This is a genomic window from Sulfurospirillum diekertiae (assembly GCF_011769985.2).
Lineage (GTDB): Bacteria > Campylobacterota > Campylobacteria > Campylobacterales > Sulfurospirillaceae > Sulfurospirillum > Sulfurospirillum diekertiae.
Window position 1 is genome coordinate 2,072,937 of sequence record NZ_CP039734.2, and the last position, 115,343, is coordinate 2,188,279.

Here is a 115,343-nt window from a genome sequence, read left to right on the forward strand (position 1 = left end):
AAATTATTAATACCCAAGGAATACCCCATATATAACTACTCAAGAATCCTAAGAAAAAATACTCAAACGGCAAATACATTGCAACAAGTAAAGTGGTTATAACTATATATGCGCCTGTCACAAATGATAGAAGCATCAATGGCTCTTCTTTATGAGCTCGCATATACATAGCATACCCATTTATGATGATTTGAAATAGCCATCCTAAAGTTATGATACTGAGTGAAAAAGGACTGACCAGCCTATTTGCAAATGGTAATATATCTTTTAAAAACAGCACAATAATAAATAGTGTACCTATTCCTAAAATATATGAAATACCTGCTAAAATGAGATGTTTTGTAAAAATAGGATCTAGCGTATTATAATCCTTATGCGCTACATACATATTTATTTTAGGTATTATTACTGTCATCCATATGTTTGATATGCCGAAGATTGCAGTACATATAGCAATACTAAATCCAATTTTTCCTGCTTCGACCACTCCATAATAATGAAATGCAATCGGGGTAAAAGCAAATAAAATAAAATAGCCACTTATCCAACTTACAGCATATTTTCCCAGAAGAGGTAAAATATCTTGTTTCCAATCATGTGTGATATTGTTACTTAACATAAAACATTGTTTTAGCATATATTTATATCTAGAAAAAATAATTATTGTACCGCTTACTGTTCCTATTACTAAAGAGATTGCTAAAGCATATAGTTCTGAGCCAAGAATAAGAAGTATTACTGTAGAAATAAATGTTACAAGAGAGATAAAAAAACGAATTTTTTGAACCTCTCCAACGCTGTTACACCCTTCAATAAAAGAAAGCAACATACTATTGACAAAAATAAATACCGAAGCTAACCCATATATCGCCCATGGTAAAATCCAATGTATTTCTGTTTGTTTTGCATTGAGTATTATAAATCCAACTATCAAAATGATTGGAAAAGCTATAAGCCCAATACCCCCAGACCATTTCATGGCAAATTGTAATAATGTAGCCAACCTCTCTAAATGCATTTGATCACCTGACAATGTATTGTCGGATTCAAATTTCAAATGTGCAAATTCATGAGCAGAAAATTGAAGCAATATCGTCGAAAACCCCATATCAGCAAAAATTGCTAATGCAGCTAAACTAACAAATGTATACCAGTACCCTTGTGTCTCGGCACTCAAGTATAATGGTATTAGTATAAGCATTAAAGGGCCAGAAAACAATCGCCATACCTGATTTATAGCAGTATGTCGAAAATCATAGCTTAGGAAAGTTTTTTTCATCAATTAGTTTGGCTTCTAATAAAATATACTATTTTTTCAATCATATACCCAATTGCATCATCGCTCATACCAGGGTATAAACCAATCCAAAAACTATCACTCATGATTTTGTCTGTATTGGGAAGTAAACCTATTACTCTATAATCTTTATCTTTTTCAAGTGACTCAAATAGAGGATGTCGTAGCATATTGCCCGCAAAAAGATTACGCGTTTGGATGTTGTTATTTTCAAGGTATTCGACCAGTTCATTGCGTGAAAATTTCACATTATCTTTTATGGTCATCATAAAGCCAAACCAACTTGGATCGCTCTGCGGTTGTGCTTCTACCAAGATTAATTCTGGAACATCTTTGAATCCATTATAAAGTTTTTTAAAATTCACTTTTCTTTTTTCAACGAAACTTGGAAATTTCTCCAGTTGTGCGCATCCAACAGCAGCTTGCATATCGGACACTTTGAGGTTAAAACCAAAATGGCTATAGACATATTTATGGTCATACCCTTTAGGAAGGCTTCCAAACTGTTGCGTAAAGCGACATCCACAGGTATTATCCACACCACTCTCGCACCAACAGTCTCTTCCCCAATCACGCATGGAAAGCATAATCTTTTTAAGAAGAGGATTGTCTGTGTATGTTGCTCCGCCCTCACCCATTGTCATGTGATGTGGTGGGTAAAAACTACTCGTTCCTATATCGCCCCATGTTCCTGTTGGCTTACCTTCATACGTTGAGCCAAGCGCATCACAATTGTCTTCAATGAGCCATAAATTGTGTTTATCGCAAAACGCTTTCACAACCTTAATGTTAAAAGGATTTCCTAACGTGTGGGCTATCATCACCGCTTTTGTTTTGGAACTCAGTGCTTGTTCTAACTGCGTCACGTCAATGTTAAAGTGTGTCAGTTCCATATCAACAAACACTGGCACGGCACCGTATTGAACAATAGGTGCTACGGTTGTTGGAAAGCCAGCGGCGACCGTGATAACTTCATCGCCACGTTTGACTTGCCGCTCTTTTAGAAGTGGTGAAGTAAGTGCATAAAAAGCCAACAAATTGGCAGAACTGCCACTATTGACCAAGAATGCCCATCTTACATGTAAAAACTTTGCTAACTCTTTTTCAAATTTTTTAGAATAATCCCCATAGGTCAACCAAAAATCAAGCGAACTATCGACAAGGTTCATCATCTCTTTTTCATCAAAGACACGCCCTGCATAATTAACGCGACTCTCTCCCGCAACAAACGGTCTCGTTTGATTTTTTTTATGAACGAGTTCATAATATTGTTTTGTTTTTTCTAAAATCTCTTGCTTGAGTTGTTCTTCTTTGCTCATTATTTGCCTTTCCACATTGTATCTATTGCTTTTAGATACGGATCTTCTTTTATGGTTTGTATATCTAATTTATCTAAATTTTCTTGAAAATAACATCTCATCTTTGCTATCGCATTTTTGTGCGATGTGAACTGAAAATCGCCAAACTCTTTTAAAAGACGCTCATTATTGGACGTGTATTCGTTATTAAGCCCTTCATGAATGACTCTTATATCGGAATAAAAATCACCGACTTCATTCACTAAATTTGCTAATGTAATTAAATCTACTTTTGTGCCTGTCGTGACGTTATAGATTTTCTCTTTAGTATCGTTATAGATAAAAAAGTCGATTATTTTAACCAAATCATCACTGTAAATATAGTCAAAATAGACATTCTTATTGATCGTTATAGGCAAATGCAATAAGTTTTTAACAATGGCATTTGAAATAAACTTATAGCGATAGTTTTCATACTCACCGTATGCTCCAAAAATCCGTAACTGTACAATGTTCTCAGACTTCTCAATAAAATGCGATGTAATGGATTTATAAAATCCATATTCATCTAAGGGCAACGCTTGTAAATAATCATCTTCTTTTGCTTCGATAATGGGCTTTTGCTTACTATACTCGGCACCACTCCCCAAAAGAGATGATTTTCTTTACATTTTTTTCGTGTTTAGCGATATTGAAAAAAATACGTAAATTGTACTCTGTCACATTTTTCATATCAGCAGTATCGCGGCCTCCACCACGATTGGCAGTATGGACAATCACATCAATTTTATTTTTCTAAAATATATCTATCAACTGCTTTTTCATCACTTAAATCAAGCTCTTTACTAGATGGTATAAAAAGTGTGTCATGATGATGCCCGAGAAGATACTCTTTTAGATGAGAGCCAATAAAGCCGCTAGAACCTGTAATGAAAATATTCATAAATTAGTGTTCCAATGGTTTAATAATCATTTGGGCGTTGAACTCTTCTCTTTCTAAAAAAGGATACATATCTTCAATAGGTTTATTGACAATAAGCTTTGGCTCAACCGTTGTCATTTGCTCTTGTAGACAGATATTAATGATTTCTGCCTCGTCTGATAGGAGTGTTTCGTGAATCTTTTGAGAAATCTCCTCTATGGTCGAGATCGTACTGCTTTTAAGTCCATAGGCGTTTGCTATGCTTGCAAAATTTGGGACACTGTAATCTTTTTGTGTGCCAATGTATCTCTGTTCAAAATAAATTTCTTGAAATTGCCTCACCATACCAAGGTTTGCATTATTCATGATAAATACTTTAATGGGTAAATTTCTTCTTTTAATGACTTCTAATTCTTGAATATTCATCTGAAATCCACCATCACCCACAATCACAAGAGCTCTTTTTTTTGTGCCAATCGTTGCACCGATGGCTGTCGGTAAAGCAAAGCCCATGGCACCCATACCGCCAGAAAAAAGAACACGTTGATCTGCTTTGGTCTCAAAGGACTGGGCGACCCACATTTGATGTTGCCCCACATCAACACAAATCATGTCATGATCAGAGGAAGATTGAGCAATCCATTGAATGATTTGATTCGGTACTTTTGCTTTGCCATCAATGCCAGTTGTGGATGAATAGTTTTGCTTATACGTTACCAGTTTTTCAAGCCACTGACCTAAATTAAGTTTAAAATCATAGTGCGATAGTGTGTTGATAAAATCAGCAATATCACAATGCAAAGTGACATCTGCCTTGATTTTAGAGTCTAACTCATTGACATCTATATCAACGTGTATGATTTTTGCTGCTCTTGCAAACGTTTTCAAATCGGTACCCGTTTGTCGTGTATCAAGGCGAGAGCCTAAGACAATAATTAAATCAGCATTGGCTAAAGCTAAATTGCTGTATCGATTCCCGTAAGAGCCAATGAGTCCAAAATTATATTTATAATCGTCCTTAACAACATCTTTTCCCATTAGAGAGTACACAACAGGCAAATTGGATTTTTCTAATAAGCGATGAATGGCTTCTGGTGCCAAGGATGAAAGGCGGCTACCTCCACCGACAAGTATAATAGGACGCTGAGATACCCTCAACATTTCTACAATTTTTTCAAAATCAATCTTATCACCCTGAATACGCATCATTTTATATTCATCACTCTCAAAAAAAGATTTTTGTTCGGATGGATTGAAATCAGTCCGTTGAATATTCATTGGGATATCAATAAGTACAGGACCTTTTCTGCCATTTTGTGTTAAAAAATACGCTTTTTCAAGTTCATAACGAAGGTTTTGAATCATATCAATCATAACCGCATATTTTGTAATGGGCTTAACGATACTGACAATATCGGTTTCTTGAAACCCTATTTGCCTTACAGGCGTATCGTATTTGTATTCATACGTATTGACCTGTCCTGTAATAAAGAGAGTAGAAATTGAGTCAAAAAAGCAACTTCCAATAGGTGTTATAAGATTGGTTGCGCCTGGTCCACTTGTGGCTGTTGCCACACCTGTTTTCCCACTCACACGGGCATATCCCTCAGCGGCAAACCCTGCTCCTTGTTCATGAATGGTATTGACGATTTCAATACCTGTATTTTTATCAAAAGAATCATACAAATGAGCAACTGCACCGCCAATATACCCAAAAGCTTTATCAATGCCTTGATCAACTAAAAATTGCACAATATAATCAGATGCTTTCATTTGATAGTCCATGCTATATTTTTTTCTTTTGCATCAACAATGTAATTTTCCAAATCTTTTTGGCTTAGAATTTCATGGGTTTCATAAAACGCTTTATACCATTTAACGGTCTTCTCAAATGTATCCTCGCTATCCCACACATCTTTCCAATGAAGCTTGATATGGGCTTTTGAGCAGTCTAATTTTAAAAGATTGGCTTCATGAAGCTGGTTTGGATCACGGTTTATTTCATACGCAATCGCATCCCAATGCTTCTTTACATGTAAAACCACTTCTTCGACGCAAATGCTTCCCTCATCACTGGGTCCAAAGTTCCATGCTTCTGCAAATTCAACTCGTTCTTCAAGCAGTTTTTGCCCGACCTGTAAATAGCCACTGAGTGGTTCAAGGACATGTTGCCACGGTCTGGTCGCTTTTGGGTTTCGGATACTTACTTTTTTACCTTGACTGACGGAGAGCATAATATCGCTCATCAATCTATCTTGCGCCCAGTCTCCACCACCAATGACATTTCCAGCTCGACAAGTTGCTAAAAGCGTTTGATGCGATTTTTTGTAGTCGTTTGTATTAAAATAAGAATTGCGATATGAAGTTGCGAGTAAATCTGCACATCCTTTTGAAGCGCTGTAAGGGTCATACCCGCCCATTGGGTCATTCTCTCGGTATCCCCAAATCCACTCTTTATTTTCATAGGCTTTATCACTGGTGATGTTGACAATGGCTTTCACCTGATGTTTGCGACATGCCTCAAAAACTTTAAGGGTACCCATGACATTGGTTTCATAGGTTTCGATAGGATTGGCATAAGAAGGTCTGACCAACGCTTGAGCAGCCAAATGAAAAACAATATCTGGCTTATAGGTTGCAAAAGTTTTATCTAACGTTTCTAAGTCTCGTATATCACCGATGATCGACGCGATATCAAGATCAAGCAATGCTAAATGATTGGGGTGGGTGGGAGCTTCCAAAGAATAGCCCACGACCTTAGCACCCATCTGCTTGAGCCAATACACAAGCCATGAGCCTTTAAAGCCTGTATGTCCTGTGACTAAGACAGTTTTATCTTTGTAGATACCACCAAAAAGATGTTGCATTACCAAACTTTCCATGGCGCTTTGTTCTCTTTCCAGAGTTTATTGAGTTTTTGGTTATCACGAAGTGTATCCATGGGTTGCCAAAAACCATCATGTTTATAAGCAAACATTTCACCATCTTTGGCTAAATTTTGTAAGGGAGCTTGTTCAAAAATACAATTTTCATCTTCAATAAGATAATCAAATACTTTAGGTTCACATACAAAAAAGCCACCATTAACCCAACCCGCTTCTGTCTTTGGTTTCTCTATAAAACTGTTAATATTCATCGTTTCATCAATATCAAGATTACCAAACCGCGCCTCTGGCTGAATTGCAGACATTGTAAGCGCTTTTCCATGCTTTTGATGAAAGGCTACCGTTTTTGCAATATCAATATCACTCACGCCATCTCCATAGGTCAATAAAAAAGACTCGTCTCCTATATACTTTTGAGCACGCTTAATACGACCTCCGGTCATCGTATCAAGGCCGGTATCCACAAGGGTGACTTTCCATGGCTCACTGGTATTATTATGCACTTCCATGCTATTAGTTTGAAGATCAATGGTTATATCACTTTGGTGCAAAAAATAATTTGCAAAATACTCTTTAATGTAATAGCCTTTATAACCAAGAAGCACGACAAATTCATTAAAACCATAATGGGAATAGATCTTCATAATATGCCATAAAATTGGCTTGCCACCAATTTCCACCATCGGTTTTGGTTTTATATCGGTCTCTTCTGCTATTCGTGTTCCATATCCACCTGCGAGTAATACGACTTTCATTGTATCTCCATAAATAACTTATTCATTATTAACGTTTATTTTATACAAACATTCTTCCAAACTATCTTTCCAGTAAGAAATTTCTATGCCAAACTCATTTTTGATTTTTGATTTGTTTAAAAGAGAGTAGTGAGGCCTTGTTGCAGGTGTTGGGTACTGCGATGTTTCAATAGGATTGATTTTACATGTAAGCTTTGCCATCTGCATAATCTCTCGTGCAAAATCATACCAACTGGCAACACCTTCATTAGAATAATTATAAATCTCCGTTTGGGTATTTTTGATTCTTGGCAGAATATCTAAAATCACTTTCGCTAAATCTTTTGCATAAGTAGGACTCCCTACTTGATCGTAAATAACACCCAAAGAGTCTTTTTCTTTACCTAAACGAAGCATCGTTTTGACGAAGTTAGCACCATGACTACTGTAAACCCACGATGTTCGAATAATGACGCTATTGGGGAGCTTACCATGTAAAAGCGCATTCTCTCCACCCAACTTCGTTTTACCATAAACCGATTGAGGATTGGTCTTATCTGTTTCGCCATAAGGTTTATGATTAGTTCCATCAAAAACATAATCCGTTGAGATATGAATCAGTTTGATATGCTTTTCTTTTGCAATGCTTGCTAAATGCTCTACTGCTTGATGATTGATTTTATCGGCTAAAGCTTCTTCACTTTCAGCTTTATCGACTGCGGTATAAGCCGCACAGTTAATAATGGCATGAATAGTATTTTTTTCAACAAATGATTCAATAATGTGTTTATCCGTAATATCAAGTTGATCTTTACATGTAAAGAAAAATGTATAGGGGAAATGGGGAGAAAGTGCTTGTATCTCGCTTCCTAATTGACCGTTTGCACCTGTCACTAAGATATTAAGCATAGTAATTTACGCCATATTCAAAAAGGTCATTGGTCTCTGCAAGTTTAGGTTGCTTGGTATCTTTTGCGGAGAGTTGAAACAAATCTGCACTCATTTGCCAATCAATACCCAGTTTTGGATCATTAAATGAAATTCCTCGGTCACACTCAGGGGCATAGTAGTTATCGACTTTATAGGTAAAGGTACAGGTTTCACTCAGCACTACAAAACCATGAGCAAAGCCTCTTGGAATAAACATCTGTTTTTTATTTTTTCCATTAAGTTCTACAGCTACATACTTTCCAAATGTGGGACTCCCTACACGAATATCTACAGCAACATCCAGAACTCGTCCATCAATGACACGAACTAATTTTGATTGGGCAAAAGGTGCAAGTTGATAATGAAGTCCACGCAAAACACCATGATGACTTCGTGATTCATTATCTTGACAAAAATTCACTTTGAAACCTACAAATGCTTCAAACATATCTTGTCTAAAGGTCTCTACAAAGTACCCTCGCTCATCACCATGTACTTTGGGCTCTATTATGATCACGTCTGGTATAGAGGTAGGCGTAAATATCATCTCTTACTTCTTTCTTGTGTCATTTTTTATTTTTATATCTCTTCTTTTATTCTCATATAGATAGGAAACCGTGGTTTACCGCCTTTAGTCATCTCTTGAAATTTATAAGTAATCTTTGCACCAATGGCAGGAGGATTTTTACGTTCCGCATCACTAAAGCCTGAACCGATGTCAAACATCACGCCATCATCCGTTTTACATGTAAGCGAACCAAAGCTATTTTTGTACTTGCCTTCGCCTTTGTGATGCTCCACCACTTCACACTCTGCATCTTGAAAACTTTTCACTTTCAGGCTATTAGGATCACGCTTAACGACATATTTGGTATCGGGATTGCGCACGACAACACCCTCTCCACCGCCTTTTTCAACTTCTGTAAGAAAACGTTTCAGATCATCATTGTCTTTACATGTAAACTGTTTTGCCACTTTGAGGTAGTCGGCTTGATTGAGTTTAAGATAATACTCCAACTTTACTAAACGCTGGATCAAACCACCATTTTCATTCGGCACATCAAAGGCGTAAAAAGCGATGTTTTTCCATCCATCATGCGGCTCTTTTTTCTTCACAATAGAGATAATAGTTTCAAAATCACCCCGTTTACTCCAAAGCTCTCCATCCACAGCAAAAGGAGGAAATCCTTCGGTAAACCAAGCAGGAGCCGCAAGTTCAACGCCACCGCGTGAGATCAGTTTTTGCCCATCCCAGTACGCCCGCACTCCATCCATTTTTTCACTCATGAGCCACCCTGAAACGTCTTGTCCATCCCATTCTTGTAACAACATCAATTCAGGCTTAGCTCCAAACATTAAACTTGTTAACAGGAGCCAAGAGAGCATTAATCGCTTCATTTATGCCTCTGTTGTGTATTTTCTCAAATACCACTGAATCGTTTTAAGAATGCCGCTTTCAAAGTTTTCTTCTGCTTCCCAACCTAGTTTTGTCTCAATTTTGGTGGCATCAATGGCGTAACGTCTATCATGCCCTGCTCTATCTTCCACAAAGGTAATCTGCTCTTTATACGAAGTGGCTTTTGGTTTTAGGGTATCGAGTATCTCACAAATCTTATGAGCGATATAAAGGTTATCTCGCTCATTGCGTCCACCAATATTATAGGTTTCTCCTGAGTTTCCTTCATGGAAGACCAAATCAATGCCTTTGCAGTGATCTAGCACATAGAGCCAATCACGGATATTTTTTCCATCACCGTAAATGGGGATTTTTTGATTGGACAATGCTTTGCGTATGATCGTAGGAATCAGTTTTTCATCGTGTTGTTTAGGTCCATAGTTGTTGGAACAGTTGGTGATGACCGTATTCATTCCATACGTATGATGATAGGCGCGTACGATCATATCACTGCTTGCTTTGGAAGCTGAATAGGGAGAGTTGGGTGCATAGCTTGTGTTTTCTGTAAAAAGTCCCGTAGCGCCAAGCGTTCCATAGACTTCATCGGTTGAGATATGATGGAAACGACACTCCTCATAGCCCTCTTTGAAGATGAAAGGTTTTTCCATCCAGGTTTTATACGCCACATCAATGAGCGTAAAGGTTCCATTGACATTGGTTTCGATGAACACGCCTGGGTTTTTGATGGAGTTATCCACATGCGACTCTGCTGCAAAGTGAATCACGCCTTGGATATCATATTTTTCAAACAGAGACTCGACTAGAGCCCTATCACAAATATCCCCTTGTACAAAAGTATAACGATCACTTTTTTCTACCTCTTTGAGGTTATCTAAATTACCAGCATAGGTTAAAAGATCCAAATTGATCAGATGGTACTCTGAATACTTTTCCAAAAAATACGGTACAAAGTTAGACCCAATAAACCCTGCACAACCGGTGACTAAAATACATTTTTGACTCATTTAACCAATTCCTTGAGGTATTCTCCATAACCGTTTTTACTCAGAGGTTTTGCAATCTCCAAGACTTGCTCTTTGGTAATCCAGCCATAATTATAAGCGATCTCCTCCAAGCAAGCAATTTTAAAACTCTGTCGCTTTTCAATCGTTTGCACAAACATGCCAGCTTCCAATAAACTGTCATGTGTTCCCGTATCAAGCCAAGCAAAACCACGTCCTAAAACTTCAACTTGTAAATCGCCTCGTTTAAGATAGGCTTCATTTACAGAAGTGATTTCAAGCTCACCTCGATCACTTGGTTTAACCGCTTTGGCGATCTCAATCACACTGTTATCGTAGAAATAAAGTCCCGTTACGGCAAAAGGTGATTTGGGGTTTTTAGGTTTTTCTTCAATGCTGATTGCTTTTTGATTTTCATCAAACTCGACGACACCAAAACGTTGTGGGTCTTTGACCTGATACCCAAAAACAATCGCTCCCGATTTTAATTGAGCCGAGCTTTGAAGCAGTGGTGTAAAGCCTTGACCGTAAAAAATATTATCTCCCAAGATCAAACAAACGCTATCATCGCCGATAAACTCTTCACCTAAAAGAAACGCTTGTGCCAATCCATCAGGACTGGGTTGAATTTTATACGAGAGTGAAATTCCCCAATGAGAGCCATCGCCAAAAAGATCTTCAAATTTGCCAATATCTTGAGGGGTTGAGATAATCAAGATCTCACGAATTCCAGCTAGCATCAAAACAGAGAGCGGATAATAGATCATTGGTTTATCATAAATCGGCAACAACTGTTTGCTAATCGTTTGGGTAACAGGATAAAGTCTGGTTCCAGACCCTCCTGCTAGGATGATGCCTTTCATGTTAGTGAAGCTCTGCTTTAGCGTACGCGATCAGTTCGTTCAGTTTTTTCTCGTACAATTTCGCGTTATCCGCATTGGTCGATTCAAAACGTGTGACTAAAACGGGTGTTGTATTGCTCGCTCGCACCAAGCCCCAACCATCGTTAAAAATGACTCTTACGCCGTCAACATCAACAATCTCTTTAATAGCAGGAAAATCTTTAGGAGGATTTTTCAAAAGCTCTTTGACTTTTTCAACAAGAGGAAACTTATCGCTTTCATTGGTCTCAACTTTAAGTTCTTCAGTAGAATAAACGGTTGGTAATTTTGCGATCTCAGCATCCACATCCAAACCATTTTTAACCATTTCAATCATACGAAGCGTGGCGTAAATCGCATCATCGTAACCAAAATAACGGTCATTAAAGAAAAGATGTCCGCTCACTTCCGCTGCAAAATCGGCGTTCGTTTTAGCGATCATCACTTTAAGGTTACTGTGACCTGTTTTATACATAATCGCATGACCTCGTTTGTTAATCTCATCGTACATCACTTGAGAACATTTCACTTCACCAATGACCGTTGGGTTTTTCATAGCGCTGGAAAACAAAATCGCCATAATGTCGCCTTTGACATTGTTGTGCTTGGTCAAAAACGCCAATCTATCGGCATCCCCATCATACGCAAACCCAAGCGCATACTCGCCTTCAAGCTCTTTTTTAATGTCTTTGAGGTTTTTCTCAACGGTTGGGTCAGGATGGTGGTTAGGAAATGTACCATCGGGGTCTGTAAATAAACCTTTACATGTAAAACCTAAAGCTTTAAATACATCTTGCACCACAACGCCTGCAACGCCGTTTCCACAGTCATAAACAAACGGTTGCTTGAAGCCTTTAAGGTGGTCAAACTCTTTGATCAAAAAGGCGATATAACGCTCTTTCGCATTAATAAACGTTGAGCTTAAGTCATCTTCGATTTCCATCGCGTAATTTTGCATAATCTCGCGACCCAGTGCGTAAATGTCTTCGCCAAAAAAAGGCTTTTTATCGAGGGTTACTTTAAAACCATTGTATTCACTAGGATTGTGAGAACCCGTGATCATAATGGAAGCATTAGGTGTTACGCCATCGAAATTTTGAAAATTACTAAAGTAATTCACCGGTGTCGCAACGAGTCCCATGTTAAGCACGTTACAGCCAGCTTTGTTGAGTCCGCTAGTAAGATACTCACACAAAATCGGTGAATGTGAACGCGCGTCATACCCTATCGCAACATTTTTACCCACTTTAGCAATCTGTTTTCCTAAAAAATACCCAATAAGTTTAACCGTTTGCTCGTTCAGCTCTTTTTCGTAAATACCTCTGATGTCATACTCTCTAAATATCGCTTTCAATGGTTCTCCTTGTACAGTTCTTCTTCAATTGCGATGCCAAAAACATCCGTATAGGACTTTTCAACCCGTAAATTTTCTTGCATTGTAACCAATGCACGCTGATAATCCTCTATAATGAGGTTCCCTTTTAAGAGTTCATACTTTAAAAATAACCAATAGGTATTGAGCACATCGCTTTCGCAATACTCCTTAATTTTATCCATTTCACCTGCATAGTAAAGCTCTAGCACTTGATCGCCATGCACATCGTATTTACCCGGAAGCCCTACCATTGAGCAGACATGGTCTAACTTCATGCCACGCACCGCGCCAAATTCGCACAAATGGTCTAAGAGATCGACATGAAAACGGTCACTGTAACGCGCGCGGTAATTTTCCCATTTGTTTTTATTCAACTCTTTGTTTTCGACCTCAAAATAAGCGTTACATGTAAGATTGTATTGCATCGCTCTTAGCATCAAAAGCGGCATATCAAAACTGCGCCCGTTAAAGCTCACGAGCTTTGGATTGTGTTTATTGATAAATCCTAAAAAGCTTTTGATCATCTCATGCTCCGTGTTGCCCTCAATGCTACTCACCTTGCGAAAGATGCCAAAATCATCCGCGATGACCGCCGAAATCGCCACAATTTTATGAAAAGAGAGGGGTAAAAAGCTGCTTCCACTCTTCTCCTCTTGCTCCTTTTGCGCTAAAAGCGAAACCTCAAGGTCTTCTCCTTCAAGGTTTAGGACACTTCGAATTAGCTTGGTATCAGGGATAGTCTCGATATCGAACACACAAATCATTGAACCGCCTTTAAGTGACTTTTAGTTACAATTATAACTTAACTCATTTAAAAAGGGATGATACGGAATGAAAATTGCGATTGTAAAACTATCAGCACTGGGTGATATTATTCACGCCATGATTGTTTTGCAATACATCAAAAAAAACATTCCTGATGCACAAATTGATTGGTTTGTGGAAGAAAAATTTGTTGGGATTTTAGAAAACAATCCGCATATCCACGCCCTTTATCCCCTACGTCTTAAAAACAATAAACGTCATGTTTTCAAAGAGTATCAAAAGCTCAAGACGATCTCAAAACAAAATCAGTATGATCTTGTTTTAGACTTGCAAGGACTCATCAAATCTGCCCTAGTTGCTAGAATTTTAAGTCCAAACTGTGTTGGTTTCGATAAACAAAGTCTTCGAGAACCGCTGGCTGCATTCTTTTATAAAACTTCTTTTCATGTTCCTTACGAAGAAAATGTCATTATGCGCAATCTCAAGCTTACATGTAAAGCTCTCAATATCGATATACCAGATATTCAAACCAAGGAACCTTTTTTGTTTTCAACGCATGAGAGTGACATAGCGCCAACACTGCTTGTCATTACTGGCTCATCGTGGCAAAGCAAAGTGTATCCCAAAGAGCATTTTGTGACCATTCTCAATGCTTTACATGTAAAGAGTTTTATTGCTTGGGGAAATGAAAAAGAAAAAACAGATGCACAGTTTATTTGCGATCACACCAATGCAACAATGCTTCCGAAAATGAGTTTGAATGAATTAAAAACTATTGTCCAAAATAGCCAGCTCGTCATAGGTGCGGACAGCGGTCCAACCCATATGGCATGGGCACTAGGTCGTCCGAGTATTACCATTTTTGGTCCAACACCAAGCGAGCGAAACACCGTTACAACGGCTATTAATTTGACAATCGATTGTGAAAAAGCTATAAATGCACGAGATATCAACAAACATGATTTTTGCATTCAACAGATTGATCCCCTAAAAATTATTGCATTGGCAAAGGAACTACTCCCGTGTTAGATTATTTTTATTTATCCGCTTTTGGGTTGTTTAAACTCTTCGTGACCAAACTACCAAAATCGCTATTGATGCTTTTGATTAATTTTTTTGCAGCTATTGGCTATCTCGTTGATAAAAAACACACCAAAATCGCCAAGGTGAATTTAGATCTTGCGTTTGAAGATCGTATGAGTGAAGAGCGAAAAATAGAGATTATCAAACAGTGTTATAAAAACTTGCTTTACTTGCTCAAAGATTTTATAGAAAATCAAACCATCTCAAAAGAGAAGTTACTTCAAAAAGTGACTTTTCATAATGAGCACATCTATGTTGAAGCTTTAAAACTTAAAAAAGGGGTCATTTTTCAAACGGCGCATTATGGTAACTGGGAGATTATGTCCTTAGCAGTAGGCGCAAAATTTGGACCAATCAGCATTATTGGAAGAGAACTAGACTCTAAAGTGATGAATGCCATTCTAGAAAAAAACAGGCAACGCTTCAATGTAACACTTTTAGATAAAAAAGGTGCTATGCGAGGCATCCTCAAAACTCTCAAAAATGGGGGGAGTGTAGGGTTACTTGTCGATCAAAATACTTCTGAAAATGAGGGAGTGCTTGTTCCTTTTTTTGGGAAACTGGTCAGACATACACCAGCAGCGGCTCAATTTGCAAAAAAAACCGACTGTATTATTATCCCTGCATTTATCACGACCCAAGATCATGAGCATTTCGATCTCACCTTTTACGAACCGATTCCTGCACCTCATGATGACAATGAACAATCTTTGCTTGATAGTATTCAAGCACAAGCGGAGATAACACAACGCATCATTGAGAACAAACCTGATGAATGGTTCTGGTTTCACCGCAGGTGGAAAAATCAATACGAGGAATGCTACAAGTGACGATTCATAATTTTTCATCATTTCAGACAAAAATCCCAACAATCAATAGCTATCTTTTGATCTTGTTAGGATTCACATTCCCTTTATCCGTTTCCATTGGAACGGCGGTTATAGGGTGCATCATGCTTCTATGGTTAGTAGAAGGAAAATTCAAAGAAAAATTTACCATTATCCAACACAATAAAATTTCATATGCTTTTTTAGCCTTTTTCATGATCCATCTCATCGGTCTACTGTGGAGTGAAGATTTAACATGGGGACTTCATATTGTGAGTAAAGAGTGGCGTATTTTGCTTCTTCTAGTCTTAATTACGATCACTAAAAAAGAGCATATTCAATACTATCTTATTGCATTTCTCTTAGCCATGAGCTTATCTGAAGTATTGTCTTATCTAATTTGGTTTGGGATTATCACACCTTTTCATGGTGCTACCATACTTAACCCTACACCCTTTATGAGCCATATTTCATACAACCCCTTTTTAGCTTTTAGTATTTTTCTCTTAATCTATTTTATCTTTTTCATCAAAAATTATAAAAATAACTTTTCTAAAATCATTTCTTTATTTTTTTTAACCACCATGACGATCAATATTTTTATAACAGGAGGCAGAGCAGGTCAAGTTGGCTTTTTTGTTATGTTGTCCTTAGCCTTTATCTTATATTTTAAAAAAAATATTTTAAAATCTGCACTCTTGATCCTTGTTGTGTTACCTACCATTTTTTTTATAGCCTACTCTTCAAGCACGCTCTTTAACACACGAATTCATGAAGGGCTCAATGACGTTCATATGATTGATAAAAACCCCAATACCAGTGTTGGACTACGAATGACGTTTGCAATGAATACCTTAGAAATTATCAAAGAAAATCCTATTTTTGGTGCTGGAACAGGTGATTTTCCTCAAGAATATGAAAAAGTAAATATGCAAAGATCGCCAAATGCCCTTCCTACAGTCAATCCTCACAATATGTACTTGCTTGTCTTAGCGCAAACGGGTATTGTAGGTCTTGTGCTAATGCTTTCAATTTTTTATATGCAGATACAATCATTTTTTAAAATCAATGATTCGCTCGCACCATTAAGGCTTGCGCTTCCTCTTTTATTTTTAACCATTATGCTCAGCGACAGCTACCTTTTGGGTCACCATACAGCCCTTTTATTTGTTTATTTTAGTGCCATTCTTTACAAGGACTTTTCCGGTGAAAAAGTCTAAGATCTTAATTGTTATTCAAAGATCAAATGGGGATGTTTTTTTAAGTACCCCTTTAATCAATGCTTTATATCACTATTATGACCAAGCTGAAATTGATTTATTGATCAATGATGATACGCTGGGCATTGCCAAGACGTTGGAGCATATCCATACGATTCATCTTTATAAATATTCTTGGCGAAAACTTTCAACCCTGCAAAGGCTTAAAGAAGAATTTTTCTTAATGAAATCCATCTTCAAAAAATATGATTTAGCCATTAGTTTAACGTCCAGTGATCGAAGTGTTTTATATGCTGCGTTTGGGGCAAAACATTCTATTGCCGCTGTTGAAAAAGATGTCAAAAAAGCATGGTGGAAAAAGCTTTTATTAACACAACACTACTTTTTTGATACCTCAAAACATATTGTTATGAACAACGTAACACCCCTTAATTTACTCAAAATCAACTGCTCCAAAGTGGAAATAACCGCCAACCCAAAGGCGGAAGATATAAAAAACATAGAAAATGTGTTGCAAAAAGAAGGCATTAAAAATTTTATTATTTTTCACCCATCTGCTCAATATAGCTATAAAATGCTCAACAATGAAACACTTAACACTCTTCTAAGACTTTTAAATAGTTTAAACATTCCCATCATCGTTACGGGAGGTAAAACAGCCATTGATGAAGAAATTTCTCAAAACCTGCCAGAGCTTGCTAATATCCATAACTTCATAGGCAAAACCTCTTTGGGTGAATATATAGCGCTCTCATACCTCTGCCAAGCCTATATTGGAATGGATACACTCAATATGCATATCGCTGCAGCCCAAAATAAGCGTATCTTTGCTATTTTTGGTCCAACACTCACTTCCATGTGGTCGCCATGGGATAATCTAAGTGGTACTTACAGGATGGGAACTCCACCTTTTTATACCTATGGAGCTATTACTATTTTTCAAGCCAATCTGCCCTGCGTACCTTGTGGAAAAGCAGGATGTGATGATAAGCATGGCAAAAGTGACTGTTTAGCACTCATCAATCCAAACACTATTTTTCAAGAAGTTCAAAAATGGTTAAAATAAGCGTTACGATACTTACAAAGAATTCTGAGGAACATATGAAGCAGTGTCTTGAGGCACTTCAATCGTTTGATGAAATCATCATCTTAGATAATGGTTCGATGGATGATACCTTGCAAATTGCACAACAATACCCTAATGTTAAAATAGTAAAACATGAATTCATTGGCTTTGGTCCTTTAAAAAATCTTGCCATTTCTTACGCCAAGAATGATTGGATTTTTTCGATAGACAGCGATGAAATTGCAACTCCTAGCTTAGTACAAGAAATACACGCTTTAAACTTCGATAAAAACACCCTTTATGCCATCAAAAGATCCAATTTTTACGGCATGAAAAAAATGCAATGTTGTGGCTGGGATAACGATTTTGTCAAACGTATTTTTCATAAACAAAGCACAAAATTTAGTGATGATTTAGTACATGAAAGCCTTTTGAACAATGGTTTAAAAATTAAAAAGCTCCATAATGAGTTGGAACACTACTCTTTTAAAAGTGCTGATGAGCTTATTGATAAAATGCAAAAATACTCATCGCTTTGGGCACAAGATAAAAAAGGCAAGAAAAGTGCATCCCCTCTTCAAGCTGTTATAAGAGCCTTCTTTACTTTTATAAAATTTTATTTTTTAAAAAAAGGATTTTTAAATGGCTATGAAGGACTTGTCATTTCTGTCTCAAATGCCAATGGCACCTTCTACAAATATATCAAGCTCTACGAGAACAACAAATGATGACGTGTAGCCTGATCATTACAACCTACAACTGGGAAGAAGCACTGCAACAGGTTCTTTCCAGTTGCGCGACACAAACACGTCTGCCTGATGAAATCATTATAGCCGATGATGGAAGTTCTGAAAAAACAAAAAAAGTTATCGAAAAATTTTCACACGAAAATCCTACTTTGCATATTATTCATTCGTGGCAAGAAGATCTTGGTTTTCGCGCTTCTATGAGCAGAAACAGAGCTATTGCAAAAGCAAAGGGTGAATATATTATTTTAATTGATGGTGACATCTGCTTGCATCAAAATTTCATTCAAGATCATCTCTCTTTTGCCAAAAAAGGCTTTTTCACCCAAGGCACACGCGTTTTAGTTGAAAAAAACTTGACACAAAAAATATTTCAGGCAAAGAAGCTCGCCTTAAATTTTTTCTCACAAGGCATTAAAAACCGCAAAAACACACTGCATTCGAAATTTTTAAGCGCTCTGTTTTCAACACAAAAGAGCCATCTCAAAGGTATTAAGACCTGCAATTTAGCCTTTTTTAAAAAAGATTGTCTTGCGATCAATGGCTTTAATGAAGATTTTGTTGGCTGGGGAAGAGAAGATAGCGAATTTGCAGTGAGACTTCTCAATTATGGTATCAAAAGACACGATATACGTTTTCATGCTATTGCTTACCATCTCTACCACCCCGAAAATACGAGAGCCAGCCTTCCACAAAATGATGCCATTTTAAAAAATACCATTGAGCAAAAACTCATTTGGTGCAACAATGGAATTAATAAATACCTCAAAGGGCTAGACAATGAAAGTTAGCGCATTTACGTTCATCAAAAATGGTGAAATACTAGGATACCCTTTTGTAGAATCTATCAAATCTATTTTACCGATTGTCGATGAATTTGTTGTCAATGTCGGACAAAGCGAAGATGATACACTCAAAATTATTCAAGCGATTGATAGCCCTAAAATCAGAATTATAGAGTCTCTCTGGAACAATAACATGAAAGATCGTGGTTATGTTTACGGTCAACAAAAGATGATAGCGCAATTTAATTGCACAGGTGATTGGGCTTTTTACCTTGAAGGTGATGAAGTGGTTCACGAAGAGGATTTAGATAAAATTTACGCATGTATGGAAAAGTATAAAGATGACGCCAATGTCGAAGCGATCGTTTTTGATTACTACCATTTTTATGGCAATGCTAATAGCTATCTTTGGAGCCCTGCATGGTACCGAAAAGCACCTCGCATTATCAAAAACTCCATTCGCAGCTATGCTCCCGATGGGCTTTTTTGGCTTGTTTTAGATCAAAATAAAATAGGCAGATACCCAAAAGCGGTAGAGTGTGGCGCAAAGATGTACCATTATGGATGGGTGCGAAGCGAAGCTCAGATGAATTTAAAAAGCGAAAAAGTACAACAATACTGGAACAAAGGGCATAAAACCATCAACTATGCAGACATCGATGGTAGCATCGTCCAAGAATTCAAAGGCACGCATCCTAAGATTGTACAAGAGTGGTTACCTAAAGAAAAAGGTGTTTTCCAAGCAGATAAACATCATGTTCTGACAAAGAAAGAGAAAAAACACCGCATAATGCTCACATTAGAAAATCTCTTTGGGCTAGAACTCAGTAAAAAACACTACAAACGCATCAAATGAAACTTTTTATTGAACTGCCCACATGGCTCGGTGACGCCATCATGACAACACCAGCTATTGAAAACATTCTAGAACACTACCCAGACACAGATATTACACTGTTTGGTTCATTTGTCTCCACGGAGGCACTCAAAATGCATCCAAATGTTTCGCGCTGTATTGTTGATGAGAGTAAAAAAGCATTTTCTAGGTTTTATTGGCTTTATTCACTAGCACATACTTTAGGAGCTTTTGATATAGCGATTAGTTTTAGAAGTTCATGGACATCGTCTTTCTTGCTATGGTGTATTTCAGCAAAAAAGAAATTTCACTATCAAAGAAATCTCTTTGTAGGTCATCAGGTTGAAAAGTACACCCAATTCATAGCCAAATCTTTACATGTAAAGACAACATCACTTCCCTTAAAACTTTATCAAACACCTTTTCACTTTGAAAAACCAACACTGGGAATTAATCCAGGGGCAACGTACGGAAGTGCCAAACGCTGGTATCCAGAAGAGTTTGCTAAAGTGGCGATTCATTTTGCAGACCGTTATGATATTGTCATTTTTGGCGGACCGAATGAAATGGATATTGCACAAGAAGTTGAAGAGCAGCTCACAAAAAATAAAATTACCAATGTCACCAATTTAGCAGGTAAAACGACAATTCAAGAACTCATTCAAAATATTGCAGGACTAAGTCTTTTTGTCACCAATGACAGTGGACCGATGCATGTAGCAGCAGCGTATCAAATCCCAACGGTGGCGCTGTTTGGACCAACACGCTATAACGAAACATCTCCGTGGCAGAATCCCAATAGCTTTGTTCTTTCACACGATCTTACCTGTGCGCCTTGCATGAAACGAGAGTGCCCCATCAAAACACATGAGTGTATGCGGGGCATTAAAGCAGAAGAAGTTATTTTACGCTTAGAGCATCATCTATCGCTTGGCAGATGATGTGTCCAATCATAATGTGCATCTCTTGAATGCGAGGTGTATCATCACTTGGAACAACGATATTGACATCACAAAATTCATTCATCACGCCACCATCGCGTCCACTCAGTCCTATCGTTTTGCATCCCATATTACGAGCAAGGCTTAAGGCACGTACGACATTTTTACTGTGCCCACTGGTCGATATACCAATGAGAACATCTCCCTCACGTGCTAAAGCTTCCACTTGACGATCAAAGATACGATCAAATCCAAAATCATTGCCAACAGCGGTAAGAACCGATGTATCAGTAGTCAATGCAATGCCAGGAAGTCCTCGTCGTTCGCTCTTATAACGACCACTAAGCTCCGCTGCAATGTGTTGCGCATCCGCCGCACTGCCACCATTGCCACACAGAAGTATCTTGTGCCCGTTTTTAAGCGCTTCGGTTGCAATAATACATGCTGTGTAAATATGACTTTGTAGGCTCTCGATTGTTTTTGCGATAACGGCTTGATGTGCAAGCATCTCACGCTGTATCATTTCCATCATTATTTTATCCTTCTGCCTTCATCTATGCTCATACTTCGCATAAAGATTTTGGTTCCGAGCTGACAAAAGTGAAGCAGTTCACTTTTGTTTATCATCTCTCACCCTTTGTATGATCTTTGTGGTACTTTTACCTTCAACAAATTGGACGAGTCGTACCTCTTTGGCAATGTCACTTCCCACAACCACTTTGCCCTCGTAATCCGACCCTTTAACCAAAATATCGGGTTGGATGGCAGAGATAAGCTCCAGTGGCGTATCTTCTTCAAAAGGAACGACATAACTCACCGATTCTAAACTCGCTAAGATATACGCTCGATCTTCCAGTGGATTAATCGGACGACTTTGCCCTTTGAGACGTTTGATCGAATCATCGGCATTGAGCCCAACAATAAGGATATCTCCAAAACTTTTCGCAATTTCAAGGTACTTCACATGCCCTACATGTAAAATGTCAAAACAACCATTGGTAAAAACAATTTTTTGGTTTTTGATTGCTTTTAAAAGAGCAACCATCTCTGTTTTGGTTTTAATTTTACTCTCAGCAGTAGCGCCTCTAAGGCTGTGGGAATAGGCATCGATTTCATCCAATGTCACCGTAGCACTTCCGAGTTTTCCCACAACAACGGCTGCAGCTTTATTGGCAAAAGAGGCAGCTTCTTTCATACTGAGACCACAAGAGAGTGCGTAACCAAGACTGGCTAAAACGGTATCACCCGCACCCGTGACATCATAGACTTCGCGTGCGACCGTTGGCATTTTGATAAAATTCTCACCAAAAATAGCCATGCCATCTTCAGAGAGCGTGATGATCGCGTAGTCTAGTCCCAAACTCTCTTTGAGCAAGTTTCCTGCTTTTTGTAAACTCTCATCATCTTTGATGGCTATTTTTGTAGCAATACTCGCCTCTTTTTTATTGGGCGTTAGTAATGTCGCGCCACTGTATTTGCGGTAATCGTCCCCTTTTGGGTCTACTAAAATACGTTTTTGATGTGCTTTGGCGAGCGCTATGACGTTACATGTAAAACTCTGCGTTAAAACACCTTTACCATAATCGGAGAGCACAATAATATCTACCGTCTTAAGATAGTTTTCACATCGCGCTAAAAGAGCCTTAACAGAAGCTTCCGTAATGTCCTCTTTGGATTCACTATCGTAACGTACGACTTGTTGATGCGAAGCAATCACACGACTTTTTTTACTGGTTTTACGCCCCGTTTGTTTTACGATGCCTTGAACATCTGCACCCAAAGTTTCGAGCATGCAAAGAAGCTCTTTGCCGTTCTCATCATCCCCTACAACGCTTAAAACACTGACTTTAGACCCTAAGCTTAAAAGGTTGTTGACGACATTCCCTGCTCCACCCAAAACCGTGCTTTCATTTTGAATATCCACCACTTGAACAGGAGCTTCAGGAGAGATACGTTCACACTTTCCCCAGAGGTAGTGATCGAGCATTAAATCGCCGATCACCAAGATGGAAGGCTGATACGTTCTTAATCTATCCATGGTTCACTTCGCATTTAAAAATACGTTGAATCTCAGGTACATAGGCTTTAATGCCCTCTTCTAAACTCACCCGTGGCGCATAGCCCAAATCTTTACATGTAAAGGAGATATCCGCTTCCGTGTGCATCTGATACGCACGGTAAGGATTGGTAAAATACGCTGTGCCTAAGTTAGTTCCAAGCTCTTTTTGTAAGATGTCGGCAATGTCTTGAAAACTTCTAGGATTACCCGTTCCTACATTATAAACACCACATTTACCTGAAGAAGCTGCTTTGATATTGGCTTGAACAACGTCATCGATATAAATAAAATCGCGTACGATTTTATCAGACCCAGAAAAGAGACGAGGCGTTTTGCCACTTAAAATCTGAATTCCTAATTGCAAGACCATCGAAGCCGTTGTATTTTTAAAGTATTCTCTTGGACCATAGACATTGAAGTAGCGTAGCCCTATCACGCTCATACTTGGATTTTGCGCACAAAATTCGCGTGCTAAATGATCCATAGAGAGTTTACTAAACCCGTACACATTTTGAGGTTGCTCATGCCCAACGCGCTGAGGAGAAGCGGCATCACCATACGTCGCAGCACTGGAAGCATAGACCACAACGGAATGGTTCGCTTTGGCAAGTTCTAAAATAGCTTTAAATGCATTGACATTGGTTTTCACCATAATACCTTGATCTAAAACCGTTGTATCCGAAATGGCTGCTTCGTGAAAAATATAATCAAAGCGATACGAAGAGAGTTTTTTGAGTGCTTCGTCATCGTTGATGTCGCCACTAATGACTTCACCTTTGAATCCTAGGAGATTTTTAAAGTGCCCAAAACTCTTGAGGTTGCCATTGGAAAAGGTGGCTTCACTTCTAAAAAGATCAAAGACAACAACGTTACATGTAGGATAGTTTTCTTGAAAATAAAAAGCAAGATTGCTACCGATAAATCCCGCTCCACCTGTAATTAAAATGTTTTTATGATTGAAATCTGTTTCGCTGTAATGCATGCTTAACCCTATTGTTTAATAAGATTAATTGTATCCAAAAGAAAATTAACGCAATATTTAGCTTGAGTGCTAGAAAGAGTAGGATGAAGCAGAATTGTTTGGGTAATGCCAGCACCATGTGCGGCTTCAATGTCACTGGGTTTATCGCCGATCATCCATGAGTGTGCCACATCGATGTCAAACGCTGCAATCGCTGCTTTTAACATACCACTTCGAGGTTTGCGACACGCACAGTTCGCTTCTGGCGCATGCGGACAATGGTAAATAGCATCGATTTGAATGTTTACATGTAAAAACTCTTTTAGCATCCACGCGGTTAATGTTTGAAAATCTTCTTCGCTGTAATAGCCTCGCCCAATGCCCGATTGATTGGTCACAATAATCAGCAAATACCCTAAAGATTGAAAATGACGTAAGGTTTCAAAAACGCCGTCACAAAACTCAAAATCTTCAATCTTTGAAACATAGGCTTTGTCAACATTAATGACGCCATCGCGATCTAAGAAAATTGCTTTTTGCACTTATTCTCCAAGCTCTTTGGTAATATCACTGAGTAAATTGGTGTATTCAAGGTAGCCAAACGTGTCTTTTTGCGCTATCAAAGAAGCTTTTGCTCTTATAAAAAAGTCTCTTGCTTCTTCACGATTACGCAAATCATACGCTAAGAATTTTCCCATGTAGTAGTTGGCATAAAGGTGTGTTGGCTCTTTGATCAAGACAATCTGCACCTCTTCAATCGCAGTATAGATTTGTGCATTTTTTTGAAGAGCAAGGGCGCGTTTTAGGCGAATCATATGTTGCATATCATCCACAGCAAGACTTTTTTGGTACATCTTTGAAGCTTCATTGAAAATGCCCATTTCAAAATAACCATCACCCAATTTGTTCCAAATATCTTTGTCATTGGTCTTAGCTGCTTGTTGTTTTAGGTTGGAAACTTTAAGGGCAAAAGGGAGAACAGTAGCAATACGGCTCTTTTGAACATTGTGCGGATCAATCGAATACGCATCCACTAAGATTTCAAATCCTTGAGCAATTTTGCCCTGCTTGAGATAGATATTAGCAAGTTGAAGCATACACTCTGTATTGTTTGGTTCTGTACTTAAAATGGCTTCAATGGCTTCTTTAGCTCTTGCAGTATCGGATCTTTCGGTTACACAAACACTATGTGTTGCTCCAAAAAGAGCCACCGCTAAACATAATAAAGCTATAGCACTTCGAAACAAATGAACCCCTACTCAGATTAAGATGGCCTAGATTATATCCAAGTTTTACCGAAATGAAAATAGAACACGAAAGGCGCTTAGAAAACCTAAGCAGGGTTAAAGTCTGGTTCGTTATAATTTTTCTTACACAACTCAAAAAGGGGTATTTCGTATGAAAAAAGTTTGTACAATTTTAGCAATTGCAGCAGTATCTAGTTTGATGGCGGCCGATGGCGCAGCAATCTACCAATCAAAATGTTTTTCCTGTCATGGAGACAAAGCTTCTAAAGCGGCATTGAATAAATCTCAAATCATTGCAGGTTGGGATGCTGCAAAAATCACAGCAGCCGTCACAGGTTATAAAGATGGCAGTTATGGTCAAGCAATGAAAGGCGTTATGAAACCTATCGCTTCTGGACTTAGCGATGAAGATCTTAAAGCAGTTGCTACAACTATTGCTTCATTCAAATAAAACTATTATGACACGCTACAAGGGCAAAGCTCTTGTAGCTACGTTGTACTAGACACTGAAGCTTGCCTCTTTGAGGCAGAAAAGTTTCGCTTTTAATCTCTTCATTAATCAGGTGGGGCGTATCCCACCTCTCTTTCTTGCTTCTCTTTTAAAACTTTTGCTTTTTTACGTTCCATATTGACAGCATCATTCAGTGCTTCTTCACTATCAAACTGTGCGCCATCTAAAAACTTCTGATGATCATCGAACTGTCCACTGCGAATTCCCCACAACAGACCCCATAGACCAAATGCTCCCAGCAGTGTTGAAGCACCCAACATCATCGCAATAATCCACCCATCCATCTCTACGACCTTTTTAAAACATTTTTAATGCGCATCGAATTACCGACAACAACCAACGAACTAAGCGACATGGAAAGCGCTGCAAACAAAGGTATCACATGCCCACTCATGGCTAAAGGAATCGTAACAATATTGTACAGCAACGAAAAAGATAAGTTCTCTTTAACCACACGCAAACTCGCTCTTGCGATCACAAATGCCTCATACAAACTTTGCATACTATCGTTGGTCAAAACAATATCACTGATATCCACCGCAACATCAGCCCCATTCCCCATCGCAATCGCAATTTCACTTTGAGAAAGCGCTAATGCATCGTTAATACCATCACCTGCCATCACTACTTTTTGACCTTTTTGACGAAGTACTTCAATATACGCAGCTTTTTCATGAGGAAAGAGCCCTGCTTTGTACGTCTCAATGCCCACTTCTTCGGCAATTTCCTGGGTTACTTTAGCATGATCACCACTGAGCATGACGATCTCTAAACCTAGAGATTTCAGTGCCCCTATACTCTCTTTTGCGCCCTCTTTGAGCGCATCTTTAAGCCCAAATATAGCCATAAGTTTGCCATCAATTGCAAAGAAATAATGACTGAGTGATTCAAATCCGTGAGGCAAAAACACTTCGATGCCCGCTTCCTCCATCATTTTTGCATTGCCACCCAGAAGCTCATGGCCTTCCGCAACGGCTCTGACTCCTTTGGCCTCTACTGTTTTTATCTGCTCCAAACTCTTTACATGTAAAGTAGTTTCATCTTCGTTTAAAAAACGTGCAACCCCTTGGCTAATAGGATGATTGGATGAATTGACAAGTGCATATAACAAAGATCGATCAAACGTGTACGCATACTCATACATGACAACTTCAGGTTTACCTTTCGTAATGGTTCCTGTCTTATCCAAAACAAGCGTATTGCATTTTGCCATGCTCTCTAAAAACCCTGCCTCTTTAAACAAAATCCCTTTTTTTGCAGCAAGCCCAATCCCCACAATCGTTGCTACAGGTGTGGCAAGGCTAAGCGCACAAGGGCAGGCAATCACAATCACAGAAATCGCAATAATCAAACCCTTCTCAAAAGAACCACTTTGGTAGAACCAAAACAATAGTGTTGAGAAAGCTAAGAGCAAAATAGTTCGTGAAAAATACCCCGAAATTTGATTGGCAAGCTTTTCGATTTTAGGCTTTTTATTCATTGCATCTTCAAGCAAACAGACCAACTTGGAAAACATGGAGGAGGAAAAAGTATGGGTCGCTTGGTAGTGAATAACGCTGTCTAAGCAGATAGAACCACTCAGAATTTTATCGCCCTTTTGGGCTAAAACAGGAATGGATTCGCCATTGAGACGGGAAAGATCAAAAGAGCCTTCACCTTCAGTAATGACACCATCGATTGCCACTTTGTCGCCTGCTCGCACTTCGATGATTTCACCCAGTTCGACCGACTCAACGCTGGTTAAAATCTTTTCATCGCCTTTGATCAAAGTGACTTCTGTGGGCATGGAACTTCCAAAGGCATCAAGTGTGTCTACCGCTTTTTTCTTCGTTAAAACTTCCAAATATTTACCCGCAAAGACAAAGGTAACAATCATGGTTACTGAGTCAAAATAGACCTCAGCATTGTGTGAAAACATCGCATAGAGAGAAAAAACATACGTGAGTGTTGCCCCCGTAGCAACGAGAAAATCCATCGTAATATAACGATGTTTGATGCCATAATACGCCCCTTTAAAATAAACCGAACCGGTGTAAAACAGCGTTGGAGTGGCGAGAACAAACTCGGCGAAATTGAGAATATTTTTGATATTGCTCTGCATGCCCGTGAAATAGCCTGCATATTGCGCAATGGCAATCCACATCACATTCATTGTTGCAAAGATACCTACTAAAAGTTTGGAGTAATACTCTCTGCGTTGTGCCGTCGCTCGCTCTTCTCCACTTTTGGGATCGTAAGGATAAGCGTTATACCCAATGCTACGAATGGTTTCAATAATTGCAGACAGTTTAATCAATGATTCATCCCAAACAATTTTGGCTTTATGATTGGAATAACTAATCGAAACTTCAACGATTCCCTCTTGTCTAGAGAGCACTTTTTCATTAAGCCATACACACGCACTACAGTGAATTCCTTCTATAATAAGTGCTATTTCGCTAAATCCTTCTTTACTTTTTTTCACATATTTGGAAACAAATCCATCCAAATCAAAACGATTGACATCGTCTAACGTCACTTTCGGAGGGGTAAGTGTCGTCTCTCCCATTTTAGTATAAAAAGTATCCAGCCCTTCATCGCTTAAAAGGTGAAAAACACCTTGACACCCTTTACAACAAAAAAATTTAGGGGGGTTAAAACTTGTATCAGGTAGTAACATTGAGGTTTCGTATTCTAAGTGACAATGATCGCAACGTTGTTTGCTCATATTAATCTTTCATCTAAAGTTACATCTTAGAAAACATTATAGCGTGACTTTTTTGTGATGAACCTGATACTCATCTAAGCATAATAGCTTTTTTGAAATCTCTTCTCATTTTAAGACCCTAGACAAAAAAATCACTTAATTTTTTTTTTAAAACCTTTGTGCTAAAGTGCTACCCCTACATGTAAATGTAAGCATCTATGGGCTCAAAGGAATACGTTGGAGAGTAGTAAAAAATTCTATCTTAAAATGGTATTCTTTCTTTTGCTTACGCTATGCCTTACTTATAGTGCCATTTGGTATCAGTTGCCAGAGATCGCTTGTCTCCTCTTCGCGCTATCTGCTATTTTCAACCTTATAATTGTTACAAAACTATACAAAAGTAATACAAAACTAAAAAATGAGCTACGCAAAAATTTTTATATCGATCTTAACACCAAATTGCCAAATCGCCTTAAATTGCTGAAAGACACGAAAGAACTTGATCCCGATATTGAGTCGACTCTGATTATAATCAATATTGACTCCTTTCAAAATACCAATAACTTTTATGGACATAATTTTGGTGATAAATTTCTTAAAGTCATTGGTGAATGGCTTCGCCAAAATCTTCCTCCTATTGATGCGACATTGTATAAGTTTGAAGCCGATATTTATGCCATTTTAATCCGTGTTCCTTTCAGCGACTACAATCTCAAAAAATACCTCAAAAAAATCTCGATGAAAATCACCAAAGATCGCATTATTTGCGATGATGTCGAGGTCGATACAACCCTTTCCATTGGAGCACATCAAGGTAAAAAGAGTCTTTTGAAACTCGCATCCATTGCTTGTAAAGAAGCTAAAAATAAACGTTTGCCGTATATTATCTATGATAAAAGTAGTCATAAAGAAGCCGAGTACCATCACAATATGATGATGAGTCATACCCTCAAAGAAGCGCTTGCAAAAGATTATGTCATTCCTTTTTTCCAACCTATTTTATGTCTCCATACGAATGAGATCGAAAAGTTTGAAACCTTAATGCGCATCAAAAAAGAAGATGGAAATTATTACCTTCCAGCAGAATTTTTAGATGTCGCCAAACACTCTAAAATCTACTCTAAACTCTCTATGTCACTCATTCAAAAAGCATTTGAAACCTTTCAAATCTCGTCAAGTAGCTTTTCGATCAACCTCTCTTACCTTGATATGACGAACATTGTTACCACAACCTTTATCCTCGAAAAGCTTGAAGAGTTCAACGTGGGGCCATGGGTTATTTTTGAGATTTTAGAGAGTGATGGTATTGAAAATTATGAAGCCATCGCCAAATTTATTGACCAAGTCAAAATCCTATGGTGCCAAAATCGCCATTGATGATTTTGGCTCAGGCTACTCTAACTTTGAACGGCTGACCGAACTTAGAGTTGATTTTATTAAGGTTGATGGAAGTTTGATTAAAAATATTCATCAAAATGAAGAGACGAAAATCATCGTTAAAACGATTGTCAACTTTGCCAAAGAGCTTAATATCAAAACCATTGCAGAATATGTCCACTCAGAAGAAGTTCTCGCGTGCGTTAAAGAGGTCGGGATTGATTATGCGCAAGGCTTTTACATTGGTAAACCAAACCCAAAACTTCCACCTACGGCTTCACATTAACACTTTTTTTTTGACAAATAAACAGAGATAAATTCCTCCAAAAATCAAAAGGATACCACCTAAATGGTACCATTCTAAACGCTCACCTAAAAAAAGATACGCTAAGAAGCTTCCAAACAGTGGCATCAAATGGGTAAATTGTCCTGTTTTTCCAGCACCAATGTGAGCGATGCCATAATGCCACAAATAGTAGCAAAGAATAGATGTAAACAAAACGACATAAGCAATCACCCACGTGTAGTGTGTTAGGATCATCACTTCACGCTCCCACGTGTATCCTTGTGCAAGGTAAAAAGGCAATAGCATAACTAAACCTAAGCTCACCGTCGTAATAAAAAACTCAAAATTACTCAAGCTCGAAGGCCTAAATTTAACCAAAACACTGTAACTTGCCCAACATAAAGATGAGGCAATCACCCAAAAATCACCTGAATTGAAACTCAAGGTAAGAATACTTTGGACATCACCTTTAAGCACTAAAAAAATGACGCCTAGGGTTGAGAGAAGAATGCCGGAAACCTGTAGTTTAGAAATACGTGTTTTTAAAATTACAAAAGAGAGTAAAACAATAATGATTGGAATTGAGGAGTTAATCAACAACGCATTCGTCGCGGTTGTCTTTTGAAGTCCAATATACAAGAGTGTATTAAATGCTGCAATACCAAGGGCTGAAAGCACGACTAAAATACCAAAATGCGCTCTTAATGCTCTCCCAATTTTCTTTACATGTAAAAGTAAAAAAGGCAAAGTGACCACAAAAACACCTAACCATCTAAAGAATGCTAATTCCCAAGGTTCAATGGCTCCAGCAACAAATCGTCCGAGAACAAAATTGGCAGACCAAAAGAGCACACATAACACTAAGAGAACATAAACTTGCATTGGTATCCTTTTTTGCAAAGCGTGATTATAACAAATATAACGCCGTTACAACAGTAGCGCTCTATAATTTAAACCGTAAAAGGAATTGTAAGGAGACTTCAGTATGTACCATCAGCTTAATCTACGAGAAGTGACATATGTTCTCACGGAAGCACTTGATTATGTTGGCATCAATGATATACATCATGGTAAACGCGTTGCCTACATAGCCTATGAAATAGGCAAAAATCTAGGATTGAGACAATCCAAATTAGACAAAATTATGCTCATGGCAATGCTACATGATTGCGGGGTCTCATTAACCGATGTGCACAACTCTATTGTGAATAATCTTGATTGGGAAGATTCTCAAATTCACAGTGAACGAGGGGCTAAACTACTTCAAAGCGTTCCAATTTACACTGAATTTTCAGACATCATTGCTTTGCATCATACCCATTGGGAACACTTTTTACCTCAAATTGATAACGATATAAAACTTTATGCAAATCTTATCTATTTAAGTGATCGTATCGATGCTCTTCGTTCACAATTTGGAGCCCATTTATCTCAAGAAAAAGAGTATATTCGCTCCATTATCCGTACATATACTCCAGAATTATTTGCACCAAAACTATGTGAAGCCTTTATAGAGCTTTCTCATACGGATTTCTTTTGGCATTATTTAGAATCAGATCCACTACACTACTACTTCAAAGAATGGGTTGAAAAAGGAAAAATAGAAACGGTACATTTTAGTCTATTAAAAAGCATCGCCAGTATGTTTGCCAACATTGTTGACGCCAAAGATCATTCAAACCAACATCAATCCTTGATGGTTGCTTCTTTAGCACGCACGATTGCTGGGTTATGTCATTTATCAATTGGGGAGCAAGATGAAATTGAACTTGCCGCTTTATTTCAAAATCTAGGGAAACTCAGAATTCCTGATGCCATTCTTAAAAAGAGCACCTCTTTAAGCGATGACGAGCAGATTAAAATCAGGCGACAAGGATTTGATACACAGATTATTTTGCGCCAAATTAAGGGATTTGATTATATTACCAAAAATTATTTCATCCTATTATAAAGAGATGATGTCAACACTGCAAGGAAAAAACATACCAAACAAAACAAAACACTTTCATTCCTTTAGAAACATCTATTTTAATGATTGCAAATACGTTTCTGACACAACTGCATAACGCAACCAAAGAGTCCATAACACCCGCAGAAATAGAGACTCTTTTAGACACACTAATCACTCAATCCCACCAACTTGAAACACCTATGAAAGAAGAGATAGCCTTATATCTTAAGTGCTATTGTGAAAAAGGAATCGCGCCTATTGTTTACATGTAAAATCATTTTCCCGTCACCTTCTTTTAGTGGGATTATGATAAAATTAACTTTGGTCATACTCAAGAGGAGTTGTCAATGCGGGCACTTATCTTTTGTTTATTTTTCTACATAACACTCTTTGCAAATCATCATCGTGAACCTATTTCATTACAACTTACATGGTTGCACCAATTCCAATCCGCAGGATTTTACGTTGCACAAGAAAAAGGTTTTTATGAAGACCTTGATCTCAATGTAACCATTAAAGAGTATCAAAAAGGGCTCAATGTTGTCGATGCAGTTCTTGCGAAAAAGAGCACGTATGGCATCGGAAGATCTTCTCTCATTATTGACCGTAGCAATCATAAACCCGTTGTTGCACTTATGGCTCTTTTTCAATATGACCCTTCTATTCTTATTACCACCAATCCCACGATTCAAACACCACAAGACCTTTTCAATCGCACTATTATGATGAGTCTTGATAAATTAAATTCTGCATCCATGATTTCAATGCTTTTAAGTCATGGTGTCAAAGTGGAAGACATCTTTGTACAAGAACCCTCTTTCAATATTGAAGATCTCATTCAACACAAAATTGATGCCATGGCATGTTATATCTCAAATGAGCCTTTTACCCTTTCTAAACAAAATATTCCCTATACCATTTTAAATCCGAAAGAATATGGTTTTAATTTTTATGGTGACATTCTTTTCACGTCAGAAGATGAACTTACCTTGCATAAAGAGCGTGCAAAACGCTTTTACACAGCAACCAAACAAGGATGGGAATGGGCATTTGAGCATATTCCTGAAACAGCACAGCTCATTTATGAAAAATACAATACCCAAAACAAAAGCTTAGAAGCGCTGATTTATGAAGGAGAGACGCTCAAAAAGCTTGCTTTTGATGATGACAAACCTTATGGGACACTAGAACCTGAAAAAGTTGAAGCTATTCGTAATGTTTATAAAAGAAGCGGCATGCTGCAAAACATCCATTCGCTAGAAGGTTTTATTGACCCTCTCCATTTTGCCAAAGATATCGTAAAAATAGGTGTTTTAGCAAGCAGGGAAGACCAAGAAATCATGCCAAAGACATGGAGTAATAGCGAACAATACCTCAGTGACCTTTTTACTTCCCATCAATTTGTCATCATACCCCTTTCATTTGAAGAGATGGAAAAAAAAATTCAACACGGTGATTTAGACTTTATTATTACCAATCCAATGTTTTCCATTCAACTATCACAAGCCTATGGAATCAGTCAAATTGCAACAATAAGCCCTCGCTACAAAAATCACTTCTACAGTGAATATGGCAGTGTCATTTTCACCAAAGCTGATGCCACTATTGAACGATTCAATGATCTCCATGAGAAAAAAATAGGTGCCGTTTCACCACGCTCATTTGGTGGTTATCTCTTAGGGATGAAAGAGATCGGTATGCCCTCATTAGAAAAAAATATTCTCTTTTTTGGCACACATGCTAACGTAGTCAAAGCTGTTCTTGAAGGTCGTGTTGACGCCGGTATCATTCGAACCGATGTATTGGAAAACATGCAAGAAGACAATCTTATCTCGTTGAGCGATATTAAAATTCTCCATGCAAAGAAGTATCCTGATTTTCCTTTTCTTGTTAGTACCGAGCTTTATCCAGAATGGGTACTTGCCAAAACATCTCATGCTTCAGAATACCTTACCAATGAAGTGCTTAGCACCCTTTTGAAATTTTCCTCAAAACCAAAAAACAAACAAGAATTTCGATTGACGACTCCTCTAGATAACTCAAAAGTCCATGCGTTGATGCAAGAGTTTAATATCTATCCCTACCAGAAAGAGCCCTATACCTTCACAGATGCTCTTTTAAAATACAAATACTTTTTTTTAGGGCTTTTTATTCCCTTTATCATGGCGATCTTCTTTATAATGCATATCCAACGACTCAATAAAAAATTACGCGAACATGCCATAGAGATTGGAAATTTTAATGCGACTTTAGAGCATGAAGTAGAAGAGAGAACCCATCAGCTCACCTTACTCAATTCAAAACTTAAAGAACTTGCCAATACGGATGAACTGACCAGAATAGATAACCGCAGACATTTTTTCCTTCTTGCAACACAATATTTTTATTCATCTAAGCGTAACAACCTAGAACTTTATATTTTTTCCTTAGATATAGACCTATTCAAACAGGTTAATGACACCTACGGTCATGCGATAGGAGATGAAGTGCTCAAATCTTTCTGCCATACGATTAAAGAGATCATCAGGCAAAGTGATCTTTTTGGTCGTATTGGTGGAGAGGAATTTTGTATCTGCATTCAAAATACAACGCTTGAAGGGGCAACAACCCTTGCCGAAAAAATTAGAGAAAGCATTCAAAATACAACCACAATCGTCGGCACTCAAGAACTTCCAAAAATTACCGTCAGTATTGGTATCAGTAGCATACAAAAGGGGGATAACGAAATTTTTGACATCATTAAACGCTCTGATGAAGCGCTTTATCGGGCAAAACGCAATGGCAGAAACCAAGTACAAATCATCTTAAAATAGATTTTGATCGATATTTTAGGTTTCCGTTTATAATAAGAGTTGAACTTCTTGAGTTTAACTTCTTTAATTAAGAGTTTATTTATCCGAGTTGGCTATAATTTTCATATATTTTTAAAAAAGGACACACATGTCATCAACCAAACTCAAAGGCAATCCAGTCGCTCTTGCAGGTAAAGAAATTAACGTCGGAGACAAAGCTCCAATCGTTAAAGTCGTCGCAAAAGATTTAAGTGAACTTACTATCGGTGGACCAAGTGATAAAACACAAATCATTGTCATCGTACCTTCTTTAGACACGGCTGTTTGTGCACAAGAGACACGTACCTTTAACACAAAAGCTGCTGCGATCAAAGATGCAACAGTTGTTGTTGTTTCTATGGATCTTCCTTTTGCAATGGGACGCTTTTGTACCACAGAAGGCATTGAAAACCTTCAAGTAGGCAGTGACTTTAGAGAAAAAGCAACAGCAAACGCTTACGGTGTTCTAATTGCAGATGGTCCACTTAAAGGATTAAGTGCAAGAGCTATTTTTGTTGTCGATAAAAGTGGTAAAGTTGTTTATAAAGAGATTTGCCCAGAAATTACGGAAGAACCAAACTATGAAGCAGCATTATGCGCGCTTAAAGAGACAGCAGCTCCAGCACATCACTGCGGCTGTGGTGCAAAATAACGCTTAACTCATTCCTGCTCCTTCTTGTGTCTGTGAAAGCCACAAGAGGAGTTCCTCCATTTTTAAAATCATCTTTACATCAACACTCTTTTCAGGAAAATCCAAGATCGTCTCCATCAAAGCTCTATTTTGTAAAAAAGCAATGTCATAGAGTGCTGCTTTTTCAATAATTTTTTCTAAAACAGTATTATGCTCAAGTGTTGTTGCGCTCTTCTGTACAGCTTGATACTGCGATAATCCTTGTCGCATCATAGTGCAATGACTCCTGCAAAACGTCCTGTTATTTTATCTCTTCGGTACGAAAAATAATTATGATTACTGCAACTGCACTCTTTTGAAATTTCAAGATGCTCAGGTTTAATGCCAAGTTCCAAGAAGACGTCACGATTGTAGTGCTGTAAATCTAAAAAATACTTTTTATCTTGGATATGTACAAATTTTTCAAACCCTGTAATCACTTCTTCACCCACTTCATAGCAACACGCATGAATTGAAGGACCCATAAAAATACGCAGCTCGTGCATATGTGTACCAAACGCTTCTTGCATAGCCAATGCACACTTTTGTCCTATGTTCAACTGGCTACCCGCACGTCCCGCATGTGCGACACCAATGGCTTGATGAACTGCATCGTAATATAAAATTGGAATGCAATCTGCAACCATAACACACAGGGCAATATCAGGGTGCTCAGTAATCATCGCATCACAGGTTGGCATTTCTTCATCACCATGTTCAATCAAGACCACTTTATCGCCATGGATTTGATCCATAAAAACCAGTTTGGAAACGCCCATATTTTCTTGTAAAAGTTCTCTATTTTTTTTTACATGTAAAGGATCGTCACCCACATGTAAAGCGAGATTAAGACTATCAAAGGGCGCTTGACTGACGCCTCCAAACCTCGTTGTAAAACGATACTGCATCAGTAGATCGCCATAATACGATCGACTCCGTTCCAATCAAGCGCATCTTTTTTTTGAAACATATGGTAAAGATACCGTGCAAACATATCGGTTTCAACATTAACTTTACGTCCGATTTTATAACTCCCAATCAATGTTTTTTCGAGAGTATGAGGAATAATCGTTAGCCGAAAACTCTTTTTGCTGACATCATTGACCGTCAAACTCACGCCATCAATGGTAATACTTCCTTTAGGAATCACAAACGTGATCTGTTTTTCAGGAATGCTAACTTCGATATCGAGCCCATTTTCTCTTTGGTTTAAATGCTCTATCACACCCACACAATCCACATGCCCCTGAACCATATGCCCATCAAGACGATCACCTAGGGCAAGAGCTGGCTCAATATGCACTTTCCCTTTCAGGTTTTCAACGGCAAGTAAAGACCTACTTTCCAAAGAGAGTTCCACACTAAAACCACCTTCAAAAAGCTGGATAACGGTCAAACATGCACCATTAACGGCAATGCTGTCACCAATTTTAGGCTTATAGGTCGCACGAAGCGTTAAAATGTTACTAGAATAGCTTTTGACTTCTGCAAATTCGCGAATGAGACCTGTAAACATACTTAACCTTTTTATATTTCTATGATTTTATTATAACGCTTTTAGTATTGAACTTGCCTAAGGAAAAAGATTCATATCCACTCAAAACCATGGACGTTTTATCGCCAATGAGATTTCAGATCTAACTGAGTTAAATTTTGCTCTTCCCCCTTTTTTCCCCTTCTTTTCCTGATAGTATGTATTTCAATAACCAACTTGTATGTAATAAGAAGCTATTTAACCTTAAAAATGCGGTGGTTTTAGTATAATGATCTAAAATGACATATGGAGATTTGACGATGGGCAACTGGACAATTTCGCAGAAAATCTACGTTCCTCTCTTTGGAGGGCTAGTGATTGGCTTTATTCTTATTCTTTTTTCCTCATATTTGAGTATTAAAGATATTGAAAGCAATGTCTATACGAAAGAAAAAACAAACTTAGATGTTTACATTGCCAACCAATTAGATACCAAAAAAGAGGTATGCCTTACGAATGCCATCGTACTTGGAAGTAATGACAATGTACTCAATGCCCTAGAAACGGGTGATCGTAAATCTGCACTTAAAGGGCTCAATGATATTGTCAAATCTTTTACAAGCAATGCCGGCAGTAAAAATCCTCAAATTCATATTCATACTAAAGATATTAAAAGCTTTTTAAGACAATGGAGCCCCAATAAATTTGGCGATGACCTCTCTTCCTTTAGACCAAGCATCAAAAAAGTCAAAGAGACTAAGACACCTATGTATGCTATTGAAATGGGTGTTGCGGGTATGTCAGCGCGAGGACTTGCTCCTGTACTAAATGAAGGAGGCGAGTATATCGGTTCTGTGGAATTTATCCTTGGATTTGATGATATCGTTCAGATGGCAAAACACGACCTTGATGCCAGTGTTATTTTCTTGACCGATAAAAAACATCTTGACCTAAGCGCCAATGCCAAAGATGCTCTTTTAGCAAAAGACACTGCCTTATCCCAACCTAAAGAGATTACCGATATGGCACTTTTTAACGAAATTAAAGATTTAAATTTGGAAGCACAAGGACACTCTTTTTCAACGCCAAACTTTTTTATCGTTCGCCAAGAAATCAAAAGTTTTGAAGGTAACCGAATTGGAGAGGTTCTCATCGCTAAAAAAATAGATGCGGTTAAATCAGCCGTACACGAAGCACAATACGTTTTAGTGAAACTTATTATCACCATGTCAGTGATTACTATGCTGATTATGGCCATGCTCGTAATTACCCTAAAAAAAGCCGTTATCGACCCTGTGAAAGAACTCAAAGAACGAGCGGACAATCTTGCCAGCGGAGATGGTGACTTAACCAAAAAAATGGATGTCCTCAGCGGCGATGAGATAGGGCTTGCATCCAAAGCGTTCAATCTTTTCATAGACAAAGTACGCAATACGGTTAGCATGGCAAAATCAGCCAGCACTGAAAATGCTTCTGTTGCGAATGAACTCAGTTCAACGGCACTTGAAGTAGGTAAACGCGCAGAGGAGACATCTTCCATTGTCAATGAGACCAACACAATGTCCATCAACATCAAAGAAGAACTTTCACGCTCACTTCAAAAAGCTCAAAAGTCTAAAGAAGAGATCGCCGAAGCACATTCTAAGCTTGTCAATGCAAAAAATCAAATCGTTAAAATGGCAAATCAAGTGCAGTCCAATGCGGCGACTGAAATTGAACTTTCACGTCAAATTTTACAGCTGAGTAATGATGCTGACCAAGTCAAAGGGGTTCTGACGGTTATCTCTGACATTGCCGATCAGACCAATCTTTTAGCATTAAATGCCGCCATTGAAGCAGCAAGAGCAGGAGAGCATGGACGCGGATTTGCCGTCGTTGCGGATGAAGTTAGAAACTTGGCTGAACGCACTCAAAAAAGCCTTACTGAGATCAATGCCACCATCAATGTCATTGTCCAATCCATCAATGATGCAAGCGACCATATGGGGAGCAATTCAAAAAATATGGAAACACTCGCTGTCATTGCCTCTGAGGCAGAAAAAAATATTCATGAAACAGCGGTGATTATGGATAATGCAACACTTTCAAGTGAAAATACAGTGAATGATTACATTGAAACCGGTAAAAAAGTCGATGCCATTGTCACTAAAATTGAAGTGATCAATACGATTACGATCAGTAATACACGTAGCATGGAAGAAGTCAGTAGTGCGACGGATCACTTAAGTGACCTGACTGAAAAGCTCAACCAAGTCTTGGGTAACTTTAGAACCTAAAATAAAGGAGTGTTTTTACACTCCCTTTTGTCCAAAGAAACGATAAAAGGCAAGCGTAGTTGCTCTTGCCTCTTCTAAACTCACCTCTTTAAACCTCACACGTCCACCTGCCTTAAGCTGTGCCAGTTTAAAACAATCCACAGCAATGACAGAGCCAATTTTAGGATATCCCCCAATCGTTTGACGCTCTTTTAAAAGGACAATGGGTTCACCATGACTTGGGATTTGTACCGCACCATAGCAAATAGGTTCAGAGAGAATTCCCGTGGCACTGGGTACCACTTTTTCACCGCTTAGACGATACCCCATACGATCGCCCTCGCCCTTAAAGGTATAAACACTGTTAAAAAATGTTCCTTGGGACGAGGCATCAAACATTGCTTCTTGGTAGCCTTTCACTAAACGAAGAGTTATCTCCTCTGGGTAATGCGGTATAAACTGCTTCTCCAATTTTCGACGATCCATCGGACAACGCGCTCCAGATGTGGGAAGTTGATCGCCCGTTTTAAGCTTCCTTCCTTCAATGCCTCCAAGCCCTTCTTTAATGCTGGTTGAGAAGCTACCATAAAGGTGAGGCGTTTGAAAACCACCTGCTACGGCAAGGTACGCAAACTGCCCTTCACTGGCAAATCCAAAGGAGAGTGTATCTCCCTTTTTAAGCTGATGAACTTGCCATAAGCCAATGGTATGACCATTGAGTTTTGGGTGCATAGTCGCACCACAAATGGCTATGCACATCTCACTTTGTGCTTTAAGGGCGATTCCACCTAAAGCTATCTCAATGGATGGCGTATTAAAATCATTACCCACCAAAAAGTTGGCATATCCAAATGCCATTTCATCCATAGCACCACTTTGTGTCAGACCAATGTCGCTAAAACCTCTGCGCCCCGCATCTTGAATACAGCTTTGAACACCACCATTTTCAACTAAAAAGCCCTTCATAGCTTGCCTCCTAGTTTCAAAAATTCCGCTTTGGAAATAGACTCAAAGCGTACCTGATCACCTACATGTAACAGTGAAAGTCCATCATAGGAGGCATCAAACATCGCCGTTGGAGTTCGACCCAGAACCTTCCAGCCTCCAGGACTTTGGTTTGGATAAACGGCTGTTTGACGATCAGCGATGGAAACACTCCCTTTGGGAACCGCCTTCCTTGGACTGGCTAAACGTGATGTGGCTAAACGCTCATCAATCTCACCTAAATAGGCAAATCCAGGGGCAAAACCAATGGCGTAAACACTGTACATCCCTTTTACATGTAAAGCGATAATCTCTTCAACTGTAAGATTTTTCTCTTTGGCTAAAAGTTCTAAATCAAGCCCGACTTCAACCCCATAATACGTTGGAATGGTGATAATTTTAGGCTCGTTCATCGTAATTTCTTCGGCATGATGAATAATCGTTTCTAGTTTTTCACATACCCCATCAAAATCAAATTGCATCACATCGTAACTGACCATCAAAGATGCGTAAGAAGGAATAATCTCAAAAAAACTTTCACACTTTTCCGCTTTTAAAGCCAAATAACTTTTTTGCACCTCTTGCGAAATGGCAGGGTCTATGGTGCTTCCAAAATAGACAATAACAGAAGATTCTGAGGCAATTTTATAGACCCTACTCACATGCTTTTCCTAAGCGTTTCTACCATAGTAACGGCTTCTTCATTGTCACCATGCACACACAAGGTATCGGCTCTTAAAGCAATCTTTTTACCCGAGAGGGTCTCAAGTACGCCCTCTTTTTGAAGTAGTTTTAAACGCTCAATGACCGCTTTAACATCATGCAGTACCGCACCTTTTTGCGTGCGTGGAACTAAAAGTCCACTCTCATCATACGCACGATCGGCAAACACTTCATAAATCAGCTCCAAGCCAAGTTCTTTGGCAATGGCTTCTTGTTTGGACGTATCGATCATGGAAAGAATCATCAATTTTAATTTTGGATTCACCCGTGCTACGGCGGTTGCTACGGCTCTAAAAATGCGCTCATCTTTCATCATATCGTTGTAAAGTCCCCCATGAGGCTTGACATACGAAAGCGTGGCGCCATTAGCCGTCACGAAAGCTTGAAGCGCTCCAATTTGGTAAATCACCATTGACTCCACCTCTTCAAGTGAGCAGACCATACTGCGCCTACCAAAGCCTACTAAGTCAGGATACGCAGGATGCGCCCCAATGGTAACGCCGTGTTTTAGGGCAAGTTTAATAGAACGATCCATAATCACAGGATCTCCCGCATGAAACCCACAGGCAAAATTTGCCATGTCCACATAAGGCATAATGGCTTCATCCAAACCCATTTTCCAAGAACCAAAGCTCTCGCCTGCATCACAATTTAATTTGATCATTCTGTTCTCCTACATGAGAAAAATAATTTTTGAAATATGGTATCACAGTTCGAGTAAAATAAGAAGGTCAATAAATAATCAAATGATAAAAAATAAGCTTTACATGTAAAGCTTATTTCACTCCCAAAGACACTAATTTAGTTTTATTTCCTCAATTTAATATACAGTCAATTCGTAGTATAATGATATAAATTATGTATATATTGAAGGTATTAGTATTATGAAATATGATGTTATTGTAATCGGTGGTGGACATGCAGGTATTGAAGCCTCTTTAGCGTCTGCAAGACTCGGGCACAAAACCCTTTTGATTTCTATTTTAGCCGAGCAAATTGGAGCTGCTAGCTGTAATCCTGCCATTGGCGGACTTGCTAAAGGACACTTGGTCAAAGAACTTGACGCACTTGGCGGTCAAATGGCGCTTGCTACCGATGCTGCTGGAATCCAGTTTAGAACGCTTAATCTTTCAAAGGGACCCGCTGTTCGAGGTAGTCGCGCACAAATTGATATGGATAGATACCGTATCTACATGCGTACAACCATTTTAAACACTGAAAATTTGAGTGTTGCTCAAGAAGTTGCTGAAGAAATCGTCACCGAAGATGGCAAAGTAACCGGTGTGATTACAGCAATGGGTAACCACTACCATGCACAAAAAATTATTATTACCACAGGAACATTTTTAAAAGGTCTTATCCACATAGGTGAGTATAAACACCAATCAGGTCGTGTGGGGGAATTTCCTTCCATAAAACTCTCAGACTCAATCAAATCACTGGGTATTGTTATGGGACGTCTAAAAACAGGAACCTGTGCCAGAATTGATGCTAAAACAATCGATTTTTCCAAAATGGAGCTACAACCAGGCGATGAAAACCCTTTGCCATTTAGTTTTAGAACCGATCGCGCAACCTTTAAACCTTTTCAACTTCCATGCTATATCGCCTATACCAATGAAGAAACCCACACGATTATTGAGAGTAACTTCCATCGTGCCCCTCTTTTTACAGGACAAATTGAAGGTGTAGGCCCACGCTATTGCCCTAGTATTGAAGACAAAATCAACCGCTTTCGCGACAGAGATCGTCATCATCTCTTTATTGAGCCTCAAACACGCGAAGCGACCGAATACTACATCAACGGTTTTAGCACCTCTCTTCCAACCGACACACAACTCGATATGATTCATTCGGTTGAGGGAATGGAAAATGCAAAGATTGTTCGCTTTGGTTATGCGATTGAATACGATTATGTTCAGCCAACCGAGCTAAAACATACACTCGAAACCAAAAAAATCTCTGGACTGTACTGTGCAGGGCAAATCAATGGGACAACAGGGTATGAAGAAGCCGCGGCACAAGGCTTAATGGCAGGTATCAATGCTTCGCTGGCACTCAGTGATGAAGAACCTTTAATCTTAAGACGTGACGAAGCCTACATCGGTGTTTTGATCGACGATTTGGTGACAAAAGGAACCAAAGAGCCGTACCGTATGTTTACCTCTCGCGCCGAGTATCGTCTGTTACTTCGTGAAGATAATGCAGATTTGAGGCTCACACCGTATGGCTATAAAATTGGTTTGATTGATGAGCAAACCCATGAGCGTGTCGTGAAAAAGCAGTCGCAGTTAAATGAAGGTCTTGCATACCTCGAAGAGATGACGCTCACGCCTTCTCATGAAAACAATGCTTTCTTAGCGAGCATTGGCGAGGATAACATCACCGATAAAGTGTCACTACAAAAAATTGTTGCACGTTCTGAATTCAGTGTTGAGAAACTTGAAAAATTAGCACCGATAGTATGTACCTTTAGTGAAGAGGCTAAAGAGCAGATTCTCGTTGAAGCGAAGTATAAAAACTATATTGAAAAACAGAAAGATCAAATCGATACGATGAAAGAGATGACCAATGTCAAAATCCCACCAATGATGGATTTTAGTTCTATTTCTGGTCTGAGTAATGAAGTAGTGGAAAAATTACAGCGCTTTAATCCTCCCACTCTTTTTGCAGCCAGTGAGATTAGCGGAATTACACCAGCAGCACTGGATATATTACATGTTTATATTAAAATATCTAATAAAAAAAATAATTGACGCAATATTGACGTAAATCTGTAATAATTTGACACATGTCATAGATTCTTAATATAAGATGCGATAAAATTGTCACAAATTAAACTACACGAAAGGAAGAAAGAATGGCTGTTGAACAAAGCAGAAGAGACTTTATAGGCATGGCATTCGGCGGTTTTGCAGCGGCAGGTGGTGTAATAGCCCTTGGCGCTATGAAAAAAACTTGGGATCCACTCCCAAGCGTACAATCTGCTGGATTCATCACCGTTGATCTCTCTCCGATGAAAGAGGGAGAAGTCCAAACGATCCAATGGAGGGGTAAACCGATTTTCATTTTGAAAAAAAGTGCGGATATGCCCAAAAATGAGAAACGGGACATCGTTGCAAGTGGTAGTACCTATGCAGTGATGATAGGACTTTGTACCCACTTAGGCTGTATTCCTACATGGATGCCAGCATCCAAACAATTTAAGTGTGCCTGTCATGGTGGTGAGTTTGATTCAAGCGGTGTCAACACTTTTGGACCACCTCCAAGACCAATGGACATTCCTCCTTTTAAAATAGATGGAGCGAAGCTTGTTCTTGGTGAAGAAGGACCAGAGTATAAAAAACTGGTAGCTAAGAAAGCGTAAAGGAGACAAACGTGGCAGAAATTAGAAAAGCGACAGGCTTTATCGATTGGCTCGATCAGCGATTAGCCGTCAATAAGTTCATCAAAGTGATGATGACAGAGTATTGGATTCCTAAAAACATCAACTTCCTTTGGGCGATGGGCGTTGTTTTAATGGTTCTTTTTATGGTTCTGATTGTTTCGGGAATCTTCCTTTTAATGTATTATAAACCCGACATTAAACTGGCATTTGATAGTGTGAACTATACGATTATGCAAGAGGTAGAATATGGCTGGTTATGGCGTCATATGCACGGTGTTGCAGCTTCCGTCATTTTCCTTGTGATTTACATTCACATGTTTACGGGTATCTATTACGGTTCATATAAAAAAGGTCGTGAGATTATCTGGCTTACAGGTATGGCACTGTTTGGTATGTTCTCAGCAGAAGCTTTTAGTGGATATATGCTTCCATGGGGGCAAATGAGCTACTGGGCAGCGCAAGTTATTACCAATCTTTTTGGTGGTATTCCTGTTATTGGTGATGCTTTGGTTATTTGGATCAGAGGAGATTTCTTAGTGGCTGATGCGACATTGACACGTTTCTTCATGCTCCATGTTCTTCTACTCCCATTGGTTATTCTTTTACTCATTGCCGTTCACTTCTACTCTTTAAGAATGCCTCACGTCAATAACCAAGATTCTGAAGAGTTTAATTTTGATGTTGAATCTAAAAAATACCTTGATGGTAAAAAAGTTGAATCTAAAGTGGTTCCATTCTGGCCTGTATTCCTCTCCAAAGATTTCTTTGTTGTAGGCGTTGCCCTTACCATCTTCTTCTACTTGGTCTGTTTCCACTTTGACTTTGCGATGGATCCTATTAACTTTGAGCCAGCTAACAATATGAAAACACCTCCTCATATCTACCCTGAGTGGTACTTCTTGTGGAGTTATGAAGTGCTTCGTGGTTTCTTCTTTGATATTGCAGGCGTTCCTGCCATGAAAATTGGTCTAGCCGCGTTTGGTTTTGCGAATGTGATCTTTATGCTTCTTCCATTCCTTGATAGGAATCCTATGCATACCGCACCAGCGCATAAGCGTCCTGCGTTTTTCATCTGGTTCTGGTTACTCTTAATTGATATGATTGTCCTTACGGTTTATGGAAAACTTCCTCCAACAGGAAACAATGCATGGGTTGGCTTTGGTGCAACCATTGTCTTTCTTGCCTTGTTTATTCTTCTTCCAATTATCACGAAAATGGAAGCAAACTGTAAATGTACTAATGGAGGTTGCAAATGAGAGAGTTAAAAATATTAGCGATTGTAATCTTCTTTACCGCTGTTGTTTATTGGGGCGTTGAGCCATTCGCACATTCTCAAATGCATCCTCATGTTGCTCCTGCAGATTTTGCGTTTAAAGATCTTGGTGCATCAGAGAAAAAAGGTGATGCTACCAAAGGTGCTGAAACCTTCTTAAGTGCGGGATGTACAGGCTGTCATGGTATTAGTGCTTTAGGTATGCCTGCACCTATGGACAATGCAAGTGCTTCAGCAACATTTGGTGTTGTACCACCTGATCTTAGCAGTGCCGGTGCAATCTATGATAAAAACTTCCTTGCAGCACTCATTAAAAATCCAACGAAGGCACTTAACGTTGAACATAAATTCAATGAGACACGTCCTCATCCGATGATCCAATTCTTTGGCTTGGGTGGAGACTTAGATCAAGAAGTCGCAGATATTGTTGCGTATCTTCAAAGTATCGCTCCTGTTGCTCCAATGGATGATAAAAAAGTCTTCACAGATGCATGCCAAAGATGCCACGATATGAAGTATGACAAAATCATGAGTACGACGGATAAAGATGCGTTAAAAGCGTATATGGGAACCATTCCACCGGATCTTTCCATGATGATTCGCTCTAAAGGTGCTGAGTATCTTACAACCTTTATCAACAATCCACAAAAACAACTGGCTGGTACGTCTATGCCTCGCGTTGGATTGAGTGAAAAAGCACAAAACCAAGTGATTGCTTATATGGAAAAAGTGGGTGATAGTAAAAAAGCTGAAAGAGACAATCTTGGGTATAAACTCATTGGTTATATGGCGCTCTTTACCTTACTCGCTTATCTTTGGAAAGTCAAAATCTGGAGAGAAGTTCACTAAGAGTTTTTGTTTCTATTGTCTTTACATGTAACGCCACCTTTTTGGGTATGAAGGTGGCGTTTTTAAAAAGGAGGAAATTATGAAACGCTTTCAAATAACAATGCTATTTGCTTCCCTATCTCTTGTCTATTCTCTCAATGCAGCTGAAGAAATTGAAAAAATCAATGCAGTCGTTATGCTCAATATGGAAAATGGTCTTGCAAACATTCAAAAAGGTTTTTTGTACAATAATATGAAACTCGTACAAGATGGAATTGATCAAGTCGAGAAAGAAAATAGTACGTATGATAACCGCAATGCTATCAAAGCTTTTTTGCCAGAAGGGAAAAAACAGATGGAAAATTTAGCATTTATTAGTTCAAAACGAATCGAGAATGCAGCAAAAGAGATGAAGTACTATTTGTCCGTTCAGCAGCCTAGAAAAGCGTTTAGCGCTTTTTCAGATATTGTGAATGCCTGTACAGATTGTCATACTCTCGTTCGTGGTTGGTAGTTTTAACTCGCAGAAATAAAAAGTCTTTTTAAACGCTAAGAGAAAAATCTCTTAGCGCTCTTCATACGCTCCAATGGAAACAATACGCTCATAACGCTTTTCCATACGCTCTTCGTTGCTCAATTTATCAAGTTCTTCTAATGATTTAAGAAAATAATCACCAAGTGCTTTTGCCGCACTCTCTTTGTCGCGGTGTGCACCAATTAAAGGCTCATCAATAATAGCATCAATGAGGTTTAACTGCTGTAAATCTTCAGCGGTAATTTTCATCGCTTTGGTAGCACTTTCTTGTTTCGCTGGATCGTTCCATAAAATAGCAGCACACCCCTCAGGTGAAATAACAGAGAAGACAGAATAACGCATCATTGCTACTCGATCACTGACTCCAATAGCAAGAGCCCCACCGCTACCACCTTCTCCAATCACCACAGAGACACTTTTAGTGTTGAGTTTACTTAATTCAAAAAGGTTTTTAGCAATCGCTTCACTTTGACCTCGCTCTTCAGCCGCAATTCCAGGATAGGCACCTGGAGTGTCAATCAAAAAAAGGATAGGAAGATTGAATTTTTCTGCCATTTTAGCAATTCTAAGCGCTTTACGATACCCTTCAGGATGAGGCATACCAAAATTGCGTTTGATTTTATTTTTGGTACCACGTCCCTTTTGTTCACCTACAACAATGACTTTGCGAGTCCCTATATAGCCTATATAAGAGACGATTGCAGCATCATCTGCAAAATTTCGATCACCATGAATTTCATAACTATCATGTAAAAGAGCCCGTATATAATCCAGTGCGTAAGGTCGATCAGGGTGACGAGCAAGTTGTAGCTTTTGGTATTCACTTAAAGATTTATAGGTTTTAGAAATCTCTTTGGAAAGTGTCTTTTCTAAAATCTCAACAGCATGGCTATCACCTTTGATTTTGGCATTGGAAATATCCTCATCAATCTGCTTGATACCATTCTCAAAATCCAAATAAGTCGCCACTAGAATTCCTTATACACGCTTAAAAATTACAGAGCCATTCGTTCCGCCGAAACCAAACGAGTTACTCATGGTATATTCTGCTCTGCATTTACGTGCCACATTAGGAATATAATCTAAATCACAATCAGGATCTGGATTTTCATAATTAATCGTTGGAGGTAAAATTCCATCACGCATTGCCATCAAACAGACAACCGCTTCAATAGCACCCGCGGCACCTAAACAGTGACCAATTTGACCTTTGATCGAACTGATTTGTGGCACATTCGAACCAAAAACTTCTTTGATTGCGGCTGTTTCATTTTTATCGTTGGCTGGTGTGCTGGTTCCATGCGCATTGATGTAGTCAATTTTTGGACGCCCAGCCATTTCATAGGCTGCTTTCATTGCACGAAGTGGACCATCTAAACTTGGGGAGGTAATATGACTCGCATCGCCACTCTCACCAAATCCTACAACTTCACCGTAAATATGCGCACCTCTGGCTACAGCATCTTCATAAAGTTCAAGAACAAGAGAACCTGCACCTTCACCCATAATAAATCCATCGCGTTCTGCATCAAATGGGCGAGAAGCCTTTTTAGGGTCATCATTACGGGTAGAGAGTGCTTTCATGGCAGCAAAGCCACCAATACCTGAAGCACAAATCGCCGCTTCAGCACCTACAACGAGCATCTTTTTAGCACCACCCGTCATCATCGTCTTGGTTGCATCGCTAATGGCATGCGTTCCTGCTGCACAGGCTGTCACAGAAGAGAGATTGGGTCCTTTTAAACCATATTCAATCGAGACCATGCCACCAAGCATATTAATAAGAGCGGAAGGAATAAAAAAAGGAGAAATTTTACGAGGACCTACCGTGTTAACAATCACAGAGTTTTTCTCAATGACGACTAACCCGCCGATACCTGAAGCAGAGCTCACACCAAAACTCTCTGACTCATAGTTCTCAAATTTAGCATCTGCCATCGCCTCTTTCGCTGCTGCAAGTCCTAATTGAATAAAACGGTCTGCTTTTTTGACCTCTTTAGGGTTCATAATGGTATTCGGATCAAAATCGGTGATTTCACCAGCAATTTTTACGGTATGCTCGGTTGTGTCAAACGAACTAATGCTTTTAATGCCACATTGACCTTCAACGATAGCTTTAAAAGAACTCTCTTTATCCAAACCTAATGAATTAATCATTCCTATACCAGTAACAACGACTCTTTTCAAATTTTTATCCTCTTTAGTGATCTTTTGTGGGAAGGGGAGAACCCGCCTTAGCGGGTTGTGTATGTTATAAAATTATTTATGTGCTTCAATGTAAGACATAGCATCTTTTACAGTGACGATTTTCTCAGCGTCAGTGTCAGGAATTTCAATGTCGAATTTCTCTTCGAGTGCCATAACGAGCTCTACAACATCCAAAGAATCTGCGCCCAAATCTTCTACGAATTTTGAATCTTCTTTTACCTCGTCAGGATTTACATTTAATTGTTCAACAACCACCGCTTTTACATCATCAAATAGTGCCATTTACTAGCTCCTTTAAAAAATTTCCACTATTTTATCAAAAAAACCTTTAATTTGAATTTTTACATGTAAAGTCACCTTTACATGTACATACCACCATTCACCTTCAAGACTTCACCTGTAATATAACTTGCACTATCGCTGAGTAAAAAAGCAACCGCTTCTGCGATATCTTTTGGACTGCCAAAACGCTTGAGCGGGATTTTGGATGTATAGCTCTCTTTGATTTCGTCGCTCAGTTTATCGGTCATCTCTGTGGCAATAAAACCAGGAGTCACCGCATTAAAACGCACATCTCTGGCACTGCCTTCTTGTGCGAAACTTTTCGTCATCGCAATCAAACCACCTTTACTTGCACTGTAATTCACTTGTCCTGCATTACCTGTCTCACCGACAATCGAAGCAATGTTTACTACACAACCAAAGCGTTTTTTACTCATTGCTTTCAGTGCTTCACGACATCCAATAAACGCCGATGTAAGGTTAATATCAATGACAGAGGTAAAATCTTCTTTTTTCATGCGAATAGCAAGCTTGTCATTCGTAATACCTGCATTATTGACCAAATAAGAGAGTTCACCATCGCTATCCACAATCGTTTTAATCCCTTCAATAAACGCCTCTTCATCCGCGACATCAAAACCAATCACAGCTGCAATTCCACCATTTGCTTCAATCTCTGCTTTGATAGCATCAGCTGACTCAGGGCGCGAACGGTAATTAATCCATACTTTAAGACCATAGCTTGCCAATGTCACTGCAATCTCTTTACCTATACCGCTTGCTGCACCTGTGATTAAAACATTTTTTCCGCTAAATTTCATTCTTTTCCTTTTACATGTAATTCATTATTTACCCAAAGTGGGTACTAAAAGACAACTAACGGCTGATCCATTTCTGATGGAATTTCTAAACCCATCAGTTTTAAGATCGTTGGTGCGATGTTGTTGAGTCCACCTTTTTGCACGTGTTGTACTCGTTCATCCATCACAAAACCATATACTTCAAAGGTTGTATGGTTTGTCAGTTTAGCACCTTTTGCGTCAAACATCTGCTCACAGTTTCCATGATCGCTCGTAAGCACAACGGCATAACCCAATTCTTTGGCCTTATCAAACAATCTGCCAAGTTGCACATCCACCGCTTCAACCGCTTGAATGGCAGCCTCTAAACTTCCCGTGTGCCCGACCATATCGCCATTGGCAAAATTGACAACGATAAAATCATACTGCTCATTCATCGCTGTCAAAACAACATCCCCAACTTCAGGAGCACTCATCTGAGGTTGCAGATCGTAAGTTTTGACCTTTGGGCTTGGTACAAGCAGTCTTGTCTCACCCACTTTTGGCTCTTCAATGCCACCATTAAAGAAGAAGGTAACATGTGCGTACTTCTCCGTCTCCGCGGTATGAAATTGGGTAAAACCAGAACGTGAGATGACATCGCACAGTGTATTTTGGGGTGCATCCGCTTGAAACATAATAGGAAACGGATAACTACTGTCATACTCGGTCATCGTGATACATTCAACACCATTGAGCGTGCGTGAAAATTCTCCAAACTCTTTAAATCCAATGGCGCGGGAGAGCTCACGCATACGATCATTTCGGAAGTTAGCAAAGATGACGCCATCATCCGCGTGCATGCCTGCATAAGGCTCAAATGCCATCGGTTCGACAAACTCGTCGGTAACGCCTTTATCGTACATGCTTTGCAAATACTCTTTTACGTGTAAAGCTTCTTTTGGCTTCGCGTCAACCATCACACGATACCCTTCTTTCACTCGCTCCCACCTATTGTCACGATCCATACTAAAGAAACGCCCTGAAATCGAAGCGATGCTAATATTTTCATTGCAAATAGCCAAAAGTTGTTCTAAAAAACTCATGCCTGAGGTTGGAGAGACATCACGACCATCGGTAATGACATGCAGGTAAACTTTTTTTCCTTGCGCTTCCACGATCTTTGCAAGATCAATGATATGCTCAATATGCGAATGCACCCCACCATCGCTCACAAGCCCTATGATATGGATCGCACCCTTTACATGTAAAAGCTGCGTTAAGGCTGGATTAGTAGCCAGAGAACCATCTTTGGCAGCTAAGGAGATTTTCACCAAGTTCTGATACAAAATACGCCCACTTCCGATACACATGTGCCCAACTTCGCTATTGCCCATTTGTCCCTCAGGAAGACCAACACTCAGTCCTGAAGTTGCTATAAGAGTGTAAGGAACCTCGCTAAAAAGCTTATCGTAAGTTGGTTTATGTGCCATGGCAAAGGCATTGGCAGTTTGACTGACATTGTGTCCAATGCCATCGGTAATAATAAGTAATGTTTTCGTAACGTTTGGTTTCAAAATCATACCCTTTGTTATAAGCTTATAAGCAATATCTTACTAAAATGTTGCTTTTATAAAAATTTATCTCTAGAAGCTGGAAATAACATTCATGCTATATGCTCTTTACAAACTTACCTCAATTAACCTGTTCCAATATATTACTGTTCGTGCAGGTATTGCCTTCTTTTTAGCCTTTATTTTGACGATTTACCTCATGCCAAAATTCATCAAATGGGCCAAATCACGCAACGCAAACCAACCTATCTATTCACTTGCCCCTGAATCTCACCAAAAAAAGTCTAAAACACCCACCATGGGAGGCATCGTCTTTTTGTGTGCCGCAACCTTTTCTGTATTAATCTGTGCACGTATGAACAATCTTTTTGTTCTTTTAGGACTGGCATGTATTTTACTTTTTGGACTTATTGGGATGAAAGATGATCTCGCTAAAATTTTGGGCAAAAGTAACACAGCAGGTCTCACGCCACGTGGAAAACTTGGCTTGCAAATTTTAGCCTCTTCTATTATTGCTTTGTTGTTATACCTTATCGTTGATCTTGATACGACCTTTTTTGTTCCCTTTTACAAGTTCCCACTGTTTGATATGCACCTTTTAGCCCTTGCCTTTTGGGTTTTGGTTATGGTTTCCGCCAGTAATGCCGTCAACCTCACGGATGGTCTTGATGGTTTGGCAACCGTTCCTGCCATTCTTTCGATTCTTTCGCTTGCCGTATTTGTTTATGTCGGTGGTAACGCCTTTTTAAGCAGCTACTTACTCCTTCCAAAAGTTGGCGGTAGTGGTGAAGTGGTTATCGTAGCAACGGCGGTTATGGGCTCACTTGTGGGCTTTTTGTGGTTTAACTGCTACCCCGCACAAATCTTTATGGGCGATAGCGGAAGCCTTAGCATTGGCGCATTTATCGGCTATATGGCAATTATTTCTAAAAATGAAATTTTATTGCTCTTTATTGGTTTTGTTTTTGTCCTTGAAACTGCTTCGGTTATTTTACAAGTGGGAAGTTTCAAAACGCGCAAAAAACGTATCTTCCTTATGGCGCCGATCCATCACCACTTTGAGGTGAAAGGTTGGCCAGAAAACAAGATTATCGTGAGATTTTGGATTATCGCTCTCATGTCAAATCTTTTAGCACTTACGGCATTGAAAATCAGATGATAACACTCTTCGGACACGGAAAAACAACCAAAGCGATTGCAAAACGCTTTGCAGGGCAATGTCAAATCTTTGACGATAACTTTACATGTAAAGCGACAGACGCGTTTGGTAACCTTTTGTTACCTCCTTCAGAATTTGATCCTAACGCGAGTAGCGTTGAGATCCCAAGCCCTGGTTTTCCAGCGCATCACCCTTTAATCCAAAAAGCGCTTCACGTGACCAGTGAATACGACTTTTTTAAAGAATCCATGCCTTTTAGTATTTGGATTAGCGGGACGAACGGAAAAACAACTACAACGCAAATGTGTGAATTTCTCCTTCAAAAACAAGGAGCGCAAGCGGGCGGCAATATCGGCACACCTTTAGCAGAGCTAAGTGATCAAGCACCAATTTGGGTACTTGAGACCAGCTCGTTTACCTTTCACTACACCAAAGTGACAGCTCCTGATATTTATTTGCTCCTTCCTATTAAACCTGATCACATTACGTGGCATGGAAGTATGCAAGCGTACATCGAAGCCAAACTTTCACCCCTTGCGCGGATGCGTGAAGGCAGCGTGGCGATTCTTCCTAAAGCGTATGCTAACGTTCAAACACTCGCTCATGTAATCACTTATGAGACGGAAGAAGATTTGGCAGAGCAAATGGGTATAGACCTTTCAAAAATAAGCTTTAAAACGCCCTTCTTACTAGATGCAGTCCTTGCAATGAGTGCACAAAAAATTCTTTTAGACAGTGTCGATTATGATCTGCTCAATACGTTTAAAATCGATCATTATAAAATTGAAGAGTTTCATGACAAACAGGGTCGCCTTTGGGTGGATGACTCCAAAGGAACGAATGTTGATGCCACAATAGAAGCGCTCAAACGCTATAAAAACGACGAAATCCTCATTGTCTTAGGCGGTGATGACAAAGGCGTTGATTTGCAAGATTTGTTTGATTTTATGAAGCCTTTACATGTAAAGATTTTTGCGATTGGTTCCAACACTGAAAGACTGGCAACATTTGCACAAAAAGAAGGCATAGAACTTCATAAATGCTTTGTTCTAGAAGAGGCAATGAAACAGATCCATGCCGTTCATACCACCCAAACAATCGCCCTACTCTCCCCTGCAGCGGCGAGTTTAGATCAGTTTAAATCCTACGCACACAGAGGCGATCGTTTTAAAGAGCTAGCTTTAGCCTAGGGCTAAGCTGCTCTTAAAGTTTTTAAGCTATAATTTCAACTCTTCAAAGCGTGGCTGGATAGCTCAGTCGGTAGAGCAGGAGACTGAAAATCTCCGTGTCGGCGGTTCGATTCCGTCTCCAGCCACCACCTCTTTTTCAAGAATCAAAACATTACTTTAATTTTAATAACTTCCCTTTTGCCCAAGAACTACTAAAATGGTTTTGAATAGGATTTGAATATCAAGACCGAATGACCAATTACGTACATACCATATATCCATCTCTATTCTACTTTTAAAATTAACATCATTACGCCCACTAACTTGCCATAGGCCTGTAATTCCAGGCTTAACTACTAAAATCATATCCGTATTATTCCCTATTTTTGGACGTTCATCGAGCATATATGGGCGCGGTCCTATTAAACTCATATCACCCTTAATAACATTGAGTATTTGTGGTAATTCATCTAATGAGGATTTTCTTAAAAAATTACCTATTTTAGTTAAACGAGGATCATTTTTGTATTTATGATATAGTTTATAATGTTCCTCTTCTTCTGGATGCTTTATTAAATAATCCTTTAAAATATTTTCACTATTTTCTCTCATAGAACGAAATTTATAACATGTAAACTCTTTTGCATTTTTTCCTAAACGTTTTTGTTGAAAAAACACTGGACTATGTGATTCTTCTTTTTTTATCAAGTATGCAATAATAAGCAACAAAGGAAAGATACACGGTAGAAGCATCAAAGACAACATGTAATCTAATACAACTTTAAACGCTCTATTCGTGCGATTTAATAGGTTATTTTCAACAATAATAAGGTTACTACGAGCATTTGAAAGCTGAATAATATGAGCACGCGTAAAGTCATAATTTTTAATAATCGGAACAAAAATCACTTCTTGCTTATGTACTAAGGCTTTACGCATTAACTGCTCAATTCCCTCTTGAGTATAAGAAGATGCAATAAATAAAGTTTTTGCTTGATTCCTACGGCTTAAAACATACCCTAAATAGGGGTTTGTAAAAACATGTTTAGAAAAAAAATGATCTTGCCCTATAACAATAGCTTCTTTTTTCCATAAACCAATGCGAAATAAAAAACGTTTCAGTATACTTTTTTGTAATGGGATAATAACAAGAGTTCCTAAAAATGAAATAATAATCATAAAACGAGAATATTCTTGTACTGTATGAGTCATAGCTAAGAGTGATAAAACTATAAGGCATGTCAGAACTAACCCTTTGAAAATTAATTGAGCTTCTTGCCAAAAATCCATTCTATCATGATACATTCGGAATAGTATAAAAATTATTATCATTGTGCTCGATAAAAGTAAAAATAAAGGGTACATTCCTATTTCATGCGGTAATGGCTGTGTAAAGTATGCTTGAAATAGATTTCTTATCAATAGTGTAATTGTTATAGAGATTAATAAGCTTAAAATATCTGCACAAATTAATATGATTTTTGATAGTACTTCTTTCATCGTATATTATTTCATAGAGTTATTGATATAGGATGTTACTTCATCTAAAAATCGTTGTGTCCTAAACTGTAAGGAATGCTGTCGAATACTTGCATAATCCCATTTTTTAGCTTCAAAACGATATAGGGCATCACAAAGACTACAAATGTTTTGTTCTTCAAAAAAAATGCCTGTTTCATTCTCAACTACAGTTTCTCGAGCACCACCTCTCTCATAGGCAATGATTGGTGTCCCACAAGCCTGCGCTTCTACGGGAGTAATACCAAAATCCTCTTCAGCAGCAAAAATAAATGCTTTAGCTTTTTGCATATACTCTTTTAAAACAGTAAAAGGCTGATAACCCATTAAAATAACATTGGGGCCTGCTTTAGCTTTGATCTTTTCCATATCAGGTCCATCACCGATAACAATCAACTTTTTATCAGGTATTTTACCAAATGCTTCAACAATAAGATCTATTTTTTTGTAGGGCACCATGCGTGAAGCCGTCAAATAAAAATCTTCCTTTTGAGTATATAATTCGAAGCTATCAACATCTACGGGAGGGTAAATAACAGTTGATTCTCTCCTATAAACTTTCAAAATTCTTCTTTGAATAAACTCAGAAATAGCTATAAATTGATCAACGCCATTGGATGTTCGACTATCCCAAATACGCATTTTATACAAAAAATATTTTGCAAACCAACCTTTTAATCCTTCATCTAAGCCACTTTCTTTTAAGTACTGATGCTGCAAATCCCAAGCATAACGAATAGGTGAATAGCACATACAAATATGTTTTTGATTTGGTCCTGTAATAATGCCCTTTGCAACTGCATGAGAACTGGAGATCACTAAATCATACATAGACACATCGAATTGTTCTATAGCAAGTGGCATTAAAGGTAAATAATTTCGATACTTTGTTTTTGCAAACGGCAGGCTCTGAATAAAACTTGTCATAATTTTATGTCCAGCCAAAAAGGTTCTATCTCTCTCTGGCAAAAAATCTACAATAGTAAATATATCTGCCTCTGGATAGAGTTTTAAAAGTTGTTCAAGAACTTTTTCTGCTCCAGCATACGTCACTAACCAATCGTGTACTATTGCTATCTTCATTGTTTTAGTACCTTCTCAAGTACCGCCATATGTTCTTGTGCACTTTTTTCCCAGCTAAATTTTTGTGCATGCTTTAATCCTTTAGCGATAAGATTCTGGCGCAACACGTCATCATTTAAAACTTTTTTTATCCCATCTATAATAGCATTGATATCCAAAGGATCGACATAATACGCTGCATCTCCACACACTTCTGGCAAAGTTGATGCATTGGAGGCAATCACTGCAGTACCACACGCCATCGCTTCCAGAGGAGGAATCCCAAAGCCTTCATAAAAAGAAGGATAAACAAACACACTTGCATTTTTATACATATCTGCCAATTGTGCATCACTAATGTACCCAGTAGGATGTACCCATTGATTCATATTTTCAACCAATTTCATGATCTCATCGTTTTTCCAACCACTATCACCTACCAAATAAAGATGGTATTCATCTTTAAATATTTTTTCACATTGAGAATACGCTAGCAGTAAATTTTTTAGATTTTTTCTAGGTTCGATGCTCCCTACCGCCAAAATATACTTTTGTTTTATGGACTTATTTTTCAAAAGGGGCTTGAAAAGTGTATGATTTATGCCATGATAAATCACTGTAATATTTTCAGGCTTCATGCTTGTGCGATCAAGAATCTCTTTTTTAGTAAAGTAAGATCCTGTAATGATATGGTCACACAGGGCAATTTGCACATAAAAATTCTCTTGAAAATATGTGATACGCTCTTTAGGATGAAACTCCGGATAAAGCTCCCACGAAAAATCATGTATAGTGGCAATAATTTTTCGTGCTTTAATACTTTTGATAGGTATAAAATTTGGCTGCCAATAAAGATCGTAATGAATTGAAAAAATACCTGAAAAAGAGCAAAGAAGCTTTCTAATTACTTTCTTTATAAAAACATTTTTTGTAATCAAATGACGAATATATTTTTCTGTTTTTGCATTTTTACGAGCAATGAGTTTTTGTGAGATATATCCATAAAAAAAGTTCCATCGATACTGGGAATTTTGGGATAAGATGTTTGCTATTTCATAAGTATAACGCCCTATGCCACTCAAATTCCCCAGTAAAGAAAGTGTATCTATAATAATTTTAGGCTTCATACATCTTTCGCAATGTCTCTTCTAGTTCTATAGGACAGATATGATCTATAGTTTTTTCTAACTTCTGTGTTGAGCCAACTAGACGTTTTATCTCATTGTCTCTTACAAAAGAAGGATTGACTTTAACCTCTATCTCATATCCTGCTATAGCATTCATCAAAGAAATAATTTCCATCAAGCTAATAGCTTTCCCCGAACAAAGATTGACTATGTCTGAGTCCATTGTACTCTCTAAGAGTTTTTCATAGACTTTACATGTAAACGCGACATCATTAAATTCACGTGCAACATGTAAGTTACCTAGTTCTATTGTCTGTTCTCTACGCTTAAAGTGAGAAACTATCTTAGGCACCAAAAAATGCTCTGGCTGCCCAATACCTGTATAATTAAATGGCCTTACGATGGTAATAGGCAATTTTGCAAAATAACCTCTTGCCATATGTTCCATAGCAAGCTTACTGATACCATAATGATTTGCTGGTTTTGGGCACATTGACTCTTCAAGCTCTTCACATCCTTGGTCTCCATAGACTGTTGCACTACTCGCTAAAATTACTTTTTGAACATTACTCTCTGACGTGCATAATGCATCCAAAACATTTTGTGTTCCCAAGGTATTAACTTTATACAATGCTTCTACGTCATCATGCCCCACATAAGATATTCCTGCAAGATGAATGAGAAAATTAGGCTGGATTTGGCGCATTACATGTAAACAATTTTCCTTGTTAGTAATGTTACATGTAAAGGTTTCGGCCTCATCTCCATTACTAAAAACAGTCCCATATACGTTGTAGCCCTGTTTTTTCAAATGTGTTTTAAGATGATACCCTGTGAAACTGTCAATGCCTGTAATAAGGACTTTTTTAGAAGCTAAAGCCAACTTCATTCCTTTTAATATCTGCCTTAACCATCATAGAACAAAGCTCTTCAAGGGTACATTTTGGCTCCCATCCTAATACTCGTTTTGCTTTTTCAGGATTGCCTATAAGAAGCTCTACTTCGGCAGGTCTATAAAACTTTGGATTGACACGAACAACCGTTTTCTCTGTCGCTTTATCGATAGCTACTTCATTTTCATCTTTACCTTTAAACTCGAGCTCAATTCCAGCTGCTTTAAATGCCATCTTTACAAAATCACGTACTGTTTCGGTTCGATTGGTTGCCAAAACAAATGTATCTGGCTTTTCGGCTTGAAGAATTCGCCACATACCCTCAACATAGTCTTTGGCATATCCCCAGTCGCGTTTTGCATCCATATTGCCAAGTTCCAATACATCTAATTTACCAAGTTTAATTTTTGCCACACTATCGGTAATCTTGCGCGTTACAAATTCACGCCCACGAAGTGGTGACTCATGGTTAAATAAAATACCACAACAGCCAAATATACCGTAACTCTCTCTGTAGTTAATCGTCATCCAATGCGCATATAATTTTGCTACACCATAAGGGCTACGAGGATAAAGCGGTGTTTTTTCTGTTTGAGGTATCTCTTGTACTTTGCCGAACATCTCAGAAGTCGAAGCTTGATAAAATTTAATTTTTGGATCAACAATGCGAATAGCTTCAAGTAAATGCACAGCTCCAAGCCCTGTAATCTGTGCTGTTGCTAAAGGCTGTTCAAATGACACACCTACAAAGCTCTGTGCAGCAAGATTATAAATCTCATCTGGTTTTATTTCCATAACCATTCGAATACTATTAGCTTGGTCAGTCAAGTCGTACTCTACTAGATGTAAATTAGGATGCTTTTCAATTCCAAGATCTTCTATACGCCAAAAATTTACCGATGCTGTTCTTCTATAAGTTCCATGAACTTCATAACCTTTACCTAAAAGTAACTCTACAAGATATGCACCATCTTGCCCTGTAATGCCCGTAACGATCGCTTTTTTCATCAAGACTCCTTGTTATATATTCTATTTCTTTAAACTATTAATGTTTATAAATATAAAAAATACCATTTATTAAAATTTATTATCGAAAATATCATTTGGTTTCTTCTTTTATATTTATTCAATCAAGTTTCCAACAGAGATACCTCCACAAATTATTTTCATTTTTTCAATTGAATATGCAAGCGATCTTGGATCGCCATTACCTGGCTGTGCACCAGGAGTATCTGTTATAAATGACAATCTATTGCTACCTGGATTTAACCTTAGTTCTTCAAGTAAAACTGTCTTGTTTAGTCCTGGTTGTAAAAAAAAATCTCTTAATAATTTATCGTTAAACATGATTTTAAGATTTCTATTTTTCAATGTTCCTACATTAAAAGCTAGATTACAATTTAGATTATTTGCTCTATTATTTTGCAATAGTAAAATAGCACTTCCAGATGTCCAACCAAATGAACCGAATTGATTACTCTCCCAACCATAAAAATTTTTTTCAAAACCTGAAAATTTCATTATTGTATGATCTGTCGGCACAATGTCAAAAAATGACTTATTCTTATCTTCGGAAATTATTGGCTCAATATTTAAAATTTCCTTTAACTTGCTTTCCAGCATATTCGCGTTATCAATATAGCCTCTCCTATCTATATAAATACCAGTAAAACCACCTTTCTGTAGCACTTTTATTTGTTCCTTGATATCCAGTGCCTCTAAACTTTTCAACCAAATATCTCCCTCTCTACCTGTGACTGCACCATAGGACCAATGAATATTGTTGCTATGTAAATATCCTACCATATGCGAATAATTAAGCATCTTTACCAGTACTGGCTGTTCAGGGTAAGACATATGTGGATATTGCATTACCATATTTGATGAATATCGTTTTAGTTTATCTTCTATCTGTTGAATAAACTTTTTGTCTGAATTAAAAGTTGATTCTATCAAAGAATTAGTTTTAAAGGTAGCTCCACCAGGAATTTGATCATAAAGCCCAATTAGCATAATAAACATTGAGACAAAGAAAATTGATACTTTAGATAATTGATACTTTTTGAATAAATATTGTAAAAACAGAGCAACTGCAATCAATGAAAACGTTGCAATAAATATACTAATACGATTATGACCTCGAATTGAAGGAGAAATTATAAGAGCAAAAAGAACTGAAAGGCCTCCAACGGTGGCATAAAGAACAGCAATGATATTCAACATAGCTAACCGATTTTGTATACTGCTTTTATTATTGATATTTAAAAGCATGAGTAAAAGTAAGATAAACCCTATACTACCTATAATACCAAGAGTTGCAAAATGATTTTCATTGACCAAAGGAGCACTTTGATCATAACGAGCTCGAATATCTCTCAATGCACCGATTTTATGAGTATTGATTGGTAATAGTAATTGGGCAATTTTCAAACCAAGTACTTCAGATTCCGCAAAACCTCTTTGTGCTACTTGAGCGTTAATCCCATTTATTTTAGTAAATGTTTTATATGGAAGCATATTAATGACAAAAGGAATAATTGAAAGTAGTAAAACGATAATACCACTATAAATATAATGCCTTTTCCTATAAAATAAAATATCCTATTAAAGTGAAAAAAAATACAAAAATACAAAAATAAAATGTGTAATAATAATTCCAAGTGGAGGAGAAAAGAAGCACAAATATAATGATTATATTTTTTTTCGAAAAATCAAAGAATAACTTTTTTTGTGTATTACTGTATTTAAAAAATAATGGTTTTTTATTAAGCATCATCATCAAATAATATGTAAGCAGAGGCAAGAAAAAATAATTAATATAAAATGTGTGCCCTATCCTATAAAAATGAAATGGGAGGACATTATAAAGAATAGAAATAGCTATTGCCAAAAGTATCCCCAACTCTTAGTTTTCTTAATACATAAAACATAGCCATAGGGTTTACAAAAAAAGACAATAATACAAATAGATTAAATCCAAGGAAATAATCATTGGTAAATAAACTTATAAATTTTATGATTAACCAATCTGCAAACATTGGCGTTGGATAATCGCCAAGACTATGCATAAAAGGTGCAGATAAATTATGGCTTTCAGGAACTCCAAAAAAGGAAAATTCTCCAATAAAAATTTGTTTTAAAAAAGATAAAGTTGGTAAAGCATCCCCACTATATAACATAGGAATTTTAAGATTTATCTGGTCGATATGCAAATAAAATGATAATATTACAAAATTTACTATAGCTAATATACTATATTCAAGCAATAAAGATTTATTTTTCTTCATTTAATCCCCAATTATTTATAGTCTTGTCTAATTTTTATTATGTAAAAGTTTTTTTGTCATTATATAAGTTATTGGCAATAAAATGATTGTTACGACAATTGGTGCAAATCTTTTATCAATATCTATATTTTCTACTATCACACTCAATAACAATGCTCCTAAAATATATTGTACTAAATATATGAGAGGGAAGAGAACAGATTTTTTTATTGAATGGTGAGATTCAAAAACATACTTTATATTTAACCAATATGAAAAAGCTATCCCAAATATAAAAGATATTGCATAAGAGATCTGATAATTTGTTATTAAAAGTAACAAAAGATAGCACATGTAAGAAAGTACTGTATTAATAATACCTGCTCCAAAAAACTTAAATAATTTATTATTTTTTAAGTTTATCATTAAATTCTTCTACAGATAATATTATAGACAATGGTCTTGCTTTAGTGTTTTCATACGTTCGCCAAGCATAAGAGCCGATAATACCTAACCCAAAAAGATTGATAGCGCCAAAAAAACCTGTCGCTAAAAATGTAGCCGTATATCCTTGAACAGCAATGAGCCCCATGAGTTTTGATATGAATGTAACAAACCCCGTAATACCAAAAAAAACAATACCTGCAGCACCTAATCTCGTCAGCATTTTGATAGGTAAATCCGTAAAAGAAAATATACTATCCATCATATAGGTAACTTTTTTCTTTAATGTCCAAGCTGAGACACCAAGTTGCCTTTCTTGTCTTTTATAGTAAACCTGTTTTCGTCTGAAGCCAAGCCAAAAGATTTGTGCTATCAATGACGAATGAGATTCATCAAGCTTTAGCAATTGATCTCTAAAAGCTTTATTACAACCGAAGACATCTATACCACCTGATGGCATTTCATGTACAATATATTTTTTATAAAAATTCCAAAAGAGATTCGAAGCTAATTGACTAAGGAAAGGATCGGCTCTTCCATCTCTTGTTCCAATCGCAACATCAATAAGCTCATTTTTTAGAGATTTAAAAAATTCTATTGCAAGCTCAGGAGGTTCTTGCAAATCTGCGGCCATCACAGCAAAAAATTCTCCAGACGCTGCTTGAAGACCTGCTCTAATCGCAGGGAAAGAGCCAAAATTCTTAGATAACAGTATAAGTGTAGAACTAAATAGCTCATTAGTTAAGCTATGCTTTAATATTTCATAAGATCTATCAGGACTACCATCCACCACAAAAATCACTTCCAAATCATTTGAAAGCTCAGTGTCCATCTTTTTAAGAGCTTCTAGTAAACTAGGTATATTTAATTCATTTTTATATACTGGGATGACAAGTGAATTTGTTATCATTATATTTTCCTTGTGATCAACTTATAATTAGCTTTTTTTGCTAAAAACTTGCCAACTTGATTCATTGGATTTTCTATGAATTTGTTAATCATAAAACAAAAGACAATTAATATCGCTAAAATAATCAGTTTATTATCAGTGTAAAAATACTTTCCTATATAAACCCATAAATAATTATGAAATAAATAAATAGAATATGTTAAAGCAGATACCTTCATCAATAGTCTATTGAATTTAAAGTTTTCTAATTTTTCTCGTAAGAGCCAAAAAGATATGAATACTATAAACCCAACAATTGCGAAATTTGTGGTAAGCCACCCTTTTTGAAAATCATTAATCATACTAAAATAATTTTCAAACAAAAAAACGACAAATAAAAGAGTACTAACAAGATTTATTTTTTGTTTTTCATATAGATAAATTACTGATCCTAAAAATAGGAATGGAAAATAAATTGTAAAATATCCTACAAATAATTTATCTGGGAATGGTGCTATATACTTTAGGGAAAGTGTCAAAACAACAAATATAGCCAATAGAAAATAGCCATTATTTTGCATCTTCAACCATCCAATAATTACCATAAATAGGTAGAATATTATTTCGACTCTCAATGTCCATTCAACACCAGCTAAAGCATATGGAGTATTAAAATAATCACCAAAAAGACTCATTTGTATTAAGATTTTCGATATATCAAAAAGTTGGTTATTCGTAAAATATCCTAATGAATTTTCTAAAATTATAGCTACTATAAGTAAAGGATAAATTCTAAAAAATCTTTTTATCAGAAATTCAATGGGCTTTTCCAGTTGTATTACATGTAAAATTATATATCCGGATATCATAAAGAACGTAATCAATCCAGCACCTCCCCCTTGGAAGAGGGATACGGCGACATTTGAAATATATTGCTGTGTAATATGTGGTTTTTATACATTGCTAATATACTTGTGATTTCTGCAAAAAATTTATGTCCAATTAAAACGCTCATAAAAGCAAATATTCTTAAATAATCCAAAAAAATTATTCTATTGCTACGTTTATTTGTAATCATTTAAAATCTTCACTATTAATTTACTATCATCTAAACTCTGTACTCCGCTTATAGGTAAACTCAAGACTTCATCATGTATTTGTTCACTAATGGGATAGCTTTCACTATTCCACTCCCTATAGGCTACTTGTTTATGCGGAGGAATTGGATAATGAATAAGCGTTTGGATTCCATTATCTGCCAAATATCTTTGTAGTTCACCTCTCTTTTGTGTCCTTATTACAAAGAGATGCCATACATGATGATCTTTACATGTAATAGTTGGCAGAATTATATTTTTATTTATAATATTTTCAAGATAATACGTTGCTACTTCTCTTCTTTTTCTGGTTTCATCATCCAAGTACTTTAGTTTCACTCGCATCATTGCCGCTTGTATCTCATCGAGACGACTATTAATGCCTTTATAAAGATTTTCATATTTCTTATGACTCCCATAATTTCCTAATGCTCTGACCGCTTGAGCTAATTCATCGTCATTGGTGGTCACAGCTCCTCCATCACCCAATGCTCCCAAATTTTTTCCAGGATAAAAACTAAATCCACTGGCATCGCCCAGATTGCCGCTTCGTTTATTCCCAAAATACGCACCATGTGATTGAGCAGAATCTTCTATCACTTTTAGGTGATATTTTTGGGCTATTTCATTTATCTTATCCATTTTGCACGTCTGCCCATAAAGGTGAACGGGTAATATGGCTTTTGTTTTTGAAGTTATGTTTGCTTCTATTTTTGTTGGGTCAATCAAATATGTATTAATGTCAGGTTCTACCAAAACTGGTACCAAATCATTTTGAGAAATCGCCAAGATAGATGCAATGTAAGTGTTTGAAGGTACTATCACTTCATCGCCATTGTTTATTACTCCAAGTTTTTTATATGCTCGGAGTATCAAAATAAGGGCATCAAGGCCATTTGCAACACCAATTGCATGTTTGGTACCACAATACTTAGCAAACTCTTTCTCAAACTCTTTATGCTCATTCCCTTGTATATACCAACCGCTGTCTATTACCCTCGTGCAAGCTTCTATTAATTCTGCTCTATACTGAGCATTTATACCTTTTAAATTTAAAAATGGAATCATGATTTCCTCTTATGAATTCAAATATTATATTTGATTTAGGTTGGATTTAGAACGAACATAATCAATAATATTATTTATTGTATTTAAATCTTCCAAATCTTCATCTGGAATTTTTATACCAAAAGTTTCTTCTATAACTAAACAAATATTTACAAATTCTAAAGAATCAATCCCTTGCTCAACTAAAGATTTATTGACATCTATTTTTTCAACGTCAATTACAACATCAGCCAAAACTATAAGCTTTTTGATATTTTCTATACTTATTTCCATTTTATTCTCCTTGTAATTTACTTATTTCTAATATTGCACTAGCCCAAGACAACCCTACGCCAAAGCCTGAAATGACAATAGTTTTACTTTTATTTTTATATATCTCTTTCTCTAAAATAATAGGAATGGAAGAAGAAATAGTATTACCATAATCATATATATCAAATGGTACTTTATCCTCTATAATCTGTAGCCTTTTACGTATAGTATCGACTATATATTTACTACCTTGGTGAAAAATATATTGATCAATATCTGTTTCTTGAAGTAAATTTTTTTTAAGAAACTCACGAATATGATTTGGAACTATAGTAGCCGTAAAATTAAATACAGCTCGGCCATTCATAAAGAGCTTATCTTTACACAAAAGTTCTTTATAATCTTTACCACTTGTTCCAAAGCTAAAATCTTTTGGAATCAACTTCCCCTCTTCTGTAATATAGGTGACGCTTGCGGCATCCCCAAACAGCAAACAAGTATTTTTATCTTCAATATCAACGATTTCAGAGTAAGGATCAGCTGTAAAAAGAATGCCTTTTTTGAGTTGGTTACTTTTCATGAATGACATGATGATTGAAAGTCCATAGACATATCCACTACATCCTAAAGAAACATCAAAACAAGCGCATTGAGAAGATAATTCAAGTTTACCATGTACAATAGCGGATGTATGAGGAATTTTGTAATCTGGATTTTGTGTAACAACGATACAACAATCAATTTCTTCTTTTTTAATTGCTAATTTATTTATTAGCTTAGAATAAGCCTCAACACATAAATCCGAAGCTTTTTGATAGTCTTCTTTAATTCCATGACGTCTCACGCCTATTTTGTTTTCAATAAAATCATCTTCAAGTGCAAACTGCTTTTTTTTATCATAATTTGATATTTTTTTTTCTGGTAAATAACTTGCAATTTCTTGAATGCCTAACATCTGTATACCTTTTCAATAATTTTATTTTTTACATAATCCAAATGATTTTACTAGAAATATTTACGGTATTTCTCTTTTGTTATTTCATAATCATTTTTTTTGAAATCAAATAACAATGCACTTCCATTTTCACCAATGATTTTTGCACCAAATCTTTGGTGAAAAGCTATAACTTTATCATTTCTTTTTTGTACTTCAAAATGCGAATTTTCAAAATTTAGTTCATAAAATCCAAATTCATATATTTGTAAAGCCGATTCGATAGCGGTTGTCTTTGGCGCATCTTCTTTTATAAGCCAACTTCCCCAGGAAAAAGAATTATGTTGAAAATCATATATTCTTACAAGCCCTAATTTTTCTTTGTCTTTTGATTCAATCACAAAATAAAATTCTTCTTTTTGATTTTCTCTTTGTTTATAATTTATTATCCACTCTTTTTGAGTCTCAATTGTGCCTGTTACGACTGAAAGATATTTTGTTTTAGTTTTGTTTTGTCTCATTGTAAATACAAATTCTGCATCTTCTACTTCAACTGTTCTCATAATTATATTTTTTCCAACTAACATCATTTTATTACATCCATGAATTTACTATAATCAGTTATATAATCACTTGCATCATAATATGAATCTGCCAAAACCAATAATACACAATCATCACTAAAGTCATGCATACATCCCCAAATCAAGGCATCTTGAAAGAGTCCAATATTTGGTTTATCTAAATTAAAAGTCTCTTTTATCTTTCCATTATCTAAGGTCACTTGACAACCACCATGCACTGCAACTAAAAACTGTTTTGTTTTATAATGTGAATGATTTCCTCTTGGAACTCCTTTTTGTGTTCCATAGATATAAAAAACTCTTTTTATATCAAAAGGAACTTGCTTATTCGTTTCAAGAGCAATTAATTGACCTCTGTGGTCTCCTAAGATTTTGAATTCTTGAATATTATCATACATCGATAGCCTTTTTTATAAAATTTAGAATATTGTTTTTTGTGCATTAATAAATGATGATACATAAAAAGCCATTATCAAATAAAGAGTGAACCCCAAGATTACTAATTTATTTGTTTTATACTTATATAGTGTAAAAAATGCAAAAGGTAATAAAATCGTTATAATTGGTAAAGAAAATCTATTTTCTACTGCACTGATAGCGATAACACTCAATGAACCTAATACCACCAATGGAATCATGATAAATAGCATTACATTAAATTCTCTTATCGCATTCTCACTATTACAATATTTTAGACTTGATCCATATCCAATTACTCCAAAATATAAAATAACTTGACTATAGAAAAATAAAAAAATACTATATTTTGGATTAATATTATATATATATGGAAACAAATAATTATAATCAAAAGCACTAAATATGTGGAGGCCTATAGTTTTTAAACCAGCAATTGGATTTATCCAATACCACTCTAGTCCTAAAATATCTGAAGGCTTGAATAAAGGATTAGTATACAAAAGTGCTCCTGTTCCAATATTTGTGCAATTTGCAGCAGCTTTTAAATATTGTATGCCCCAATTAATCTGTTCGCTGCCTAAATTTCGTGCTGGAAGAAATGAGACTATATCAAAATACGTATAGTTTATATATATTTGCGGTACGACTGCAACAAAAAAACCTAAAAAACAAAAAGCTCCTATGGCTAAATAATTATTTTTTATTCCATCTTTATAACGAAAATAACAGTATGACACAATAAGTACAGGGATAAGAATTATTATATGTATATTGGCAGGTCGAATCATAATAGAATAACCAACAAGAAACCCAAAGATAAAAAAATACAATGTATCTATTTTTTTTTGAATTAACAACAATATTTTCATCATTGTATAAATTATTGAAAGCCATATAATAATAGAAAAACCGTCTGATGCCGACATCATTAAATAAGGGAATAAAAAAATATTCGAAAATAAACCTACTTGAATATATTTTGTAAATTGTGGATATTTTATACCCACGATATTTGAAATTGCTATGGATAAGGAGAAATAAAGCAACAACTGAACAAAGATCACGGCTTCTCTTATGATAGATTCTTCAAAAATTTGATAAAAAAGTGATAAAAACAATGGATACCCGTACAGTCTTGTAATAGAATACTGTGTTGGATAAAATATGCCATTCTCGAAATAACTTTTAGCAATTTCTAAATAGGAAAGGGCATCCCAACGAGGTGGATAATTTAATTGATAAATATAAACAAATGCTAAATAAACTATTAAAACACTAAAAGATAAGATTCTATATATTGTCATCTACACATTAGCCTTATATTTTTGCAGATACCAAACAATTGTTTTAAGAATCCCACTTTCAAAGTTCTCTTCCGCAGCCCAACCAAGCTTTGTTTCGATCTTGGTCGCATCAATGGCATAACGTCTGTCATGCCCTGCTCTATCTTCAACAAAACTGATCTGTTCTTTATACGATGACTCTTTGGGTTTAAGACTATCCAGTATCTCACAAATCTTATATGCGATATAAAGGTTATCTCGCTCATTGCGTCCACCGATATTATAGGTCTCTCCAGAGATTCCTTCATGGAAGACCAAATCAATTCCTTTGCAATGATCTAAAACATAGAGCCAATCACGGATATTTTTACCATCCCCATAAATAGGAATTTGTTGATTGGAAAGTGCTTTTCGTATGATGGTGGGAATTAGTTTTTCATCGTGTTGTTTAGGACCATAATTATTGGAACAATTCGTAATGACCGTATTCAACCCATAGGTATGATGATACGCTCGTACAATCATATCACTGCTTGCTTTACTGGCAGAATAAGGAGAATTCGGTGCATACGATGTACTCTCTGTAAATAAGCCACTTTCTCCAAGTGTACCATAGACTTCATCGGTAGAGATATGATGAAAACGACATCCTTCATATCCTTCTTTCAGCATAAAGGGTTTTTCCATCCACACTTTATAAGCCACATCAAGAAGCGTAAAGGTTCCATTGACATTGGTTTCGATAAACACACCTGGATTTTTAATGGAGTTATCCACATGTGACTCAGCCGCAAAGTGAATCACACCTTCAATCGTGTATTTTTCAAACAAAGACTCGACCAGAGCCCTATCACAAATATCCCCTTGAACAAAGGTGTAATGCTCATTTTCATCTACTTCTGTGAGGTTATCTAAATTACCAGCATAGGTTAAAAGATCCAAATTGATCAAATGATACTCTGAATACTTTTCCAAGAAATAAGGTACAAAGTTTGAGCCGATAAAGCCTGCGCAGCCCGTGACAAGAATGTACTTTTGACTCATTTAACCAACTCCTTCAAATACGCTCCATATCCATTTTTACTGAGAGGTTTTGCAATCTCTAAGACTTGCTCTTTCGTGATCCAGCCATAATTATAAGCGATCTCCTCCAAGCAAGCAATTTTAAAACTCTGACGCTTTTCAATCGTTTGGACAAACATTCCAGCTTCCAGCAAACTATCATGTGTTCCCGTATCGAGCCAAGCAAAACCACGTCCCAAAACTTCCACTTGAAGGTCGCCTCGTTTGAGATAGGCTTCGTTCACCGAGGTAATCTCAAGCTCTCCACGCTCACTTGGCTTTACAGCTTTGGCGATCTCAATAACACTGTTGTCGTAGAAATAAAGACCCGTTACGGCAAAAGGTGATTTGGGGTTTTTGGGTTTTTCTTCAATGCTAATTGCTTTTTGATTTTCATCAAACTCAACCACACCAAAACGCTGTGGATCTTTGACCTGATACCCAAAAACAATCGCACCCGATTTTAATTGTGCAGAACTCTGTAACAATGGTGTAAAACCTTGACCGTAAAAGATATTATCACCTAAGATCAAACAGACACTATCATTCCCGATAAACTCCTCACCTAAAAGAAACGCTTGTGCCAATCCATCGGGACTGGGTTGAATTTTATACGAAAGTGAAATACCCCAATGAGAACCATCTCCAAACAGATCTTCAAATTTACCAATATCCTGAGGGGTTGATATAATCAAGATCTCTCGAATCCCAGCAAGCATCAAAACAGACAATGGATAATAGATCATTGGTTTATCGTAAATCGGCAACAACTGTTTGCTAATCGTTTGCGTCACAGGATAAAGCCTCGTTCCACTCCCTCCGGCTAGGATGATCCCTTTCATGTTAATTCTCTCCTAAAATATTTTTTATCAAGCTATTTGCACTTTCATCCCATGTAAGCCAAGGCATTTCATCTGATTTTGGGTATTTCTCACTCTGATAAAGCGTCAACCACTCTTCAATAACTTTGGCTAATACTATAGGTGCATTGTCATTATCAAAGTAATATGCATAATTACTTGCAACTTCACGAAATACAAGGATATCTCTAGCGATAATCGGTATATTATGTTGTGCAGCTTCTATAAGAGGAAGTCCAAAACCTTCTCCTTCACTTGCCGCTATAAGACAAGTAGAAGCTTGATATATCTGCTCAAGATATTCATCACTAGTACTTTCTAACCAAAAGAGATGATGATTGAGTTGTTTATGGTGATGAAGTTTTTCAGATAAAATATCAACATTCCATCCTTCTTTACCAACAATAATTAGATTAATATCTATCTCTTTGTCCCAAAGTTCTTCAAATGCCATCAATGTTTGGTTGTGACCTTTTCGTGGTTCAACAGTTCCAACCATTAAAAAAGTGATTCTAGAGGTAATATGCTGGAGTATTGCTCCTGCATTCTTAGGCAGGCCCTTTGAAGGTAAGCTATTATCTAAATCTGCCCCTAAATGGAAATATTTTATATTTGGGACATTGCAAAGATTATTCCTTAATGTATCTATATGCTTTTTAACTTCATTTGCAACTGTATTGGAAATACACAATAGATTATCTGCAACTTGGCAAATTGTGTTTAGCCATTCTGTATGGTAAGGGCAAGAAGTAGGAGGAAAACAATGTGGTAAGGTAATAGGTAATATATCATAAATTACAAAATTAATATTTACCCCTCGCTGTTTCCACGTCTCAAACAACTTATATTGAATTGCTTCAGTAACAGCTGTATAGTAATCAAGCCCTAAAAATATATCTTTTGAAGATGGCTCAATCACCGTATCTGCGCGAGATATCAAATTTGGAATCAACGTATACATAAAAGTATGGGCTACTCGATAATGCCAATAGCCCCCTTTATCCGTTAAATAAACTGGAATAATTTTATATTTTTTTAAAGGCATTTTTAACAACGCAAGTAAAATAGAACGCACTACTCTTTGTATACCTGTTTTAAGATCATGAATTGCAACGGCACTAATATCTACATATAGGGAAGGTGTTTTATTATACCTAGTATCTAACTCAAATTGCTTTGCAAGGTTACTTAGATCATCATTATTAGGAATTATTCCATTTGATATGTTTCTACTATAAAATTGCTCTAAACTGACTTCTTGATTTGATGAAATAGAAATTTCCTGAATTATTTCTTGTATTTTTTTTACTACCACTTGAGGGCTATGTTCCCTTAAAATTACTTCTTGTGCATTCGTAGAAAGTATCTTCGCAAAACCTGTATTTTCATACAAAGCATTCATTGCATCAACTAATTCTTGATCTTCAAAGTCATCTTTCAGTTTTAAAACAGAATTATTTGGTAATTCTTGCATAGAGCCATTAGTGTTCACAATCGTTGGTATACCATGAGCCATACAATCTAAGACTGCACGACTAGTTTCACCTCTACTTTCGGAGCGTAATTGAATAGCTATATTTGTCTTATTTAATATCCTTTGGTACTCTTCATTCTCAACAAATCCAGTTATTGTAATATTTGGAACAGCCTGTATCATAGTTTTTATTTTTTGCCCATATTCATCATTAGATGTTGACCCAACAAATAAAAGTTGATTATTAGAATTTTTTCCTATTTCTGATGATTGCCAGACAGATATAATTCTATGAATAAGCTTTGATTGTATAATATGCCCAAATGAACAAACCAAAAAATTTTCATTATTCCTATAAGCGCGATTATGTTCATCTATAATTCTATGAACTTGAGGCAAGATATATATCTTATGGTTAAATTTATCTCCATACCATTTCAATGATAAATTTTTAGCGTAGCTAGAATGGACAATGATTCCTTTTGCCATTTCAAATAGTAGATTATTTAAAGGAAACTTTTTAATAGCCCACTCTATTCCTTTTTGTTTTTCTAGGTATGGTGCCATATATCCATATTTGTCAATTAACATTGCATCCCATATAGGATCTGTCCAAAAGCAATTATTATGCATCCAACGAACAAGGTGACCCAAATAAAAATCATGTAATACAACAATACCAGGGAAATCTTGTATTAATTCAAACATATATGCATGGTATGGGCTATTTCCCATTTGGTAAATAACTATATTATATAGATTAAAATTGACTTTAAAATACTCTACTGTCTGGAAAGAACACAAATTATCAAAATATTTATCATTCTCTTTAACAATAATATCAATATAATAATGCGCACACAATTCAGGTAAAAGCTCCGCAACATAGTCAGCTATTCCTGTACGATCTGGAGGGAATGGAGTTACTATAGCCATCTTAGGTTTTAAAGCAGTTGTGTCTATTTGTTCATTTTGATTCAATAGTGATTTATTTGTGTCATTATTACGGATTTGAATTAGGCGATCAAAAATTATCTGTGCCTCAAAAGATAACTCATCTCGTTCATGTTGAAGAACCATTATTTCTGAGGGTTCAGAAGGCAAGAGTGTAAGTGCTTTTAATTTTGTTTTCATGCTTGGAAATAAATTTAAAATTTTTACAATTTGAGATTTTAAAGATTGGTGAGCATTTATATAATCAACACACGTAATAAGTTTTTGCTTTAACACTCTTCTTGGCCTACTGGTTGGTGAAAATGTCAGCCAATGATATGAGCCTCTAACAAACCATCTTGCAAATTTTCTAACCAGTCGAAAAGATTTAGTGACTTTCCATGAATTACTACTTTCAATCATATGATAATATTGCCATGCTTTGTTGGAATTGTCTTCTGCTTGTTCAGCTCTTTGGAAAAATGCCTCTGCTCGTACATTCGCTTCATGAACATTCTGTTCAGCCTGAGCAACCCTCTCATTCGCTTCTGCTGCCATCATCTCTGCTTGTTCAGCTCTTTGGAAAAATGCCTCTGCTCGTACATTCGCTTCATGAATATTCTGTTCAGCCTGAGCAACCCTCTCATTCGCTTCTGCTGCCATCATCTCTGCTTGTTCAGCTCTTTGGAAAAATGCCTCTGCTCGTACATTCGCTTCATGAACATTCTGTTCAGCCTGAGCAACCCTCTCATTCGCTTCTGCTGCCATCATCTCTGCTTGTTCAGCTCTTTGGAAAATGCCTCTGCTCGTACATTCGCTTCATGAACATTCTGTTCAGCCTGAGCAACCCTCTCATTCGCTTCTGCTGCCATCATCTCTGCTTGTTCAGCTCTTTGGAAAAATGCCTCTGCTCGTACATTCGCTTCATGAATATTCTGTTCAGCCTGAGCAACCCTCTCATTCGCTTCTGCTGCCATCATCTCTGCTTGTTCAGCTCTTTGGAAAAATGCCTCTGCTCGTACATTCGCTTCATGAACATTCTGTTCAGCCTGAGCAACCCTCTCATTCGCTTCATGAGCTTGGTGCTTAAATAATAATAAATTGTTTCTAGATATTTCAATGGCATTATCAATTGCTTCACCGTATATTGTCATGCCTGCAGAATAATCAGAGACTAAATCAAAGTTTTCTAATAATTCTTTCAACTTTTCGAAACTAATTACATCTAGACCTAAATTGAAAAAATTGAAAAATACACTTTTATAAGGCTCTGGTAATGTGCTCATATCAAATTTATCAGCTCTAAAGAAACCAGGTATAATGGTTTTATGACCCAAGACTTCTCGTACAAATGTTAAAAACGATAAATATTTATCATATGGCCATTGACAGTCTTGTTCTTTTTTTGAAATAGCGCCATAATCAATTAAGCATGCAGAAGTATCCTCTCTAATCAACACATTCCATGTTCGTATATCATTATGATACAAACCACAGGACTCTAAAGCTACAACTTGATTCAAAATATCCTTAATAATTTGGTCTGCATTATAAAGCTCATTTTTATCAATAATATCACATAGTAATTTGCCTCTTATCGTTGTACGAACGATCCATGCCTCATTTTCACTTTGCTCGTAATGTAAAATTTTTGGCAAACTATCCCAAAGAGCAGAATATTTTTTTAAAAAATCAACTTCATTTTCATATTCTATATGATTCAGTTTATATCTATTTTGGTTATCAAATAAGAACAATTTTGTTATTTTATCTTCACTCATAAAATATTGACGTGTATTTTCATGCGTACCATTTGCATACAAATGTGGATTTTTATTTGTCTTATTAAATTGCTCTACTATGTCGTCAAACATCCAATAGACATTACTAGCTACATACATTGGTCTACAAATAAGTGAAAGATGTGTAGAAAAAGAAGTTATTTGACGGACAAAACAAAAACCATCTAAAAGGTCTCTTGTTTTTTCAGCTTGAGCATTCGCCCAATATAGTGGTTCATTTTTTAATGCAATTTCAAAGATTCCTAAAGTAACCTTAGAAGCCAAATTTTCTAATAATTTTTTTGTCCAGTCAAGCCCATGTTCATACACTATATGATGAAATACACTTAAACCCAAAACTAAATCATATTGATTTATAGCCAATTTTTCTATGACTTCTTCAATTTTGCCAATTTCAAAGTTCACTTTTAACTTGGCATTTTCTTTTGCTAATGATTGACATACCGCAATGTTTTTATCTAAATAGTCTATACCTAATACAGTTGCGCCACAAGTAGCTAACGAAAGACTAAAGTAGCCTTGTGCACAACCAAGATCCAAAACCTTCAATGGTCTTTTTAACTTATCTTCTAATTGTCGATAAATTTTTTCAATATATGTCCATCTATCTTCACAATCTCTAGAAACCGCTTCTGATAATTCAGGATGATTAAAAATTGGTTGATAAATTTCAGGTAGCGCTGCTACAATATCTTCAATTTTCACATTATTCTGCATTTTCAATAACCTCAAATTTTGCATTAAGATCCATTATCCCCCAAAAAGATACAGATCGATCTACACAAATCATAATAGAATCATATCTTCTATCTAAAGGTTCAAGATTTTCTTGAGGTCCTGTTGCAACTCCAAATGAAACTAAATAATGTCCGGAATTTAGAGACATTGAAAGAGAAAATTTAAATATCTTGATATCACCTCGTTCAACTTCCATAATCTCTTTCCCATAACTAGCAATATAAGAATTTGTTCCATATAGAAATACCCCGTCAAGAGTTTTAATCAAAAAACCGATTGTGAGGTCGTGAAAAGAACTATCAAAATGAACTTTTACATAAAAATCTGTGAGAGCGTTGCTCTCAAGCTGCTGTGGAAATTCTTTTTCATTCGAAACAATAGAGTAATCTATAATTTTAGCGCCACCATTTCCCCATCGATATTCTTCTTTCCTATAGCCAAATCGTGTATGAAAAATATCATCACAGCTATTAGTATTGGTCAAATGGTTTTTTATCTGTTGTTCATGCAAATTCTGAACCATTTTTTTGGACTTACCAAATAACTCATCAAAATAAAGGTTACTTACATCTTTGGGTGAACCATCCATGATTAACAACCCTTTTTTGAGAAAAACTGCTCTATCGCAATGTCGCACAATATCATTAATGGAATGGGTTACAAGTAAAAGGGATGTTCCTTTTTTCTTAAATTCTATAATTCGTTCGTAACATTTAGCTTGGAAATAAGCATCCCCCACAGATAATGCTTCGTCTACTATTAATATATCGGGTCTAAATGCTGTTGCTACGGCAAATGCCACACGAGCTTGCATACCACTACTATATGTCCTTACCGGCTGTTCAAAGTATTCTCCAATATCCGCAAAGCTTTCTATTTCTTCTATAACACCATCAATCTGTTCCAATGAGTAACCCATAAGCCCTGCAGAATGGTAAGCATTTTGTCGCCCAGTAAGATCTGGGTGAAATCCCATTCCAAGTTCAAGTATGGCAGCAATTTTTCCTCGTACCGCTACGCTACCTTTTGAAGGCTTAAGTGTACCTGTGATAATTTTAAGAAGGGTACTTTTACCTGCGCCATTTTGTCCAATGATGCCTATGGCTTCACCAGAGGCAATTGAAAAATTAATATCTTGCAATGTCCATGTTTCATGTTCTGGTTTTAAATCTATTCCAAACCATGATAGCACTCTATCGAATTCGCTATTATAGGCACGATACGCTTTTCCAACACCCACTACTTCTAATATAGGTTCTTGTATCATAGAGCATCCGCCATTTCTTCATTAGCACGAAAGTACATAAATAGAGCCAATATTATCGAAATACACGCTAGAATAATAGGGTACGTTAATGTACTAAGATCGATTGATCTGTCATAGACTAAGATGTTTTGATATCCCTCAATGATGCCTGTCATCGGATTATAATAAAAAAAATTCCTATATTCTTCAGGAAGCGTATCGGCTACATAAACAATGGGTGTTAACCAAAACCAAAACTGCATAAGGATAGGCACAATTTGCCCAATGTCTCGCATAAAGACGTTAATGATACCAAGCATTAAGCCAAATCCTAGAGCTAAAGCCAAGGTGACAAACATAAGAAGAGGCAACCATAAAAGCTGTAATGTAGGTATGTGTCCTAAAATTCCAAAAACAATCAAAATAGCCCCGAGAAGAAGAATATTGTTAACCAAGACACTACCAGTAATAATCAAAGGGAGTGTGATTTTAGGAAACGCTATTTTTTTAATAAGATTACTATTATCTACAAAAATAGTGATGCATCTTCCAAAAACTTCCGAAAACAAAGACCAACCCAACATACCTGCCATAAGATAGATAGCATAAGCAAATTGGCTGTCTATATTGGGGAGTTTTGCTTTGAGCACAGCCGATAAGACTAAAGCATAAATAGCTACCTGTGCAAGTGGATGTAAAATCATCCAAACACCACCTAAACTACTACGCGCAAAACGTGAACGAAACTCTGTTTTGATAGAACTAATAATAAAAAATCGATATGCCCATATGGCTCTTAATTGCTTCATATTCTATTGTACTCGTCTTCTATACGGATTATGTCATCTTCACCTGTGTATTCACCAACTTGTGCTTCTATAAGCACGATAGGAATTTTGCCATCATTAATAAGACGGTGCACTTCTCCCATTTTGATATAAGTCGATTCGTTTGGGCGTACAAGCCTTGTCTCTTCACCCACAGTAACCGTTGCAGTACCACTTACAACGATCCAATGCTCGCTTCTATGAAAATGTTTTTGTAAGCTAAGACGTTTACCAGGATTAACAACAATGCGTTTTATCTTATAACCAGGTGTATCTTCAAGTACCGTGTAGGTTCCCCATGGACGGTGCGCTGTGAGATGAATGTTGTGAATCTCTGTTTGTCTATTTTTAAGTTCAGCAACGACTCTTTTGACTTTTTGAGATGAACCTTTTTTTGAGATAAGCAATGCATCAGGGGTATCAACAATAATGAGATCTTCTATATCTACTGTAGCAATAGCTCTACAGCTTGGTACAATAAGATTGTTTTTACTGTCAACATTAATATATCGTTTGTAAAGCGTGTTACCATCATCGTCTTTAGGAAATTCCTGATAGAGCGCATCAAAACTTCCTACATCATTCCATTCGATATCACCAGCCGTAACAACTTTTACTTTTTTACTTTTTTCCATCACAGCATAATCAATGCTGTCTTCGGGGATAGCTTGCATATCTTCAAGTGCTATTCTAAATTCAGAATCGTTCGTGGTGAGTTTTTTTTCAAAAGCTAATTTACATGCATCATAAATAGCAGGAGAGTGTTGATGCAACTCTTCTAAAAACACTCCTGCTTTAAAGCAAAACATACCACTGTTCCAAAAATAATTTCCAGCTTTTAGATATGCTTCTGCGGCTTCAAGATTTGGCTTTTCATGAAACGCTTTGACATTTTCACCGTCTGCTTCAATGTAGCCAAATCCAGTCTCTGCAAATGCCGGTGTAATGCCAAACGTTACTAAAAAATCTTGTTGCGCTAATTTTTTTGCACGTTCAGCAACATGCTTGTACGCTTCATGGTTTTTAATAAGATGATCGCTTGGTGTCACAAGGACAATCTCTTCAGCATTGAGGGCCATACATGCTAATGCAATAGCTGGTGCAGTATTTCTTGCTATTGGCTCAAGTAAATAATGTGATTCTGTCACTCCTACTTCATTAAGCTGATCTAATGCTAAAAAATATTGTTCAACATTAGAAACGATAAGTTGCTTAGAGCACAATTGCTTGTTGCGTTTTACTGTTAATTGAAAGAGTGATTGTCCATCAAAGAGGCGAATAAATTGTTTTGGCATCAATGTTCGACTAATAGGCCAAAGTCTTGTACCGCTACCACCACATAAAATCAAATTAACCATTATATATAACCTTTAGGATTTTTATTAAGGGGATACATATACTTTTATACATATATCTAAAATAACATAGTATCTTTTTAATAATAAGTTTAGTTTGACTATAAGTAATATGTAAAGAATAATTTTCTGTAAATAATAGAAATGTAGAATAGCTGTGCACTAAAACAGAGGAGTCAAACATAAGCTTTTTGCCTGTAATTTGCATTACACGTTTTAAAGATTCAAGTGAACTATTGGAAAAATTATCATAAACAGTAACATCAAATTCTGCGTTTAGTAGCTCTACGCAGGTATGGGAGCCTATGTATCCCGCTCCACCCGTTACCAAAACTTTCATAGTGTTTACTTTCCTGACCTAAAAAATTCTAGGTTTTATTACAAATGCACATTTTTGTTATTATTGTAAATGAATTGTAACAAGCTTCCACTTTATATTTTGTTAATTAGTTTTGATAATATCATTTTCCCGTACATCGCCTTATCTTTTTCACGTTACATGTAAGGAAAAATCCTTACATGCAAACATATTTAAATCTTCTCAATACGTACAGGAATAGCTTGCCTTGCGTTAGAACCGACCACAAAATCACTCAGCGTGGCGATGTTCAGGCGTGATACGTCGCTAAGACCCAGTTTATTGATATTGACACCACTTCGTCTGGCGATTCTGCCCTCTTTTAGCACGCCATCGATTTGCACACTTAAGCCTCCTTCACCAACTCTTCCACCACCATGTTCGATGCCGATGGAACTAGGATGTAACCCTTCACGAATACGACAAATGCCCTGCACGCTCCCCTCAGTTGAGCGTACCTCTACACGGTCTCCATGTGCTATACCATAGTTTTTTGCCGTTGTCGTACTAAGATCAACAAACGTGGTATAACGCGTATCGCGTAAACTCTCCACGGAGGCTGAGTAGGAAGAGAGCACATTGGATTTGTAACTAAAGGCTAAAAGATTAAAGTCTTTTGAATCCATATCAATTTTATTGCCCGTATAAAATCGTGGTGCATAATAACGAGGAACACCACTATAAGGCTCTCCATTCATAGAATTGAACGCTGTTCCTAGGCTCTGGTTGTAGATAGCAATCGGTTTTTTATAGGCATTACTCATTTTGTTGCCCTCATAAGCACTTGCTTTATCGGCAAAACGCCCGCCTCTGCTCATCACATACGCGACTCTTCGCCAGTTATCCGTGCAGATACGCTGCAACAAAGGAATGTACTCACCAAGTCCTGCAAGAGCGATCTCCTCATCACTTGCTTCAGGCGCAGGATTAGCGCCATCCATCGCCACATTTTCAAAAGCTCGCAAATAAAAATCTTCAGGCTTATCAAAATCAAACTTCGCATTCGCACCATTAATCGCATTTTTACCAAACCCTGCCAATCCAAGCGCTTTTCCAAGCTCGATCATAAAGCTGTCCATACTGATAGGCTCCCCGTTAGCAAATGCCGCATTGGGCGATTTTAAAATGGGGTAGCGAACATGCGTTGTTTTGGTGAGATGCCCCGCCCAAGGTGCTAATACGCCCCATGTCTCATACAATACCGAATCGGGCACGATATAATCCGCATAGCGACTGGTTTCGTTGATAAATGGATCAATCGCAACAAAAAGAGGAATCGCTTTGGCAGGGTCTTTCAGCAGTGGTAAAAGATGCTCACTCCCGCTTTGTCCATAGACAAAATTTGCATTCCAACTAATCAGTGCACCTAGTTTATAAGGATACGCGTTGGCACTGCTGTTAATAACCTCTGATTCAATGGCAGGGCTAAAAGGGAACCATGCATCTTTGGCAGGGTAAGGGTTGACGCCTTGCTCGACTTTACGTTTGTATTCGCTGGTTTTTTCATACGCCATTCTGGCTCTATCGATACGAGCACCAAAAGGTTTTTGCTTACCGGCATAGGCTAAAAGATTGTAACAGGCGCCATTAAAGTCTTTGAACTTTCCGCCACCCACACTCATACCGCCTTTGTAGTTGAGATTGCCCACGAGGGCTCCTAACATCATAATGGCATAGGTCGTGTAAAATCCCGTCGAGTGCATCGTTCCACCGTGGCAATCCACACCAACGCTTCTGCCATAGGAGGTAAATTCACGCGCAAGTTCTAGAATCGTTTTTTCATCCACGCCACTCTCTCTGGCATAAAAATCAAGAGAGTGCTCAAATGCCGCTTCCTTTAGCACTACAAAAGAGCTTTTTACCGTATATTTCACACCTTCTAGGCTTACTTCGCCTTCATACAAAATGTCAGCTTCCAAAACATTAGCGGCATTTTTAAGCACTCCATCGGTTTTATCAATGACATACACCGCTTTGGCAGCATCCACCAAAATCTCACCTTTTTTCGCCCCATCCATAATGATAAGATGTGACGCATTGGTAAAGCTCACCTCGTTCAATGTTTTTTGTGCAACATCACTTGGAATCGCAAGATAGGATTTTAAATAACGTTCTTCTTCAATAATCACACGAATCATTCCCATCACCAACGCCAAATCGCCACTAGGCTTGATGGGTAACCAACGTGAGCGATCCCCCACCGCAATCGAGTCACTGTTGGTTAAAATAGGTGTAACAATCACATAACGAAGTGATCCACTTGTTCGTCCTTTCGCAAGCAGCTTGGCTTGGCGTTTAAAGGGGTTTCCTGCTTGGGCTGGAGCGGTTCCAATGCTGAGTAAAAACTCGCAATGCTCAAAATCGGGCTTCATGTGGGGAGAGGCAGCAAAATCATCCAAATACGCTGCTTCACCTGCGCGCATCGAAAGCCCACAGATAGAGGTGTGTCCCATAAAATTAACCGTGCCAAAGCTTTGGACAAAGCGGTGAACCATGTAGTTTTGACGCCCTTCATCCGCCGTTCCTAGAACACAGAGTTTATTGGCAATGGGACCGTAATCTGGATTTTGCGCATCGATTAGAGTTTTGGTATCGGCTAACGCTTTCAGTCCTTGCACGTCGCCTTCACCAAAAAGATTGCCACCTTCACTGATCTCTTTAATAAGCTGTTCGATGGAAATACTCGCCCATTTATCTTCGCCTCTTTTGCCGACACGTTTAAGCGGCGTTGTGACACGGAAAGGATCTTTCAGTTTTTCATAGACGAGATTACCGCGCGAACATGCGGTTGAACGCATCTCTAAGCCACTCTCTTTCCAGCCAGACGTTGCTTTAAAACTCTCTATAAGAGGTGTTTTATAGGGTAGCCACGGATCACTTGAGAGCAAACTGTACGGATTTCCAAAGACACGCACCACTTCACCGCTTTTCGCATCGATCTTGACGCGCACCGAACAAAAGGTTGTACAGCCATTGCAGACACTTGGCTTGACTACAAAATCGTTTGAATGGGTGATAACACCCTCTTTTTGTGTGATTTCCGTAAGCGGTGCATTGCCATAAATCGCGTCTTTGGCTTTTTCTCCTCTTCGTTGCATCGTGATGGCTTTGCCCAGTGTCTCATGGTAACCACCCACCGCTGCACTTCCTGCAACGATACTTGTTCCGATTAAAAAATTTCTGCGTGATTTTTCCATGATTATCGATCCCCTTGTTTAACATAATAATTTGCCATCTCTTTATCCCAAGGAAAAAGCACCATCACCAAAGCGATCAAGGCGATCAATAAACTCCAGTTGGAAAGGACGGACACGGTGCTATCAAATCCTGAAAAATGCGGATGGTATTCGAGTAAAAAAGGTGTGGTTTTGCCAATGCTTTGACCGCCAATAACGGTATTCCAACGAAAAATCCACACACCAATAGCGGAGAGAATGCCTCCAAACAAAACCCATTTGAAAGAACGTGTAAGATAGCTTGTGAAGCCAATAATCATCGGCACAAAAAGACAAATGACGTAATCAACGATTAACACCTCCCAAAAATTTTCACCAAAGAAGAGTTTGAGCGCGTATTTTTCTTCACCGTTAAACGTAATGGCAAAGGTCAGCCAAAAGAAGCGAATCACAAGATCAATCACAATAAACCATGACAAAAGGCGTGCGAGTCGTTGCATCATCTCCATGTCGACTTGTTTAAAATCGGTGAAGAATTTTTGAAAAATTGGCAGTAAAATAATGAGCAATCCCGTTCCAGAAACCATCGCAGACGCTAAAAATAAAATAGGCATAAGAGGTGTGTGAAACAAAGGTATCGCATGCACAGCCCCTAAAATATAACCGGTGTATCCATGCACGCTCAGTGCCAAAGGTATACCAATCGCACCTAAAATAACGCCTAAATGGTGGTCTTTTTCGACTTGTTCTTGGCTACGAACGACCCCTTTTGAAAACCAAAAGTAAGGGCGGTAGAGCACTAAAGCTTCAACCAAAATCAATAAAGGATACGCGATCAATAACAACACACCCCATTTCATAGGCGATGTTGGGAAATTTTCCCAGCCATAGAAGAAAAAGTTGATGATGCGACCAGGTTGGCGAAGATCATCGATCAAGTTCATCGGTGCGGCTACAAGCAACACAAAGGCTAAAAGCAGTGAAAAGCCCGCGATAGGCTTATACTCTTTCATGCCAAAAACGTGCGCAAAACTGGAGATGATAAACGCTGCTGCTGAACTTCCAGTAAACCAAAAATAGTTAGGGATATCTATGCCCCAAGGACGATCGGGTGTGATCGTCGAGATCGTATGTAATAGTGCTCCAAAATCCATCTTATTCTCCTTTAGTGGACCACTCACGAGTAGTCGGCATCCCATCAATTTTTCGTGCCATATCATCCAACGCTTTAAGCGAATACGGCAATCCTTGAATTTCTCCACTGAGGGCGATGTAAAAGACACGCGGTTTGGTTCCACTAGCAGGCTTTAAAACCGTCGTTGGGAAGCTTGAAAGGAGTTTGGAAACAGCAGAGTGAGGGTCATTAAAATCACCAAAAACGCGCGCTCCTCCTACACAGCTCTCCACACACGCGGGCAATAAGCCGTGATCAACTCTGTGTGCGCACAGCGTGCATTTATCAGCAACATTGGTGATCGGGTTAAAGTAGCGTTTATCGTAAGGACAAGCATTGATGCAGTAGCCACAGCCCCAGCATATTTCATTATCGACCACAACGATGCCATCTTTGCGGACAAACGTCGCACCCGTGGGGCAAACACTCACACAGGAAGGCTCAGCACAGTGGTTGCAGAGTTGGGGTAAAAATGCCTTGTGTACATTGGGGTAACTCCCTAGTTCATACTCAGGCACATAGGTTCTAAATTTTTCATGGGGAACTTTGTTTTCGCTTTTGCAGGCACTCGTACAGGCTTGACACCCAACGCATTTGCGCAGATCGATCACCATTCCAAAACGCTTACCCTCTTGTCCGATATAGCGTTCATCGCCACGTTCTCGTCCAGGATTGGTCAAGCTCATAGCTTTCGCACTGGGGGCAGCAAGCACAGCGGCACCTAATAGGGCGGTTGCGCTTTTGACAAATCCCCTTCGGCTTTGTTGAGGCTCTTTTTCATCCATCATAACTCCTTTTGGTCTATTCCAAAAGCAATCATAACAATCACAAGAGAGAAACTAGGGAGAAAGCCTTAGAGGATGATCTCAAATACAGCGCCTTTATCGCTGTTGTAAGCGCGTAAAATGCCATTAGCGTTTTTTTCGATGATCGTTTTGCTCATATAAAGCCCAATGCCCGTACCATTCTTCGCATGTTTGGTACTCACATAAGGCTCAAAGATTTTTTCGATCGGCACAAGCGCGATTCCTCCACCATTGTCTGCGATGCGAATGAGCGTTTTCCCTGCTTTACATGTAAGGGTGATCCAAATCGTTGGAGTACGGATAGAGCGCTCCAAAAGAATGTCTTTGGCGTTACTGATGATGTTTAACATTGCTTGGGCAAATTGGCTGGGATACCCCTCTACTTCACAGCGATCATCTTCTTGAAGCAGAAGTGTGATGTGATGATTTTTCAAAGCGGATTCAATGAGAGCAAGGGATTTATGAACCGCTTCATTGACAGAGTAACGCTCCTTTTGGTTGTCACTGACAAAAAAGTTGCGAAAGTCATCGATCGTTTTAGACATGTAGGCAATTAACCCTTCTGAACGCTTGATGCGATCGTCAAAAATCGCTGTGGTGAGTTTTTGTTTTTCCCAAAGAATTTGCAGATTCATCAGTGTCGCCCCCAGCTCACTCAGAGGCTGACGCCATTGATGAGCGATGTTCCCAATCATCTCACCCATACTCGCAAGTCTACTTTGGTGCATTAAGATTTGCTCATTTTCCATGCGTCTCGTGATCTCCTCATTGACGCGATCTTCCAGTGTGTGATTGAGCTCTTTAAGGCTTGCCTCACTCTCTTCAAGCCTTAAAATCAAGACATTAAAACCGTAATTGAGGATGACAAGAATCACAGCCATCATACTCAGTGCTACAAAAAAGGCTTCATACACTGCATCTAAAAGTTTTTGCTGTTGATCACTAATATCTTGAAAGAAAAGAAGCTCCGCTAAATCATCTCTAATGATTCCCTTAAGAGGAATGACATGGGTAATGTAAGTACTTTTTTTATTTTGAGAAATTTCACCATCGTTAAGGCTAATTCCCAAGAGTGCTTCATCTAAAGGAGCAAACTCCTCTCCTTTGAAAAGAATATAGCCTTTGAGATTGGAAAACTCTTCGACCTCGTTGAGAAAAAACTCAGGAGCGATTGCAAACTCAAGCATTCCGATGATTTTTTCATGCACCAACACTGGCACCATAATATGATACGCCGCGTAATGTTTAGAGAAGAAAAAGCCAACTTCAGGCTCTTTGGGCACTTCACCACTCTGCTCAATCTCTTCCTTTTTAGGTTCTTTCCCAAGATAGGCAAGCAGTGTCAATTTTTCATCGTAAAAACGAATTCCGAGTAAATAAGGATTTTCCTGCTTAAGCACGTTCCATCGAAAGCTTGAAAGTCCTGTCAGTTGTGCGATGTTTTTCTGCTCTAATGCCTCTTTAATACCGTATGAATCAAGATTGGCATAGGCGCGATTGAGGTAAAAAGCACTGGTACGTTTCAATGTCATTTCGTAAATACTGTGAATCTGTGTTGCATAATCTTTACGCGACTTTTCAATCCCTTCTCTCACATCAATATAACGCATCCAGCCAAAAATCGTCGCCATCGCTAGAAACAGCATCAGTACGAAGATCATCGTTTTGGTCTTCGTTGAAGGGGTAGAAAAAGTTCTAAGGTAAGACAAGTTTGTATCCTATACCAAAGACATTTTCGATGCTCTCTTTGGTCAATTTTTTGCGAAGTTCTTTCACGAGGGCTTTAAGTGCCTCTTTACTTCCACCCTCTTCTGCCCAAATCGCTTCTTCAAGCTCATCAAATGAGATCACACGATTTTTTTGGCGCAAAAAATACTCAAATAAAAGACGCTCTTTTTTAGTCAGAACAAACGATACACCTTCATTCACCAAGGTACCCGTTTCGGGGTCATAAAAAAGATCCCTCCCCGCTTTGATCATACCGCCATCACCCCATTCGTACATCCAAGAAGCACAGGTGTGAAGTGCATCTAAAAAGCTCTCTTTAGAAAAAGGTTTGAGAAGGTATTTGCAAATATTAAGCTCTATGGATTGCTGAAAATAACTTGGCTCTGCGTATGCACTCATGATAATCACGGGAACACGTTTGTGCGATTGGCGAATCTCTTTGAGCAGCTTTAAGCCATCACACTTTGGCATACAAATATCAAGCAATAAAATGTCTGGCTTGTGTTCAAAAAAAAGGTCTAATGCCTCTTCTCCATCACGTGCTTCGACGACTTTATCAAAGAAAAGCTCCAAAGTTTGAACGACGCTTTTGCGCAGACTCTCTTCATCTTCGGCGTATAAAATGCACAGATGTTCAAACAAAGAAAGTGGGTTTGCCATAAGTATATCCTTATTAAAAGCCTATTCTAACGCACATATAAGCAATTGTCAACACACTTTACATGTAAAGATTTTTGCACAGATCCATTTTATCAAACTAAATTAAAGTTAAAAAATTATGACTAATTTAATACAAAGTTTTGACACACTAAAATAGCGTTTAGATTTTCGTTGAAAATAAACATACCAAAGGAATAATAATGAAAAAAACCCTCGCCTTCTTAGCTGTTGTTGCGCTTCTTTTTAGCGCATGTCAAAAAAAAGATACAACATCTACGACTCAAAATGTCTCCGTTAATGGTGTTTCCCTTAGCGCTCCAATGAAAGTGGATAAAGAAAACAAAACGATTACTATTTTAGCGGCTGTCAATGGTAAATATTTGACTGAAAATACACGTCATGCTGTTGTTTTTAAAGATGGTAAGTTTGGTGACAAACCAGTTTTTAGAGCCTTTCAAAATCAAAATGACTTTCTTCAAGCGATGCTTGAAATTGGTGGGGTTGCAGGTAATAACATGACGAAAGCCAATGGCGAAACAACCTACGTGGAAGGTCAAAAAATCGCACTAAGCGTAACATGGAACGGTGCGCCTAAAAGCTATGACATCAATGAAGTCATCAGTGACAGCAACAATAAGCTGATTGATTTACGCTTTGGCGGTAACGAAAAAAATGCTAAAGAGCTCAATACAGGATGTATTACCTGTTTGGACAGTTGTTCTGTTGGTATTATTTCCAATCACGCTTATACCTATGGTGCCGTTGAAAAACGTGGCGAAGTCATTTTCCATGGTAATGCGGCCATTCTTCCAAAAGATGGTACATTGGTTGCCGTAACCTATAAATTGATCAATGAATAAACTCTTTTTAGGATTTTTTTACGCCTTTTGCGGATTGCTTTTAGCCATAAGTGTTAATCTTATCATTTCAACGAATGTCTGGCTAGAGATGCGTATTCATGAAAGGCTTGTGCTCGAGGTGTGTATGGGACTTGGCATTGTTTTCTCTTTTTTTCGAAACAGTGCCTCCATCGCACTTTTTTTGGTGCTCCAAAGTACGATGTTCTTGATCTGCTTTTGGCTCTCTAAGATGGATTTGATCTACTATAGCCTTCGTAATTTTTATTTAGATGGCATTTCCATTAGCACCATTAAGATCGTTTTTCTAACCTTTTTAACTCTGATCAATCTTTTGATTGTTTATCATCTTCTGGGTAAAAAGCTCACTGGCTTTTCCAATTTTTCCTAAAAAGAGATCTTACATGAAACGATCGCAAATCATTTTACTTCTACTTACGATACTGTGTTTGGGGCTTTATTTCACCATTCCAAGTATTCAAACACAGCTCAATCTTGCTGTCTCTATTTTATGCTCCCTCAATTTGGAGAGTGTCATTGCCTATTTACGAGAATTTGGCGTGTATGCAGCCTTGATCTCCTTTTTACTGATGATCCTTCAATCTATTATCGCTCCCATTCCTGCTTTTTTGATTACGCTTTCCAATGCAGCCATTTTTGGATGGGCATTAGGAGCGCTTCTATCGTGGAGTAGTGCGATGGTAGGAGCAGCTCTTTGCTTTTTTATTGCACGTATTTTAGGGCGTGATGTAGTCGAAAAATTAACCAGTAAAAAAGCTTTGGATACCGCCGATGCCTTTTTTGAGCGTTATGGAAAGCATACGATTATTGTTTGTCGATTACTGCCTTTTATCTCATTTGATCTTATCAGTTATGCAGCAGGTCTAACGTCGATTCGTTTTTGGAGTTTTTGGGTGGCAACGGGTATTGGACAACTACCCGCAACGCTGGTATATAGCTACTTTGGACAAAATCTAAGCAGTGGTGGAAAAATTATTTTTATCACGCTTTTGATGATGTTTGCGCTCAGCATCATCATCTATATCTTTAAAAAAATCTACGATAAAAAAGCGCGTATTTCTTAGGAAAATCGAGCTTATATCGCGTCTTTAATTACGCCCAAATCAACACACGCAATGTGTGTTGGTGAGGCTTTTGCACTTTTTTTGAGAACCCCAAAGATTTCATTGAGTTCATTGTCATCAAAATCATGCTGATAGCCAAAACCATGGCAAATAACGGCTGCACTAACGGTCATCAGAGGAAACTGCTGGATCACACCATCGCGATTTTTTGCCATGATATACCCAGAGCTCAATCCTTGCTCGCAGTAAAAACTCTTAATATCTTCAGAAAATTTCGTGACAATTTCTAAGACAATAGCATAAACTTTTTCAAAACTATCTTCCTCTTTAAGACTCCAACCGAGGAAAAAATCATCTCCACCGACATGCCCGACCAAGCATTCATCAAATCCTACCGAACTTTTTAAGATGTCTGCAAAAAGTGTAATAGCACGATCTCCTTTGCGGAAACCATAGTAGTCATTAAAAGGCTTGAAGTTGTCAAAGTCAAAATATGCCATCATCACTTTCTCTTTACTATCCATTGCATTGGCAACAAATTCATTGATAATGCGGTTGCCGGAAAGTCCCGTAAGCGGGTTTTGATCTTTGGCGTCCACAATATTTTTCTCATTGACAATATCTAAAAGCACTTTGGAGCTGAGATATCCTAAATACTTTTCATTTTCCGTGATCAAAATGGCATCATTGTCATCATCAAACGCATAAATTTTTAAAATCTTTTCAATCGGATCATTGATGTCCGCTCGCCCACAATGGGCAATAATTTTTTTTAAACTTCCTTGTGTCAAATTGTACAATAAGGCTTTGCCATAATTGGAGTAAAGATATGCCTTAATATCGGCATCTCTAATAATACCAAGCGGTGTCTGATCACGTGCAAGAACCGGAACAAAATGGTTTTTTTTATCGCCTTTGAGCACTTCATAAACATCGTTAATAGGCGAATCCATAAACACCGTAGAACTTTTTTGAAGGTATTTTTCTATGTTCGCTATTTTGCCATTTTTGCGTTTATCACTTTGATCGACCAGTTTGAGATGCTCATAACTCATCACTATTTGTGTGACATCAAGGGTAGGTTTTTGCACAAAATAACCCTGAACCATATTGCAGCCAAGCTTTTTACATTCGTTATATTCCTCTTCGCACTCAACGCCTTCAGCAATCGTAAAAATACCCATCGCCTGCGCAATTTGAACGATGGAACTCACAAAAAGCTTTTTCTTTTTACTGAGATGGATATCGCAAATAAAAAAACGATCAATCTTGATGAAATTGGGATCGGCATTAAAGAGCATTTGAAGCCCTGAGAAGCCGACGCCAAAATCGTCTATGGCCATTTTATAGCCTTGCTGTTTGTAAAGGTTGAGCACGAGCTTATCAACACCAGCGTACATACCCACTTGATGTTTTTCGGAGAGTTCAAAGCAGATATTTGAGGTGTCCATTTCATAGGTAGAAAGCAGTTCACAGGTATAACCAGACTTAAAATCAGGCATCATCGTAATGCGATTATCGAGGTTGTAAAAGAGTTTAATATGTTTTGAAAAGGGGAGTAATGAAAACTTATGGATTGCTTTTTCACGAAGCTTCACATCAATACTATAAAGTGTTTTTTCACTGTAAGCACTATCAAAAACACAATCAATCGTGGTAAAACCAGCAGGCTCATAGTTGCGAATCAACGCCTCTACCGCGTAAAGTTTCCCTGTATAAATATTGACAATGGGCTGAAAAGCAAAGTCTGCTACATCAATGAGCGTTTGCCATTTTTCATTTAACATTGGGTATGATTCCTCTATGGAAGATACAGAAATCATACTCTAATGCGATTACTAAATCATTACATGTAAAACGTTTTCACTTTAAAATAACCACGCTTCATTTACAAGAACAAACGTCTCTTAGTCGCAATTTTCCACACAAATTTTATGCGGTATCACTTGACCGCCACACCCTACAAAACAGTTATCATAGCTTAGCTCACATCCACAATTCGTTGTGCAGAAACTTTGCTGATTGACCAAAATCTGCTCAAAGGTTGGACGTACAGGAACCCAAGGTTCACGTGGCCTGTCATGACTTAGACGGTTGAGATAGTGATGCAATTCATCACGTTTTTTGCAGGCATAACCATCTTTGTCTCGCTCGCATTGACTTTGATAATGACTGAGATCACGACTGTAATCATAATAATCTCTCTGCCAACGCTGCAATGCAAACTGATACTCTGTGTAATCCATTTGATAACGACTGTAGGCTATCTCATAAGCACGTTGTTCACTCACTTCGACAGCTTTGGCTTTGGCATACGCATCATCAAGGCAATACTGATAATTTTGTTGACACTGATTTTGACACCCTTGTCGTATATGAGAACAGTTATTGAGACACGTTTGCGATAGCGCAGAAGCGGGAGGGATATATTCATTTTTAATGACATAGCGTGGTCCACACCCTGCCAACAGAAAAGCAATACCTATTAAAATTAAGCGAACCATGCAACCTCTTTCAAACATTTTGGCGTATTATAGAGTAAAATTGTCAATTTTGGGTGGAATATTAAGGCTTAAGGACAGCACCATTGAGGTAATTAGCCACCATACGATCGTACATGCTACTTCCTTTACTATCAAGCTCTTTTAGATGATTCAGCTGTGCTTGCATAATATTAAACTGCTCTTTGGGTACGTCTTTACCGACACAAATATAATAATCTGTATTGAGAATAACATAGGCCATACGGTATTGTGAGACATCTTGTCCTTCTGTTATCAAATGATACACAAAAGGAACATCCGTATAAACAAGCGCATCAATTCTGCCATACTCTAACATTTTGTACCCTTGGATCGGTGTTGAAACACGTGTAATATTCAGTCCATTTTTTTCACCGATTTCTTTAAAAAGCAATTTTTCAGAGGAGGTCTCTTTAATCGTTGCAATTCTAAGCGGACGTAAGATTTCTAAGGTGCTTTGCCCTTTTGGAAGATCAGTTGTTCTCTTGGTAATCAGTCCTAATCGCACCGTAGCAATTGGTCCAAGCCAATTAAATTGTTGTTCTCTCTCTTTGAGCCTCACCATCGTCACTAAAAATGCTTTAGGATGTCGTAGCGCTTCATCATACATTTTATTTAATGCCTCAAGTTCAATCTCTTCTTGAGCAAAACGTGGTCTTAATGTTGCAAGGCTTGCTTCTAAAAGGTCAATACTTAAGCCTTTAATAGCACCTTTATCACGAAAGCTAAACGGGGGGTTAGGAACAGCATAGAGTGCAATATCTCCACCAAAAAGAGAAGTAACACCTAAAAGTATAGAAATAATTCCACATACTAAATGAGCCTGAAAATGCATTTTTTGTCCTTACAAATTCATTATCTGTGTCTATCAAAAAAGGCTTACAGTCATAAAACTTAAAAATATATTTAAAAGAATACTTAAAATTGTAACACATGCAGACTTAGGTGGAACTCAAAGCGTGACGAAAATGACGAAAAAATAAAAGTGGTTAATGTTTTGCCTCTTTAAAAGCAACATACATTAAATAAAGGATATTGCTCATTGCCCCACTGCTTAAGATCATTCCCATCACAACAATTTGATACCGTACCGCAATCAGGGGATCAACGCCTGATAAAATCTGTCCTGTCATCATTCCAGGAAGTGAGACAAAACCAACCGCCAAAAAGGAGTTAATTTGAGGGATCATGGATGCTTTAAACGCAATGGCTCTCGCTTTTTCAATGTCATAATGTTCTCTCTCTTTTTCATATCGCTCGGCACACAAAGAGATGGCATTCATGGAATTGGCATAAATCATCCCCGCTAAAGGAATCACAAAACGAGGCTCGAGTGGATTTTCAAGATTTAAAACACACCATAACACAAGCGCTAGATTTAATGTGCCACCCAATGCGATGGAGACTAAAATAGCAAAGTACGTTTGAATATCTTGATGGCGGATATTGCGTCTGACAATGAAAGAGGCTGTGGTGATCATCACTGCAACTAACAGTGCTAAAAGCCATAGTGCATTGGTTGTAAAGAGTGAGGTTAATACATAGCCAATAACGATCAACTGAATGCTCATTCTGGCTGTTGCAAAGGCAATCTCTGTTTTTTTACCAACCCAAATGTAGTAAAAAAAAGCAACCACACACAGGGGTAAAAGCATATAGAGTAAATTTAAAAGGGGAATGGATTGCATGATGGTCCTTAGGAAAAATCAGAGATATGCAAGCGCATATCTCTGAAGCAAAGAAGAGAGATTAGATCCCTTTATTTTTGAGCGCTGCAACAATAGCTGCAATGTGCTCATGTTTGATTTCATCTTCCTCAATATCATGAATCGCATCAAGTGTAAAGGTAGGAAGTTTTTTATCAAGATAAGTCGTATCAAAGATACCTTGTTTAAAATCTTCATCGCGTACAATTTGACGATGAAGGGGAATATTAGTAGGAATGCCAGAGATAATAAATTCATCCAAAGCACGTCTCGCTTTACGTACAGCACCTTCCCAATCAATGCCCACAACGATCATTTTTCCGATCATTGAATCATAATTGGTTGGAACAACGTAATCTTTAAAGCCGATGGCATCCAGTCTTACACCAGGACCTCCGGGAGAGAGATAGGTGGTAATGCGACCTGAAGAAGGAATAAATCCATTTTTAGGATCTTCCGCGTTAATACGGCACTCAATCGCATAGCCTCTAAACTTAATATCTTCTTGCAATGTTGGAAGAGGTTTACCCTCTGCAATATGAATCATACTTTGAACAATATCAATGCCCGTAATTGCTTCTGTAATCGTATGTTCCACTTGTACTCTGGTATTCATCTCAATGAAATAGAAGTTATCCTCTTCATCAACAAGATATTCCATCGTGCCAACACTCTCATACCCTAGTTTGAACATTGCTTTTTTAGAAGCACGAAGCAGTTCTTGACGTACTGCGTTGTTCAATCTTGGACTAGGTGCGATCTCAACCACTTTTTGGTGACGTCTTTGAATAGAACAGTCACGCTCACCTAAGTGAATAACGTTACCAAATTTATCCGCCATAATTTGCACTTCGATATGACGAGGGTTTTGAACATACTTTTCAATAAAGGCATCACCTCGCCCAAAAAAGCGCTCAGCTTCTTGGGTTGCTGCTTCAAACATCGGAATGAACTCTTCCTCTTTTTTGACGATACGCATACCCTTACCACCACCACCAAAGGCAGCTTTGATAATCACAGGGAAACCAATTTCACGCGCAACTTGAATAGCAGCGCTCATATCAATAATCGGTTGTTCTGTTCCTTCAAGAACAGGTACTCCTACTGCTTTCATTGCAATTTTTGATGCCATCTTGTCACCAAAAAGTGCTATATGGTCAGGTTTTGGACCAATAAAAGCGATGTCATGGTCAATACAATACTGTGCAAAATCAGCATTTTCAGACAAAAAGCCATAACCTGGATGAATGGCATCTGCACCGACCTCTTTGGCAAGAGCTACGATACTTTTGTAATCCAGATAGACTTGAATAGGATCGCCTTTGAGCAAATAACTCTCATCTGCTTTTCGGACCCAAACACCGTTCGCATCAATCGTTGAAAAAACACAAACACTTTTGATCTCCAACTCTTTACATGCCCTAATGATCCTAAGCGCGATTTCACCGCGATTGGCAATCAATACCTTTGTGATTTTTCGTGCGTACACTCGTCAACTCCTACTAAAAAATAGAGAACAAATTATATCACTTAAATATTAAACTAACCCCTACAAGTAAGACATAATTTTGACATAACCTTTAAAGCCAATCTGAACGTTTGACACTCTCGTCAATATCGCGTCCCATGCGTTGATGCAATGCCCAATAGTAATCCACAAAGGAGTGCACACGAGGGTCATTAGGAAAGTATATGCCCTCTTCTTTACGTGCATAGCGCTCTAAAAAGAGTTTAGCATCTGCTTTGGCGAGGTAATGTTCCAAAAGTTCTGTATAGGTTTTAAAGTACCACTCTTTAAGCGTTTCATAGGTATTGGTTGAAAGATCAATCCGCAATGTTTGATCAAAAGTCAGAACACCACTTTGAAAAAGTCCCGTCAAATGAATTAACCCTTCGCAGTAATACGGCTCCACTTCACCTGTTTTCATCCAGCCAATTAAACCAATGGAACGCTTAATGGTATCACGTAAAATGGCCTCTTTGAGACGCTCATCTTCTTGCATAAAAAACGCAACCAAGCCACCTGTCGTTGCTTTAAATTCTTCAATATTTTTAAAGACGCCGCTTTGATTCATCTTCGCTTCAGTGTCATGATCCATCCACAAAATATGCCCAAATTCATGCCCAATCGTTGTCACTTCATACACTTGATGCCATGTTTTTGCATCATGATAAATCAGTTCACGCTCTTTATCCATAAAATCTTTACCTAAAACCTCTTGATTAATTTTCAAAAAGGGTTTATCACGCAAAGAGTCTAAGATGTTATCGGAAAAGGCAAAAATCTTTTTGCCAAGTTCGCGACTGACCGTTTCATCATTGGGAACCACTTGTGCTGAAAAAAGTCCATTAAACTCTGCCGCATAAAAAAGAGCAGGTCTTCCGATGTACAGCTGAACACGTTTCAAATTAAAAAGCATCATCTCTTTGATCTGTGTTGCATCAAGATTATTTTGATCAAACAGACGAATGATCATTTTCAAAATTCGCTCATACGTTACGTAAGCACCTTTGTCTTCAGGGTTAGAAACCCTGACATCCCACTCTAATGCAACCGCCTTCTTATAGTGATCTTCATAGTATTCCAAAGGATGCCCAATTTGAATTGGAGAGGTAATCTTCATCCATTTACGATCCACTTCTGCCCATTTTGCAATCAGTTCACTGCGTTCCTCTTCGCTAAAAGCATCACTGAGCGCTTTAAGATAGCTAATATACGCCTCTTTTTGATCCAAGTCTGGATCATCCATTTCAGAGAGATCATCACATAAATCTTGAAGGGTATTTCGAACCTGTGAAATCTCTTTTGGAAAAGCTGTTGCATAAGCTCTTGCAATATAGCCACCTTCTACTTTTTCCAAAACAGAATACGACCTATCACCGTCGTTTCCTGAAGGATCTGGATCCATTAACCCTTTTACATGTAACATTTCAGCAATCGCTTGAGCGTCTTTATTGTATTCAAGTTCGAGAAGTGGGTTGATGGTATTAATAATGTGTTCATTCCAGTGCGATTGCCACGCACTCATCACAACGCCTACTTCATGGACTCCTCTTAAAAGTCGACGATAAAAAGGTGAAAATAGCCACTCTTTTTGTACTTGCATAATCAGTTCATTGTGACATTTGAGATAGAAATCTTTTACCCACACATACGCTTTTTCTTTCGCTTGGGTGATGAAAACCTCATCTTTAGCCTCTTTTTCTAACGCTTGAACCATCTGTTCATCACGAAGGTTAATCAGACGAGTGAGTGCTGCGACCCTATTTTCACGAATTAAACTTAATTCAATACTTGTTAGAAAGGTATCGATCAATGTTTCGATACGCTTGTCACAATCTTCAGATTCCACAATACTAAAATAACTCCCAAGAGCCCTTTGGCGCTCCCCTAGAAGTTCATAAAACCGCTTTAGATCATTTTCAAATTTCGGAGTCATCATCATTCTCACATTTTTTGTATTTTTTTAAGTATAATTTTATCTCCCCTTATATCATGAAGAGATTAACTATCACCTTAATACTTAAAAATTTTAAGTTTGCTTTTCATGGACTATTAACACAATGGGATTATACTACGAAGAAGGATAGATGATGAGTAGTCACTATGAATCCATTAACACCTACCTCAATCGAGGCATTGTTGAGGCAAATATCACCTTTGCAAAAGCCCATCAAACCTCTTTTTGTATCGCTAAATTTGGATTTGAAGTCGATTTAGAAGATGCCTTTTTCTTTAAGGATCTGATCGCATTTATTCATACAGAACTTGGATTTCAAACGCTATTACAACAAGGAAATGACACTTTTTTAATTATTTTGCGCGATTTTAAAATCCATTATGCCAAAAAAATGCTCAAAAAATTAGAACACAACATCAAACAAAACTTCAAAATTGAGATCAAGAACATCGGTATGACCCTTTTTGATGCAAGTGATTCCTACAAAAGTTTACTCGACCGTTTGGATAAATACTACATCATGTCACGCCTCTCCACCCGCAAAAAAATCTTTTACGGAACCCTTGATTTTGATTTTTACGAGACCCAAAATAAAAATGATGTTCTCACCTCTATTTTGCACAAAGAAAAAGCAGTCACGTTGTACAACCTTTACAATGGTATCTCCATCAAAGAAGAGGCAAATATCGCCAAGTTTGATGAAGGCATCGCACAACTGACCGTCAATGCACCTAAGATTTTTTATTACACCAAAGAGAGTTTTACCTTTATTCAACATGACAGAATCCCCAATATCATCAAAGCCAAAATTATTAAAGTTGATCCTGCTAAATCACTCCTCGTGCTTGCGAATTTAGAATTTCTAGATGCGTCCCCACTCGATCGAAGTTACACCAGAGTCCAACCTCAAAAGCCTATTAATGCAACGCTTTTGCTCAATAAAATCAAATGTATTGATGGCAATGTAGACACCCTCTCAGAGAGTTCTGTTGTTTTACATGTAAAGCTTGTCGACATTGAAAAACTCATCCATAAAGAGCTTGTTGACAAAGAGTTTGATGTCTCTTTTCAGATTCCTACGGTTAAAGGTTTTTTAACCATGATCTCGGCAAAAGCAACGATTTTTAGCATTATTAACGAAACCATTGTGCTCAACATTCAACCCAATACGTTCATGAAAACCAAGATAAGACAGTATGTTGCCTTGCGTCAAAATGGGCTCTTAGTCGATTTGAAACAGCAACTAAAGCATCTCAGCTAAAAAGATCCAAACGCTTTGCTTGGCGCCTTTAGGACATCAAATGCGTAAGATTAATGAAGAAAAAGCTATGATATGCTATCCATACGAGGAATACTCCTCTAGTTTTTTAAGGTCTTGCGTGATACATCAAGCCTTATTTATATATTTCCCTCACTGTAGAAGGTAAGGGAGCGTCTACATGTAACACTCTTTCGAGTCGATAAACCACTGTGACACAACGTCTCTTTATGACAATCCAAAAGGAAACCCCAATTTATGTTATTTTCACAACTCAATCTTAGTGCCCCTCTTTTAAAAGCCGTTCAAGATGAAGGCTACACAACCCCAACACCCGTTCAAGAAAAAGCGATTCCTCCTATTTTAGAAGGTCGCGATATGCTTGCAGGTGCGCAAACAGGAACAGGAAAAACGGCGGGTTTTACCCTTCCAATTTTAGAGCTTCTGTCTCAAAAACCACGCAACAAAGTGAAACCCGTTCTTCGCGTGCTTATCTTAACACCAACGAGAGAGCTTGCAGCACAAGTACAAGAGAGCGTTAAAGCGTATGGTAAATACCTTCCGTTCAAAAGTGCGGTTATCTTTGGAGGAGTAGGTATTAACCCTCAAATTCAGATCCTACGCGCTGGTATTGATATTCTTGTCGCAACACCGGGTCGTTTGTTAGACCATGTATCTCAAGGGACTATCGATCTCAAACATATTGAAACGTTTGTACTCGATGAAGCTGATCGTATGTTAGACATGGGCTTTGTGAAAGATATTCGCCGTGTTATTGCCCTGCTTCCAACCAAACGCCAAAACCTTCTTTTTTCAGCCACCTACTCCGATGACATTAAAAAACTCTGTGAATCCATCTTAAAAAATCCCGTCATCGTCGAAGTGGCACGTCGTAATACCTCCAGTGAATTGGTCAAACAACGTGTTATTATGGTCGATTGTAAGCGTAAAACTGCCCTACTCGCTAAGCTGATTCAAGAAAACAAATGGGAGCAAATTTTGGTCTTTACACGCACCAAACACCATGCCAACAAAGTTTCTGAGTATCTTGCGAAGATTGGTATCAACTCTGCTGCTATTCATGGCAATAAAAGTCAAGGTGCCAGAACCAAAGCGCTCGCTGATTTTAAAAATGGCTCCGTCAAAGTGCTTGTAGCAACCGACATTGCTGCACGGGGACTGGACATCGACCAACTCCCTTATGTTGTCAACCTTGAACTTCCAAACATTGCGGAAGACTATGTTCACCGAATTGGAAGGACAGGGCGTGCTGGAAACAATGGTGAAGCCATCTCTTTAGTGTGCGTGGATGAACATGAGTATTTACGAGGTATTGAAAAACTCGTCAACAAAAAATTTGAACGCGAAATTGTTGAGGGATTTGAACCAAATCCTGAGATTAAAGCAGAGCCTATTCAGCAAGGTCGTGGTAGTAAACCACAAGGTCAACCGCGTCGCAGGGACAATGCCCCTCGCGAATACGTTGAAAAAAGAAGAAATAGGTAAGAGATATGATCTACGTTGATGCCGATGCCTTTCCTAACACGCTTAAAGAGATTCTGCTTCGAGCCGTCTTTAAGCGTAACATTACCACCCATTTTGTTGCGAATAAAAAAATACCGCTTCAAGACTCGCCTCTACTCACAATGATTATTGTCTCCCAAGGCGCGGATGAAGCCGATCACTACATCGTCGAACATGCCGTTGAGTGTGACTTGGTGATTACCGCAGACATTCCGTTAGCGGATAGACTGGTGAGCAAAGGCGTTCTTGCCCTCGATCCAAGAGGTACGATTTACGATGAGAGTAATATCAAAAGCATCCTTGCCATGCGCAATTTAATGCAAGAACTCCGAGATGCGGGCGAAATCACCACAGGTCCTAGTGCCATTGGTGAAAAACAAAAGCGAGCCTTCGCCGATGCGCTCAATGCGCTCTTACAAAAGCGCAAATAGTTTTACATGTAAAGCGCAAAATCTTTACATGTAAAGTTCTTATCTCATTTTTCTCAATCCAATACTTTGCAGAATTAGGCAATGATATTACACAATCGTTCTACCCTCCCAGAACCTTTTCGTTTTATACTTTCATCACCAATATGATTACATGGAGATGACAGCAATGAACACCAAAATACTTGGAAAAACGGATAGTAAAATCTCAAGCATCGGTCTTGGATGTATGGGTATGAGCTTTGCGTATGGGCAAAAAGATGACAATGAAAGCCTTGCCACCCTAAACCTAGCTTTGGAACTTGGCATCAATTTTTGGGATACGGCGGACATTTATGACAATGGCGTGAATGAAGAACTTATTTCCAAAGTTCTCGTCCCCAATCGTGACAAAATTTTTATCGCGACTAAATTTGGCTTTCGAACACGAAAAACACATGGCGATGCCTTTGAGATGTACCTTGATGGTTCACCCAAACACGCCAAAGAGGCGGTTGAGCAAAGCCTTCAACGACTGGGGATTGAGACGATTGACCTTTACTATGCACATCGTGTTGATCCAAACATTCCCGTTGAAGAGACCGTTGGTGCGATGAGTGACCTAGTCAAAGAGGGAAAAGTGCGTTACTTGGGACTCAGTGAATGCACGCCTGAGGATTTAAAAAAAGCCCATGCCATTCACCCTATCAGTGCGGTACAAAGTGAGTATTCTCTTTTAACACGCGGCGTGGAAGCCGAGATTTTACCGTTAACCAAAGCACTTGGCATTAGTTTTATCCCTTTTTCACCGCTCAGTCGCGGGCTAATGAGCAATGCTTTGGATGTAAACACGCTTAAAGAGGGTGATTTTAGAAAGACACTGCCTCGTTACAATGGCGAGCATTTAGAAAACAATCAAAAACTCGCTACTGCCTTTGCAAAATTCGCTGCTGAAAAACATTGCACTCCGGCGCAACTAGCCATTGCTTGGGTCATCGCCCAAGGCGATAATATCATCCCTATTCCTGGAACCAAACGAAGAAAATATTTGGAAGACAACGCAGGAGCGGTCGATGTGAGCTTAAGCACTTCCGATTTGAAAGCCATCGAGGCTATCGTTCAACGCTATCCCAATGTAGGACCTCGTTACAGTGAACGCGAAACCAAATTTGTCAAAAAGTAACCTATGAGCAACCAACAAAAAATCTACTTACTCGCTTTTATGAGTTTTTTGGTCGGCACTTCACAATATATTATTGTAGGGGTGCTAGACCAAATCGCCACTTCCTTAAATATTTCGCTTTCCAAAGCGGGTCAATTGGTCAGTGTTTATGCCCTTGCCAGCGCTATTGGTGCACCTTTAATCATAATGGTAACGGCAAAAATGAGTCAAAAGGCACAGCTCATTCTCTCTTTGATTATCTTCATTATTGGCATCTTTGCGATGCTGTTGTTTCAAAGCTACTTTCTCATTGTCATCTCTCGTATGATTGTAGGTACGGGTGCGGGGGTGTTTATTGTCATCGCGTATGGCATCAGTGCGCAACTTGCCGAAAAAGGCAAACAAGGAGTTGCCATGGCAAACATCGCCATGGGCTTTAGCCTCGCTTTGGTTTTGGGAATTCCTCTAGGGCGTATGATTACGGCTGTGGCAAATTGGCAAACTATTTTTTGGATGATTGGCATTTTGAGTCTGCTCTGTTTGGTGGTGGTACATAAAAGTATTCCAAAAACACTTTCGCAGACGCCTATTGCTTTAAGGGTGCAACTGGCCTATCTAAAGCAGCCCAAAATTTTGTCGGCCCTTGGGGTGACGTTTCTCTTTTTTATCAGTTATGCCGTGATTAACACCTATATCATGCCACTTCTGTTTTCCATCCGTACGATCAGCGAACACGAAATCAGCACGATTTTATTAGCGCTGGGAATTACGAGTTTTATTGGAACAAAACTCGCAGGTTTTTTAGCCGATCATGTCGGCATTGCACCCACGCTCATAGGCAGTATGTTGCTTTCTTGTGTCATGCTTGTGCTGCTTCTTTTGGTGTCACATTCACTGATCTTGACATCGCTCTTACTTCTTATTTGGATAAGTGCCGCATGGACATTCGGTCCCGCACAGAGTATTCATTTAGCCTTTATTGCGCCTGAAGCTTCTGGCATACTGTTGAGCCTGAATATTTCGTTTGTCCAATTTGGCTTTGCCACTGGTGCAGCACTGGGAGGCATCAGCATTGCCCATTTACCGATTCATTCTCTGTATGATATCGCCATTTTTTTTGTGTTAATGGCACTCTTTTTGTTACTCTTTTCGCGAAAATGGCATTGAAAATTCTTTATACCTATGAACGTGTTATAATTTTCTCACAAGGAGTTTTTGATGGACACATCCCCTCAACGCTACAAAGAAGAACTCATTCAAATTATTTTGGCAAAATGTGCTGAAGAAGGCGTGATGAAAACGGCTATTCCCTCATTAAGTTTTTACACCACAACGACAAATACCGAGTGCATCCCTGCCATTTATGAACCTTCGTTGTGTCTTGTGTTGCAAGGAGCTAAAATCTTACTCTTGGGAGGAACGTACTACCGGTATGATGCTTTAGGTTACGTACTTGCCTCCACGCATATGCCCACACGTGTCCGCATTACAGAAGCTTCAACAGAGCATCCTTTTATCTCATTGAAACTTACCTTTACGATGGAAGATATTTTTGAAGTGATGAAAGAGATGGAACCTAAAGCGATGTGTGTGACTATGCGAACACCCGAACGTGGGCTCTGTTTTGGAGAAAGCAACACACCGTTACTGGATCCACTCATGCGCTTAGTGCGTCTGCTGGATACGCCTCAAAACATCAAATTTATGGCTCCGCTTATCATGAAAGAGCTTTTGTACATCGTGATGAGCGATAAAGGTGGTGAATTTTTGCGAAAATATTTGATGGATGGCAGTAGTACCCAACAAGTTGTGAAAGTTATTTCAAAAATTAAAAATGATTTTGCCGAAAATATCAATATAAAAGAGCTCGCCAAAACGTTTGCAATGAGCGAATCTTCGCTTTACCATAACTTCAAAAAAGTCACGCTTATGAGTCCGTTGCAATTTCAAAAAACACTGAGACTTGAAGAAGCCAGACGCATGCTTTTAACGCAAGGTCTTGACGCAAGCGAAGTTGCTTTTGCTGTCGGATATGAAAGTCCATCACAATTTAGCAGAGAATACGTGCGCATGTTTGGACTTCCACCTAAAACGTATGCAAAAACGATTCATCACGATGCGGAAAATATTGCCTAATTTTTTACATGTAACGCGTTACATGTAAACGTTTTATTGAAATATGCAACTTTTATAGAGAATTGTTCTACACTTGATGATTCAATCACCTTTATATTCAAACAAAGATACCCTATGAACACATTAAATTTTGATCCTAAAACACAGCGCTTTCAGAATCTCTATCCTATTAAAACACCCAAAATGACCTTAAAGCAAAGCCTTCGCGCCGCACAAGAAATTCTTTACAAATCGGCTCAGAAAATCCCTACGAGCAAGATACCACAAATCAAACCCAATCTTGAAGCATTTGAAAAAGCCAGCGATAGGCTCAAATTCATCTGGTTTGGACACTCTACGGTTCTGCTCAACATCGATGGTATTAAGGTGCTCCTTGATCCTATGTTTTCACTCTATGCCTCGCCTATCAAAGGAATCATTAAACGCTTTCAACCACCCGTATTGATGCTCAAAGAGTTGCCTTATATCGATGTTATCGTGATTTCACATGATCATTATGACCATTTAGATAAAAAGAGTATCCAATTTTTCAAAGACAAAGAGACACGCTTTGTGGTACCTCTTGGCATTAAACGCTATATGATGAAATGGGGAATATTGGAGCAAAAAATCGTAGAGCTTGATTGGCATGAATCCTATCAAATGGACTCCATACACTTTACCGCCACCCCAGCCCACCATTTTTCAGGCAGAAACCTTTTGGGGCACAATAAAACACTGTGGGCTTCATGGGTTATCAAAGGGAAAAATGCAAACGTATTTTTCAGTGGAGACTCAGCGTACAGTCCCCATTTTAAAGAGATTGGTGAGCGCTATGGAGCATTTGATGTGGCTTTTATGGAAAATGGTCAGTATGATAAACGCTGGATTAATGCCCACATGATGCCAGAGCAGACCGTTCAAGCGATCAAAGATATTCAAGCAAAGTTTTTTGTTCCCATTCACTGGAGTATGTTTAGGCTTTCACCTCATCACTGGTTAGATCCGATCATCCAATCGCTGAAAATTACAAAAGAGCAGAACGTCCTTATACTCAACCCTTTTCTGGGTGAAATCATGAGCATTCCTTTACACTAGCGTTCTAGGAAACCTCTAATTCTTGATCTTTCGTTTGCGTATAAAGCCAGAAATGTTTTAAAGACTCTAAGTGCATTTTGATGTATTGATTATCACTGGGTTGGGTGTATTTGAGAAGCGATATTCCCAATAAATCACCCACATACTCAAAATGATCCAAATTTTGAATACTTTCAAGAAAAGCATGGGTTGCTTCAAGTTTTTCAACGAAATTTTCCAATCTGTGGGTAGCAAAGGCATTGTTTAATTGCCCATCATAGCATAAAGAGTATCCAGAGTCCTGATTGACAGAAGGACAAGCAGTGTCGATAAATATGTGCTCAAAATAAGGACTTACGGGATAAAGCTTACACGCAGGTGGTCTTTGCAAGTAGATGCTACATTGTTGATTGACATAATATTTACAATAATTCTTCCCATCATTTAAGAGGACATACGCTACTAGTTTTTGCTCTTTGACACTAAAAAGAATCGGAAAATTTTTATAAACCTCTTCGAAATCCTCTAAGATAAGAGGAGACGCGGCAAAACCCTTAGCCCCATTGCAACAGTGACCTTCACAGGTTGAACAACCGTGAAAATGAAAATCGTGACTTTTGATATTGACAAAACTTCCTATACTTTCCATAAAACCCACTTTGCTATCAACGTTATTGTGTCTCTTTACATGTAAAACAAGATGCTACTTGACGCCTAGAAAAGCATTATCCATTCCTTGTTTTATGAAGGAAGATTCAAAAGGGTATGTCATTCTTGAGTATTCTCCTTTTTGGATTATAATGCTTTACATGTAAAATCTAACTAAAAAAGTTTATCACCTAAAACCCAAGAGATTGTTGTGTATAAAGCGTTTGGGGAATTAGTCTTTAAAGAAGATTTTTAACTATTTTCTTTGGAAAATCCACCTCCATTGAGTCATAAAACCCTTTACCTGTTGTAATCAAATCGTAATTAAATCCCACTAAAATTTGAGCGTTACAAAACCAAACTTGACAAAAAGGATTTCTATGAAAAAAATGCTTCTTCTCTCTGCATTAGCAGCGGTTAGCCTTATTGCAGCAGATAAAATTAGTGGTGCAGGTGCTAGTTTCCCAGCTCCTATTTATTACCAATGGGCTCACACCTATGAGGCAGCGACAGGTATTCAAGTCAATTATCAATCCATCGGTAGTGGCGGTGGAATCAAACAAATCCAAGCGCGTACCGTAGACTTTGGTGCATCTGATGAGCCATTGGAACCTGCAAAATTGGCTGCAGATAAACTTTTACAATTTCCAGCCGTTGTCGGTGCAATCGGTTTAGCGTACAATATTCCAACACTTGACGGCAAAGAAGTTAAACTATCTAACGCGGTTGTCGAGGGAATTTTCATGGGTACGATTACCAAATGGAATGATCCAAAAATCGCAGCAGACAATGCTGGCGTTACACTCCCTGATTTAGCAGTAACGATTGCTCACCGTTCAGATGGTAGTGGTACAACATGGAACTTTACTTACTGGTTAGACAAAATCAGTCCAGCATGGCATGAGAAAGTAGGTTTGGGTAAAACCGTTCAATGGCCAATTGGTATCGGTGGAAAAGGTAACGAGGGTGTTACAAATATGATCAAACAAACTCCAGGTTCAATCGGTTATGTTGAGACTTCTTATGCTGAAAAAAACAACCTTCCAATGGCAACCATTCAAAGTGCTGAAAAAACTTGGGTAAAACCAACCACTGCAACGATTAAAGCAGCAGCAGCCAATGCTAAATGGAAAGCAGAAGAAGGATTTTATCAAATCCTAGCCAACCAACCAGGTAAAGAGACCTATCCAATCGTAGCGGCAACCTTTATCTTATTGCCAACTGAAAAAGTAGCAGAAAACAAAAAAGTAGCAACATTCTTTGACTACTCATTTGAAAAAGGTGCGGAAGAAGCACAAAAATTGGGTTATATTCCCCTTCCAAAAGAAACAATTACCGCTATTGTTGCTTATTGGAAAGCAAACGGCGCTAAATAATACTAAACTATTAAGCAAGGGTTTTCCCCTTGCTTAGCGTACTTTTTTATCTTTATAGGACAAGGAACCATTGAACCAATGAAAAACTTTAATGTTGGCGATTTTATATTTGAAAATCTCTCACGAGTGATGTCACTCTCTGTACTTTTAATTCTTGTGAGTATTTTTTATGTCTTGTATGACCACGCTAAACTTGCCATTGATGTCCTTGGACTCAAATTTATTTTTGACACCGATTGGGCGCCTAACCTTGAAAAATTTGGAGCATTTCCAGCCATTTATGGAACACTCTCCAGTACAACCATTGCGATGGTTTTAGCAACACCCATTGCCCTTGGTATTGCTATTTTTCTCTCTGAAATTGCAAGAGGACGTTTCAAAGCATTGATTGGAACTATGATAGAACTTCTTGCTGCAATTCCATCCATTGTTTATGGTATGTGGGGTCTCTTTTTCTTTGTACCTATCATTCAAAAATTGACGCATAGTTCAGGTATCGGCACATTGACTGCGAGTGTTATCTTAGCTATTATGATTATTCCTTTTACCGCCGCTGTTTCGCGTGATGCTATGGATACAACACCAGACATTTTGAAAGAATCAGCCTATGCCCTAGGCGCTACCAAATGGGACGTCATCAAAGATGTCATCATCCCCTTTGCTAAAGTCGGTGTTATCGGTTCGATCATCCTCTCTTTGGGGCGCGCTCTTGGAGAGACGATGGCAGTTACCTTTGTCATGGGAAATAGCACCAACATGCCTTCCTCCATCCTCCAGCCAGCTACCAGCATTCCTGTGATCTTGGCCAATGAATTTAGTGAAGCTGATGGCGATTTATACTACTCCAGCCTCTTCTATTTGGCACTAATTTTGTTTGTGGTTAGTTTTTCTGTCATCGCCGTTGCTAAATTTGCCTTTTTACGAAAAGTGAGAAAAAATGGTTAATACTTCTTATAAAAAACGAAAAATCACCAATATCATTGCTCTGTCTCTTGCCTTCTTCGCAACTGCGATTGGTATCTTTTTTCTCTTTTGGATTTTAGGGGTACTTTTGGTGAATGGACTTTCACATATATCTCTTGATCTTTTTATGAAAGATGGTGCACCTCCAGGTATTGCACCTAGCGGTCTTCGTCATGCTTTAGTGGGACATTTAATGCTTACTCTCTCATCTACCATTATTGGCGTACCGATGGGACTTTTAGCAGGAACCTACCTCAGTGAATACGGTAGAAATTCACGTTTTGCTAACTTTACACGTGATATTTCAGACATTATGATGTCCGCTCCTTCGATCATTGTGGGTGTCTTTGTGTATGGTATCTTGGTCATGCCGATTGGGCACTTTTCAGGATGGGCAGGTAGTGTAGCACTAGCGATTATTATGATTCCTGTCATTATTCGCACCACCGATGATATGCTCGCTCTCGTTCCTATTGAACTAAGAGAAGCTGCTTACGCACTAGGTGCGCCTAAATGGAAAGTCATCATTCAAGTGGTGTATAAAGGGGCGATTACAGGCATTACCACTGGTATTCTTTTAGGGGTTGCAAGGGTTGCAGGTGAGACAGCTCCACTGCTCTTTACCGCCTTTAATAACAACTTTTTTTCACTCGACATGTCCGAATCCATGGCATCGCTCACCGTAACGATGTTCAACTATACCATGAGCCCTTATGAAGATTGGCAAGCAATAGGGTGGGCCAGTGCGGCGATCTTAGCGTTTGCCATTCTTGCCATCAACATTGGTGGTCGCCTTCTCATTAAGAAAAGAAATAAATAAAGGAATTTTATGTCTACGATTATTACCATGAACGATCCTCTTGAGCTTGAAGTTAAAAATTTTAATTTCTTTTATGCAGGAAAAAATGAGCCCAATCTCAAGTCCGTCGATATGCCTATTGCAAAGAAAAAGGTTACGGCGCTTATTGGACCGAGTGGTTGCGGCAAAACAACACTGCTTCGATCGTTCAACCGTATGCATGACCTCTACCCAGGAAATCGCTACGAAGGAGAAATTCGCTTTCACAATGACAACCAAAACCTCTTAGATAAAGAGATTGATTTGATTGCACTTCGCATGAAGATAGGAATGATTTTTCAAAAACCAACCCCCTTTCCAATGAGCATTTTTGACAATGTAGCGTATGGCTTGCGACTTCAAGGGCTAAAAGATAAAAAAATACTGGCAGAAAAAGTGGAAAAAGCGCTTCGTGGTGCGGCATTGTGGGATGAAGTGAAGGACCGCTTAAAAGATGGTGCTTCTGCCCTTTCAGGGGGACAACAACAACGCCTTTGTATCGCACGTGCTGTTGCGGTTGAACCGGATGTTTTGTTGTTTGATGAGCCTACCAGTGCACTTGATCCTATCTCAACCTTAGCCATTGAGCAGTTGATCATCGAGCTTAAAGAGCAATTAACCGTTATCATTGTCACACACAACCTGCAACAAGCCGCACGTCTTTCAGACTATACCGCCTTTATGTATTTAGGCGAGCTTATTGAACTAGGAGCCACCAAAGATATGTTTGTTAATCCACAAGAACGCCTCACAGAAGAGTACATCACAGGAAGATTTGGATGATTCCAATCTTCCATCATCCTTTTTACATGTAAAACTCATAATTCCTTCATAATAAATCTCAATTACTTATTTTACAGCCCATTACATCTTACTATTATTGTATTGTTTAGTATACCGATGTATAATTGCATGCTAATTTTTAATTTATGTCAACAAGGATTTTTATGTTAACCACTATTCGAGCTAAACTCTTCTTCTTACTTTTTGTTGTTCTTTTGGGCACTGTGAGTCTTAGCTATTTACTCATTTCTAACACAAATGGTGCAGAGAAGGCATCAAGCCAAATTCAAACAACGGGGGAAATTTCAAAATATACGGCGCAACTTTTGATGTATGCACGAGGCTATCAACTCTTTTTTGATCAAGAATCATTAGACTCCTATAACCTCTCTTATAAAAATCTATCTGAAAATCTTGATACATTGCAAAAAAGACTTCAGTTTAAAGAGAACCTTGATCGTTTAAGTCAAATTCAAGCAGATCTTCACAAACATTATGCCACCAATGCAGCACGTATCGAAATTATGAAAAAATACACCACACAGATCACTTCACCTGAATTTCTTGCATCGGCTGATGGTAAAAAATTTACGCAATTAACAGCACAACTTCATACTGAAAATATTTCTCTTGAAGAGCAAGTGACAAAATTTTCGAATGCCATTATGGCTTATGAAGATGCACAACTTGAAAAATTTAGAATCATTGGCATTATGATGGCACTTGTTATTTCAGGTTTGGTCTCTTTTCTCTTCTGGTTTATTGCAAGTCAAATTAAACGCTCCATCCGAAAATCTTCCGATGAGTGTAATTATATTGGTCAAAACAAAGACCTAAGTCATACGATTCAAACCCTTGGAAACGATGAAATCTCCCAAATGATGACAACCGTCGATACTCTCCTTTCTCAACTAAGTACAGCGATTGATGGTGCTAAGCGTACGGCTTTAGAAAATGCTGCCGTTGCTGAAGAGCTCTCTTCGACCTCATTGGAGATCGGCAAACGTACGGAAGATGCGGCTAAAGAGGTTGATGAAACCGTCATAGCCACACAAGCAGTCGCTTCTATCTTAAAAACCAGTGAAGAGAGTTCTACGCATTCAGGTGATATGATTGCCAGTGTTGCCGATGAGTTAGGCGATGCCTCAAAAGAGGTTTTAGCTGTCTCTTCCGATCTTCAAACCATTGTGGTCAGTCAAACCGATCTTTCCAGTAGACTCGAACATCTGGATCAAGAGGTTTCACAAGTCAGACAAGTGCTCTCTGTTATCTCCGATATTGCCGAACAGACCAATCTTTTGGCTCTTAATGCCGCCATTGAAGCAGCGCGCGCAGGGGAACATGGACGTGGTTTTGCCGTCGTTGCCGATGAAGTGCGCAAACTTGCTGAACGCACTCAAAAAAGCCTTGTGGAGAGTAATGCAACCGTTGCCGTCATCGTTCAATCTGTGAACACCTCAACCGAAATGATGAAAAAAAGTGCAGAAGAAATTCAAGCGCTTGGGCTTCGCGCTGAAACAACACAATCCTTAATGCTCAAAACCGTGGACAATATGAATGAAGCAAAAGCACTTGCCCTAGGAACGGCTAAAGATGCGAAAGCGGGAAGCTCAAAAGCGAATGAAGTATTAGTTCGTATTAACAATATTCACCAACTCTCTACCACCAATGCTCGTAGTGTTGAAGAAATTGCCAGTGCCGCTGAGCACCTCTCTAAACTCTCCAACGACTTAAGTCATGCACTTTCAGTGTTTAAAACTGCCTAAGGAGCGGTAATGTCAGAAATTATGCCTAGCCTCTTTTTGGGACATGGATCACCCATGAATTTGATTTTGGAAAATAGCTTCACAGAAGCCTTAGAAGCCCTTTCCAAAGAGCTTCCTGCACCCAAAGCCATTCTGGTTATCTCCGCGCACTGGTACACCACACAAACGGCAGTGAGCATCAGTTCAGGTATTGCGTATGAGACGTTGTACGATTTTTACGGCTTCCCTCCTTCTCTTTATGAGCTGAGTTATCCATCACCCACAAATAATACCCTCTCCAAACGCATCGCTGATCTTTTGGATGTGCCTTTAGTAGAGCGAGGATTAGATCATGGCGCATGGATGCCCTTGCACTTTCTCTTCCCCAAAGCCAACATTCCGATCATACAACTCAGCCTCAATAAAAACCTTCCACTCGCTTTACATGTAAAGATGGGAGAGCAACTTAAAGTGCTCCGTGAAGAGGGCATTATGATCATTGGCAGTGGGAACATCACGCACAATTTAGGGCTGGTTGATTTTTACAATATCAATGCTCCCGCCGTAGAATGGGCCAAAAATGTTGATACTTTTGTCGACAAAGCATTTACATGTAACGATACGGATGCACTGATCAGAATTGAGTCGTTGTGCCCTGATTTTAAAACGGCACACCCAGCCATCGATCACTATTTACCACTGCTTTACATCGCAGGGACACGCAAAGAAGAAGATGAAATCAACGTCATTACACCCTTTTTCCAAAACGCTAGCCTCTCCATGCGAGGTTTCATGCTCCATTAACACCGCTTTTGTTCACAAACCCTTGGTGCGTAAGTGTTTACCAAGGGTGAAATCTCTTTACATGTAACCTCAATATCACGCTAAATCTCACATAGAACAACTACAATTAGAACGATAATAAATTAAATTTTATATTTAAGGAATATTTTATGTTTCAGACCGTCCAAGCAAAACTGCTTTTTTTACTGGCGATTATTCTCATAGGTACTTTAGGGCTTAGTTATTTGCTGATGTCCAATGGAAATCATGCGCAAACAGCTGTGGCAAAAGTGCAGACCATCGGTAAACTTCCACGCTATACAGCAGAGCTTTTGATGTACTCTAGAGGCTATCAAATTTCATACAATCAAAAATTTATGGACGATTCCTATCAAGCCCAAACTAACCTCATTCAAGCCATTGATGACCTCAGACCTTTGCTCACCTCAGCCAAAGAAATTGAACTTTTGGATGTCATTCATAAAGGCGTCGAGGAGTTTAAAGCCTCTAGCACACCGCGCTTTGAAATGCTAAAAAAATACAAAGAGACAACAAACTCGCCTGAATTTCTGGCTACTGCAGAGGGCAAAAAATTTACAGAGCTGACCAACATCGGCAGAACTGCTTTCATTTCGATCTCAAAAAATTCCGATGAACTCTCTAAACTCATCGAACGCGATGCAGGCACCACGCTCAACAAGGCACAACATATGGGAATTGTCATGGCACTTCTCATTTTAGGGTTCACTACATTTCTGTTCAGATACATCGCCCTTAAAATTAAAAAATCCCTCACCAAAGCAGCGCAGGAGTGTGAGTACATTGGGCGTACGAAAGATTTGAGCCATTCGATTGAGATTATGGGAAATGATGAAATTGCTGACATTATGCGCACAATCAATGCTCTTTTTGATCACTTATGCATGGCGATTGATGATGCTAAACGCACCGCGATGGAAAATGCCGCTGTGGCAGAAGAGCTCTCTTCCACCTCCCTTCAAATCGGAAAACGTACCGAAGAGACAGACCAAGAAGTCGATCATGCGGTCAATACCACCAAGAAAGTTGCAAGTATTTTACATACCAGCGAAGAAAATGCTCAACATGCGGGCGTAGTGATGCAAAATGTTGCCCATGAACTCAATAATGCTTCAGAAGAAGTCCTTGCTGTCTCAAATGACCTTCAAACCGTTGTTGTCAATCAAACCGATCTATCCGCACGTTTAGAACAACTTGATCAAGAGGTTTCCCAAGTCCAACAAGTCCTTTTGGTGATCTCCGATATTGCAGAGCAAACCAATCTTTTGGCACTCAATGCCGCCATTGAAGCAGCACGTGCAGGGGAACAAGGGCGTGGATTTGCCGTTGTCGCTGACGAAGTGCGAAAACTCGCTGAACGTACTCAAAAAAGCCTTGTAGAGAGTAACTCTACCGTTGCAGTTATTACCCAATCCGTCAATACAACATCCGATCTTATGAAAAAGAATGCGAAAGAGATTCAGTCTCTTGGACACCGAGCAGAAAACACCCAACAATTGATGCTTAAAACCGTCAGTAGCATGAATGCAACCGCAAGCATTGCAGAAGGTTCTGCACACGAAGCCAAACAGGGAAGCAGTGAAGCTGCTGTTATGTTAGAGCGTGTTGCAACCATTCATAAACTCACCTCTACCAATGCCAGAAGCGTCGAAGAGATCGCAAGTGCAGCAGAACACCTCGCCAAACTTTCCACCAATCTCAGCCACGCACTCTCCGCCTTTAAAACAGCCTAAGCTAAAAAAACTCCCAAGTCCCTATTAGGGCCTTAGGAGTTTTTATGCACCTTTGATATAACGCGTCTTTTTAGCTTCTTTTATCTTGGTAATATCCACCAAAATAAAGCTGTCCACGCAGTTGGCAAACTCTTTGTCGATGTTAAAATCTAAAAATAAAATGCCACCCTCTTCGCACAGTTCGGTGTATTGTTTGTAAAGCGTTGGAACACTGAGATCCATCGAGGAAAGCTGCTCTTTAAGAACGGTAAAATCCTCTTTATAGTCATTGCCTTTAAAAAAGGCTTGCGCCTCTTCTTTTTCCGCTTTGCTCATAAAAAAACGATTGCGTGCACTCACCAACTCTTTGGGTGTTGAAAAATAGAGTGCATAAAAGGTCACAATAAGATTTTTGGCAATCTTGGGATAAACATCACTCAAACTCACAGGACCGTACATGTAACGAATATGCGGGTTTTGAAACAGATACGCTCCAATACCTTGCCAGAGGTAATCCAGCGCCCTACTTCCCCAATAACGCGGTTGCACGAAGCTTCGTCCTAGTTCAATGGAGTTATGTAAATAGGGCTCAAATTCAGGAGTAAACTCAAACAGAGTTTGTGAGTAAAAGCCATCTACACTAAAATATTCGCTAATAAAATTCGCCTCTCCAATGCGGTATGCTCCTACCACCTCAAGCTCTTCATCATCCCATAATACAATGTGTTTATAGTGTTTGTCAAAAAGGTCAACATCGCGTTTTCCACCCGTCCCCTCTTCCACTTTTCGAAACGTAAACTCTCTAAGTCGTCCAATTTCGCGCATCAAAATAGAGCCACTCTCGTATTCGTAGAGATAGATTTTTTTGCCATCGCTGGTTTGACCCAAAAGTGTTGACTTTTTAAGCTCAGAGCGAATTGCTTTGCGCTCTTCAGGATGGGCGATAGCGGTTTGTGTTGCAAAAATCCCTTTTTTACCTTTACTGATTTTATAGAGATGTTTTTTGAGCAAATTAATCAATGTATTTTCGCCGAGCTCTGACTTTTGAAGCGTTTTATAGGCAATCATTTCACCCACTTTGAAGTTGATCACTTTAGAGCGCTTTTTAAACATCTCACTGGCAAGCAAAATCATCGAAAGCTTTTTGTTAATCATCGAAATCGTATAAAATAGCGGTGAATTTTTAGCATCAATATAAATAGGCAAAATAGGCGAATTGCTCTTTTGTGCAAATTTGAGGAACCCTTTTTTCCATTTCGTATCTTTGATGCCAGTTGGATGCGCACGTGACACTTCACCTGAGGGAAAAACGATGAGCGCTTCATCATTTTCAAGCGCATCGTAGACTTTCTTGATTGACTCTTTTGCCGTAGCACCAGATATATTGTCGATGGGAATGAGCAAACTCTGTAAAGGCTCTATCTGCATTAAAACATCATTAGCAATCACTTTGACATCGCTACGTATCTCTTTGATGAGTGCAATGAGTGAAAGCGCATCCAATGCACCTAAGGGATGATTGGCAACAATGATCACACGACCAGAAGAAGGGATATTGGCTTTATCTTTATTAGAAACCGTGTAGCCAAAATTGAAATACTCCAAAACGGCTTCCACAAAGTCAAATCCACGATACGCTTCCCCATGAATAAGAAAGGTGTTAATCTCATCTTGATGCAAGAGTTTTTTCAGCAGATAAATCAGACAATTTTTCACAATTGTTGGATAATAGACAATACTAGGATACTTGAGGTGTAATGCTTTTTCAACATCAACCATGAATACTCCTTTACTTTTTTGGCATAGTATAAAAGGAGCTCATTACGATACGGTAACGAAGGAGAGCTTTTTATGTTACCATATTGTAATGATTTCCTATTAGAATGGGAGCAAATATTATAAGGAATACAAATGCTTCAAAAGTATGAAGAAAGACTCAGTGAAATCAAAAAAATGCTCTTGGGTTTAGGATCAGATATTATCATGGCAAGTGAAAAAGCACTGAGT

At 38.2% G+C, this 115,343-nt stretch carries 111 protein-coding genes and 1 tRNA gene (2 of these 112 cut by a window edge); 42 read left to right on the top strand and 70 right to left on the bottom strand.

Annotation, left to right across the window (positions count from 1 at the left end; all coding sequences use genetic code 11):
* From FA584_RS10610 to FA584_RS10670, 14 genes are all read right to left on the bottom strand, one after another.
* Positions 1-1,279 carry the 5' portion of an MATE family efflux transporter gene (locus tag FA584_RS10610; RefSeq protein WP_167749439.1) on the bottom strand. It extends 29 nt beyond the left edge of the window, so the window shows 1,279 of its 1,308 coding nt (coding positions 1-1,279); its start codon is at positions 1,277-1,279; its stop codon lies beyond the left edge, outside the window.
* Complete coding sequence (gene rfbH, locus FA584_RS10615; RefSeq protein ID WP_167749440.1) at positions 1,279-2,616, bottom strand: lipopolysaccharide biosynthesis protein RfbH; 1,338 nt, start codon at positions 2,614-2,616, stop codon at positions 1,279-1,281. The genes FA584_RS10610 and rfbH overlap by 1 nt, the downstream gene beginning before the upstream one ends.
* Entirely contained in the window at positions 2,616-3,245 is a 630-nt protein-coding gene (locus tag FA584_RS10620) for an NAD-dependent epimerase/dehydratase family protein (protein ID WP_228448563.1), read from the bottom strand. The genes rfbH and FA584_RS10620 overlap by 1 nt, the downstream gene beginning before the upstream one ends.
* A 137-nt stretch (positions 3,246-3,382) precedes the next feature.
* Positions 3,383-3,538 carry an NAD-dependent epimerase/dehydratase family protein gene (locus tag FA584_RS14530; protein ID WP_228448564.1) on the bottom strand — a complete coding sequence of 52 codons (156 nt, stop codon included), beginning with the start codon at positions 3,536-3,538 and terminating at the stop codon, positions 3,383-3,385.
* Between the two features lie 3 nt (positions 3,539-3,541).
* Entirely contained in the window at positions 3,542-5,290 is a 1,749-nt protein-coding gene (locus FA584_RS10625; RefSeq protein WP_096047221.1) for a thiamine pyrophosphate-binding protein, read from the bottom strand.
* Positions 5,287-6,399 carry a CDP-glucose 4,6-dehydratase gene (rfbG, locus tag FA584_RS10630; RefSeq protein ID WP_228447975.1) on the bottom strand — a complete coding sequence of 371 codons (1,113 nt, stop codon included), beginning with the start codon at positions 6,397-6,399 and terminating at the stop codon, positions 5,287-5,289. Before rfbG ends, FA584_RS10625 begins: the two co-directional genes overlap by 4 nt.
* On the bottom strand, positions 6,384-7,157 hold the full coding sequence (gene rfbF, locus FA584_RS10635; RefSeq protein WP_096047222.1) for a glucose-1-phosphate cytidylyltransferase: 774 nt from the start codon (positions 7,155-7,157) through the stop codon (positions 6,384-6,386). Before rfbF ends, rfbG begins: the two co-directional genes overlap by 16 nt.
* 18 nt (positions 7,158-7,175) lie before the next feature.
* Positions 7,176-8,045, bottom strand: coding sequence for a dTDP-4-dehydrorhamnose reductase (rfbD, locus tag FA584_RS10640; RefSeq protein WP_096047223.1), 870 nt, complete (start codon positions 8,043-8,045; stop codon positions 7,176-7,178).
* On the bottom strand, positions 8,038-8,613 hold the full coding sequence (gene rfbC, locus FA584_RS10645) for a dTDP-4-dehydrorhamnose 3,5-epimerase (RefSeq protein ID WP_096047224.1): 576 nt from the start codon (positions 8,611-8,613) through the stop codon (positions 8,038-8,040). The genes rfbD and rfbC overlap by 8 nt, the downstream gene beginning before the upstream one ends.
* Before the next feature lie 32 nt (positions 8,614-8,645).
* Entirely contained in the window at positions 8,646-9,464 is an 819-nt protein-coding gene (locus FA584_RS10650) for a DNA ligase (RefSeq protein WP_167749441.1), read from the bottom strand.
* Complete coding sequence (gene rfbB / locus FA584_RS10655; protein WP_167749442.1) at positions 9,465-10,487, bottom strand: dTDP-glucose 4,6-dehydratase; 1,023 nt, start codon at positions 10,485-10,487, stop codon at positions 9,465-9,467.
* Positions 10,484-11,347, bottom strand: coding sequence for a glucose-1-phosphate thymidylyltransferase RfbA (gene rfbA, locus FA584_RS10660; RefSeq protein ID WP_167749443.1), 864 nt, complete (start codon positions 11,345-11,347; stop codon positions 10,484-10,486). Before rfbA (FA584_RS10660) ends, rfbB (FA584_RS10655) begins: the two co-directional genes overlap by 4 nt.
* 1 nt (position 11,348) lies before the next feature.
* Positions 11,349-12,719, bottom strand: coding sequence for a phosphomannomutase/phosphoglucomutase (locus FA584_RS10665; RefSeq protein ID WP_096047228.1), 1,371 nt, complete (start codon positions 12,717-12,719; stop codon positions 11,349-11,351).
* On the bottom strand, positions 12,716-13,504 hold the full coding sequence (locus FA584_RS10670) for a 3'-5' exonuclease (protein ID WP_167749444.1): 789 nt from the start codon (positions 13,502-13,504) through the stop codon (positions 12,716-12,718). Before FA584_RS10670 ends, FA584_RS10665 begins: the two co-directional genes overlap by 4 nt.
* A gap of 67 nt (positions 13,505-13,571) precedes the next feature.
* Here FA584_RS10670 and waaC point away from each other — a divergent pair, with 67 nt between their 5' ends.
* Genes waaC through waaF form a run of 8 tightly spaced genes read left to right on the top strand, consistent with a single transcriptional unit; the run spans position 13,572 to position 21,029 of the window.
* A complete protein-coding gene (waaC, locus tag FA584_RS10675; RefSeq protein WP_167749445.1) occupies positions 13,572-14,534 on the top strand; it encodes a lipopolysaccharide heptosyltransferase I in 963 nt (320 codons plus the stop codon).
* Entirely contained in the window at positions 14,528-15,418 is an 891-nt protein-coding gene (locus tag FA584_RS10680) for a lipid A biosynthesis lauroyl acyltransferase (protein WP_167749446.1), read from the top strand. Before waaC ends, FA584_RS10680 begins: the two co-directional genes overlap by 7 nt.
* A complete protein-coding gene (locus FA584_RS10685; RefSeq protein WP_228447976.1) occupies positions 15,415-16,635 on the top strand; it encodes an O-antigen ligase family protein in 1,221 nt (406 codons plus the stop codon). The genes FA584_RS10680 and FA584_RS10685 overlap by 4 nt, the downstream gene beginning before the upstream one ends.
* On the top strand, positions 16,622-17,701 hold the full coding sequence (locus FA584_RS10690) for a glycosyltransferase family 9 protein (protein ID WP_167749447.1): 1,080 nt from the start codon (positions 16,622-16,624) through the stop codon (positions 17,699-17,701). Before FA584_RS10685 ends, FA584_RS10690 begins: the two co-directional genes overlap by 14 nt.
* Positions 17,702-17,736: 35 nt before the next feature.
* Positions 17,737-18,429 carry a glycosyltransferase family 2 protein gene (locus tag FA584_RS10695; protein WP_245394669.1) on the top strand — a complete coding sequence of 231 codons (693 nt, stop codon included), beginning with the start codon at positions 17,737-17,739 and terminating at the stop codon, positions 18,427-18,429.
* On the top strand, positions 18,426-19,238 hold the full coding sequence (locus FA584_RS10700; RefSeq protein WP_228447977.1) for a glycosyltransferase family 2 protein: 813 nt from the start codon (positions 18,426-18,428) through the stop codon (positions 19,236-19,238). Before FA584_RS10695 ends, FA584_RS10700 begins: the two co-directional genes overlap by 4 nt.
* Positions 19,228-20,088, top strand: coding sequence for a glycosyltransferase (locus FA584_RS10705; protein WP_167749449.1), 861 nt, complete (start codon positions 19,228-19,230; stop codon positions 20,086-20,088). The genes FA584_RS10700 and FA584_RS10705 overlap by 11 nt, the downstream gene beginning before the upstream one ends.
* A complete protein-coding gene (gene waaF / locus FA584_RS10710) occupies positions 20,085-21,029 on the top strand; it encodes a lipopolysaccharide heptosyltransferase II (protein WP_167749450.1) in 945 nt (314 codons plus the stop codon). The genes FA584_RS10705 and waaF overlap by 4 nt, the downstream gene beginning before the upstream one ends.
* Here the strand turns inward: waaF and gmhA are convergent.
* The 5 genes from gmhA to FA584_RS10735 form a co-directional block, all read right to left on the bottom strand.
* Entirely contained in the window at positions 20,989-21,561 is a 573-nt protein-coding gene (gene gmhA, locus FA584_RS10715; protein WP_096047236.1) for a D-sedoheptulose 7-phosphate isomerase, read from the bottom strand. The two genes, waaF and gmhA, sit on opposite strands and share 41 nt — an antisense overlap.
* Before the next feature lie 78 nt (positions 21,562-21,639).
* On the bottom strand, positions 21,640-23,067 hold the full coding sequence (rfaE1, locus tag FA584_RS10720; RefSeq protein ID WP_167749451.1) for a D-glycero-beta-D-manno-heptose-7-phosphate kinase: 1,428 nt from the start codon (positions 23,065-23,067) through the stop codon (positions 21,640-21,642).
* Positions 23,060-24,070 carry an ADP-glyceromanno-heptose 6-epimerase gene (gene rfaD / locus FA584_RS10725; protein WP_167749452.1) on the bottom strand — a complete coding sequence of 337 codons (1,011 nt, stop codon included), beginning with the start codon at positions 24,068-24,070 and terminating at the stop codon, positions 23,060-23,062. The genes rfaE1 and rfaD overlap by 8 nt, the downstream gene beginning before the upstream one ends.
* Positions 24,071-24,078: 8 nt before the next feature.
* On the bottom strand, positions 24,079-24,591 hold the full coding sequence (gene gmhB / locus FA584_RS10730; protein ID WP_096047239.1) for a D-glycero-beta-D-manno-heptose 1,7-bisphosphate 7-phosphatase: 513 nt from the start codon (positions 24,589-24,591) through the stop codon (positions 24,079-24,081).
* Positions 24,592-25,296 carry a tetratricopeptide repeat protein gene (locus FA584_RS10735; RefSeq protein WP_167749453.1) on the bottom strand — a complete coding sequence of 235 codons (705 nt, stop codon included), beginning with the start codon at positions 25,294-25,296 and terminating at the stop codon, positions 24,592-24,594.
* Positions 25,297-25,447: 151 nt separating this feature from the next.
* Here FA584_RS10735 and FA584_RS10740 point away from each other — a divergent pair, with 151 nt between their 5' ends.
* Positions 25,448-25,747: a c-type cytochrome gene (locus FA584_RS10740; RefSeq protein WP_167749454.1), complete on the top strand. Its 300-nt coding sequence runs from the start codon at positions 25,448-25,450 to the stop codon at positions 25,745-25,747.
* 104 nt (positions 25,748-25,851) lie between these two features.
* Here FA584_RS10740 and ccoS read toward each other — a convergent pair whose 3' ends face one another.
* Together ccoS and FA584_RS10750 are read right to left on the bottom strand one after the other, a co-directional pair.
* Positions 25,852-26,091, bottom strand: coding sequence for a cbb3-type cytochrome oxidase assembly protein CcoS (gene ccoS / locus FA584_RS10745; protein WP_096047242.1), 240 nt, complete (start codon positions 26,089-26,091; stop codon positions 25,852-25,854).
* 2 nt (positions 26,092-26,093) lie between these two features.
* Positions 26,094-28,514 (bottom strand): heavy metal translocating P-type ATPase, encoded by a 2,421-nt coding sequence (locus FA584_RS10750; protein WP_167749455.1) that lies wholly within the window; start codon positions 28,512-28,514, stop codon positions 26,094-26,096.
* A gap of 216 nt (positions 28,515-28,730) precedes the next feature.
* On the opposite strand from FA584_RS10750, the gene FA584_RS10755 reads away from it, so the two are divergent.
* Positions 28,731-29,870, top strand: a complete 1,140-nt coding sequence (locus FA584_RS10755; RefSeq protein WP_256431169.1) for an EAL domain-containing protein — start codon at positions 28,731-28,733, stop codon at positions 29,868-29,870.
* Entirely contained in the window at positions 29,809-30,156 is a 348-nt protein-coding gene (locus FA584_RS14735) for an EAL domain-containing protein (protein WP_256431170.1), read from the top strand. The genes FA584_RS10755 and FA584_RS14735 overlap by 62 nt, the downstream gene beginning before the upstream one ends.
* Here the strand turns inward: FA584_RS14735 and FA584_RS10760 are convergent.
* Entirely contained in the window at positions 30,148-31,038 is an 891-nt protein-coding gene (locus FA584_RS10760; RefSeq protein ID WP_167749456.1) for a DMT family transporter, read from the bottom strand. The genes FA584_RS14735 and FA584_RS10760 overlap by 9 nt on opposite strands.
* Before the next feature lie 103 nt (positions 31,039-31,141).
* Between FA584_RS10760 and FA584_RS10765 the strand changes: the two genes are divergently transcribed.
* The 4 genes from FA584_RS10765 (at position 31,142) to tpx (ending at position 35,590) form a co-directional block, all read left to right on the top strand.
* Positions 31,142-32,107: an HD-GYP domain-containing protein gene (locus tag FA584_RS10765; protein ID WP_167749457.1), complete on the top strand. Its 966-nt coding sequence runs from the start codon at positions 31,142-31,144 to the stop codon at positions 32,105-32,107.
* Between the two features lie 80 nt (positions 32,108-32,187).
* Complete coding sequence (locus FA584_RS10770; RefSeq protein WP_167749458.1) at positions 32,188-32,379, top strand: hypothetical protein; 192 nt, start codon at positions 32,188-32,190, stop codon at positions 32,377-32,379.
* Positions 32,380-32,454: 75 nt separating this feature from the next.
* The gene (locus tag FA584_RS10775) at positions 32,455-34,920 is read left to right on the top strand and encodes a diguanylate cyclase (RefSeq protein WP_167749459.1); all 2,466 of its coding nucleotides are present in this window, start codon (positions 32,455-32,457) and stop codon (positions 34,918-34,920) included.
* Between the two features lie 127 nt (positions 34,921-35,047).
* A complete protein-coding gene (gene tpx / locus FA584_RS10780) occupies positions 35,048-35,590 on the top strand; it encodes a thiol peroxidase (RefSeq protein WP_087439228.1) in 543 nt (180 codons plus the stop codon).
* A gap of 3 nt (positions 35,591-35,593) precedes the next feature.
* Here tpx and FA584_RS10785 read toward each other — a convergent pair whose 3' ends face one another.
* From FA584_RS10785 to FA584_RS10795, 3 genes are read right to left on the bottom strand one after another with little or no spacing between them, the layout of a single operon-like run.
* Positions 35,594-35,842 (bottom strand): hypothetical protein, encoded by a 249-nt coding sequence (locus FA584_RS10785; protein WP_087439229.1) that lies wholly within the window; start codon positions 35,840-35,842, stop codon positions 35,594-35,596.
* Positions 35,839-36,552, bottom strand: a complete 714-nt coding sequence (pgeF, locus tag FA584_RS10790) for a peptidoglycan editing factor PgeF (RefSeq protein ID WP_228447979.1) — start codon at positions 36,550-36,552, stop codon at positions 35,839-35,841. The genes FA584_RS10785 and pgeF overlap by 4 nt, the downstream gene beginning before the upstream one ends.
* A complete protein-coding gene (locus FA584_RS10795; RefSeq protein ID WP_167749460.1) occupies positions 36,516-37,124 on the bottom strand; it encodes a riboflavin synthase in 609 nt (202 codons plus the stop codon). The genes pgeF and FA584_RS10795 overlap by 37 nt, the downstream gene beginning before the upstream one ends.
* 257 nt (positions 37,125-37,381) lie before the next feature.
* On the opposite strand from FA584_RS10795, the gene FA584_RS10800 reads away from it, so the two are divergent.
* Complete coding sequence (locus FA584_RS10800) at positions 37,382-39,358, top strand: methyl-accepting chemotaxis protein (protein WP_228447980.1); 1,977 nt, start codon at positions 37,382-37,384, stop codon at positions 39,356-39,358.
* 15 nt (positions 39,359-39,373) lie between these two features.
* On the opposite strand, the gene FA584_RS10805 is transcribed toward FA584_RS10800, so the two are convergent.
* The 3 genes from FA584_RS10805 to FA584_RS10815 are packed head-to-tail and all read right to left on the bottom strand — an operon-like array spanning position 39,374 to position 41,708.
* Positions 39,374-40,303, bottom strand: a complete 930-nt coding sequence (locus tag FA584_RS10805) for a 5-oxoprolinase subunit C family protein (protein ID WP_167749461.1) — start codon at positions 40,301-40,303, stop codon at positions 39,374-39,376.
* Complete coding sequence (gene pxpB, locus FA584_RS10810) at positions 40,300-40,983, bottom strand: 5-oxoprolinase subunit PxpB (RefSeq protein WP_167749462.1); 684 nt, start codon at positions 40,981-40,983, stop codon at positions 40,300-40,302. The genes FA584_RS10805 and pxpB overlap by 4 nt, the downstream gene beginning before the upstream one ends.
* Positions 40,980-41,708, bottom strand: a complete 729-nt coding sequence (locus FA584_RS10815; protein WP_191342050.1) for a 5-oxoprolinase subunit PxpA — start codon at positions 41,706-41,708, stop codon at positions 40,980-40,982. Before FA584_RS10815 ends, pxpB begins: the two co-directional genes overlap by 4 nt.
* 220 nt (positions 41,709-41,928) lie before the next feature.
* On the opposite strand from FA584_RS10815, the gene mnmG reads away from it, so the two are divergent.
* The 5 genes from mnmG to FA584_RS10840 all read left to right on the top strand — a co-directional run bounded on the left by mnmG (position 41,929) and on the right by FA584_RS10840 (position 47,047).
* On the top strand, positions 41,929-43,800 hold the full coding sequence (mnmG, locus tag FA584_RS10820; RefSeq protein ID WP_167749463.1) for a tRNA uridine-5-carboxymethylaminomethyl(34) synthesis enzyme MnmG: 1,872 nt from the start codon (positions 41,929-41,931) through the stop codon (positions 43,798-43,800).
* A gap of 104 nt (positions 43,801-43,904) precedes the next feature.
* Positions 43,905-44,411 carry a ubiquinol-cytochrome c reductase iron-sulfur subunit gene (gene petA, locus FA584_RS10825; RefSeq protein ID WP_087439237.1) on the top strand — a complete coding sequence of 169 codons (507 nt, stop codon included), beginning with the start codon at positions 43,905-43,907 and terminating at the stop codon, positions 44,409-44,411.
* 11 nt (positions 44,412-44,422) lie between these two features.
* Positions 44,423-45,688, top strand: a complete 1,266-nt coding sequence (locus tag FA584_RS10830; protein ID WP_167749464.1) for a cytochrome b — start codon at positions 44,423-44,425, stop codon at positions 45,686-45,688.
* Positions 45,685-46,554, top strand: a complete 870-nt coding sequence (locus tag FA584_RS10835; RefSeq protein WP_096046241.1) for a c-type cytochrome — start codon at positions 45,685-45,687, stop codon at positions 46,552-46,554. The genes FA584_RS10830 and FA584_RS10835 overlap by 4 nt, the downstream gene beginning before the upstream one ends.
* A 79-nt stretch (positions 46,555-46,633) precedes the next feature.
* Positions 46,634-47,047: a hypothetical protein gene (locus FA584_RS10840; protein WP_167749465.1), complete on the top strand. Its 414-nt coding sequence runs from the start codon at positions 46,634-46,636 to the stop codon at positions 47,045-47,047.
* A 51-nt stretch (positions 47,048-47,098) separates the two neighbouring features.
* Here the strand turns inward: FA584_RS10840 and accA are convergent, their stop codons facing one another.
* From accA to gpmI, 5 genes are all read right to left on the bottom strand, one after another.
* Positions 47,099-48,037 (bottom strand): acetyl-CoA carboxylase carboxyl transferase subunit alpha, encoded by a 939-nt coding sequence (gene accA / locus FA584_RS10845; protein ID WP_167749466.1) that lies wholly within the window; start codon positions 48,035-48,037, stop codon positions 47,099-47,101.
* Between the two features lie 9 nt (positions 48,038-48,046).
* Complete coding sequence (locus FA584_RS10850; RefSeq protein ID WP_167749467.1) at positions 48,047-49,255, bottom strand: beta-ketoacyl-ACP synthase II; 1,209 nt, start codon at positions 49,253-49,255, stop codon at positions 48,047-48,049.
* A gap of 72 nt (positions 49,256-49,327) precedes the next feature.
* A complete protein-coding gene (gene acpP / locus FA584_RS10855; protein WP_025345613.1) occupies positions 49,328-49,558 on the bottom strand; it encodes an acyl carrier protein in 231 nt (76 codons plus the stop codon).
* Between the two features lie 77 nt (positions 49,559-49,635).
* Complete coding sequence (gene fabG, locus FA584_RS10860; protein ID WP_167749468.1) at positions 49,636-50,379, bottom strand: 3-oxoacyl-ACP reductase FabG; 744 nt, start codon at positions 50,377-50,379, stop codon at positions 49,636-49,638.
* Between the two features lie 44 nt (positions 50,380-50,423).
* A complete protein-coding gene (gpmI, locus tag FA584_RS10865) occupies positions 50,424-51,920 on the bottom strand; it encodes a 2,3-bisphosphoglycerate-independent phosphoglycerate mutase (protein WP_167749469.1) in 1,497 nt (498 codons plus the stop codon).
* Between the two features lie 85 nt (positions 51,921-52,005).
* Here gpmI and mraY point away from each other — a divergent pair, with 85 nt between their 5' ends.
* The 3 genes from mraY to FA584_RS10880 all read left to right on the top strand — a co-directional run bounded on the left by mraY (position 52,006) and on the right by FA584_RS10880 (position 54,388).
* Positions 52,006-53,070, top strand: coding sequence for a phospho-N-acetylmuramoyl-pentapeptide-transferase (mraY, locus tag FA584_RS10870; RefSeq protein ID WP_167749470.1), 1,065 nt, complete (start codon positions 52,006-52,008; stop codon positions 53,068-53,070).
* Positions 53,067-54,260 (top strand): UDP-N-acetylmuramoyl-L-alanine--D-glutamate ligase, encoded by a 1,194-nt coding sequence (gene murD, locus FA584_RS10875; RefSeq protein WP_167750630.1) that lies wholly within the window; start codon positions 53,067-53,069, stop codon positions 54,258-54,260. The genes mraY and murD overlap by 4 nt, the downstream gene beginning before the upstream one ends.
* A 52-nt stretch (positions 54,261-54,312) precedes the next feature.
* Positions 54,313-54,388: transfer RNA gene (locus FA584_RS10880), tRNA-Phe, on the top strand.
* A gap of 34 nt (positions 54,389-54,422) precedes the next feature.
* Here FA584_RS10880 and FA584_RS10885 read toward each other — a convergent pair.
* From FA584_RS10885 to FA584_RS11025, 29 genes are all read right to left on the bottom strand, one after another.
* Complete coding sequence (locus tag FA584_RS10885) at positions 54,423-55,739, bottom strand: exopolysaccharide biosynthesis polyprenyl glycosylphosphotransferase (protein WP_167749471.1); 1,317 nt, start codon at positions 55,737-55,739, stop codon at positions 54,423-54,425.
* A 6-nt stretch (positions 55,740-55,745) separates the two neighbouring features.
* A complete protein-coding gene (locus FA584_RS10890; protein ID WP_167749472.1) occupies positions 55,746-56,840 on the bottom strand; it encodes a glycosyltransferase family 4 protein in 1,095 nt (364 codons plus the stop codon).
* The gene (locus FA584_RS10895) at positions 56,837-57,946 is read right to left on the bottom strand and encodes a glycosyltransferase family 4 protein (RefSeq protein WP_228447981.1); all 1,110 of its coding nucleotides are present in this window, start codon (positions 57,944-57,946) and stop codon (positions 56,837-56,839) included. Before FA584_RS10895 ends, FA584_RS10890 begins: the two co-directional genes overlap by 4 nt.
* Positions 57,936-58,829, bottom strand: coding sequence for a GDP-mannose 4,6-dehydratase (locus tag FA584_RS10900; protein WP_228447982.1), 894 nt, complete (start codon positions 58,827-58,829; stop codon positions 57,936-57,938). The genes FA584_RS10895 and FA584_RS10900 overlap by 11 nt, the downstream gene beginning before the upstream one ends.
* Positions 58,813-59,847, bottom strand: coding sequence for a GDP-mannose 4,6-dehydratase (gene gmd, locus FA584_RS10905; RefSeq protein ID WP_167749474.1), 1,035 nt, complete (start codon positions 59,845-59,847; stop codon positions 58,813-58,815). The genes FA584_RS10900 and gmd overlap by 17 nt, the downstream gene beginning before the upstream one ends.
* A 114-nt stretch (positions 59,848-59,961) precedes the next feature.
* Positions 59,962-61,356: a hypothetical protein gene (locus FA584_RS10910; protein ID WP_167749475.1), complete on the bottom strand. Its 1,395-nt coding sequence runs from the start codon at positions 61,354-61,356 to the stop codon at positions 59,962-59,964.
* 344 nt (positions 61,357-61,700) lie between these two features.
* On the bottom strand, positions 61,701-62,126 hold the full coding sequence (locus FA584_RS10915; RefSeq protein WP_167749476.1) for a hypothetical protein: 426 nt from the start codon (positions 62,124-62,126) through the stop codon (positions 61,701-61,703).
* A 27-nt stretch (positions 62,127-62,153) separates the two neighbouring features.
* Positions 62,154-62,531: a GtrA family protein gene (locus tag FA584_RS14920; RefSeq protein ID WP_167749477.1), complete on the bottom strand. Its 378-nt coding sequence runs from the start codon at positions 62,529-62,531 to the stop codon at positions 62,154-62,156.
* Positions 62,512-63,459 carry a glycosyltransferase family 2 protein gene (locus FA584_RS10925; protein ID WP_167749478.1) on the bottom strand — a complete coding sequence of 316 codons (948 nt, stop codon included), beginning with the start codon at positions 63,457-63,459 and terminating at the stop codon, positions 62,512-62,514. The genes FA584_RS14920 and FA584_RS10925 overlap by 20 nt, the downstream gene beginning before the upstream one ends.
* Positions 63,459-64,322, bottom strand: a complete 864-nt coding sequence (locus FA584_RS10930) for an acyltransferase family protein (protein WP_245394670.1) — start codon at positions 64,320-64,322, stop codon at positions 63,459-63,461. The genes FA584_RS10925 and FA584_RS10930 overlap by 1 nt, the downstream gene beginning before the upstream one ends.
* A 180-nt stretch (positions 64,323-64,502) precedes the next feature.
* Positions 64,503-65,603: a DegT/DnrJ/EryC1/StrS family aminotransferase gene (locus FA584_RS10935; protein ID WP_167749479.1), complete on the bottom strand. Its 1,101-nt coding sequence runs from the start codon at positions 65,601-65,603 to the stop codon at positions 64,503-64,505.
* 24 nt (positions 65,604-65,627) lie between these two features.
* On the bottom strand, positions 65,628-65,876 hold the full coding sequence (locus tag FA584_RS10940; protein WP_167749480.1) for an acyl carrier protein: 249 nt from the start codon (positions 65,874-65,876) through the stop codon (positions 65,628-65,630).
* A 1-nt stretch (position 65,877) separates the two neighbouring features.
* Complete coding sequence (locus tag FA584_RS10945) at positions 65,878-66,810, bottom strand: ketoacyl-ACP synthase III (protein WP_167749481.1); 933 nt, start codon at positions 66,808-66,810, stop codon at positions 65,878-65,880.
* A gap of 50 nt (positions 66,811-66,860) precedes the next feature.
* Positions 66,861-67,379, bottom strand: coding sequence for a GNAT family N-acetyltransferase (locus FA584_RS10950; RefSeq protein ID WP_167749482.1), 519 nt, complete (start codon positions 67,377-67,379; stop codon positions 66,861-66,863).
* On the bottom strand, positions 67,376-67,771 hold the full coding sequence (locus tag FA584_RS10955; RefSeq protein WP_167749483.1) for a sugar 3,4-ketoisomerase: 396 nt from the start codon (positions 67,769-67,771) through the stop codon (positions 67,376-67,378). The genes FA584_RS10950 and FA584_RS10955 overlap by 4 nt, the downstream gene beginning before the upstream one ends.
* A 21-nt stretch (positions 67,772-67,792) precedes the next feature.
* Complete coding sequence (locus tag FA584_RS10960) at positions 67,793-69,097, bottom strand: hypothetical protein (protein ID WP_167749484.1); 1,305 nt, start codon at positions 69,095-69,097, stop codon at positions 67,793-67,795.
* Positions 69,098-70,120, bottom strand: coding sequence for a dTDP-glucose 4,6-dehydratase (rfbB, locus tag FA584_RS10965; protein ID WP_167749485.1), 1,023 nt, complete (start codon positions 70,118-70,120; stop codon positions 69,098-69,100).
* Positions 70,117-70,980 carry a glucose-1-phosphate thymidylyltransferase RfbA gene (rfbA, locus tag FA584_RS10970; protein WP_167749486.1) on the bottom strand — a complete coding sequence of 288 codons (864 nt, stop codon included), beginning with the start codon at positions 70,978-70,980 and terminating at the stop codon, positions 70,117-70,119. Before rfbA (FA584_RS10970) ends, rfbB (FA584_RS10965) begins: the two co-directional genes overlap by 4 nt.
* A 1-nt stretch (position 70,981) precedes the next feature.
* Positions 70,982-74,173 carry a glycosyltransferase gene (locus FA584_RS10975; RefSeq protein ID WP_167749487.1) on the bottom strand — a complete coding sequence of 1,064 codons (3,192 nt, stop codon included), beginning with the start codon at positions 74,171-74,173 and terminating at the stop codon, positions 70,982-70,984.
* Positions 74,173-75,924, bottom strand: a complete 1,752-nt coding sequence (locus tag FA584_RS10980; protein ID WP_191342051.1) for a methyltransferase domain-containing protein — start codon at positions 75,922-75,924, stop codon at positions 74,173-74,175. Before FA584_RS10980 ends, FA584_RS10975 begins: the two co-directional genes overlap by 1 nt.
* Entirely contained in the window at positions 75,914-77,212 is a 1,299-nt protein-coding gene (locus tag FA584_RS10985; protein WP_167749489.1) for an ABC transporter ATP-binding protein, read from the bottom strand. Before FA584_RS10985 ends, FA584_RS10980 begins: the two co-directional genes overlap by 11 nt.
* Positions 77,209-78,000 carry an ABC transporter permease gene (locus FA584_RS10990; protein WP_167749490.1) on the bottom strand — a complete coding sequence of 264 codons (792 nt, stop codon included), beginning with the start codon at positions 77,998-78,000 and terminating at the stop codon, positions 77,209-77,211. Before FA584_RS10990 ends, FA584_RS10985 begins: the two co-directional genes overlap by 4 nt.
* A complete protein-coding gene (locus FA584_RS10995; protein ID WP_167749491.1) occupies positions 77,997-79,376 on the bottom strand; it encodes a mannose-1-phosphate guanylyltransferase/mannose-6-phosphate isomerase in 1,380 nt (459 codons plus the stop codon). Before FA584_RS10995 ends, FA584_RS10990 begins: the two co-directional genes overlap by 4 nt.
* A complete protein-coding gene (locus FA584_RS14990; RefSeq protein ID WP_167749492.1) occupies positions 79,369-79,713 on the bottom strand; it encodes an NAD-dependent epimerase/dehydratase family protein in 345 nt (114 codons plus the stop codon). Before FA584_RS14990 ends, FA584_RS10995 begins: the two co-directional genes overlap by 8 nt.
* Before the next feature lie 191 nt (positions 79,714-79,904).
* On the bottom strand, positions 79,905-82,928 hold the full coding sequence (locus FA584_RS11005) for a molybdopterin dinucleotide binding domain-containing protein (RefSeq protein ID WP_167749493.1): 3,024 nt from the start codon (positions 82,926-82,928) through the stop codon (positions 79,905-79,907).
* A 2-nt stretch (positions 82,929-82,930) separates the two neighbouring features.
* On the bottom strand, positions 82,931-84,061 hold the full coding sequence (gene nrfD, locus FA584_RS11010) for an NrfD/PsrC family molybdoenzyme membrane anchor subunit (protein WP_167749494.1): 1,131 nt from the start codon (positions 84,059-84,061) through the stop codon (positions 82,931-82,933).
* A gap of 1 nt (position 84,062) precedes the next feature.
* Complete coding sequence (gene dsrO, locus FA584_RS11015; RefSeq protein ID WP_167749495.1) at positions 84,063-84,866, bottom strand: sulfate reduction electron transfer complex DsrMKJOP subunit DsrO; 804 nt, start codon at positions 84,864-84,866, stop codon at positions 84,063-84,065.
* A 68-nt stretch (positions 84,867-84,934) separates the two neighbouring features.
* Positions 84,935-86,596, bottom strand: coding sequence for an ATP-binding protein (locus FA584_RS11020; RefSeq protein ID WP_167749496.1), 1,662 nt, complete (start codon positions 86,594-86,596; stop codon positions 84,935-84,937).
* Positions 86,583-87,275, bottom strand: coding sequence for a response regulator transcription factor (locus FA584_RS11025; protein WP_167749497.1), 693 nt, complete (start codon positions 87,273-87,275; stop codon positions 86,583-86,585). The genes FA584_RS11020 and FA584_RS11025 overlap by 14 nt, the downstream gene beginning before the upstream one ends.
* A gap of 200 nt (positions 87,276-87,475) precedes the next feature.
* Here FA584_RS11025 and FA584_RS11030 point away from each other — a divergent pair, with 200 nt between their 5' ends.
* Genes FA584_RS11030 through FA584_RS11040 form a run of 3 tightly spaced genes read left to right on the top strand, consistent with a single transcriptional unit; the run spans position 87,476 to position 89,217 of the window.
* Positions 87,476-88,135, top strand: a complete 660-nt coding sequence (locus tag FA584_RS11030; RefSeq protein ID WP_167749498.1) for a YdjY domain-containing protein — start codon at positions 87,476-87,478, stop codon at positions 88,133-88,135.
* Positions 88,128-88,523, top strand: coding sequence for a hypothetical protein (locus tag FA584_RS11035; RefSeq protein WP_167749499.1), 396 nt, complete (start codon positions 88,128-88,130; stop codon positions 88,521-88,523). The genes FA584_RS11030 and FA584_RS11035 overlap by 8 nt, the downstream gene beginning before the upstream one ends.
* Positions 88,524-88,536: 13 nt before the next feature.
* A complete protein-coding gene (locus FA584_RS11040; protein ID WP_167749500.1) occupies positions 88,537-89,217 on the top strand; it encodes a TVP38/TMEM64 family protein in 681 nt (226 codons plus the stop codon).
* Between the two features lie 11 nt (positions 89,218-89,228).
* Here FA584_RS11040 and FA584_RS11045 read toward each other — a convergent pair whose 3' ends face one another.
* The 6 genes from FA584_RS11045 to ciaB form a co-directional block, all read right to left on the bottom strand.
* Positions 89,229-91,004 carry a GGDEF domain-containing protein gene (locus FA584_RS11045; RefSeq protein ID WP_096047279.1) on the bottom strand — a complete coding sequence of 592 codons (1,776 nt, stop codon included), beginning with the start codon at positions 91,002-91,004 and terminating at the stop codon, positions 89,229-89,231.
* Between the two features lie 120 nt (positions 91,005-91,124).
* Positions 91,125-91,721, bottom strand: coding sequence for an Aq_678 family protein (locus FA584_RS11050; protein ID WP_167749501.1), 597 nt, complete (start codon positions 91,719-91,721; stop codon positions 91,125-91,127).
* Positions 91,722-91,782: 61 nt separating this feature from the next.
* Positions 91,783-92,574 (bottom strand): substrate-binding periplasmic protein, encoded by a 792-nt coding sequence (locus tag FA584_RS11055; protein ID WP_167749502.1) that lies wholly within the window; start codon positions 92,572-92,574, stop codon positions 91,783-91,785.
* Positions 92,575-92,728: 154 nt separating this feature from the next.
* Complete coding sequence (locus tag FA584_RS11060) at positions 92,729-93,427, bottom strand: ABC transporter permease (protein WP_096047283.1); 699 nt, start codon at positions 93,425-93,427, stop codon at positions 92,729-92,731.
* Between the two features lie 61 nt (positions 93,428-93,488).
* On the bottom strand, positions 93,489-94,934 hold the full coding sequence (locus tag FA584_RS11065; protein WP_096047284.1) for an acetyl-CoA carboxylase biotin carboxylase subunit: 1,446 nt from the start codon (positions 94,932-94,934) through the stop codon (positions 93,489-93,491).
* Between the two features lie 91 nt (positions 94,935-95,025).
* Positions 95,026-96,888, bottom strand: coding sequence for an invasion protein CiaB (gene ciaB / locus FA584_RS11070; protein WP_228447983.1), 1,863 nt, complete (start codon positions 96,886-96,888; stop codon positions 95,026-95,028).
* Positions 96,889-97,039: 151 nt separating this feature from the next.
* Between ciaB and FA584_RS11075 the strand changes: the two genes are divergently transcribed.
* The 7 genes from FA584_RS11075 (at position 97,040) to FA584_RS11105 (ending at position 104,470) form a co-directional block, all read left to right on the top strand.
* The gene (locus FA584_RS11075; protein WP_228447984.1) at positions 97,040-98,167 is read left to right on the top strand and encodes a hypothetical protein; all 1,128 of its coding nucleotides are present in this window, start codon (positions 97,040-97,042) and stop codon (positions 98,165-98,167) included.
* 255 nt (positions 98,168-98,422) lie between these two features.
* Positions 98,423-99,670 carry a DEAD/DEAH box helicase gene (locus FA584_RS11080; protein WP_087439282.1) on the top strand — a complete coding sequence of 416 codons (1,248 nt, stop codon included), beginning with the start codon at positions 98,423-98,425 and terminating at the stop codon, positions 99,668-99,670.
* 5 nt (positions 99,671-99,675) lie between these two features.
* A complete protein-coding gene (locus tag FA584_RS11085; protein ID WP_167749504.1) occupies positions 99,676-100,119 on the top strand; it encodes a YaiI/YqxD family protein in 444 nt (147 codons plus the stop codon).
* Positions 100,120-100,285: 166 nt separating this feature from the next.
* The gene (locus tag FA584_RS11090; protein ID WP_167749505.1) at positions 100,286-101,278 is read left to right on the top strand and encodes an aldo/keto reductase; all 993 of its coding nucleotides are present in this window, start codon (positions 100,286-100,288) and stop codon (positions 101,276-101,278) included.
* A gap of 3 nt (positions 101,279-101,281) precedes the next feature.
* A complete protein-coding gene (locus tag FA584_RS11095) occupies positions 101,282-102,424 on the top strand; it encodes an MFS transporter (protein WP_167749506.1) in 1,143 nt (380 codons plus the stop codon).
* Between the two features lie 51 nt (positions 102,425-102,475).
* Positions 102,476-103,393 (top strand): AraC family transcriptional regulator, encoded by a 918-nt coding sequence (locus tag FA584_RS11100; RefSeq protein ID WP_167749507.1) that lies wholly within the window; start codon positions 102,476-102,478, stop codon positions 103,391-103,393.
* A 114-nt stretch (positions 103,394-103,507) separates the two neighbouring features.
* Entirely contained in the window at positions 103,508-104,470 is a 963-nt protein-coding gene (locus FA584_RS11105) for an MBL fold metallo-hydrolase (RefSeq protein WP_087439287.1), read from the top strand.
* A 4-nt stretch (positions 104,471-104,474) separates the two neighbouring features.
* On the opposite strand, the gene FA584_RS11110 is transcribed toward FA584_RS11105, so the two are convergent.
* The gene (locus FA584_RS11110; protein ID WP_087439288.1) at positions 104,475-105,098 is read right to left on the bottom strand and encodes a YkgJ family cysteine cluster protein; all 624 of its coding nucleotides are present in this window, start codon (positions 105,096-105,098) and stop codon (positions 104,475-104,477) included.
* Positions 105,099-105,477: 379 nt separating this feature from the next.
* On the opposite strand from FA584_RS11110, the gene pstS reads away from it, so the two are divergent.
* The 7 genes from pstS (at position 105,478) to FA584_RS11145 (ending at position 113,357) form a co-directional block, all read left to right on the top strand.
* Positions 105,478-106,473, top strand: a complete 996-nt coding sequence (pstS, locus tag FA584_RS11115; RefSeq protein WP_087439289.1) for a phosphate ABC transporter substrate-binding protein PstS — start codon at positions 105,478-105,480, stop codon at positions 106,471-106,473.
* Positions 106,474-106,551: 78 nt separating this feature from the next.
* Entirely contained in the window at positions 106,552-107,418 is an 867-nt protein-coding gene (pstC, locus tag FA584_RS11120) for a phosphate ABC transporter permease subunit PstC (protein WP_087439290.1), read from the top strand.
* Positions 107,411-108,256, top strand: coding sequence for a phosphate ABC transporter permease PstA (gene pstA, locus FA584_RS11125; protein WP_087439291.1), 846 nt, complete (start codon positions 107,411-107,413; stop codon positions 108,254-108,256). The genes pstC and pstA overlap by 8 nt, the downstream gene beginning before the upstream one ends.
* 9 nt (positions 108,257-108,265) lie before the next feature.
* Positions 108,266-109,057 carry a phosphate ABC transporter ATP-binding protein PstB gene (gene pstB, locus FA584_RS11130; RefSeq protein ID WP_087439292.1) on the top strand — a complete coding sequence of 264 codons (792 nt, stop codon included), beginning with the start codon at positions 108,266-108,268 and terminating at the stop codon, positions 109,055-109,057.
* A 164-nt stretch (positions 109,058-109,221) separates the two neighbouring features.
* Complete coding sequence (locus FA584_RS11135) at positions 109,222-110,823, top strand: methyl-accepting chemotaxis protein (protein ID WP_087439293.1); 1,602 nt, start codon at positions 109,222-109,224, stop codon at positions 110,821-110,823.
* 9 nt (positions 110,824-110,832) lie between these two features.
* Positions 110,833-111,606 (top strand): dioxygenase family protein, encoded by a 774-nt coding sequence (locus FA584_RS11140; RefSeq protein WP_087439294.1) that lies wholly within the window; start codon positions 110,833-110,835, stop codon positions 111,604-111,606.
* A gap of 149 nt (positions 111,607-111,755) precedes the next feature.
* On the top strand, positions 111,756-113,357 hold the full coding sequence (locus tag FA584_RS11145; RefSeq protein WP_167749508.1) for a methyl-accepting chemotaxis protein: 1,602 nt from the start codon (positions 111,756-111,758) through the stop codon (positions 113,355-113,357).
* Positions 113,358-113,399: 42 nt separating this feature from the next.
* Here FA584_RS11145 and olsF read toward each other — a convergent pair whose 3' ends face one another.
* Positions 113,400-115,115 (bottom strand): bifunctional ornithine lipid synthase OlsF, encoded by a 1,716-nt coding sequence (gene olsF, locus FA584_RS11150; RefSeq protein ID WP_167749509.1) that lies wholly within the window; start codon positions 115,113-115,115, stop codon positions 113,400-113,402.
* A 132-nt stretch (positions 115,116-115,247) separates the two neighbouring features.
* Between olsF and FA584_RS11155 the strand changes: the two genes are divergently transcribed.
* A protein-coding gene (locus FA584_RS11155) for a phosphate signaling complex PhoU family protein (protein ID WP_087439297.1) crosses the window boundary here: on the top strand, positions 115,248-115,343 show its 5' end (the start). 573 nt of this gene lie beyond the right edge of the window; only the first 96 of its 669 coding nucleotides appear in the window; its start codon is at positions 115,248-115,250; its stop codon lies off the right edge, out of view.

Coding starts and splice junctions, on each gene's coding strand:
- rfbH (WP_167749440.1), bottom strand. CDS start 2,616: ATGAGCAAAGAAGAACAACTCAAGCAAGAGATTTTAGAAAAAACAAAA.
- FA584_RS14530 (WP_228448564.1), bottom strand. CDS start 3,538: ATGAATATTTTCATTACAGGTTCTAGCGGCTTTATTGGCTCTCATCTA.
- FA584_RS10625 (WP_096047221.1), bottom strand. CDS start 5,290: ATGAAAGCATCTGATTATATTGTGCAATTTTTAGTTGATCAAGGCATT.
- rfbG (WP_228447975.1), bottom strand. CDS start 6,399: ATGGAAAGTTTGGTAATGCAACATCTTTTTGGTGGTATCTACAAAGAT.
- rfbF (WP_096047222.1), bottom strand. CDS start 7,157: ATGAAAGTCGTATTACTCGCAGGTGGATATGGAACACGAATAGCAGAA.
- rfbD (WP_096047223.1), bottom strand. CDS start 8,045: ATGCTTAATATCTTAGTGACAGGTGCAAACGGTCAATTAGGAAGCGAG.
- rfbC (WP_096047224.1), bottom strand. CDS start 8,613: ATGATATTTACGCCTACCTCTATACCAGACGTGATCATAATAGAGCCC.
- FA584_RS10650 (WP_167749441.1), bottom strand. CDS start 9,464: ATGAAGCGATTAATGCTCTCTTGGCTCCTGTTAACAAGTTTAATGTTT.
- rfbB (WP_167749442.1), bottom strand. CDS start 10,487: ATGAGTCAAAAATGTATTTTAGTCACCGGTTGTGCAGGGTTTATTGGG.
- rfbA (WP_167749443.1), bottom strand. CDS start 11,347: ATGAAAGGCATCATCCTAGCAGGAGGGTCTGGAACCAGACTTTATCCT.
- FA584_RS10670 (WP_167749444.1), bottom strand. CDS start 13,504: ATGATTTGTGTGTTCGATATCGAGACTATCCCTGATACCAAGCTAATT.
- waaC (WP_167749445.1), top strand. CDS start 13,572: ATGAAAATTGCGATTGTAAAACTATCAGCACTGGGTGATATTATTCAC.
- FA584_RS10695 (WP_245394669.1), top strand. CDS start 17,737: ATGAAGCAGTGTCTTGAGGCACTTCAATCGTTTGATGAAATCATCATC.
- FA584_RS10700 (WP_228447977.1), top strand. CDS start 18,426: ATGATGACGTGTAGCCTGATCATTACAACCTACAACTGGGAAGAAGCA.
- FA584_RS10705 (WP_167749449.1), top strand. CDS start 19,228: ATGAAAGTTAGCGCATTTACGTTCATCAAAAATGGTGAAATACTAGGA.
- waaF (WP_167749450.1), top strand. CDS start 20,085: ATGAAACTTTTTATTGAACTGCCCACATGGCTCGGTGACGCCATCATG.
- gmhA (WP_096047236.1), bottom strand. CDS start 21,561: ATGATGGAAATGATACAGCGTGAGATGCTTGCACATCAAGCCGTTATC.
- rfaE1 (WP_167749451.1), bottom strand. CDS start 23,067: ATGGATAGATTAAGAACGTATCAGCCTTCCATCTTGGTGATCGGCGAT.
- rfaD (WP_167749452.1), bottom strand. CDS start 24,070: ATGCATTACAGCGAAACAGATTTCAATCATAAAAACATTTTAATTACA.
- FA584_RS10740 (WP_167749454.1), top strand. CDS start 25,448: ATGAAAAAAGTTTGTACAATTTTAGCAATTGCAGCAGTATCTAGTTTG.
- ccoS (WP_096047242.1), bottom strand. CDS start 26,091: ATGGATGGGTGGATTATTGCGATGATGTTGGGTGCTTCAACACTGCTG.
- FA584_RS10750 (WP_167749455.1), bottom strand. CDS start 28,514: ATGAGCAAACAACGTTGCGATCATTGTCACTTAGAATACGAAACCTCA.
- FA584_RS14735 (WP_256431170.1), top strand. CDS start 29,809: ATGAAGCCATCGCCAAATTTATTGACCAAGTCAAAATCCTATGGTGCC.
- FA584_RS10760 (WP_167749456.1), bottom strand. CDS start 31,038: ATGCAAGTTTATGTTCTCTTAGTGTTATGTGTGCTCTTTTGGTCTGCC.
- FA584_RS10765 (WP_167749457.1), top strand. CDS start 31,142: ATGTACCATCAGCTTAATCTACGAGAAGTGACATATGTTCTCACGGAA.
- FA584_RS10770 (WP_167749458.1), top strand. CDS start 32,188: ATGATTGCAAATACGTTTCTGACACAACTGCATAACGCAACCAAAGAG.
- FA584_RS10775 (WP_167749459.1), top strand. CDS start 32,455: ATGCGGGCACTTATCTTTTGTTTATTTTTCTACATAACACTCTTTGCA.
- tpx (WP_087439228.1), top strand. CDS start 35,048: ATGTCATCAACCAAACTCAAAGGCAATCCAGTCGCTCTTGCAGGTAAA.
- FA584_RS10785 (WP_087439229.1), bottom strand. CDS start 35,842: ATGATGCGACAAGGATTATCGCAGTATCAAGCTGTACAGAAGAGCGCA.
- FA584_RS10795 (WP_167749460.1), bottom strand. CDS start 37,124: ATGTTTACAGGTCTCATTCGCGAATTTGCAGAAGTCAAAAGCTATTCT.
- FA584_RS10800 (WP_228447980.1), top strand. CDS start 37,382: ATGACATATGGAGATTTGACGATGGGCAACTGGACAATTTCGCAGAAA.
- FA584_RS10805 (WP_167749461.1), bottom strand. CDS start 40,303: ATGAAGGGCTTTTTAGTTGAAAATGGTGGTGTTCAAAGCTGTATTCAA.
- FA584_RS10815 (WP_191342050.1), bottom strand. CDS start 41,708: ATGATCAAATTAAATTGTGATGCAGGCGAGAGCTTTGGTTCTTGGAAA.
- mnmG (WP_167749463.1), top strand. CDS start 41,929: ATGAAATATGATGTTATTGTAATCGGTGGTGGACATGCAGGTATTGAA.
- petA (WP_087439237.1), top strand. CDS start 43,905: ATGGCTGTTGAACAAAGCAGAAGAGACTTTATAGGCATGGCATTCGGC.
- FA584_RS10835 (WP_096046241.1), top strand. CDS start 45,685: ATGAGAGAGTTAAAAATATTAGCGATTGTAATCTTCTTTACCGCTGTT.
- FA584_RS10840 (WP_167749465.1), top strand. CDS start 46,634: ATGAAACGCTTTCAAATAACAATGCTATTTGCTTCCCTATCTCTTGTC.
- acpP (WP_025345613.1), bottom strand. CDS start 49,558: ATGGCACTATTTGATGATGTAAAAGCGGTGGTTGTTGAACAATTAAAT.
- fabG (WP_167749468.1), bottom strand. CDS start 50,379: ATGAAATTTAGCGGAAAAAATGTTTTAATCACAGGTGCAGCAAGCGGT.
- gpmI (WP_167749469.1), bottom strand. CDS start 51,920: ATGATTTTGAAACCAAACGTTACGAAAACATTACTTATTATTACCGAT.
- mraY (WP_167749470.1), top strand. CDS start 52,006: ATGCTATATGCTCTTTACAAACTTACCTCAATTAACCTGTTCCAATAT.
- murD (WP_167750630.1), top strand. CDS start 53,067: ATGATAACACTCTTCGGACACGGAAAAACAACCAAAGCGATTGCAAAA.
- FA584_RS10885 (WP_167749471.1), bottom strand. CDS start 55,739: ATGAAAGAAGTACTATCAAAAATCATATTAATTTGTGCAGATATTTTA.
- FA584_RS10890 (WP_167749472.1), bottom strand. CDS start 56,840: ATGAAGATAGCAATAGTACACGATTGGTTAGTGACGTATGCTGGAGCA.
- FA584_RS10895 (WP_228447981.1), bottom strand. CDS start 57,946: ATGAAGCCTAAAATTATTATAGATACACTTTCTTTACTGGGGAATTTG.
- gmd (WP_167749474.1), bottom strand. CDS start 59,847: ATGAAAAAAGCGATCGTTACGGGCATTACAGGGCAAGATGGTGCATAT.
- FA584_RS10910 (WP_167749475.1), bottom strand. CDS start 61,356: ATGCTTCCATATAAAACATTTACTAAAATAAATGGGATTAACGCTCAA.
- FA584_RS10915 (WP_167749476.1), bottom strand. CDS start 62,126: ATGAAGAAAAATAAATCTTTATTGCTTGAATATAGTATATTAGCTATA.
- FA584_RS14920 (WP_167749477.1), bottom strand. CDS start 62,531: ATGATAAACTTAAAAAATAATAAATTATTTAAGTTTTTTGGAGCAGGT.
- FA584_RS10925 (WP_167749478.1), bottom strand. CDS start 63,459: ATGATAACAAATTCACTTGTCATCCCAGTATATAAAAATGAATTAAAT.
- FA584_RS10935 (WP_167749479.1), bottom strand. CDS start 65,603: ATGATTCCATTTTTAAATTTAAAAGGTATAAATGCTCAGTATAGAGCA.
- FA584_RS10940 (WP_167749480.1), bottom strand. CDS start 65,876: ATGGAAATAAGTATAGAAAATATCAAAAAGCTTATAGTTTTGGCTGAT.
- FA584_RS10945 (WP_167749481.1), bottom strand. CDS start 66,810: ATGTTAGGCATTCAAGAAATTGCAAGTTATTTACCAGAAAAAAAAATA.
- FA584_RS10950 (WP_167749482.1), bottom strand. CDS start 67,379: ATGATGTTAGTTGGAAAAAATATAATTATGAGAACAGTTGAAGTAGAA.
- FA584_RS10955 (WP_167749483.1), bottom strand. CDS start 67,771: ATGTATGATAATATTCAAGAATTCAAAATCTTAGGAGACCACAGAGGT.
- FA584_RS10960 (WP_167749484.1), bottom strand. CDS start 69,097: ATGACAATATATAGAATCTTATCTTTTAGTGTTTTAATAGTTTATTTA.
- rfbB (WP_167749485.1), bottom strand. CDS start 70,120: ATGAGTCAAAAGTACATTCTTGTCACGGGCTGCGCAGGCTTTATCGGC.
- rfbA (WP_167749486.1), bottom strand. CDS start 70,980: ATGAAAGGGATCATCCTAGCCGGAGGGAGTGGAACGAGGCTTTATCCT.
- FA584_RS10975 (WP_167749487.1), bottom strand. CDS start 74,173: ATGGCAGCAGAAGCGAATGAGAGGGTTGCTCAGGCTGAACAGAATGTT.
- FA584_RS10980 (WP_191342051.1), bottom strand. CDS start 75,924: ATGCAGAATAATGTGAAAATTGAAGATATTGTAGCAGCGCTACCTGAA.
- FA584_RS10985 (WP_167749489.1), bottom strand. CDS start 77,212: ATGATACAAGAACCTATATTAGAAGTAGTGGGTGTTGGAAAAGCGTAT.
- FA584_RS10990 (WP_167749490.1), bottom strand. CDS start 78,000: ATGAAGCAATTAAGAGCCATATGGGCATATCGATTTTTTATTATTAGT.
- FA584_RS10995 (WP_167749491.1), bottom strand. CDS start 79,376: ATGGTTAATTTGATTTTATGTGGTGGTAGCGGTACAAGACTTTGGCCT.
- FA584_RS14990 (WP_167749492.1), bottom strand. CDS start 79,713: ATGAAAGTTTTGGTAACGGGTGGAGCGGGATACATAGGCTCCCATACC.
- FA584_RS11005 (WP_167749493.1), bottom strand. CDS start 82,928: ATGGAAAAATCACGCAGAAATTTTTTAATCGGAACAAGTATCGTTGCA.
- nrfD (WP_167749494.1), bottom strand. CDS start 84,061: ATGGATTTTGGAGCACTATTACATACGATCTCGACGATCACACCCGAT.
- dsrO (WP_167749495.1), bottom strand. CDS start 84,866: ATGGATGAAAAAGAGCCTCAACAAAGCCGAAGGGGATTTGTCAAAAGC.
- FA584_RS11025 (WP_167749497.1), bottom strand. CDS start 87,275: ATGGCAAACCCACTTTCTTTGTTTGAACATCTGTGCATTTTATACGCC.
- FA584_RS11030 (WP_167749498.1), top strand. CDS start 87,476: ATGAAAAAAACCCTCGCCTTCTTAGCTGTTGTTGCGCTTCTTTTTAGC.
- FA584_RS11035 (WP_167749499.1), top strand. CDS start 88,128: ATGAATAAACTCTTTTTAGGATTTTTTTACGCCTTTTGCGGATTGCTT.
- FA584_RS11040 (WP_167749500.1), top strand. CDS start 88,537: ATGAAACGATCGCAAATCATTTTACTTCTACTTACGATACTGTGTTTG.
- FA584_RS11045 (WP_096047279.1), bottom strand. CDS start 91,004: ATGTTAAATGAAAAATGGCAAACGCTCATTGATGTAGCAGACTTTGCT.
- FA584_RS11050 (WP_167749501.1), bottom strand. CDS start 91,721: ATGGTTCGCTTAATTTTAATAGGTATTGCTTTTCTGTTGGCAGGGTGT.
- FA584_RS11055 (WP_167749502.1), bottom strand. CDS start 92,574: ATGCATTTTCAGGCTCATTTAGTATGTGGAATTATTTCTATACTTTTA.
- FA584_RS11060 (WP_096047283.1), bottom strand. CDS start 93,427: ATGCAATCCATTCCCCTTTTAAATTTACTCTATATGCTTTTACCCCTG.
- ciaB (WP_228447983.1), bottom strand. CDS start 96,888: ATGATGACTCCGAAATTTGAAAATGATCTAAAGCGGTTTTATGAACTT.
- FA584_RS11075 (WP_228447984.1), top strand. CDS start 97,040: ATGAGTAGTCACTATGAATCCATTAACACCTACCTCAATCGAGGCATT.
- FA584_RS11080 (WP_087439282.1), top strand. CDS start 98,423: ATGTTATTTTCACAACTCAATCTTAGTGCCCCTCTTTTAAAAGCCGTT.
- FA584_RS11085 (WP_167749504.1), top strand. CDS start 99,676: ATGATCTACGTTGATGCCGATGCCTTTCCTAACACGCTTAAAGAGATT.
- FA584_RS11090 (WP_167749505.1), top strand. CDS start 100,286: ATGAACACCAAAATACTTGGAAAAACGGATAGTAAAATCTCAAGCATC.
- FA584_RS11095 (WP_167749506.1), top strand. CDS start 101,282: ATGAGCAACCAACAAAAAATCTACTTACTCGCTTTTATGAGTTTTTTG.
- FA584_RS11100 (WP_167749507.1), top strand. CDS start 102,476: ATGGACACATCCCCTCAACGCTACAAAGAAGAACTCATTCAAATTATT.
- FA584_RS11105 (WP_087439287.1), top strand. CDS start 103,508: ATGAACACATTAAATTTTGATCCTAAAACACAGCGCTTTCAGAATCTC.
- FA584_RS11110 (WP_087439288.1), bottom strand. CDS start 105,098: ATGGAAAGTATAGGAAGTTTTGTCAATATCAAAAGTCACGATTTTCAT.
- pstS (WP_087439289.1), top strand. CDS start 105,478: ATGAAAAAAATGCTTCTTCTCTCTGCATTAGCAGCGGTTAGCCTTATT.
- pstC (WP_087439290.1), top strand. CDS start 106,552: ATGAAAAACTTTAATGTTGGCGATTTTATATTTGAAAATCTCTCACGA.
- pstA (WP_087439291.1), top strand. CDS start 107,411: ATGGTTAATACTTCTTATAAAAAACGAAAAATCACCAATATCATTGCT.
- pstB (WP_087439292.1), top strand. CDS start 108,266: ATGTCTACGATTATTACCATGAACGATCCTCTTGAGCTTGAAGTTAAA.
- FA584_RS11135 (WP_087439293.1), top strand. CDS start 109,222: ATGTTAACCACTATTCGAGCTAAACTCTTCTTCTTACTTTTTGTTGTT.
- FA584_RS11140 (WP_087439294.1), top strand. CDS start 110,833: ATGTCAGAAATTATGCCTAGCCTCTTTTTGGGACATGGATCACCCATG.
- FA584_RS11145 (WP_167749508.1), top strand. CDS start 111,756: ATGTTTCAGACCGTCCAAGCAAAACTGCTTTTTTTACTGGCGATTATT.
- olsF (WP_167749509.1), bottom strand. CDS start 115,115: ATGGTTGATGTTGAAAAAGCATTACACCTCAAGTATCCTAGTATTGTC.